The 115343-nt window shown below is 40.1% G+C and carries 99 protein-coding genes, 4 pseudogenes and 1 riboswitch (2 of these 104 only partly in view); of the genes and pseudogenes, 49 read left to right on the forward strand and 54 right to left on the reverse strand.

Annotation, left to right across the window (positions count from 1 at the left end):
- The 8 genes from NA23_RS03900 to NA23_RS03935 form a co-directional block, all read left to right on the forward strand.
- Positions 1–90, forward strand: the final stretch of a protein-coding gene (locus NA23_RS03900; RefSeq protein WP_033191036.1) for an ABC transporter substrate-binding protein. 819 nt of this gene lie to the left of the window's left edge; 90 of the gene's 909 nt are visible here — the last part of the coding sequence; its start codon lies beyond the left edge, outside the window; the stop codon is at positions 88–90.
- Positions 91–93: 3 nt separating this feature from the next.
- Positions 94–1095, forward strand: a complete 1002-nt coding sequence (locus NA23_RS03905) for a FecCD family ABC transporter permease (RefSeq protein ID WP_052107040.1) — start codon at positions 94–96, stop codon at positions 1093–1095.
- Positions 1096–1174: 79 nt separating this feature from the next.
- A riboswitch (FMN riboswitch) is annotated at positions 1175–1312 on the forward strand.
- Positions 1313–1406: 94 nt separating this feature from the next.
- A complete protein-coding gene (gene ribD, locus NA23_RS03910) occupies positions 1407–2507 on the forward strand; it encodes a bifunctional diaminohydroxyphosphoribosylaminopyrimidine deaminase/5-amino-6-(5-phosphoribosylamino)uracil reductase RibD (RefSeq protein WP_033191035.1) in 1101 nt (366 codons plus the stop codon).
- On the forward strand, positions 2492–3094 hold the full coding sequence (locus NA23_RS03915; protein WP_033191034.1) for a riboflavin synthase: 603 nt from the start codon (positions 2492–2494) through the stop codon (positions 3092–3094). Before ribD ends, NA23_RS03915 begins: the two co-directional genes overlap by 16 nt.
- The gene (locus tag NA23_RS03920; RefSeq protein WP_033191033.1) at positions 3052–4236 is read left to right on the forward strand and encodes a bifunctional 3,4-dihydroxy-2-butanone-4-phosphate synthase/GTP cyclohydrolase II; all 1185 of its coding nucleotides are present in this window, start codon (positions 3052–3054) and stop codon (positions 4234–4236) included. Before NA23_RS03915 ends, NA23_RS03920 begins: the two co-directional genes overlap by 43 nt.
- Positions 4237–4239: 3 nt before the next feature.
- Complete coding sequence (gene ribH, locus NA23_RS03925) at positions 4240–4731, forward strand: 6,7-dimethyl-8-ribityllumazine synthase (protein ID WP_033191032.1); 492 nt, start codon at positions 4240–4242, stop codon at positions 4729–4731.
- Between the two features lie 327 nt (positions 4732–5058).
- Entirely contained in the window at positions 5059–5847 is a 789-nt protein-coding gene (locus tag NA23_RS03930; RefSeq protein WP_407918648.1) for an ABC transporter ATP-binding protein, read from the forward strand.
- A 37-nt stretch (positions 5848–5884) separates the two neighbouring features.
- Positions 5885–7426: a hypothetical protein gene (locus NA23_RS03935; protein WP_033191031.1), complete on the forward strand. Its 1542-nt coding sequence runs from the start codon at positions 5885–5887 to the stop codon at positions 7424–7426.
- Between the two features lie 39 nt (positions 7427–7465).
- Here the strand turns inward: NA23_RS03935 and NA23_RS03940 are convergent, their stop codons facing one another.
- The 16 genes from NA23_RS03940 to NA23_RS04015 form a co-directional block, all read right to left on the reverse strand.
- Complete coding sequence (locus NA23_RS03940; protein ID WP_033191030.1) at positions 7466–8407, reverse strand: DUF4382 domain-containing protein; 942 nt, start codon at positions 8405–8407, stop codon at positions 7466–7468.
- A 281-nt stretch (positions 8408–8688) separates the two neighbouring features.
- Positions 8689–9885 (reverse strand): glucoamylase family protein, encoded by a 1197-nt coding sequence (locus NA23_RS03945; RefSeq protein ID WP_033191029.1) that lies wholly within the window; start codon positions 9883–9885, stop codon positions 8689–8691.
- Positions 9886–9923: 38 nt separating this feature from the next.
- The gene (locus NA23_RS03950) at positions 9924–11183 is read right to left on the reverse strand and encodes a glucoamylase family protein (RefSeq protein ID WP_033191028.1); all 1260 of its coding nucleotides are present in this window, start codon (positions 11181–11183) and stop codon (positions 9924–9926) included.
- Positions 11184–11233: 50 nt separating this feature from the next.
- Positions 11234–13345, reverse strand: a complete 2112-nt coding sequence (locus NA23_RS03955) for a glycoside hydrolase family 3 N-terminal domain-containing protein (protein ID WP_427854520.1) — start codon at positions 13343–13345, stop codon at positions 11234–11236.
- A gap of 76 nt (positions 13346–13421) precedes the next feature.
- Positions 13422–14375, reverse strand: coding sequence for a carbohydrate ABC transporter permease (locus tag NA23_RS03960; protein WP_033191026.1), 954 nt, complete (start codon positions 14373–14375; stop codon positions 13422–13424).
- Positions 14372–15238, reverse strand: a complete 867-nt coding sequence (locus NA23_RS03965; protein ID WP_033191025.1) for a carbohydrate ABC transporter permease — start codon at positions 15236–15238, stop codon at positions 14372–14374. Before NA23_RS03965 ends, NA23_RS03960 begins: the two co-directional genes overlap by 4 nt.
- Positions 15138–16472 (reverse strand): RNA-guided endonuclease IscB, encoded by a 1335-nt coding sequence (gene iscB, locus NA23_RS03970; RefSeq protein WP_236938553.1) that lies wholly within the window; start codon positions 16470–16472, stop codon positions 15138–15140. Before iscB ends, NA23_RS03965 begins: the two co-directional genes overlap by 101 nt.
- Positions 16473–16739: 267 nt before the next feature.
- Positions 16740–18896 carry a DUF5696 domain-containing protein gene (locus tag NA23_RS03975; RefSeq protein WP_033191024.1) on the reverse strand — a complete coding sequence of 719 codons (2157 nt, stop codon included), beginning with the start codon at positions 18894–18896 and terminating at the stop codon, positions 16740–16742.
- Positions 18880–20901: a gluconolactonase gene (locus NA23_RS03980; RefSeq protein WP_236938556.1), complete on the reverse strand. Its 2022-nt coding sequence runs from the start codon at positions 20899–20901 to the stop codon at positions 18880–18882. The genes NA23_RS03975 and NA23_RS03980 overlap by 17 nt, the downstream gene beginning before the upstream one ends.
- Positions 20902–20948: 47 nt before the next feature.
- On the reverse strand, positions 20949–21818 hold the full coding sequence (locus tag NA23_RS03985) for a carbohydrate ABC transporter permease (protein ID WP_033191022.1): 870 nt from the start codon (positions 21816–21818) through the stop codon (positions 20949–20951).
- 38 nt (positions 21819–21856) lie between these two features.
- Positions 21857–22750: a carbohydrate ABC transporter permease gene (locus NA23_RS03990; RefSeq protein ID WP_033191021.1), complete on the reverse strand. Its 894-nt coding sequence runs from the start codon at positions 22748–22750 to the stop codon at positions 21857–21859.
- Positions 22751–22754: 4 nt separating this feature from the next.
- Positions 22755–25409 carry an extracellular solute-binding protein gene (locus tag NA23_RS03995; RefSeq protein ID WP_236938559.1) on the reverse strand — a complete coding sequence of 885 codons (2655 nt, stop codon included), beginning with the start codon at positions 25407–25409 and terminating at the stop codon, positions 22755–22757.
- 295 nt (positions 25410–25704) lie between these two features.
- Positions 25705–27009, reverse strand: a complete 1305-nt coding sequence (locus NA23_RS04000; RefSeq protein ID WP_033191020.1) for an ABC transporter substrate-binding protein — start codon at positions 27007–27009, stop codon at positions 25705–25707.
- A gap of 32 nt (positions 27010–27041) precedes the next feature.
- Complete coding sequence (locus tag NA23_RS04005; RefSeq protein WP_033191019.1) at positions 27042–29408, reverse strand: glycoside hydrolase family 94 protein; 2367 nt, start codon at positions 29406–29408, stop codon at positions 27042–27044.
- A gap of 19 nt (positions 29409–29427) precedes the next feature.
- Positions 29428–31521, reverse strand: a complete 2094-nt coding sequence (locus tag NA23_RS04010) for a beta-galactosidase (RefSeq protein ID WP_236938664.1) — start codon at positions 31519–31521, stop codon at positions 29428–29430.
- Between the two features lie 235 nt (positions 31522–31756).
- Positions 31757–32767, reverse strand: a complete 1011-nt coding sequence (locus NA23_RS04015) for a LacI family DNA-binding transcriptional regulator (RefSeq protein WP_033191018.1) — start codon at positions 32765–32767, stop codon at positions 31757–31759.
- Positions 32768–32994: 227 nt separating this feature from the next.
- Here NA23_RS04015 and NA23_RS04020 point away from each other — a divergent pair, with 227 nt between their 5' ends.
- The 7 genes and pseudogenes from NA23_RS04020 (at position 32995) to uvrB (ending at position 42897) form a co-directional block, all read left to right on the forward strand.
- On the forward strand, positions 32995–35148 hold the full coding sequence (locus tag NA23_RS04020; protein ID WP_052107038.1) for a beta-galactosidase: 2154 nt from the start codon (positions 32995–32997) through the stop codon (positions 35146–35148).
- Positions 35145–35933 (forward strand): alpha/beta hydrolase, encoded by a 789-nt coding sequence (locus NA23_RS04025; protein ID WP_052107037.1) that lies wholly within the window; start codon positions 35145–35147, stop codon positions 35931–35933. The genes NA23_RS04020 and NA23_RS04025 overlap by 4 nt, the downstream gene beginning before the upstream one ends.
- Before the next feature lie 83 nt (positions 35934–36016).
- Positions 36017–36691: a DUF47 domain-containing protein gene (locus NA23_RS04030; protein WP_033191017.1), complete on the forward strand. Its 675-nt coding sequence runs from the start codon at positions 36017–36019 to the stop codon at positions 36689–36691.
- A gap of 35 nt (positions 36692–36726) precedes the next feature.
- Positions 36727–37961: pseudogene (locus NA23_RS04035) on the forward strand (inorganic phosphate transporter).
- A 174-nt stretch (positions 37962–38135) separates the two neighbouring features.
- Positions 38136–39116 (forward strand): 2-hydroxyacid dehydrogenase, encoded by a 981-nt coding sequence (locus tag NA23_RS04040; protein WP_033191014.1) that lies wholly within the window; start codon positions 38136–38138, stop codon positions 39114–39116.
- Between the two features lie 32 nt (positions 39117–39148).
- Complete coding sequence (locus tag NA23_RS04045) at positions 39149–40852, forward strand: Rqc2 family fibronectin-binding protein (protein ID WP_033191013.1); 1704 nt, start codon at positions 39149–39151, stop codon at positions 40850–40852.
- 56 nt (positions 40853–40908) lie between these two features.
- The gene (uvrB, locus tag NA23_RS04050) at positions 40909–42897 is read left to right on the forward strand and encodes an excinuclease ABC subunit UvrB (RefSeq protein ID WP_033191012.1); all 1989 of its coding nucleotides are present in this window, start codon (positions 40909–40911) and stop codon (positions 42895–42897) included.
- Positions 42898–42950: 53 nt separating this feature from the next.
- Here the strand turns inward: uvrB and lpdA are convergent, their stop codons facing one another.
- Positions 42951–44318: a dihydrolipoyl dehydrogenase gene (lpdA, locus tag NA23_RS04055; RefSeq protein WP_033191011.1), complete on the reverse strand. Its 1368-nt coding sequence runs from the start codon at positions 44316–44318 to the stop codon at positions 42951–42953.
- Positions 44319–44401: 83 nt separating this feature from the next.
- On the opposite strand from lpdA, the gene NA23_RS04060 reads away from it, so the two are divergent.
- Complete coding sequence (locus NA23_RS04060) at positions 44402–44998, forward strand: sulfurtransferase TusA family protein (protein WP_033191010.1); 597 nt, start codon at positions 44402–44404, stop codon at positions 44996–44998.
- A 60-nt stretch (positions 44999–45058) separates the two neighbouring features.
- On the opposite strand, the gene tusB is transcribed toward NA23_RS04060, so the two are convergent.
- Genes tusB through NA23_RS04085 form a run of 5 tightly spaced genes read right to left on the reverse strand, consistent with a single transcriptional unit; the run spans position 45059 to position 47380 of the window.
- Positions 45059–45334: a sulfurtransferase complex subunit TusB gene (tusB, locus tag NA23_RS04065; RefSeq protein WP_033191009.1), complete on the reverse strand. Its 276-nt coding sequence runs from the start codon at positions 45332–45334 to the stop codon at positions 45059–45061.
- Positions 45335–45344: 10 nt separating this feature from the next.
- Positions 45345–45701 (reverse strand): DsrE family protein, encoded by a 357-nt coding sequence (locus tag NA23_RS04070; protein WP_033191008.1) that lies wholly within the window; start codon positions 45699–45701, stop codon positions 45345–45347.
- A 28-nt stretch (positions 45702–45729) separates the two neighbouring features.
- Positions 45730–46083 (reverse strand): DsrE/DsrF/TusD sulfur relay family protein, encoded by a 354-nt coding sequence (locus tag NA23_RS04075; protein WP_033191007.1) that lies wholly within the window; start codon positions 46081–46083, stop codon positions 45730–45732.
- 40 nt (positions 46084–46123) lie between these two features.
- Positions 46124–47119, reverse strand: a complete 996-nt coding sequence (tsuA, locus tag NA23_RS04080; protein WP_033191006.1) for a thiosulfate transporter TsuA — start codon at positions 47117–47119, stop codon at positions 46124–46126.
- Between the two features lie 18 nt (positions 47120–47137).
- Positions 47138–47380, reverse strand: coding sequence for a sulfurtransferase TusA family protein (locus NA23_RS04085; RefSeq protein WP_033191005.1), 243 nt, complete (start codon positions 47378–47380; stop codon positions 47138–47140).
- Positions 47381–47507: 127 nt separating this feature from the next.
- On the opposite strand from NA23_RS04085, the gene NA23_RS04090 reads away from it, so the two are divergent.
- The 11 genes and pseudogenes from NA23_RS04090 (at position 47508) to NA23_RS04150 (ending at position 59413) form a co-directional block, all read left to right on the forward strand.
- Positions 47508–48437 (forward strand): DDE-type integrase/transposase/recombinase, encoded by a 930-nt coding sequence (locus NA23_RS04090; protein WP_033192800.1) that lies wholly within the window; start codon positions 47508–47510, stop codon positions 48435–48437.
- A 119-nt stretch (positions 48438–48556) separates the two neighbouring features.
- A complete protein-coding gene (locus NA23_RS04095) occupies positions 48557–49486 on the forward strand; it encodes a DDE-type integrase/transposase/recombinase (protein ID WP_033192050.1) in 930 nt (309 codons plus the stop codon).
- Between the two features lie 119 nt (positions 49487–49605).
- The gene (locus tag NA23_RS04100; protein WP_033192800.1) at positions 49606–50535 is read left to right on the forward strand and encodes a DDE-type integrase/transposase/recombinase; all 930 of its coding nucleotides are present in this window, start codon (positions 49606–49608) and stop codon (positions 50533–50535) included.
- A gap of 119 nt (positions 50536–50654) precedes the next feature.
- Positions 50655–51584: a DDE-type integrase/transposase/recombinase gene (locus NA23_RS04105; RefSeq protein ID WP_033192050.1), complete on the forward strand. Its 930-nt coding sequence runs from the start codon at positions 50655–50657 to the stop codon at positions 51582–51584.
- A gap of 119 nt (positions 51585–51703) precedes the next feature.
- Positions 51704–52633 (forward strand): DDE-type integrase/transposase/recombinase, encoded by a 930-nt coding sequence (locus tag NA23_RS04110; RefSeq protein WP_033192800.1) that lies wholly within the window; start codon positions 51704–51706, stop codon positions 52631–52633.
- A gap of 119 nt (positions 52634–52752) precedes the next feature.
- Positions 52753–53682 (forward strand): DDE-type integrase/transposase/recombinase, encoded by a 930-nt coding sequence (locus NA23_RS04115; RefSeq protein WP_033192050.1) that lies wholly within the window; start codon positions 52753–52755, stop codon positions 53680–53682.
- Between the two features lie 119 nt (positions 53683–53801).
- Positions 53802–54732 (forward strand): annotated as a pseudogene (locus NA23_RS04125) (DDE-type integrase/transposase/recombinase).
- 119 nt (positions 54733–54851) lie between these two features.
- Positions 54852–55782, forward strand: a pseudogene (locus NA23_RS04135) (DDE-type integrase/transposase/recombinase).
- A 119-nt stretch (positions 55783–55901) separates the two neighbouring features.
- Positions 55902–56831 carry a DDE-type integrase/transposase/recombinase gene (locus tag NA23_RS04140; RefSeq protein WP_033192800.1) on the forward strand — a complete coding sequence of 310 codons (930 nt, stop codon included), beginning with the start codon at positions 55902–55904 and terminating at the stop codon, positions 56829–56831.
- 119 nt (positions 56832–56950) lie between these two features.
- On the forward strand, positions 56951–57880 hold the full coding sequence (locus NA23_RS04145; RefSeq protein ID WP_033190913.1) for a DDE-type integrase/transposase/recombinase: 930 nt from the start codon (positions 56951–56953) through the stop codon (positions 57878–57880).
- 261 nt (positions 57881–58141) lie between these two features.
- Positions 58142–59413, forward strand: coding sequence for an MFS transporter (locus NA23_RS04150; protein ID WP_033191004.1), 1272 nt, complete (start codon positions 58142–58144; stop codon positions 59411–59413).
- Between the two features lie 59 nt (positions 59414–59472).
- Here the strand turns inward: NA23_RS04150 and NA23_RS04155 are convergent, their stop codons facing one another.
- From NA23_RS04155 to NA23_RS04170, 4 genes are read right to left on the reverse strand one after another with little or no spacing between them, the layout of a single operon-like run.
- On the reverse strand, positions 59473–59796 hold the full coding sequence (locus NA23_RS04155; protein WP_033191003.1) for a YbjQ family protein: 324 nt from the start codon (positions 59794–59796) through the stop codon (positions 59473–59475).
- Positions 59797–59846: 50 nt separating this feature from the next.
- A complete protein-coding gene (locus NA23_RS04160; protein ID WP_052107036.1) occupies positions 59847–60596 on the reverse strand; it encodes an ABC transporter permease subunit in 750 nt (249 codons plus the stop codon).
- Between the two features lie 18 nt (positions 60597–60614).
- Positions 60615–61472: an ABC transporter ATP-binding protein gene (locus tag NA23_RS04165; RefSeq protein WP_033191002.1), complete on the reverse strand. Its 858-nt coding sequence runs from the start codon at positions 61470–61472 to the stop codon at positions 60615–60617.
- Positions 61453–61860: a GntR family transcriptional regulator gene (locus NA23_RS04170; protein WP_033191001.1), complete on the reverse strand. Its 408-nt coding sequence runs from the start codon at positions 61858–61860 to the stop codon at positions 61453–61455. The genes NA23_RS04165 and NA23_RS04170 overlap by 20 nt, the downstream gene beginning before the upstream one ends.
- 464 nt (positions 61861–62324) lie before the next feature.
- Here NA23_RS04170 and NA23_RS04175 point away from each other — a divergent pair, with 464 nt between their 5' ends.
- The 5 genes from NA23_RS04175 to pyrE are packed head-to-tail and all read left to right on the forward strand — an operon-like array spanning position 62325 to position 66319.
- Positions 62325–63485, forward strand: coding sequence for a dihydroorotase (locus tag NA23_RS04175; RefSeq protein WP_407918645.1), 1161 nt, complete (start codon positions 62325–62327; stop codon positions 63483–63485).
- Entirely contained in the window at positions 63466–64179 is a 714-nt protein-coding gene (locus NA23_RS04180) for an iron-sulfur cluster-binding protein (RefSeq protein WP_052107035.1), read from the forward strand. The genes NA23_RS04175 and NA23_RS04180 overlap by 20 nt, the downstream gene beginning before the upstream one ends.
- Positions 64164–65003 carry a dihydroorotate dehydrogenase gene (locus tag NA23_RS04185; protein ID WP_033190998.1) on the forward strand — a complete coding sequence of 280 codons (840 nt, stop codon included), beginning with the start codon at positions 64164–64166 and terminating at the stop codon, positions 65001–65003. The genes NA23_RS04180 and NA23_RS04185 overlap by 16 nt, the downstream gene beginning before the upstream one ends.
- Before the next feature lie 42 nt (positions 65004–65045).
- The gene (pyrF, locus tag NA23_RS04190) at positions 65046–65714 is read left to right on the forward strand and encodes an orotidine-5'-phosphate decarboxylase (protein ID WP_052107034.1); all 669 of its coding nucleotides are present in this window, start codon (positions 65046–65048) and stop codon (positions 65712–65714) included.
- Entirely contained in the window at positions 65705–66319 is a 615-nt protein-coding gene (gene pyrE / locus NA23_RS04195; RefSeq protein WP_033190997.1) for an orotate phosphoribosyltransferase, read from the forward strand. The genes pyrF and pyrE overlap by 10 nt, the downstream gene beginning before the upstream one ends.
- Positions 66320–66321: 2 nt before the next feature.
- Here the strand turns inward: pyrE and NA23_RS04200 are convergent, their stop codons facing one another.
- Genes NA23_RS04200 through NA23_RS04225 form a run of 6 tightly spaced genes read right to left on the reverse strand, consistent with a single transcriptional unit; the run spans position 66322 to position 73641 of the window.
- A complete protein-coding gene (locus NA23_RS04200; protein ID WP_052107033.1) occupies positions 66322–66990 on the reverse strand; it encodes a class II aldolase/adducin family protein in 669 nt (222 codons plus the stop codon).
- Between the two features lie 38 nt (positions 66991–67028).
- The gene (locus NA23_RS04205) at positions 67029–68084 is read right to left on the reverse strand and encodes a galactokinase (RefSeq protein WP_033192378.1); all 1056 of its coding nucleotides are present in this window, start codon (positions 68082–68084) and stop codon (positions 67029–67031) included.
- A 16-nt stretch (positions 68085–68100) separates the two neighbouring features.
- Positions 68101–69054, reverse strand: a complete 954-nt coding sequence (gene galT, locus NA23_RS04210) for a galactose-1-phosphate uridylyltransferase (protein WP_033190996.1) — start codon at positions 69052–69054, stop codon at positions 68101–68103.
- A gap of 24 nt (positions 69055–69078) precedes the next feature.
- Complete coding sequence (locus NA23_RS04215) at positions 69079–70746, reverse strand: glycoside hydrolase family 36 protein (RefSeq protein WP_033190995.1); 1668 nt, start codon at positions 70744–70746, stop codon at positions 69079–69081.
- Between the two features lie 28 nt (positions 70747–70774).
- The gene (locus tag NA23_RS04220; RefSeq protein ID WP_033192377.1) at positions 70775–71779 is read right to left on the reverse strand and encodes a LacI family DNA-binding transcriptional regulator; all 1005 of its coding nucleotides are present in this window, start codon (positions 71777–71779) and stop codon (positions 70775–70777) included.
- A 5-nt stretch (positions 71780–71784) separates the two neighbouring features.
- On the reverse strand, positions 71785–73641 hold the full coding sequence (locus NA23_RS04225; RefSeq protein ID WP_033190994.1) for a beta-galactosidase: 1857 nt from the start codon (positions 73639–73641) through the stop codon (positions 71785–71787).
- Positions 73642–73941: 300 nt separating this feature from the next.
- On the opposite strand from NA23_RS04225, the gene NA23_RS04230 reads away from it, so the two are divergent.
- The 3 genes and pseudogenes from NA23_RS04230 to NA23_RS04235 all read left to right on the forward strand — a co-directional run bounded on the left by NA23_RS04230 (position 73942) and on the right by NA23_RS04235 (position 77885).
- A complete protein-coding gene (locus NA23_RS04230) occupies positions 73942–74991 on the forward strand; it encodes an MFS transporter (protein WP_275060691.1) in 1050 nt (349 codons plus the stop codon).
- Positions 74981–75181 carry a hypothetical protein gene (locus NA23_RS10610; protein ID WP_275060692.1) on the forward strand — a complete coding sequence of 67 codons (201 nt, stop codon included), beginning with the start codon at positions 74981–74983 and terminating at the stop codon, positions 75179–75181. Before NA23_RS04230 ends, NA23_RS10610 begins: the two co-directional genes overlap by 11 nt.
- A 170-nt stretch (positions 75182–75351) precedes the next feature.
- Positions 75352–77885: pseudogene (locus tag NA23_RS04235) on the forward strand (adenosylcobalamin-dependent ribonucleoside-diphosphate reductase).
- A 155-nt stretch (positions 77886–78040) separates the two neighbouring features.
- Here NA23_RS04235 and NA23_RS04240 read toward each other — a convergent pair.
- The gene (locus NA23_RS04240; RefSeq protein WP_342636989.1) at positions 78041–78415 is read right to left on the reverse strand and encodes a redox-sensing transcriptional repressor Rex; all 375 of its coding nucleotides are present in this window, start codon (positions 78413–78415) and stop codon (positions 78041–78043) included.
- On the opposite strand from NA23_RS04240, the gene NA23_RS04245 reads away from it, so the two are divergent.
- The 7 genes from NA23_RS04245 (at position 78397) to NA23_RS04275 (ending at position 85836) form a co-directional block, all read left to right on the forward strand.
- A complete protein-coding gene (locus NA23_RS04245) occupies positions 78397–78699 on the forward strand; it encodes a hypothetical protein (RefSeq protein WP_249477144.1) in 303 nt (100 codons plus the stop codon). The genes NA23_RS04240 and NA23_RS04245 overlap by 19 nt on opposite strands.
- A gap of 30 nt (positions 78700–78729) precedes the next feature.
- Positions 78730–79749 carry a sensor histidine kinase gene (locus NA23_RS04250; RefSeq protein WP_236938685.1) on the forward strand — a complete coding sequence of 340 codons (1020 nt, stop codon included), beginning with the start codon at positions 78730–78732 and terminating at the stop codon, positions 79747–79749.
- Positions 79742–80464 (forward strand): LytR/AlgR family response regulator transcription factor, encoded by a 723-nt coding sequence (locus tag NA23_RS04255; RefSeq protein WP_052107031.1) that lies wholly within the window; start codon positions 79742–79744, stop codon positions 80462–80464. The genes NA23_RS04250 and NA23_RS04255 overlap by 8 nt, the downstream gene beginning before the upstream one ends.
- A 301-nt stretch (positions 80465–80765) precedes the next feature.
- The gene (gene nuoE, locus NA23_RS04260; RefSeq protein WP_090222966.1) at positions 80766–81248 is read left to right on the forward strand and encodes an NADH-quinone oxidoreductase subunit NuoE; all 483 of its coding nucleotides are present in this window, start codon (positions 80766–80768) and stop codon (positions 81246–81248) included.
- Complete coding sequence (locus NA23_RS04265) at positions 81245–83149, forward strand: NADH-quinone oxidoreductase subunit NuoF (protein WP_236938590.1); 1905 nt, start codon at positions 81245–81247, stop codon at positions 83147–83149. The genes nuoE and NA23_RS04265 overlap by 4 nt, the downstream gene beginning before the upstream one ends.
- A gap of 37 nt (positions 83150–83186) precedes the next feature.
- Entirely contained in the window at positions 83187–85193 is a 2007-nt protein-coding gene (locus tag NA23_RS04270) for a [FeFe] hydrogenase, group A (RefSeq protein ID WP_033190983.1), read from the forward strand.
- A complete protein-coding gene (locus NA23_RS04275; RefSeq protein ID WP_033190982.1) occupies positions 85141–85836 on the forward strand; it encodes a redox-sensing transcriptional repressor Rex in 696 nt (231 codons plus the stop codon). The genes NA23_RS04270 and NA23_RS04275 overlap by 53 nt, the downstream gene beginning before the upstream one ends.
- A gap of 171 nt (positions 85837–86007) precedes the next feature.
- Here NA23_RS04275 and NA23_RS04280 read toward each other — a convergent pair whose 3' ends face one another.
- The 5 genes from NA23_RS04280 to NA23_RS04300 all read right to left on the reverse strand — a co-directional run bounded on the left by NA23_RS04280 (position 86008) and on the right by NA23_RS04300 (position 92735).
- Positions 86008–87477, reverse strand: a complete 1470-nt coding sequence (locus NA23_RS04280) for a carboxypeptidase M32 (protein WP_033190981.1) — start codon at positions 87475–87477, stop codon at positions 86008–86010.
- A 31-nt stretch (positions 87478–87508) separates the two neighbouring features.
- Positions 87509–89032, reverse strand: a complete 1524-nt coding sequence (locus NA23_RS04285) for a YifB family Mg chelatase-like AAA ATPase (protein WP_033190980.1) — start codon at positions 89030–89032, stop codon at positions 87509–87511.
- Between the two features lie 3 nt (positions 89033–89035).
- Entirely contained in the window at positions 89036–89587 is a 552-nt protein-coding gene (locus tag NA23_RS04290; RefSeq protein ID WP_033190979.1) for an NUDIX hydrolase, read from the reverse strand.
- 41 nt (positions 89588–89628) lie between these two features.
- Positions 89629–91479: an outer membrane protein assembly factor BamB family protein gene (locus NA23_RS04295; RefSeq protein WP_236938595.1), complete on the reverse strand. Its 1851-nt coding sequence runs from the start codon at positions 91477–91479 to the stop codon at positions 89629–89631.
- A gap of 62 nt (positions 91480–91541) precedes the next feature.
- A complete protein-coding gene (locus NA23_RS04300; protein ID WP_033190978.1) occupies positions 91542–92735 on the reverse strand; it encodes a class I SAM-dependent rRNA methyltransferase in 1194 nt (397 codons plus the stop codon).
- A 276-nt stretch (positions 92736–93011) separates the two neighbouring features.
- Between NA23_RS04300 and NA23_RS04305 the strand changes: the two genes are divergently transcribed.
- Both NA23_RS04305 and NA23_RS04310 read left to right on the forward strand, forming a co-directional pair.
- The gene (locus NA23_RS04305) at positions 93012–93320 is read left to right on the forward strand and encodes a (2Fe-2S)-binding protein (RefSeq protein ID WP_033190977.1); all 309 of its coding nucleotides are present in this window, start codon (positions 93012–93014) and stop codon (positions 93318–93320) included.
- On the forward strand, positions 93314–95179 hold the full coding sequence (locus NA23_RS04310) for an FAD-dependent oxidoreductase (RefSeq protein ID WP_033190976.1): 1866 nt from the start codon (positions 93314–93316) through the stop codon (positions 95177–95179). The genes NA23_RS04305 and NA23_RS04310 overlap by 7 nt, the downstream gene beginning before the upstream one ends.
- Here NA23_RS04310 and NA23_RS04315 read toward each other — a convergent pair.
- Entirely contained in the window at positions 95153–96082 is a 930-nt protein-coding gene (locus NA23_RS04315) for a DDE-type integrase/transposase/recombinase (protein ID WP_033190913.1), read from the reverse strand. The two genes, NA23_RS04310 and NA23_RS04315, sit on opposite strands and share 27 nt — an antisense overlap.
- 129 nt (positions 96083–96211) lie before the next feature.
- Between NA23_RS04315 and NA23_RS04320 the strand changes: the two genes are divergently transcribed.
- Positions 96212–97363, forward strand: a complete 1152-nt coding sequence (locus tag NA23_RS04320; protein ID WP_033190975.1) for an NAD(P)/FAD-dependent oxidoreductase — start codon at positions 96212–96214, stop codon at positions 97361–97363.
- Positions 97364–97400: 37 nt separating this feature from the next.
- Positions 97401–98822 carry a GGDEF domain-containing response regulator gene (locus NA23_RS04325; RefSeq protein WP_033190974.1) on the forward strand — a complete coding sequence of 474 codons (1422 nt, stop codon included), beginning with the start codon at positions 97401–97403 and terminating at the stop codon, positions 98820–98822.
- Here the strand turns inward: NA23_RS04325 and NA23_RS04330 are convergent.
- On the reverse strand, positions 98791–99531 hold the full coding sequence (locus tag NA23_RS04330; protein WP_052107030.1) for a ZIP family metal transporter: 741 nt from the start codon (positions 99529–99531) through the stop codon (positions 98791–98793). The two genes, NA23_RS04325 and NA23_RS04330, sit on opposite strands and share 32 nt — an antisense overlap.
- Before the next feature lie 74 nt (positions 99532–99605).
- The gene (locus NA23_RS04335; protein WP_236938606.1) at positions 99606–100892 is read right to left on the reverse strand and encodes an MFS transporter; all 1287 of its coding nucleotides are present in this window, start codon (positions 100890–100892) and stop codon (positions 99606–99608) included.
- A gap of 150 nt (positions 100893–101042) precedes the next feature.
- Between NA23_RS04335 and NA23_RS04340 the strand changes: the two genes are divergently transcribed.
- Positions 101043–102032: a M42 family metallopeptidase gene (locus NA23_RS04340; protein WP_052107028.1), complete on the forward strand. Its 990-nt coding sequence runs from the start codon at positions 101043–101045 to the stop codon at positions 102030–102032.
- Positions 102033–102767, forward strand: a complete 735-nt coding sequence (locus tag NA23_RS04345) for a sulfite exporter TauE/SafE family protein (protein WP_033190972.1) — start codon at positions 102033–102035, stop codon at positions 102765–102767. It abuts the gene before it with no gap.
- 40 nt (positions 102768–102807) lie between these two features.
- On the opposite strand, the gene NA23_RS04350 is transcribed toward NA23_RS04345, so the two are convergent.
- From NA23_RS04350 to ppdK, 7 genes are all read right to left on the reverse strand, one after another.
- Complete coding sequence (locus tag NA23_RS04350; RefSeq protein ID WP_033190971.1) at positions 102808–103254, reverse strand: hypothetical protein; 447 nt, start codon at positions 103252–103254, stop codon at positions 102808–102810.
- A gap of 41 nt (positions 103255–103295) precedes the next feature.
- Positions 103296–103829: an aminoacyl-tRNA hydrolase gene (gene pth, locus NA23_RS04355; protein WP_033190970.1), complete on the reverse strand. Its 534-nt coding sequence runs from the start codon at positions 103827–103829 to the stop codon at positions 103296–103298.
- A gap of 99 nt (positions 103830–103928) precedes the next feature.
- Positions 103929–104588 carry a 50S ribosomal protein L25 gene (locus tag NA23_RS04360; protein ID WP_033190969.1) on the reverse strand — a complete coding sequence of 220 codons (660 nt, stop codon included), beginning with the start codon at positions 104586–104588 and terminating at the stop codon, positions 103929–103931.
- Between the two features lie 62 nt (positions 104589–104650).
- The gene (locus NA23_RS04365; RefSeq protein WP_033190968.1) at positions 104651–105598 is read right to left on the reverse strand and encodes a ribose-phosphate pyrophosphokinase; all 948 of its coding nucleotides are present in this window, start codon (positions 105596–105598) and stop codon (positions 104651–104653) included.
- Positions 105579–106937: a bifunctional UDP-N-acetylglucosamine diphosphorylase/glucosamine-1-phosphate N-acetyltransferase GlmU gene (glmU, locus tag NA23_RS04370; RefSeq protein WP_033190967.1), complete on the reverse strand. Its 1359-nt coding sequence runs from the start codon at positions 106935–106937 to the stop codon at positions 105579–105581. Before glmU ends, NA23_RS04365 begins: the two co-directional genes overlap by 20 nt.
- 34 nt (positions 106938–106971) lie before the next feature.
- Positions 106972–107394: a hypothetical protein gene (locus NA23_RS04375; RefSeq protein WP_033190966.1), complete on the reverse strand. Its 423-nt coding sequence runs from the start codon at positions 107392–107394 to the stop codon at positions 106972–106974.
- 87 nt (positions 107395–107481) lie between these two features.
- Positions 107482–110127 (reverse strand): pyruvate, phosphate dikinase, encoded by a 2646-nt coding sequence (gene ppdK / locus NA23_RS04380; protein ID WP_033190965.1) that lies wholly within the window; start codon positions 110125–110127, stop codon positions 107482–107484.
- 237 nt (positions 110128–110364) lie between these two features.
- Here ppdK and NA23_RS04385 point away from each other — a divergent pair, with 237 nt between their 5' ends.
- Positions 110365–111312: an alpha/beta fold hydrolase gene (locus NA23_RS04385; RefSeq protein ID WP_033190964.1), complete on the forward strand. Its 948-nt coding sequence runs from the start codon at positions 110365–110367 to the stop codon at positions 111310–111312.
- Positions 111313–111417: 105 nt separating this feature from the next.
- Here the strand turns inward: NA23_RS04385 and fabG are convergent, their stop codons facing one another.
- The 6 genes in view from fabG to fabF are tightly spaced (at most 44 nt apart) and all read right to left on the reverse strand, a layout consistent with a single transcriptional unit that may run on beyond the window.
- The gene (gene fabG / locus NA23_RS04390) at positions 111418–112134 is read right to left on the reverse strand and encodes a 3-oxoacyl-ACP reductase FabG (protein WP_033190963.1); all 717 of its coding nucleotides are present in this window, start codon (positions 112132–112134) and stop codon (positions 111418–111420) included.
- The gene (locus NA23_RS04395; protein ID WP_052107027.1) at positions 112121–112675 is read right to left on the reverse strand and encodes a biotin transporter BioY; all 555 of its coding nucleotides are present in this window, start codon (positions 112673–112675) and stop codon (positions 112121–112123) included. Before NA23_RS04395 ends, fabG begins: the two co-directional genes overlap by 14 nt.
- Complete coding sequence (gene fabD / locus NA23_RS04400) at positions 112665–113579, reverse strand: ACP S-malonyltransferase (protein WP_033190962.1); 915 nt, start codon at positions 113577–113579, stop codon at positions 112665–112667. Before fabD ends, NA23_RS04395 begins: the two co-directional genes overlap by 11 nt.
- A 44-nt stretch (positions 113580–113623) precedes the next feature.
- Positions 113624–114571: an enoyl-[acyl-carrier-protein] reductase FabK gene (gene fabK / locus NA23_RS04405; protein ID WP_033192368.1), complete on the reverse strand. Its 948-nt coding sequence runs from the start codon at positions 114569–114571 to the stop codon at positions 113624–113626.
- On the reverse strand, positions 114571–115041 hold the full coding sequence (gene fabZ, locus NA23_RS04410) for a 3-hydroxyacyl-ACP dehydratase FabZ (protein WP_052107026.1): 471 nt from the start codon (positions 115039–115041) through the stop codon (positions 114571–114573). Before fabZ ends, fabK begins: the two co-directional genes overlap by 1 nt.
- On the reverse strand, positions 115034–115343 hold the 3' end of the coding sequence (gene fabF, locus NA23_RS04415) for a beta-ketoacyl-ACP synthase II (RefSeq protein ID WP_084384037.1). The gene runs 926 nt beyond the window's last position; the window shows 310 of its 1236 coding nt (coding positions 927–1236); its start codon lies beyond the right edge, outside the window — the gene reads right to left on this strand; it ends in the stop codon at positions 115034–115036. The genes fabZ and fabF overlap by 8 nt, the downstream gene beginning before the upstream one ends.

Below are 115343 nucleotides of genomic sequence, written 5' to 3' on the forward strand. Positions count from 1 at the left end.
ATTGTTGATGGCAGTGAAGTAAGCCAAGCTGCTCCGCATCTTTTCGATTATCTTGAAGTATTCTACAACTTCTTCTACGGAGGTAAGTAATTCTTGCAAAAGCTGATTCGCTGGTTAAAATCGACAGGGAGGTATCTGCTCCCTGTCATTTTTGTTATCGTTTTTTTATTAAACTTATCCTTTGGAACAGTTTACGTAAGTCCGATAAGGTTATTCAAACTAATCGGCGAAGAAACTTCCGAAAGGTACTTAATTTTCAACCTAAGATTGCCGAGAGTTCTCATGGCTACCTTGACAGGCATAGCTCTTTCCTTGGTCGGTAACATATTCCAAGCTATCATGAAAAACCCTCTTGTTGATCCTTATCTTATTGGCACTTCAGCAGGCGCAAGCTTTGGAGCTCTTCTGGCTATATATTTCATTGTGAACTCAATAGCACATGTCAGCATTCCAACGATGAGCTTTATCTTCGCCCTGGTTGCATCTACACTTTCCATTGTTTTAGCAAAAAAAGGAAGCGTCGTTCCAACAGTTCACCTTGTCTTGAGCGGTGTGCTTGTTAGCACATTGTTTTCTGCTGGAAGTATGTTGCTTTTAAACATAGCAAACAAGACACTTGTGAGCGGACATGTATGGCTTTATGGAACATTTTCTGGAATAACGTTTCATGATTTGATAGTACCTTCGATTTCTCTTGGAGTACTTGTACTGCTTTCATTTGCATTGAGCACACGTTTAGATGTGATGACCCTTGGTGAGAAAGAAGCAAAAAGTTTGGGAATCAACGTAGAAGCATTAAAATGGCTCTTCTATCTACTTGGCTCATTTGTTACTGCAGCCTTTGTTTCCAAAACAGGAATCATCGGTTTTGTCGGGCTTATAGTCCCACATATGGCACGTATTGTAGCAGGACCGAAACACAGTAAGAACTTATTGGCCACCATACTCATAGGTGGTATGCTTATGTCCGTCTGTGACACGCTGGCAAGGACGTTACTGAATCCTGTTGAAATACCTGTAGGTATCATCACAGCACTAATAGGTGCTCCGTTCATGTTCTTCTTGCTCAAGTTTAAGAACGGCAGTTTAAAATAGAGACTCTTGATTTTTCCTCTTATTGTGATAAAACGTATGCGTAAAGAATAGAACTAAAAATTTAATAGCTAGATACACCAGCTACTCTCGGGGCAGGGTGAAATTCCCGACCGGCGGTGAAAGCCCGCGAGCCTTCTGCCATACAAAAGTTTGGTAGAAGGTTGATCCGGTGGAACTCCGGAGCCGACGGTGAAAGTCCGGATGGGAGAGAGTAGCACAAGTTTGTGAACAAAAAACTGTTCGTAGATAAATTGCCCCGAGAGTATTTCTCGGGGCTTTTTCTTACTATACAAAGGGGGTATGGTTTCGACATGCGTGCCAAAAAATTACAAGACGAGTACTTCATGAAACTTGCGATTAACTTAGCGAAAAAGGGTCTTGGATGTGTAAATCCTAATCCTCCAGTGGGAGCAGTTATTGTGAAAGACGGAGAAATCATAGGGAAAGGGTATCATAAACGTTACGGAGGACGACATGCGGAACGGGAAGCGTTACTTGATGCAAAAAGAAAAGGTCACTCAACATTGGGAGCTACACTTTACGTTACACTTGAACCTTGCGACCATTACGGGAAAACACCTCCTTGCACCGATGCGATAATAGAAAGCGGTATTAAAAGAGTCGTTATCGGTACTTTGGATCCGAACCCGGTAAGTGGAAACGGTTTAGAGAAACTCAAGAAGAACGGTATCGATGTTGAAATAGGAATTTTAGAAAAAGACGTTAAAGAGCTGACTAAGTTCTTTTTAAAATATATAACCACAGGATTACCGTACGTTACTTTAAAGTACGCAGCGACGCTTGATGGGATGATAGCCGATGAAGATGGTAACTCGAAATGGATAACAACAGAACTTCGCAAAGAAGTACATAGGTTAAGAAAAACTCACAGTGCGATACTTGTTGGGGCAAATACAGTTATCAAAGACGATCCCTTACTTAACGTTCGCTTTGAGAGTTCCAAAACTCAGCTCAAAAATCCAAAAGTAGTAGTGTTGGACAAAGAAGGTGTGACACTCAACAATCCGTCGTTTAATATCTTTAGGCCTGAATTTAGCAGAGAAGTATTTGTATTTACAAATACCGCAAAGACAAACTCAACACTTGCACTTGACCATGTAAGAATTTTAAACGAAACAGAACCTACAAAAGTCTTGCAAATCTTAGGGAAAATGGGTGTAGATTCGGTTTTGGTAGAGGGTGGTGCCAGCATTTTTTCTCAATTTTTACAATTCAGCGATGAGATCTACGCGTTTTACGCTACAAAGACATTCGGGGTTGGAAAAAGTGTATTCCAAAATCTAAGCAGAAAAATCGAACATAGTGATATAAATTTTTCAATAACTTCCGTCAAAGTTTCAAAAAGCAAGAGAGAACTGATGGTGGTGATGAAAAGGTGTTCACCGGAATAATCCAATTTGTCTGCAAAGGTTACTTTGATGGAAAAAGACTCATCGTTGAAAATCCTTGGAATACTGAACAAAGCATTCCAGAAATTGGAGAAAGTATAGCGGTTAACGGTGTGTGTCTAACAGTGGTCTCAGCTGGTGAAAAGCTATATTTCGATGTTGGCGAAGAAACACTAAGGAAAACAAACCTTAGGCTGGGAAAATATTTCAACTTAGAACGCTCATTGAGGGTTGGTGAGTCGCTCTCCGGACATTTTGTGACCGGGCACGTAGATGGAACTGTTCGATTTCTTTCGAAAAGAACAGCGAAAAATTCTCTAATAATGGTATTCGAAAAGCCAAAGGAAAGCTGGGCAGTGGTTTCAAAAGGTTCAATCGCCATAAACGGTGTGAGCCTTACAATTGCAAACGTCTTTGAAGAAACGTTTGAAGTTCAAGTAATACCTCATACTCTTGAGAACACGAATCTGAAACACCTCAAATTAGGAGAACCTGTTAACTACGAGATTGACATAATGTCCAGATACGTGAAAGGGGTGCTTGATTCATGGAACAAAAACTTCTTGAATCAATTAGGAATGATTTTCTGAATAACAAGCCTATTATCATATTGGATGATGAACGAGAAGTAGAAGGAGACCTCGTCTTTCCTGCTGAGCTCATGAATGAGAGTGTGGCAGAGTTCTTTTTCAAATATGGAAAAGGTCTATTTTGCATCGTGGGGCCGGAGGAAAACCTTTTAAAAAGGGGGTTTTTCAAACTTCCCACCAACTACAACGCTAATTATTTCATACCAATAGACTTTGGAAACGGAACGGGAATTAACGCCTTTGAACGTGCGCAAACTTGTGTACAACTTGCAAATACTCAAACGACGCTTTCAGATTTCAGATACCCAGGTCATGTCACATTGATAGGTGCGAAAGACTTTACAATGAGACGTGGGCACAGTGAATCTTCGGTAGAACTTATGAAACTTTCCGGTTTCAAACCATTCAGTGTGATAACGGAAATCCTTGATGAGAACGGTGAATCACACAACATTGAGCACGTATTCCAATTAGCAAAAAAATTCGGACTTAAAGTTTTGAACATATCGGGCATATGGAGATTCTATGTCAAGAATACAGAACTTATGAAAGTTAAGTCAGTAGCAAGACTTCCAACAAGATTCGGTGAATTCAAAATCATTTCATTTGAAAACAATTTGGACCACAAAGAACACATAGCACTCTTGAAAGAGTGGGAAAAAGGTACAACACCATACGTACGGGTACATTCCGAATGTCTTACCGGCGATACGCTCTTATCCCTAAGATGTGATTGCGGAAGTCAACTTTCAAACGCATTGCGTAAGATCTCAGAGAAAGGTGGCATCTTATTGTACTTGAGGCAGGAAGGTCGTGGGATAGGTTTATCAAAAAAGATAGAGGCGTATAACCTTCAAGATTCTGGATACGACACGCACGAAGCGAACATAGCACTTGGCTTCAAGCCGGACGAAAGAGATTACGCTGCCGCTTACCAAATGTTAAAAGCCCTCGGCGTTGAGGAAGTAATTCTTTTGACTAACAACAAAGAAAAAGTAGATGAACTCGAAAAATACGGAATTAGGATAAGACATTCAGAAAGACTTTACGGGGAGATAACAAGGTACAACGAGTTCTATTTAAAAACCAAGTTAATAAAGTTTCATCATCAGCTTGAAGAATTATTCGAAAAGGAGGTATAGTAAATGCAAGAACAACTAAGATTCATCGAGGGGAGCTATGAGGGAACAAATATGAGATTTGCAATCATCGTTCCAAGATTCAACAGCACAGTTACTGAAAGATTACTCGAAGGCGCAGTCGATTGCTTGAAACGACACAGCGTCAAAGAACAAGACATCACTGTTATTCGCGTCCCAGGAAGTATGGAAGTCATCTTTGTATTGAACGAACTGGTTCGAAATTGTTCAGAAGAATTTGATGCAATAATTGTCCTCGGTGCTGTTATTCAAGGGGAGACATATCATTTCACCGTCGTTGCAAACGAAATAGGAAAAGCTGTAGCCCAGTTCAACATGACTTCGAGTGTACCAATCACATTCGGTGTCTTGACAACCGAAACGGTTGAACAGGCGTTGAATCGTGCCGGAATTAAGAGTGGTAACAAAGGATTTGAAGCTGCATTAGCAGCTCTCGAGATGGCTAATTTGAAAAGGATGATTTCAAAGTTAAAGTAAAAAGCATATTTTAACTAACGCAAGGGTACTGATGATTTTCTAATTCGAATCGTAGAATCAATGTAGCTAAGCCTCAGGTAAACGTGGTATAATTAAATAGAAGACCTTAAGAAAGATTAAGCGAAAAAATTTTAGGTCTTGGCCAAACTAGGTAAACGTGGTATAATTAAAAAAAGCCCGTTATCAAATCGTTCGGGTAGTTAGCTTTTTTTAATTCAGTATGCTTACCAAAAAGGTTAGTGATACTTTATAGCACACAGAATTAAAGCTTGAGCAAAGAAGTAAAACACGGATGTTAGAAAGGAGGGAAGCGGCTGCCTGCATACGATGTCAAAAATGAATGTGTTTGCAGCCGATGAATTTATGAATCAGATATCTATCAGAGCCGTCGGTCTTGTGAAGAAATTTGGTGATTTTACCGCAGTGGATGGTATAAACCTTGAAGTAAGAAATGGCGAAATATTTGGTTTTCTTGGACCAAACGGTGCGGGAAAAACAACCACCATAAAAATGCTCACTGGTGTCCTCAAGCCAACGAGTGGTCAAGTGGAAATTCTTGGACTTGACATGAAAGATAGCGAGGTTGAGATAAAGCGAAGAATCGGTGTTGTACCAGATGAACCAAAAATTTACGAACACTTGAAAGGGTACGAATTTTTGGATTTCATCGCTGCAGTGTATCGATTGGATAAAAAGCAGTTGGAGGAAAGAATACAAGAGCTGTGTAATGCGTTTGGTGTGGATTATCTTTCAAAGTTTGTTGGGGAAATGTCGCATGGTATGAAACAGAAACTAATGCTGATTTCGGTTTTAATGAGAAAGCCAGAAGTTTTGTTCTTGGATGAACCAACAGTAGGATTGGATGCAAAAAGCGCAAGAATACTTAAGGAGCTTCTTAGAAAATATGCAAGCGAAGGTACAACAATCTTCATGACAACACATATACTTGAAATTGCCGAAAAGATGTGCGACAGAGTTGCGATAATAAACAAAGGAAGAGTAATTGCAGAAAGTTCGGTTGAGGAATTGAAGGATAGATATGGTAAATCCTTGGAGGATATATTCCTCTCACTCACCGCTACCGAAGATATTCAAGAAATTGTCGAAAATCTTTGATTGAAACCTAGAATTTTCCGAGCCGAGGGTGAAAAGTATGCGAGAGCTAAATATATTACTCAAATACATCGGACTCAGTTTGATGCAACAAAATCAACAACAAAGTTCAAAGAGAAGAAAGAAAAAAGAGTCAAAGAGTTCGATAAACCAGGGATTAAGATATCTTATCGTATTGCTTTTTTCCACTCTTCCGATGTCGATATTCATTTACGTCTCAAATTACCAAATCTACAAGACGTTGGTATCTATTCCAGATGTTGCTAAGGCCTTTTATTTTCTGACTATATCAATATTCTCTCTTTTTTACGTGGTGGGGTTCGTTGGAACCGGGATGTACGCTTTTTCAAGAAACGAAGACGTGGAATTCCTCCTTACATTACCAATAAAAAGAAACATAATAACTTTGTACTACTTAATCGTGACGCTTTCAAGTCAGGCTTTTACACTTGGATTTTTCGTAGCAACCGCGTTAGCGTACGCCATAAGTATTAAGCAGAACGTATTAGCATTCATAATCCAAACTATAATTCATTTGGTCTTTCTTTCAAGTATCTCTGCCGTGCTGGCTGTCTTATTTGGCGGTGTAACATCGAAGAGATACCTTAGAATATTGAACACCATAATACTACTTTCACTTATCTTCATATACCTTGGTTTCATGTATTTCCAAGATGTTGGCATAAAAGATCTCGGAGAAAATGAAAACTTTATAAGATTGTTATCTTTTGCGAGTTCTAAATACAACATACTCATATGGACATATTCGGAAAAGCTTTCAAATACGATGGTGATACTAACTGTATCCATAATAGCACTGTTTATTTTCTGGAAACTTGCTGGTACTGTGGGTTTTGAAAGCACACGTGGTAAGGTGAGGGAAAGAAAAGACTATTTTAGAAAAGAATCGTACTCATCGAAAATGGGTGGCATACTTTGGAAAGATATGAAACTGTTGGTTAGAAATGAACAGTTCATATTCCTTATCCTTTATCCAGCGCTCTTCTCACTCTTCATGTTTTTTACTTCAAACTCTCCAATAGCCTCGGTAACTCCTTTCGTCGCAATTGCTGGGATCTACTGTGCAATCGAGTCTGGAATTTTAACGGCGAACGAGATGCAATACAAAGCTGTTGTAAGAACATTCCCAGTAAAGCCAAAAAATCTCATACTCCCTAAACTCATGATACCTGTATTTATAAACATTTCACTATTCATTATTATCACAATTGTTTCGGCTTTGTTTGGGCGATTTTCGTCTACTTCATTGATTTACGTTGCAATATCTTTTGCTTTGTTTATACTCAGTGCTTTGGTGGGAGCATACTACAGCCTCAAAAGCCCAGGTAAAGCAAAGAATCAGCCGTTCTCAGTCGGAGCCACATTCTTAATAGAAGGAATAATGCTTGGAATAGCTCTTGGAATACTGTTCCCAATGAATTTATTCATATCAAAAGCAAAGTTAGAGGGATGGAAAATATTAGCAAGCTGGGGAACACTCATAGGTTCTGTAGTTACCTTATTTGTTTTGATTTATCTCTATTATACAAAACTCAGAAGAATCTTAATTCAAACTGACTAAAATAAAAAGCCCCGAGGTTGACCGTCGGGGCTTTTTCCTTTATTTACTATAAGCCAAGTGAAGTTCTGTATGTGCTGTTTCCTTACCGTGCTCAAATGTGGTTTCCGTTGCTTTTCTTGCAGAAATCACGTATTTTTCATCTTCAAATTCCCAAGTTAGGTTGTCCCAAACAACAATAGTATATATACCTTTTTCGTGTTTACCAAGCCAGAACTTGCCTTCGTTCCTGAGAGGTATCAACTTCAAAACCGTCGGTGTAGCGCTTGTATCTGTTCCTTCGAACAGACCGATAAGTAGTGGTTCGGTTGGTGTGGCTTCGTTAACTTTTATATCCCCGTAGATAGCCCATAAGTACTTAAGAGTTCCCCGCCATCTGTATGCAACCCTTGGAACAAGCATGTAACTTGTCGGACCTGACTTTATGATACTCCTGCTCCAGTCAATGCTCAGGACAATCTCCGAAGAATCATCTTTGACTTCCCAGTTGAGGTTTGGAAGAACAACTCTTGCCTTTTCAGCTGGAATAGTTACTGGATAACTCTGGTCATTTATAGTTACTGTTGCTTGTGTGACTTCGAGTGCAAGGGCAACTATAACTGCTCCTTTTGGAACATCGAACTTCAGCCATTCGGTCTCGCTATCAAGGGCTGTAAAATCGATAACTTTCTCAACAGTTGTGGGAGTTGCCCATTTTCCAGCTCCGGGACCCGTTGAATACTTGTATGAAAATTTGGAAACCTTAACGTATAGGTGTTGTATATCCTTGATCCATGGTGCTTCCTCTCTTTTGTTCAGTCCCTGTAATACTGTAGAAGAATACGAAGAGTATTCTTGGACTTTTGTGACGTCACCCTCGCCTTCAACAGCTGATGAAAAAATGACTGAAATCTTAGACTTTGGCTCAAAGAGGTTGAGCTGACTACAACTGAAGAGTACGAGTACCAGAACGCTCATTGCAAATATGAAAAGCATCTTATTCATACAAACACCTCCTCCTACATGAAATTTGAGCTAACGGAATTGTATAAGCGTACTTCTGATGATCATATATATTTTATTACTGAAAAGCTTAGAAAAACCTTAGAAAAATTTATTGGGAATTCTAAGGATTTTTTAAGGATAAAAGAATACAATCAGAGTGTCACATAGATATTTAATCAAATAGTTACCAGTCTTGAACCGCTGAAACCCCAGTACCCCCCTTCCCCTCCCATGTAGCGAAGAGAACCTGAAACAAAAATGCCTCCGCTCGGAGGCATTTTTCATTGTTTTCTTTCTTCAAAACCCAGTTTCTGAAGTCCATCTTTTATGTACTTGTTTCTCATCGTGATATCCCAAATAAGTTGTGTCTTATAGTTTTCAATCATGAGTATCTCTATACCTTTGTCTATTCCGATGTAAATTTGTGATACCCAGTTTCTATCCATGTTGTAAGCATCCTTGAAACCATATTTTCCCCACAACTGGGGAACCTTTTCAAAGTAATAGCGTACTGCTTCTTCGACAATTGCAGTGGTAAAGACTATTGAACCAATAGCTCCACACGGGGGGACAGTGCCATCTGTCTTGTGAGTTGAGTTGTTATTAGCAGAGGGTGGAGCACCGAAGTCTCCCCGATAACCGTCCGGAGAATCGCAAGCAGTTAACCCCCACGACTTTTCATGCAGCGTTTTGTAAACGCTGTGCATATCTTTACAAAATTCCCAGTTGGCTAAAGTTGCCAACGTTGAATTTTCAAACCAACTAACACCTTCTTTATCGACGATATTTCTAAAATCAAGCCATGCATGTGAAAATTGGTATGTGAATAGTGAACCGGTATATGTGTAGATTAATTCGTAATCTTTGTACTTTCCTTTCTTTCGCTCAAAAGAATAATACACTGAGGAATCTATGGGAAAAGTAGGTGAAGCCACACCGAGAACGTACATAATGAGCTGTTCCGCATAACCATCCCAATGCCCCCAAAATCCTCTCTCGTAATTATACCCCATGTAATACTGGTTTCTTTCTTTGTCCAAGTACCATGGGAACTCCACCCTTGAGTATATAGATTCAAATAGCTCGTACACCTCTCCACCAAAATATTCACCAGCCACAAGTGCGCCCATCAGAAACAAGGCCGTATCTATAACTGAGACTTCTGATTGCCAAGTTCTTTTTCCATCTTTCATCCTCACGAAATGAATAAAGAAACCATGTGAATGTTCAACGTTATTAAGAAACGTTTCCAGAGTTTTTAAAGCCCTGATATATCCTTCATCTCTTGATATCCAGCCATTTTCAATGCCGATTGGTATAGCACTCAGCCCAAAACCAACGGAAGCTATACTTGCTACATTATTATCACGCGTATTGTCAACAATCAAACCGTAGCCCTCTTCCGTTTCAGAGACTTCGTTCCAAAAGAATTCAAAAGACAGTTTTTCTTCTAAATCGAGAATGTCTTTTACTCGCACTCTTATCAGCTCCTCAATAAACAAAATTCGTTTTACAACTATTTTTTATAAACAAATCCAAGGTTGTTTAAACCGTTTCGAACGTAAGGAATGTCCATGAAGATTCTCCAAATAAGTTCATTCTTGTAATTTGCTATCATAAGCAATGTTATGCCTTTGTCAATACCAATGTAGTCTGAAGCGTACCAATTCAAGTCAAGGTTAAAGGAATCCTTCAAACCATATTTTCCTACCAAGCTTGGCATCTTGTAATAATTCTCAAGGGCCCACAGCGATTCTTTGGGAGTAAAAACGATTGAACCCAATGCTCCAGATGGTGCTATCGTGCCATCAACTTGATGTGCTGTATTATTGTTTCCAGATGGTGGTGCACCTAATAAACCGTTGTAACCCTTCGGCGTGTCACAAGCAGTTATTCCCCAGCCTATGGTAAAGCTTTTGAACTTATCTTTATTATCCATGCAAAAGTTGTAATTGGCAAGACTGGCCGCCACGGAATTTTGGAACCAGTTGACACCGAATTTGTCATACCAATTACGGAAATCTATCCATGCATGAGAATACTGGTAAGTAAATAGCGAACCAAACCATGAATGAATAAAGTTCTCACTTTTGTAGCTACCGTAGCTTCTTCTAAATGCGTAGTATACATTCTGGTCAATACGGTACTTTTCTACCGGTGTACCTGCTCCCAGTATATATAGCATGAGCTGTTCAGCATAGAAATCCCAATAACCTTCAAAACCTCTCTCTGGAGTATATGCCATGAAGAAGTAATTCTTCGTTGGATGGATCATTTTGTTCCAATTTATCCTTTCGTAAAGTTGTTTAGCTTTTTCCCAAGCCTGACCGCCGAAATATTTTCCAGCTGTCAGAACACCGCACATCAATATCCCTGTATCGATTGTTGAAACTTCACTATTCCAGGCCCGTTTTCCAGTGTTGATATCCAGAAAATGGTAGAAAAAACCATGGAAATTATCAAGCTTTAGAAGTGTATTCAGAGTCCCCAAAACCCTCTGCAATCCTTCTTCTTTTGTTATCCAACCTTCTTCCACACCTATTACTATTGCTGTAAGACCGAAGCCAGTGGAAGCTATGCTGGCTATCCCTGGGCTGCCTGGGTACCTATCTCGAACTAATCCGTATCCCAGGCTATCCTTATTTGTATTTGCTTGCTCCCAAAAGTATAAGAAGGAACCTTTGTATTCTTTCAGAAGATTATCGGTCAGTTGATTGGTGGCAAGCGTTATAGTGAAAAGTAATAACAGTATAGAAAAAGATAGTCTTTTTAACATGCTATCACCTTCCTAAATTTACAATTCGTATTTTTGAAACTTTTATTCCCTCAATCCAGCAAGTATTTTCTTCTTAATCTGATATCCCTTGATGAAGCACCTATTCTGATTTCATATTCACCTTTCTCAATTACCCAGCACCGACCATCGAAGCTTTCAAGACTTGAGACCGGAATTCTGATTTCTATCTTTTGCTTTTCACCTGGCCCAAGCAACTTCGTCTTGTCAAAACCTTTGAGCTCTTGGTATGGTTTGTCTATCTTCCCTCTCGGCGCTCTCACGTACACCTGTGCAACTTCTTTCCCAGCAACCTCACCAGTGTTGGTCACCTCAAACCTCACAACGATATCTCCACCGTCTCTGTATATTTTCAAGTTCGAATATTCAAATGTCGTGTACGATAACCCAAATCCAAACTCAAAAGCAGGTTCTACTCTGAATGTATCGTAATACCTGTAGCCCACGTAGATATCTTCATCGTAGACGACAACTTCAGGATTATCTTTCGGTTCTCCTGGGAACGATCTTGATGGAACGTCTTCGTATCGTTTCGGGAACGTTGTTGGTAGCTTGCCGGAAGGATTAACCTTCCCACTTATCACATCTGCAAAGATTCTTCCTGCTTCTTGACCTGGCTGCCATATCAATAAAATCGCATCACACATATCCTTCCAACTTTCTATCTCTATCGGTGCGCCTACGTTAAGTACAACAACCAACTTTTTTCCCTGTTTCCTGAAAGCTTCTGAAAGTTTTACCAAAATGCGATATTCATCATCTGTCAAGTAAAAATCACCCTTCTCAAGTCTCCTATCAGCCCCTTCACCTGAGATTCGTGTTATTATAAAAACTCCGACATCGTTTCTGTAAGCATAGTTCACAATCTCCTCATCAGTGAACAAATCCTGTGGAAGTTTTGGAACGATGTCCTCCCCCCACTGACCTTTGGTGATTGCATAGTCTGTAGCTCTGAGTTCCGCAACTTTCTTTCTATAGAACTCTTCCAATTCTTTATCAACCTTTATTCCTCTCTCAAATAGCCCGTCTAAGAAATTAATCGTGTACCTTGGGTGCGTATCTCCACTACCAGTTCCTCCTTTTATCGTCTCTATCTGACCTGTGCCAAAAATTGCAACTCTTGTTTCTGGTTTTATGGGTAACGCCCCGTTGTTTTTCAGTAGCACAACACCTTCACAACCTGCTTCGTACGCTATTTTTGCATGCTCTTCTAAGTTCGGCTTGTTGGAGTATTTGTATCCTTTGAATGCCGGTGTATTAACAAGCACTTTCAATATCGTCCTCACTCTTTCATTTAACATCTCTTCCGTTATTTCTCCTCGTTCGTACGCTCCCTTTATCTCCTCTATCTCCGGCCTTCTGTTCTTGAATATCTGATATGTGTTCCCCGGCATCAATAAATCGTTCCATGATTTTATCTGTTCTGCCGCATTATCACCAGCAAACCAGTCCGTCATCACAAATCCTTCAAATCCCCATTCATCACGAAGCACGTCTTTCAATAACCACTTGTTTTGCGATGTATACTTACCATTCAGCTTGTTGTACGAGCTCATCACAGTCCAAGGTTTTGCTTTCTTGATGGCTATCTCGAACGGTTTTAGATAAATCTCACGCAAAGCTCGTTCTGAAACTATCGTATCAACACTCATACGATTGGTTTCCTGTTCGTTGGCAACAAAATGTTTCAAACAAGCACCAACGCCTTGGGATTGAACACCTTCGACGAAGCTCGCAGCCATTTCACCTGTTAGTAATGGATCCTCAGAGTAGTATTCGAAGTTCCTGCCACACAGTGGATTTCTGTGGATGTTTATAGCAGGTGCAAGCAATACATCGACACCGTATTCTCTTACTTCTTCTCCCATTGCCTCTCCGACTTTTCTGAGGATTTGTCTGTTCCAAGTGGAAGCAAGCATGGTCTCTATCGGAAATGCTGTAGCATGGTATTTATTCTCATCGTTTTCACGTTCTGGATCAATTCTAAGTCCTGCAGGGCCATCGGCAAGTACTGCTTTTGGAATGCCAAGTCTTTCGATAGTGCGTGTTTCACCGGCAGCTCCACTAACTTTTGGATTTGGATTTCCAAATGCACCAAGGACACCAACACCAACGACAAAGTTGATCTTCTCTTCAACAGTCATTTCAGAGAGAATTCTTTCAATATCGAATTCCACAGTTATCATCTCCTTTGTGGTTTATTGTTAAACCTAACTTAGTTTATTCACCCGTAATTCCGGTCCTATCAATACTTTCCACAAACCAGTCTTGTGCGAAGAAATAAATCAAAAGGAGAGGTAATATTGTTAGAAGTGTACCAGCCATTACGATGGCTTCATTAAGCGTCCTACCTGTTGTCACACCAGGAATTGATTGATACACTCTTCTGAACATGTCCTCAAATCTCTGAAGTTGCAAAGGTAAGGTTGTCCACTTTTCACCCAGATAGAGCGCAGTGATTACTGTGTCATTCCAATACCAGACCAAGGAGAACAAAAACGATATCAGATACGCGGGTAATGCAGAAGGAGCTACTATTCTATAAAAGATCGTCAATGTCGATGCGCCATCAATCTTTGCTGCTTCCTCCAAAGACTTAGGGAACATATTGAAGAACTGATAAAAGATTATGATGAAAATAGCACTTCGTATACCTTGAGTAAAAGTAGCTGGCAATATGAGTGACCACAAAGTGCCCAAAAGATTAAGGTCTTTGAACATCAAGAACTGTGGGATCATGGTAACCTGTGGTGGTAATATGAACGTAGCAACGGCAACAGCAAATAATATATTTTTACCCGGAAAATTAAAGCGTGAAAATCCGTATCCAACAACAGATGCCGAAATAGTTTGCAAAAGCGCAGGTATAGTTGAAATAATGATTGTTTGAGTTAACGTCTTGGCGTAATCAAGAACTTTTACTGCATCTTTGTAATTCCCAGTATAGAGTTTTGTCGGAATCCACTTTACAAGTGGATTTACCAAGTCAGATGTATCCATGAGACTATACGAAATCATGTATATTATAGGATAGACAAAAACAAAGCCAACAAGGAGCAGCATAAAATAAACACTTGTTATTTCAATTGCTCTCTTTGTTCTCTTTTCAATAGTATAGAAACTGACTTGTTTTCCATTTGTTTGGTCTCTCTTTTTCGACACGTTACCTTTCATGATACCCTTACCTTCCTTCTGTAAATTGCTGAAATCAAAGAGAATATTCCTATAACGGCCAAAATAGACAAAAAGTATATCCAGGCAAGTGCCGAAGCGTAACCTAATCCTCTTTCTGGTCTGTACATATCGACAAGTATCTTTTTGATTATAGGACTGGTTGCAAATGTTGAGAGTGTCACAATGGTATAGACCGTATTGACAAAAGTAAGTGGTGCTAAGACGGGCATCGTGATCTTCCACAAAATCTGCCATCTTGAGGCACCGTCTATCTTTGCAGCTTCGTACATACTCTTATCTATCTTCTGCAAACCGGCAAGGTATACAAGGATTTGTACTCCTGAGTACCAGAGAATCATTATGAAACCTGAGATAAACATTGCCAGGACCCTTGAAAAGACAGGTGGCAGATTTGTTTGCAGCATTTTCACAAATCCGAGATTAGCCAAGCCAGAAAATGTCATTGCTCCTTTGCTCAAAAGCTTCTCAAAAACAGGCCCACTAGCGATAACCACTGGCAGGAAATAAATCGTGCGGAACAAACTTCTGCCTTTTAGTTCGATGTTTAACAATAGAGACATGATCATTGCAAACGAAACTATTATGGGTACAAAAACTATCATCTGCAGGAAGTAGTCAATAAGCATCTGAGGATAGTCAACATCCGAGAGCAAAGCATCCTTAAAATTTTTGAGGCCTATGAAGAATGTTCGTACACCTTCCGCTGTTACTTTTACTTCATTGAGGCTATAAAAGAATGTTCTAATGAGCGGTATAAGCGTAAAAATAAGAAAACCAATTATCCATGGTGAAACAAATAGTAGACCTTTTAAAGCTTCTCGAGTGCGCAGTTTTAATTTCATGAAACCGGGCTACGGATACACGTGGCTTTAGCCATGAACAAGTAGCCCTTTCCCTCCTTTCGAACATCAACGTTTTAGCTCTCTCAATTAGCCTTAATTTTGTATACTTTACACTGTCACTTATCTTTTCTCCACTAAGACTACTTATCGAAAAATATCCGCTGCTTCTTAATCCTTTTATTATCCCTATCTCACCTTCACACTCAACTTTATCAAACCTTATGAATCCATTCACTTGCTTAACTGTGTTAATTGGTCTTCTTCCACCTTTAATCGGATTGGCTTTGTGAAGCGACCTGTTCTGACGTCTGAAGAACCTACCAAAATACCATTCATTCGCTCTCTTTTGAATACTCCCGCCAGCTATCACAAACGCATCATTCCTGTGCGACTTCTCAAGTCCATACATGTCCCGTCTTTCTTTTGTAATACTACCATACGTGATTTCGACATGGTAGTTTTGCCTGAGTTTGTTGACTATGTGCCATCCAATCGTTGAAACGTGTGCTGCGTGCTTAAACACCTTTATTTGCTCTAATCTTGATTTAGGTATCTTTATCTTGCCTTCGTGCAACATCTTGTGTTCTTCCACCGTTAGCACTATTAAGTTGCTTGGCGTATCAGTCCCACCTTCGCTTCTTGGAATAATGTGGTGGACTTCCAGTATTCCAGTTTTACCAGACAGTTCAGACTTGTATCCAGCTCTCCAAAGGCAGTACTCTCTTACATCAGCAAATCCTTTCTGCGGACCGTTTTGGTAATCTTCTCCTTCTATGTCTGGATTTTGTACTTTCTGGATATCAAATGGTGCAACTTCCACAACGACTTTTGTTATCGGTATTATTTTGCTGAGCTTGTTTACTATCCTGACGTGCGCATCTACCTTCCACTGCAAACTTGGAGGCAACCAACCATCTTCCTTTCGTCTGTTTAGAAATCTGGGTTTGCGATATCTTGTTTTTCTGTATCTTCTGAACCTTCTATGTTGCCTGCGCTCAAGTAGTAACTTTTTGATATCTTGTCTAAGCTGGACTTCTGCAGAGAATATTTCTTCTTTGTCAGTAACAGCAGACACACCTACAGTCTTAGAACCTATGTCTATCCCAACTGTGACAGGTTGTGTATAGCTTGTTGTTTCGTACAAAAGCTGGATGGTAAATGGTTCTCTGTTTACCACCTTTGCCAGTCCTTGTTTCAAGAGCCTTCTAACCTTTCCATGTCTTTTGGTTGGCATGAGCGGTTTTCCATTTTTTTGAAATCACGAATACCATTCGGTAAGCCTCCTATCGGAGTTAGGTGCTCATCCCCAAAGTTAGGCTGGCTTGTCGTGTCTGCTACACTGTCCCTACCCATCAGGACTGTTTAATGGCAGACGGCAGAGCATGGAACTTGAGCAGCATTCCATGGTGCCATGACCAGCCTAACGTAGCCCATTGGCTGAGGGTAGTCAACCAGGGCTTTTTACAAGCCCGCCACTTCAGTGGTGGGTGGTTGACCAAAGTCACCTCTCTTGAATTACCGCAAAGCTCATAGGTTGAATAACGACATTGTTGAAATTGAAAGGTTTTTCACTGTAATTAAACGCCACCTTTGTACCATTTTCGTACGTGTTGAGGAAAACATCCTGCCCAATTTGCTGCCGAGCAATTAATCTGGATTTTAAGAACAAAGTTGCGTTATCAAACAATCCTTTTGCATTCAATATCTTTGGAAGCCAATCTTCAAACTTTGTTGATACCAAGTCTTTGGAATGTGTCTCTATAAGTTTTTCTGAACTATCCCAAGTTAAATAAAATGAAGGAAACACGCCGTATTCAATGCAAGCTAAAAGGTCCCTGCTGTAATCCGAAGAAAGATTAACTGGTTCTGAGAAAACTGGTAGGAACTGCCTAAGCACGTAAGGTACAACTGGCGCAATTCTGTCCTCGATTTCATAACCCGAGTTCGTCAGTGGGATATCCGACAAAGCACCAGCAAGTTTAACAGCATACCAGTTTGCTCCGTAAACAACGGGCTTTTCAAGATTCTTAAAGGCTTCCAACAATTTATCAATCACTTGGGCCCTCGTCATATTCTCGGTTGAAAACGCCAAATTTCCAACCGAAGCAAGCGCAAATCTTTTAATTCCAAGCTTTTCAAATGCTAATTCCTCCTTAGCGACGAACGATTTTACAAACTCCGGTGATAAAACATATCTTCCTTCAAATTCCATAAATTGTTCAAGCCTGTTCAATGCAATGTTGGTTTTACTAAGCGACTTGGATTCTTTTGGTGAAAGAATATAATTCACATAGAAGTAATCTTCCGAAGACAGTTGGGTTTTACCAAGGATGCGTTTTTCAACTGGGAGGTGCTTTGGAGAACTAAGAGACAAACCTCCTTTAGTGTATCCTACAACTACGAATAGAGAGTTAGGTATAGATTGTTTCAAAATGTTTTTCATCTTCAGCAATTCTTCGCCATCGGTCATCTTAACAAGCGAGAAACCAAATGTAGACTTTTTCGCTTCTGCCATTAGAATATCGAATTTGAAGGTATAATCATTCGTCACAACTCTTTCTGTTGAGTACTCATCAACAAATCGTTGGAATAATGAAAATTCATTGGTGTTTGGAACAAAGAAATATCTAATACTATACCTCGTTGTATTTAATTCTTCCTGCGGAACTGTTATACCTTCCCCCGCCTTATTTAAGAGCTTCTTATGTAGATCTCTTAAAACAATTCGCGCTGTTATCCAGTTGTGCTCAGTAACGATACCTGCTTTGAAAGCGTTTATTTCAGCATACATGTCTCCATCCTCAATGAATGCAAGCAAGCCACTACTATTTCCTGCAGAGGTTTCCGAATTTTGCAAACCTTGTGAATATATGATTCCATACAATGGTAATGCGTAATTTTCCGGTTCTTTTACGTTTTTGAAGTAAGAATATGGGAGTACTTCCTTGAACCCTATATCTTGCCCGTATACTCGGGCTTTGAATGGAGCTGTTGCAACTGTTCTTTTTGACAAATCTATACCTGCCCCGACACCATCGGCTAAGACAAAACTTCCGTTGACGGTACCGTAAGTCCCTCCGAAATAAGGATAAGCAAAGATGCCTGTTAACTTATACTTTCCTTCCTTTATGTTTTCTATCCTTATCCGGATCGAATCTTTTACCAACTGATACAAGACATCAAATGACGTTCCTATATTTTCGAACATAACAGATGCCTTCAACGTATCTGACGAAGTCTTCTTGAGAATGATTTTAGCATCTCTTGTAGAGTACACTCTTTTGATGTTGCCTGTTGAATCGTAGAACTCGACTGTGAAAGGTGTATTGAAAAACGCATTCCACGTTTGGTTCAAATCTTTGTCTTCTTCTTCCAAAACTGATTTCCAGAGTGCATTGTTTCTTTTATCCACAACTTGGAACTGTAAAGTTTTTGTATCAAACATGAGAGTCAAGTATTGATTCTCCAAATAGGTATCATAGTTCGGATAAAAGAATGCATAACTGCTTTCTGAAAAACTTTCTATCTTCTGAACCGTAACTTCAGATGGTCCAGAATTCACTAACCACACCATTAAAATAACTATCAGAACGATAATAATTGACCTGAGCAGAATCTTTTTTATATTTTTCTTAACAGACTCACTTAGCCTTAACACGGTACATCAACTCCTCAAAAATAGAGGTAAAGAAAGAAAATTCTTCTTTGACAAGGACAGCAATAATTATCAGCAGTATTGTTATGAGTACCATTGCAAAAATTGTGAGTAAAAAGTTCCTAACTGTTTCACCAAATGAGAAGTTGTGAACCTGCGCAATGACTATAAAGAGCAGAACAAATGACCATGCCCAGATTATCTGCATTCCAAAAGTATATACAAAAGATTCGTTCAAAGTTAGTAGATTAGTTATCAAAGCAAGGGGTACCGAAAAGAGTAAGTAGGGCAAGAAGGAAGCGATTGTTCCTATAAATATATGCTTGAACTTTCCTTCTCCTTCCGAAATCTCACTAACCAAAAAATTTGAAAGAACGAAGAGGAAGAATAATCTGTAGGTATCAACAAAAAGTCCAAAGAAGTCTATTTTCTTTGCATCAAAACCAACAAATAGTGGTGAACCTACGATTCTTATAACCACATTTTCGATGTAAAGCAGAAGATACAAAGAAATCCCTGTTATCCATGATATCCTATCGTGGCGTTTCATTTCATAGACTGCGTCAAACGGATTCTTTATGAAAAGCCACGTGTACCGTAATTGTGAAATAAAGAAATTATCCTTCTGAATTCTCTTTTTTTCTCTCTTTTCTATTAAACCCTGCCTTATGAGTATCGTTCTAATAAGGTCGGCGATAGCTATAACGACAAGCAGGACAAATATCGGCCCCACTATCTTTTGTAACCATTGGTTTCTTATGTACCAGAAAGCATCGGAATAGCCTTTTGCATCGCGAGCCAATTTGAAATACTCAAATGCCTTGGAGTAATTTTCCTTCTTAAACTCAACATTCCCCAAAACTCTATACGTCAGGACGAAAGCTGAATTTGTCTTCTGAATTTCTCTCCAAATCTTTTCGCTTTCCAGATACATCCCCTGGTTGTAATAATTAACGCCCTTCAAAACAAGCTTACCGAATGACGTTATTTTGAGAACTGTCACTGTTCCATCTTCCTTATCTAAAATAAATATCTTACCGTCATCCGTAACTGCGATTGCGCCAGCTGATCGAAAAAGCCCCGTTCTATTTTCGTAAAAGCTTTGACCACCGAATACAAAGATGGGATTTCCAAGAAGGTCGTATACGTATATCAGACCATCCGCTGCGAGTGCATACACGGTTCCAAGTGAGTCAACATCAATATCCACAAACTTATCACTTGAAAGCGAAAGTTTTGGATAAACATTCACACCAGCAACGTTGAATCTTTTGATGGCATCTTCCTTAAGTCCCTGAGTCACAGTCCAAATAGCATTTGTGAAATCCACAGTAACGCTTGTAGGTGACGGTGGTCTAATTTTCAAAAGCTGCGCCTTCTGCGCCTCGGAAAACACCAATCGTTGTAGGATCATCCTAAGCGTGACCTTTGGAGAATTTGCCCCAAAGAAACTCAAAAACCTTCCATCTTTGTTAAATACTGCAAGCCCATTTGTAATTCCCTGGCAAACTACGTACACATTGCCTCGTTTGTCTGCGGCGACTTTAAGAGGGACAAAATTGTTGTTACGGCCATAAATTGGCGAATCAGGTTTGGAAATTGTAAGAACCAAATCGCCGTTTGGCGAAAACTTATAAACATTCTGAGCCCAAGAATCCGCAACATATACGTATCCATTTTCGTCAACGTAAACACCTTCAGGGTTCATGAGGGTACCTTCACCAATGTAAGAAATAGTTGCTTCTTCTGTGCTTTCCAAATCTACTACAGCTACCCTTGCGTTCTGCGTATCACTTATGTAGAGCTTTCCACTATGCCAAAATATGTCTGAAACAGAGGATGTATCGAAAACAAGTTTTCGCCAAGGGATAAATGCATCTTGAATGCGGACAATGTTATCACCTATGCCCAGTGTGTATGTATAGTACGGTGCGTATGCATTCAGCAAAGAGACAACAGTTGTCAAAAGAAGAATTATCAAAAGAGTTCTTTTTTTATCCAGTTGCAACACCTCATCGCTCCTTTATTTAAAATTAAGTGGTACAAAACAATTCATCATTTGATACCGGAATGTGCCATGGTGTTCATGACTTTGCTTTGTGTGAAGATGAAAATAATCAAGTTTGGCAGAAACATTATAGCAGCCGCAGCTGCAGCTATTCCTGCACCAGCAACTGTTCCAGCATTACCGCTCAGTGTAGACATGTAGTATGCAAAATTTTTTAAACTTTCGTTATTTATGTAAATTAAGGAAGCTTCCGTTGAATTCCATGCGCTTTGGAACGCAAGTATCGCAACAGTTGCAACAGCAGGTTTGGTAAGTGGTAGTATTATCTTCAGGTATATAAACCAATCGTTAGCTCCATCTATCTTTGCCGCTTCTATTAGCGAATCAGGTATCTGATCAATAAATTGCTTAACTAAGAACAAACCAACAGGCATTGCAAGCATAGGTAATATGTGCGCTAAGAAATTGTCAACCAAACCAAGTTTTGCGATGATTATGTACCTGGGAATAGAAACTGCTGTTGGAACAAACATAAGTGCTAAAGTGTTTATCTCGAAAAGCAATTTTTTATACTTGAAATTCTTCTTCGAAAGCACGTATCCCGCCGCAGTACTGACAAATATCGATAACACGACAATACTAAGAGATATAAGAATGCTGTTGAACAGATACCTGCTCACCGGAACTCCGGACTGAGTCATAGCGTTGAAAAGGGATTTGAAATTCTGCAGTGTCGGGTGTCTTACGAATATCCTTGGTGGAAAAGCAAATAACTCGTTGTAAGGTTTGAAAGCATTTGAAAATATGAATATGAGAGGTATAGACATAAAAACAGCAAAAGGAATGAGAACTGCGTAGAATTTCAACTGACTCTTATCAAACCTTTCTGGATTGATTTTCGTACCCTTGAAAGCCATACCATCACCCCTGAGTTGTTAAGTTGATCGTATCAAAATCAGTCCCTATCAAGGAACAAAGCCCAGACAAATTTGGAACTAATCCATATCATTATTAGAAGCACTACGGAGATTGCCGCAGCATACCCCATTTCATACCTCATGAATCCAAAGTCTTCGATGTGGTTGACAATAAGCTGCCCTGCATACTGTGGAGTTGGATTTGAACCGGAAAGCATGACACCGATGTATCCTGCTTGAAAGGTAGAAACAACTGACATAACGGCACCGAACAACATTTGAGGTCTCATGAGAGGAATGGTGATATAGAATATCTCCTGCCATCTTTTTGATATTCCATCTATGTATCCTGCTTCGTATATTTCAGGGTCCGTGTTTAAAACACCAGCAAGCATAGCCAAAAAACCGACTCCCATACTACTCCACAAAGTTACAACCACCATTGTTGGAAATAGGAATTTAGGTGACTGTAACCATTGGATCGGCTGATCAATTATTCCAAGTCTTAACAAAAGACTGTTCAAGTAACCAGACTTATCTCCGCTGAATATCGTGAGCCAAATTACTTGCATCGCTACTCCAACGGTCATTGACGGAGAGTAAATAATCAGTGCAAGGATAGTTCTTGGTATCCTTGGAATTTGCGCAAGCATCCAAGCTAAGATGAACGCAAGAAAATATCCGGTTGGACCTACTAATACCGCGAACTTTATTGTATTTGGTAATACATACTGCATGAAGACACTGTCCGTTGTGAAGAGTGAAATGTAGTTCTTCAATCCAACGAATTTTGGGAACTGTATTGTGTTGAAGTTAGTGAAGGAAAGAAGTATGGCTAAAATAGTTGGGACAATAATAAATATTGCAAAGAGAACTATGTATGGCGAAAGAAAAGTAATTATCCATCGGCGCTCACTCTTTCTTACCTTCACACAATCACCTCTTTGAATTCCCGGTATTTAGATCTTGGCTGTACCAATTTAAAACGTCTTGTAGCGTGTAAATCTTGAACGGTTTAACCGGCTTTCCGTCTTTGTAGTAACCAAATTCTTCTAACTTGCGTGCGAATTCTTTGTTTACAATAATTACGCCATCATCAACAGCTACCTTTAAAGGTTTACCTTCAAGTACAACCTTATTCCAGATGTTACTGATTTCACGTTCCAGTATGTAACTCGCTGGCATTTTAGGAACCTCTTGCAGCCAATTAAACTGTTCTTTCACGACCTTCAAGTGTTCCGTTTTAAGAGGGATACCATCTATCGCATACCGGTTCGATGGTATTATCAAGAACTCTGTTCCGTAAGTGCTGACAATTCTATTTACTAAGTTCATCTGCGTCTCTTTAGAAAGCCACCACTTCACGAATTCCCAGGCTTCGACTGGATATTTCGTGTCGTTAAGGATAGCTACTGCCTGTGCTGAACCTGTTTGCCACCTCTCAACAACACCGTTGTATTCTACACCTGGTGACGGAGCTATACTCCAAAGACCACGCAACTCTGGAGCAGCTATTGAAAGCTGTATATACGTGTTCAAATTCGAAACGCCCAATGGGATTTCACCTTTTCTGAAGCTTTCAAAGAAATTTGCAACTTGAGCAGGCATGCCGTACATGGTGAATAGCTCAGTCATTTCTTTTAGAGCTTTTAGTGTACTTGGATTGTCTATCGCTGTTCTCAAGCCATCGTCTGTAAAGAGCTTACCATGGTACTGCATAATGAATGGAGCGGTGGTCATCCATGCTTTGAAAGCCGATGTCCCGGAAAGTGGTATATAAAAATTCAGACCGTTTCTTTGAAGCTCGGGAAGTACCAATTTCACATCATCCCACGTTTTTGGAAGAGGTATCTTTAAATAGTCAACTATGTCTTTTCGATAGAAAAGCACGTAAAAATCGAGTGTTTCTGGAAGACCAAAACAGTGGTTTTCGTAGAGATACGGTAAAAGCGAGCCTGGGTAGAAATTCCTTGAGAAACTGATGAAATCAGGGAAGCGTCTCAAATCATATGCTGCACCACGTATTCCCATTTCAAAAGGTATCCAGTTGCTTATTCCGAGTGCTATATCCGGTGATTTTTTGGCTGCATTTGCAAGTATGAGTTTGCCCTCATCGCGCATTATAGAAACATCAACATAGATACCTGTCTTTCTGGTAAAATCGCTATCAATAAGTTGCTGCAGAACGTCCACATACTGGCGTGGTCTGTTGACCCAGACTTTTAAAACGACACTTTTATTATCAAAATCCTTTGCAGATGCTAAGTTTCGCTCGGGTTTGAATGAATGAACAAATCTCTTCAAACCTTCAACAAATACTTTCAAAAACGAAGGCTTAACAACTCCGTCTATACTGTTACCTGTGTAAATGTAAATTTCATCAATCGTAAGAGGCATTTCCTGGAGACCATTATAAGCATTTGAAAGCTCAGAAAGTACCGATCCTGTGCTACCTACAAGCATTTCTAATTTGTTTGGTATTTTATTGACATTTTTCGCAAGTCTTTTTAAAAACATCTGCGCTGTGTTTAGTGAAACATATTCTGCGCACCATGTGTTTCCGTTTGCATCAGCAACACGCTTTTTGATGATTTCCAGCTCGTTTATCAATGATTTAAATCTTTTCTCTATGTCTGGAAAGTATTCCTTTATTTCCCATTCGACATTCTTGTCTAAACTACCTCCAGATATGTATTTCACCTGCAGTGCTAACTTGTTTATGTAATCAATTATTGATTTCAGTTTATAAAGCACATCAACGTAGACTGAAGCATTAACTTCAAGAGAGATTGTGTGCTTACCTTCGGAAAGATAAACAACAACGTCACTTGTCTTGTCACTCGATTTCAAGGTATAAATCCTCCAGTTGGGCGTATATTCAAAAGGAACTTCGAGTAAATCGCTATATACAACCCTTCCGTCGATGTAAACAGTTCTATAACTTGTGAAATTTGGTTTTGCATTCTGTAGGTATTTGAGTGCTATTTTATAATATCCACTTTGTGGAACAGGGAATTGGTAAGTTACGGTTTGACCGGGCCTACTCCAGTTGGTACCACCAAACGTATTCAAAAGAAGATTGTATGTAGTGTAGGGAACTACTTCGGGGGACCTTACTGAAACCGCATTGATCGAAGCTTCACTTTTTCTATAAGGTTTCTCCGCCTGCAGGGTTATAACACGTTTCTCATTCGTTGAAAACTTTCCACCAACTTTCTTGGCGACTTCTTTAAACTGTATAAGTCTCGCGGGTCTTTCCAAGGCTAGCTTCTTAATGGCGATTTTCCCGCTGTTAACAAAAACTGTTAAAGTAACCTTCGGCGAACTAATATTGAACCAGAGCGGGAATTTGTCAATTCCATTTGGATTTTTCAACACATACGATATTGTGTCAGACGTTATCCTTTGATTTGGAACCGTTTCGTCTCCATATCTGTTTTTTGGAAAAGCCGTTGTCTCGTACTCCCAGTACTGAACCAAGGGGATTGAACGTGCCTCTACGAAAGGAATCTTGCCATTCAGATAAATAGAAATCTCCGGTGGTAATATTTGATTAGAAAGAACTTCATAATCAATACGTATGTTCCACAACCCGGTTTTCCCTTTCGGAACCTCTATCTCGTAACTAACAAAGCTCCCTTCTGATAATTCAGTAAAGGACTGGGGAGATTCCCAGAAGGTCTCCCCAGTCACGAGAGGGGTCGGTGAACGCTGCAGATAAGTGATATAGTCGATTGTTTGAGTATTTTTCGTTATTGCATAAAGATTGATTGCTGTTAAATTGCTGATTGCACATAAGGCTACAAGAATTACTATTCTCCAGAAATTGTTTTTTTCTATAGGCCTAAGGATTTTACTCCCTCCCATTGCTGCATAATGAAACAAATTACTTTGTCATAATGGCTATCTTCCTAATGGCGTTCTGATACTGTTCGTTCGCAATTTTGTTCAACTGCTTTGCGTAGTCTGCGATGTTAATATCTCCTCTCATCGCATTCCAAATAACATCGCCAATGTTAGCATTTGGATTGTTTCCAACCTTAATACCTGTTGGTGCAGTCCATCTTGACTGAATGTAACCTGGGACTATCTTTACACCTTCGATAATACCAGCACCAATCTTTCCATAAGCTTCGTCAAGGCCCGGGTACAACTTCTTAACTGAGAAGTATTTGTCAAGTACAGCCTTTTCAGTTGTTAAAGGTAAGGATGACCACTCATTCTTCTTGTCGAGTTCAAGTCTCTTTAAAATACCATCTCTTCCGTACGTTACAAATTTTGCAAAGAGGAACGCTTCTTTTGGATATTTGGTTGTCTTAGAAATTACAAAGAAATCGCCTACAACTGGTGTTCTTCCGCCAGGAACACCGATGAACCGCGATTTGAACGGAAGAGTAGAATAGAATGGAGTTGCCCATGTTCCGTCCCATCTAATTGCGATCTTTCCTTGGTTCCATACATCGCCGTACCAACCGGCGTTGTATTGTTTCTTTTGCTCTTCCGGAAGCGCATCGTAGACGTATTTACCTTGCCAGAGCTGTTTCGCAATATTTACAGCCTCGATGAATGAAGGATCATCAAGATTGTACTGTTTACCATCCCATGTGTACCATCCGAGCCTGAGGTTTTTCATAGCCGGGTACCATTCGGGAATCTGTACCTCTTCTGCAAGTCCTATAATACCGTCTTTTGGTATTGTTAGCTTCTTTACAGCTGTTAAGAATTCGTTCCAGGATGGAGCAAATTTGAGCGGTTTGACGTTGTACTTTTCAAATAGGTCGTCGTTTACGAAATAGCCCATAAAGTACAACCCTGCTGGAACTGCGTAAATCTTGTTGTTGTAAATAGTGGCATTTCTAATAGGTGCAGGTATGTTTTTCCATTCTGGATCCGCATTTGCCATCTTTGTCAAATCAAGTGCCCAATCGTTTGTTAAAGCCATAGGGATATTTGGAATCATAATAACATCGGGTAATGTGCCTGCTGCAGCTTGAGCAATTAGCCAGTCCTCGTAGTTCCCTTCGTGCTTGACAATTTTCACTTCAATGTCCGGATAGAGTTTCATAAATTCCTGAACTATGGCTTGTTCAATCTCAAGTCCACTGTTCCAGTTCACGTACGTAATCGTGACTTTACCGAACGACAATACCGCAAAAACCGCCAACAAACCAAGCAACCAGAATCTTCTCATACTACTTCCCTCCCTTAAGAAGTGTGGTTAAATTATCCCAACGTAACCTCAACCGTGTGTGACCTACCGTCGGAAAGAATTGGGACCCTCTGAACTTTCTGACCGTCGAAAACAATCTCCTTTACACCATTACTTACTTTGTTCGGATTCTTGACAACAACGGTGTAAAGCGTATCACCGAAAAATCTCTTATAAGTAAATCCGTCCCAATCAGCTGGTATAACCGGATCTATATCGAGATAACCATAATTAGGTCTTATACCAAGAATCCAATGCGTCGCTACGCGGTGCAACCACTGTGCAGAACCTGTATACCACGTCCAACCGCCACGGCCATAATGTGGGGATATTGGACCGTCAGAATTACCACAAGTCACGTACGGCTCAGCCCAGTAATTGTCTATGTCGAAACTTCTGTACGGTGGACAAATTCCTTTGTAGGCTTTGTACATTGCTTCAACATCTCGCATAAGAGCAAAAGCCCAAACAGCCCATGTTGCAGCGTGTGTGTAAACTCCTCCATTTTCCCTCAAACCAGGTGCATATCTTGTTATGTAACCTATGTCACTCCTTGGCTTAGTGTAAGCAGGATACAAAAGCAGAGCTCCAAAATCTTTAAGAAGGTATTTTTTCACTGATTCCATCGCTTTTCTCTTTCGTTCCTCATCGGTAATATCACTTATCACAGCCCAGGTTTGAGCATTAAGGAAGATGAAACCCTCTTCGTTTTCTTTCGATCCTAATTTCTCCCCGTCATCTTTCGTTGCTCTTATAAACCACTCTCCATCCCATGCATATTTATTTACAGAATCTCTTAGAACCTCCAACACATCTTTACACTTAGCCGCAAACTTGGAATCTCCTTTTAGTTCCATCAGAGGAATGAATTCTTTAAGTAGTAGATACATGAAGTGCGCTAGCCAGATGCTTTCCCCTTTCCAATCGGTACCGACAGCGTTCATACCATCGTTCCAATCGTTTTCTCCAATCAGTGGTAGTCCCCTTGGTGAAAACCTCTTAAAGGCTTTTTCTATCGCTTTTTTGCAGTGTTCGTATATCGTACCTTTTCCACCGTCAACGTAAGGTACAACTTCATCGAGTATGGAATAATCCATTGTTTCCTTTATGTACTCTTGAATGATAAAAGGTAACCACAACAAATCATCGGAACAGTGAGTTCTTGGGCCACCACCTCTGATAGTAAACCACCAATGTAGTACATCACCTTCTTGGAACTGGTGTTCCGCGTGCAGCAAAATTTGTTTCTTTGCAAGTTCAGGTCTTAAACTGAAGAAGATCTGAGAATCCTGTAGCTGGTCCCTGAAACCATAACCAGCAGATACCTGATAGTACCCAGACTTTGCCCATATTCTGCCAGATATCGCTTGATACTTTGCCCAATAATTGGTCATTATGTTCAGACCATCATCGGGGGTTTCAACCAGTTCTCTTTCAAGTAAGTCCATCCAGAACTTACGAACCTTTTCAAATTCCTGCTCCGCAATCTCAACGTTGGTGTATTTTTCAGCAAGCAAGTTGGGATCTTCTTCCCCAATCTTTGCCGCACCTATGGTAAAAACTACTTTCTTTTCTTCGCCTGGATTTAACGTAATTTCAACTTGGAGGGAAGAACACGCATCGCCAAACCTGTCACATTTATTGTCAAGTTTCTCGAGTTTCATCGCAATCGGATTTCTTTCATCTCCGTACATTCCAATAAAGGATTCCTTATCGCAGGTATATGATTTAGTAGCAAGACTTACGCTATGAAACGCGATGTGATCCCAGCTTGTGTTATTCCAGCGTCCTTTCTCATCGGGGAACTGTCCCAGGTACTTTTTCACAAATATTGTGTTGTTTTTAAAAGTCGGGTCAAAAAAGAGCTTGTGAAATTCTCTGTGCTCATCCGGGAAGTTTCCTAAAACCCATTCAAAATAAGTGGTTAAATCGAGTTTTCTCGTTTTATTAGCATCGTTTCTTACTATGATATACATAAACTCTATGGGTGCATCGATACTTACAAAGACCTTCATCTCTGAGTAAATATCATCAACCTTATGTCTATAGACGGTGTAACCAATTCCATGAACAACCTCGTATGATTGATACTCTGCCATCACAGGTTTCCAACCTGCTGACCAGAATTTCCCTGATTCAGTATCCCTGATATAGACATACTTGCCCCAATTGTCTTTGATGAGGTCTTGATATAGTCTTGTAATCCTGTTTTGCCCTGCATTACCTCTCCAAGAATATCCGCTCCCAGTGTGTGAAGCAATTATCGAATAATCACCGTTACTTATCACATTAACCCATGGTCTTGGGGTTCTTGGATTTGTTATCACATATTCTTTGCCATCAGAAGTAAAATAGCCGTACTTACTTTCAAAAAGTTTCATAATGCGTTCTCCTCTCCTTTCACAGTAATTGTACTTGTCTTTTTGTCCCGGTTTCGTTTGGCAGTTCAGCTTTTGACACGACTAAAGTAATTCCTTTTCGAGCTGCCACAGAAAATTCTCCGAGGTAGTTGGTAAATAACCTTAACTTAACATCCTTTGGATAATCATCGTAGTTGTTCAAAAAAACAATGAAGTTCTCTGTCCCTTCTCTGAGATAACCATCTACAAAATCCCTACTTTCAATAAATAATGCTTTAGAAATTCCAAGTAGCGAACACACATTCTCAACAATATCTACTTTGTACTCTCTTTCGAGCTCCAATCCGAAACCTAAAACAGCTACCGAGCCTTTTCCTACGTTTCTTATAAATCCGCAGATATTCCCTTTTTTGTCTCTGGCAAACTGATAAGTTAGAGGCTCAAGTTCGTATTCTTCCACGTGGTAAGCGTTGACTTCAATTCCAAAAGCATAAACCGTACCCCATCCACGTTTAGAAACTGACCTTATTCCTAGAAAGTCCCTTAAAATTGTGCATTCATTGCCAAATTCGTCTTCTACTGGTATTTCTGGGAATAAGACGAGTTTCCCTCCGTTTTCAACGTATTCGGCAAGTATTTTTTGGACATGGCATGGCATCCATTTGTAGGAAAAGACCCACAGGCTTCTGATGTTCAAATCTAAATTTGGTGACCTTAGGTTTACCCCTCCGATATTGTAGTTAAGTAATTTCAGCGCCCTTATAACCCCGTCAAAAATGGAAACATCCCTTTTAAATTCAATATCAGAAACAGCATTTAGTCCATGTTCTTTGTAGTGCTCAGTTGAATAGTAGTCAGGTATGAAACCAAAGTAAGTATCAAACACAGGTTTTGAATTTACGAGCTCCTCCTCAATACTTCTAATACTACTGATCAGGTCCTTAATAACATAGTAAGATCTTCTTAGCTCACCATCTCGGCTTATCGGTGCTTGCCAATCATGGTAGGTCCCCATTAGTGCTGAATCTGATGGATTATCTCCACCAACGAATAAGTAGTAGTTTATCCCGTTCATACCATTTCCGATGCATAGTCTTGAGGTTAAGTCAATAGTTGAAGGTAAAAGTTTTGGCTTGTCCATTTGGAACCCGCTTTGGAACTCAGCTGAGAACAGTGGTTGCTCTGGATTCTGTACTGATAGCATGATCGCATTTGCAATTGCCAAATCACTGAAGTTTTCGTGCACTATGTTACCTATGTAGTAATCACCCGATAAAATGACATTCTTATCGGTGGACGCTCTGTACAACTGAGAAACCCCTATCGGATATCTCTTTCCTCTCTTTGCGTACTCAACCATATCAAAACCATGGATGTTTACAATAACTGGCACATTGATACCTTCATCACTAAGAAACTTTCGCAAGTTGCAGAGATATTCGGCATAGTACTCCCTTATAAAATCGTGATAAGCAACAACTAAATTTCTGGAGAAAGTTCGTCCGCAAGCCCAGTTCAAAAGCTCTTTTGCCAAATCTTTCATTTGCTTTTCTTCTAAATAAGTGCGGAATTTCTCTATAGTATGCTCATTGTAGTCGCCATAAGAAGTTATCCACTGAAGCATTCCGACCTCGTTATCAATTTGAACCATTATCACATTTTCAAAAGACTTTATAACTTTGGATACCTCTGAATACCATCGTTTAACATACGAAAGGTAATCTGGGTGGAGATACGAAAAAACCCTTGTTGGGTGTGGTGTGCCTTTCATCGTTTTAGCAATTGCATGAGGTATTCTATCGTACAACCAGTTCGGAAGGCCTTCATTCTTTAATTCGGACATAATATATGGACCCGGTTTAAATATTACCTTTAAGTTAAATCTTGAAACCATTTCGAGAAAAGCTACAATATTTCTTTTAGGGTCAGTTAAGCCAGAGAAGTCAAAAAAGCCTTCGTACGGTTCATGCCAAAACCAAGGAACGTAAAAACTAACTGCATCAAAACCAGCATTCTTAATTTTCACCAAACGGTCTTCCCATACTTCTGGTTCTAACCTAAAGTAATGCAATTCTGCAGAAAACAAAAATCTGTTCTTCCCATCAACAATGAACTTTCCATCTTTGATTTCCATCTTTGGCAACAGACTCACCTCAAGTTCTACTGAAATTCTACTGAAACGTTTCTATTATATTTCACTAAATGATATTATCATAATCGGTTTGGCAAAACAAAACATCAATAATAGAAATCAAGTTGTGCTTTCAGTCAGAAAATAACTTTTATAGGAAGAATTCTCACGACTGCTTCATTTTGCTTTGAATTTTCAGTTATACTGAATCAAGTGTTCTAAAACATAGAAATGATGCTTAGATAAGCTTTCTTGTTGAATCACGAACGACAAGGTTTACATCAAGCACCACATCTGAAAGGAAATCATCAGTGTTATTAAGGAGACTAAGCAACATATGAGCTGCAAGGGATCCAAGTTGATACATGGGCCTCTTCACAGTGGTTAATGCAGGAGCAACATACGATGAGAGTTCAATATCGTCAAAACCGACAATTGAAATATCATCGGGGATAGTTAAACCAATCTCTTTTATCGCTTGCATCGCTCCAATAGCCATTTCATCGTTCGAGCAAAAAAGGGCGGTAGGTAGGTCCTTCCTCGAATTCCTTGAAAGATATCCTTTCATGACTTCGTATCCCGATTCTTCAGTGAAGTTACCTTCCAATATATCCTCGTTTCTGATTTCGATTCTCAAATCATGGGCTGCTCTGATAAATCCTCTGTATCTTTCTTTCGCATCAAGTGAATCCTTTGGCCCTTTCATAAAAGCGATCCTTCTGTGGCCGAGATCGTAGAGATACTTTACAACTTCATAGGCACCCTTTTCGTTATTTATCCGAACGCTTTTTATCTCGCGCCCTTCTTTATCTTTTATGGTTCTGTCAAGTGTTATAATTTTGTACTCGTTTGCCCATCTGATGATATCCTCGTTTTTAACCGCCGGAGTCATAATAATCATTCCACCAATTATTCCAACCTTTAGAAATTTGTCAACATCCTGTTTCCTGTTCTCTAAGGTACAATAGATAAGAAGGTTATATCCGAACGCATGCAACACGTCCTGTATGCCACGGACAAGTGCATCGTAGAAAGGACCTTTTATTTCATGCACTATCAGTGCAACTAGGTCATATTGCTGCCTCTTCAACCTTTTTGCGAAGTTATTTGGAACGTAATTTAGTTCTTCAATAGCCTTTAATACTCGTTTTCTTGTCTCTTCACTCACTTTGCCAGTGTTGTTAAGGACATAGGAAACCGTTGAGATCGAAACACCAGCTCTTTTAGCAACATCTTTGATTGTTGCCATTTGACCACCTCCGTTGCCCAATGCTATTATGAAGTATATCACATAATTTCAGTTAAACGTTTCGATTAATTTCACCATTTTTCTAATCCTTAAACAAATGAATTCAAATATGTACCAAAATCTCTTCAGCACACACATTAGCTCATTTTGTCTTCGTTTTCCACTTCTACAGCTGAGTGATAAAATGTGGTTGTATTTTTTGTACTCTGGATTGGGAGGTATTTAAAATGAGTAAAATCACCTTAGGAGCGAAGTTTTTGAATATTGCAGAAATTCATTATTTTCGAGTCTCTCCAAAAGATTGGGAAGATCGTATTTTAAAGGCAAAGAATGCAGGATTTCAAGCGTTGGCTTCTTATATTCCTTGGTTGGTACATGAAGAAAATAAAGGTGAATACGATTTTTCTGGTCAATATGATGTTGCGAGATTTATTGAGCTGGTTGCAGAATATGATATGTACTTCATCGCTCGTCCAGGACCATTTGTGATGGCCGAACTGAAAAACGAAGGTATTCCTTATTGGGTATACGAAGAAAAGCCTCATGTTATCCCGATTACTTGGAACAACAGGAAAGTTGAAGGTGCACAAGTTATCTACAACCATCCAGATTTCCTCTCAGAAGTTGATAGATGGTATACCGTGGTGGCTGACATAATTCGACCGAGGCTTGTCCAAAACGGAGGTAACATCGTAGCTGTCCAATTGGACAATGAAATAGGAATGCTTCAGTGGGTTAATAATACACCAGATCTTTCGGATTTTACATTGGGAAAGTTCATAGACTGGTTATTAGAACGCTATAATGACTTCTACAGATATGGTTTTGAACTTATTAAAAGCACTGAAACTTTTGAACGTCTGCGTACACCTGGTGATGAGTTTGTACGGAAATTCGTATCAGATTATTCCCTATTCTCACGCTACGATTTCGGGAATTATGTTAAAAACCTCAGAGATATGTTCTGGAGTAAAGGGATACAAGTTCCATTCATTGTGAACATACACGGTACTTCAGGAGGAAGGGCTCACACTTTTCCAATAGGTATTTCGCAACTCAGGAATACATTCATTCTGGACAATGTAATACCTGCAACAGATATTTACCTAGGGGATTACACTATAAAAAACGTCACCGATTTGTGGAACATAAATGAAGTACTCAGGTCAATAACAAGAAAACCATTTGGAGTTATGGAATTTGAATGCGGAAGTGGAGATTATGGAAACAACTTAGGTGAGAGAATTGATCCAAACGCCACATTGCACAAGGCAATTGTTTCATACATTCAAGGTAACAGGTTTCTGAACTACTACCTTTTTTCAGGTGGAATAAATCCAAAGTTAAAGAACGACGTAAAGGACGGAAATGCCCGGATAGCGTTCACCGGGGAGGAACACGGGTTTGCAGCACCTGTAAAACCAAATGGCCAGCTCGATTATACGTATGATTATATAAAGTTCGCTAACAACTTTCTTTTCATGCTTGAGCGTAATTTAGGTAATGAATTTTCGTTAATGTACGACAATATAACAGTCGCTTACCTAGATGAATACTACAGAACTGAGTACTCATACGGATCCGACAAAGAAAAACGTTCTAATATAGAGATTCTTAGAGGATATAATCTATGGGATAGTTTTTTGAAAACTCTTTTTATTATGGGGTATAGATATAAATTCGTAGACTTAGAACACTCAGCCCTTAGCAGTAGCGAAATCTTAATTGTTCCTTCAGCTAGGTATATGTCAAAAGAAGTTCAACAGAAGATTGTGGATTTCATAAGTGCTGGTGGTAAGGCTATAATATACGGTGACCTTCCCATATTCGACGAAGACGGTGACTTATGTACTCTTCTGATAGATTTTCTAAGAATCCAACCGGGCAGAGAGTTTTTTGCAGCTCCACATTTTTATCTTTCTGTAAGTTCATCGGGCAATCTGTTCCGCGAATTCAGAACCGACTGGGCGCGTGAAATACTTATCCCTGATAATGATGATGGCAATACTTCTCTTGCAACTCTGGCCCATGTTACTCAGGTGAATGCGGTATGCTCAGTATTTTTAAAAAATAAGAATGCTGTTGTTATCACCACACACTTAAATGCAAATTTTAACTTTTTCGAACATGTCCTTGAACTTCTAGAATTTAAGCCCAGAATAAAGATTTTTACAGATTCCAGAAACGCAATTGGAGCTCTTCCATTCGTTATGGAGAACGTTAAAACACAGCAGAGGTTTTTACTCATTGTTAATATAGACAATTTTCCGAAAGAAGTTAGAATAATGGTTGATGAAATAGATATTGGAACAAAGAAGATTTCATCGAAGGGAATTCTTTTTGAAAAGATACCGAATCAACATGGAGGGTCCGAACTGTGAAAAGAAAAAAATGGATACCTTACGTTCTTTTAAGTTTTTTAACGGCACTCGTTGTTTTTTTCATTGCCTGGGCTTACAGTCCTTTGAGACCGACAGCTGAGGCGAAACAATATTTGCAATCATCAAACTACGTCGAGGTAATTCAGGAAAAGAACATCTACTTCATTCCCAAAAACTCCAAGAAGAAGGATTTTGAAAGTGTGGGAATTATCTTCTACCCAGGAGGACACGTTGATTACGTTGCTTATGCACCTCTTGGTTATAGGCTTGCGGAAAAAGGGATAACGGTGGTGATTCTAAAAGTTCCTATGAGTTTTGCCATTTTTGACATCAATGCAGCAAAAAAGGTTATAGACGACTATCGGTTTACGAATTTCGAATGGTTCCTTGCTGGCCACTCCCTTGGGGGTGTTGCCGCTTCTGAGTTTTTGGTCAAGCATCCCGAACTAATTGGAAATGCTGTTAAAGGCATTATATTCTTGGCATCTTACCCTTCAAAAGATATCTCTCATTTGCCGATACAAGCGCTATGTATCTATGGCTCTGAAGATGGTGTACTACCACCAAGTGAAATTAATGAAAAGAAGATTCTTTTTCCTAAGTCAACAAGATTTGTTGAAATACTCGGTGGTAATCATGCACAATTTGGAAGTTACGGAATGCAACGAGGTGATAGACCAGCCAAAATTAGCGGATATGAGCAGACAAGTATCGTAATTAAAGCTATCGAAGAATTCTTAAGTGAATATCAACTTGAAAAGAAAAATCTAAGTAGAATTAAATAACTCGTGCTTTGAAAACCTTCTTCGTGTGTTATAATTCTTTCGGCAACTAAAACTACTTATACTTTTAGGAAAGGAGTGGACAGATGGCAAACATTTTCCAAAAGCTAATTCCTTACCGTTCGCCTCTTGAATTGTTGTGCGAACATTCAAAACTTTGTGTCTCCGCAGCTTATTTAATGTATGCAGCGGTTGAAAAATACTTCAATAACATGCCAATTGATGAACAGTTTAGCGAAGTTGACAAATTGGAACACGATGCTGACCAACTCAAGCTCCAGCTAAGGGATATATATAGCAAACTCAAATGGACTTATTTCAATAAATCCGATTTTCTTGATATACTCCACAACGTAGATGCGATAATTGACTTAACAGACGATGTTGTGAAAGTTCTGACAATCAACCAAATAGAAAACGTATCGGAAGAAATAAAGTCTGCCATTTTGGAACTTGCGGATGTTGTTAGAAAAAGTGTGGAACACATGAACGAAACAGTTCAAGAACTGAAAACAGTAGTCGAATCAGGATTTTCACCAAAGGAAATAGAAAAGGAAGACAAAAGTGTGGAGACAGTTGAATCAGAAGAACGCTCATCAGACAGACTTGGCTTGGCGCTTGGAAAAAAATTGTTTGCAAAGAAACATGAAATGAACCCTGTTGACATCATGTTCTTAAACAACCTGGTTATACTTCTCATGAGGATAGAAGATAGAGCGAAAAACGCTGTTGAAAGAATCAGAATGATAACACACATGTGAAATTTAATTCACTACAACTGAAATCGAAAAATTTCATGCTACAGAGGAGGGAAAAGAGCGTGATCACACTCTTCGCGGTGCTTGTTGGAATGTTCATGGCATTTGCCATAGGGGCAAACGATGTGGCCAATGGTATGGCTACTGCCGTAGGAGCAAAGGCAATAACGCCAAAACAGGCTGCCCTTCTTGCTTCATTTCTTGAGTTTCTCGGCGCTGTTATGTTCGGTGCTACAGTTACAAAGACCATAGCAAGTGGTATAGTGGCGATAGAACATATTACAAATCCCAACCATGTTATCTACGGTGCAATAGCTGCGTTGTTATCAGCTGGAATATGGGTGATGCTCGCTACGGTTTTTGGTATGCCCGTTTCAACAACACATTCGATAATAGGTGGCATGATAGGATTTGGATTGGTAAGCGGTGGGGTTAAGGTCGTATACTGGTCAAAATTGCTAAAAATTGTACTGTCTTGGTTCATTTCTCCGGTAGTGGGAGGCATTTTGGCTTTTATAGTATTTAAGATAATAGTTTTAACGATACTTCACCGTTCGAGTCCTTTGAATGCCGCAAAGAAAGTTGCCCCAGTCTTAGTTGGTTTCACCTTCTTCCTCATCTCCTTCCTTTTTTCACTCAAAACACTTAAAAAACCTTACAATTCTTCACTACTAATTGGATTGCTATTCTTTGCATTGGCTTTCACAGTATCTTATCTACTCGTGAGGAAAAGACTGAACAATAATCAGTTAGATGAATACCAAGCTGTCGAGAATATCTTTAAAAAAGTTCAAGTGCTGACCTCCGCTTATGTGTGCTTTTCGCATGGTGCTAATGATGTGGCAAACGCTGTCGGTCCCATAGCACTAATCTTCATGATAAAGAACAACCAAACGACAAATATTTCAAGCATTGAGATTCCCCGATACATACTGTTCATAGGTGGGTTAGGTATTGCTCTTGGAGTGCTGTTATACGGATACAAGGTTATGGAAACGATTGGGCACAATATATAACTGAACTGAATAATACAAGAGGCTTTTCTGTCGATTTTGGAACAGCTACAACAGTTCTTTTGTCATCGATATTCGGTTTTCCGATAAGTACAACTCATACGGTTGTCGGTGCTGTGACAGGTGTTGGTTTAGCAAGAGGTATCGAGGTTGTAAACCTTGGAATTCTTAAAGATATCCTTATATCCTGGTTTGTTACCGTTCCTTTCTCAGCCGGAGTAAGTGCCATTCTTTATCTTTTATTCACTCGCGTTTTCTAAGTTACATGAATTGCTTATTATCTTGAACGTCAATACAGTTAATCTCGTCCCCAATAAGGGGACATTTTTTAGTTTCGCGTACCAATAAAAGCAAGATTATCAAGCTGAAAAAGTGCGGTATAATATTGTTTAGTAGGCATACTAAAAAATTGAACCCAAAGGGAGGATAAGGACATGACGGTTCTTTTCCTTACAAAAATGATCGACTATTTCGTTGAACGAGTAAATGACTTGAAAAAGGAATTCCCGAACGATTTATTCGTTATTGCAAAGGACAGAGAAGATGCCCAAAGGTACATCGGTGAGGCGGATGTAGTTGTAGCAGGTGGCTTATCACCAGAGCAAGTTATCAATGCCAGAAACTTAAAATTTGTCTTAGTTCCTTGGGCAGGTGTGAACGGGCTTCCTATAGATTTGTTGGCTGAAAGAGGTGTAATTGTTGCGAACAACCATGGTAATGGGAAGATCGTTGCTGAAAGAGCTTTAGGTTTGGCACTTGCACTCATGGGAAGAATCGTTGAATACCATAACGACCTTTCCAAAGGTATTTGGCATGGTTATGAATCTGGTTCAAAACCCGAGGATTTTTGGTTTTCGCTACAAGGAAAGCGCGTTACAATCCTTGGTCTTGGCACAATTGGACGGCATTTGGCAAAGCTACTATCTGGTTTTGAATGCGAGATTATGGGATTTAAAAAGACGGTGGAACCAGTTGACGGAGTAAATTACGTAACAAACAACTTGGAAGAGGCTATAAATTTCGGCAAGATTATCTTCATTGCACTCCCACTTACAAAAGAAACATATCACCTTATAAACAAAGAACTTATATTACAAATGCAAGGAAAGTTCCTAATAAATGTTGGTCGTGGGCAAATAATCGAAGAGGAGGCGCTTTACTACGGGCTTAAAAACGGCATTCTTGCGGGTGCCGCAGTTGATACTTGGTACCTATATCCGGATGCAGACCATTCAGTCCAGTTGCCATCACGGTATCCAATCCATACCTTCAAGAACGTGGTCATTTCACCACATGTTGGAGGTTTCACAATAGAAGGACAAATTGGACGAATAGATGAAACGATCGAAAATCTTAGGAGAATCCTCGCTGGTGGAATGCCAAAGAACATCGTGGATCTTAAAAACGAGTATTGATAAATATTAGAGCAATGGAGAGGGGTATATAAATGCCATTCGACGGCTTTGTTATGAAAACAGTTGTGGAAAAGATCAGAGATTTAATTCTGGGAAAGAACGTAAGGAACATCTACCTTTACGACAAGGTGATTTATTTCTCCTTCGATGAGGGTGACTTAAAAGTTTCGTTGAATCCAAATTATTCGCACGTCTCATTTACGAATCATATAGTTAAAGAACCAGACAAACATACTTTTGTCGAACTACTACGTAGCAGAATACGTGGGGCAAGAGTTCATGAACTTACTACGAATGCGTATGAAAGAACAATGATAATGAAATTGCGCAAAATAGATGAAATTGGCGAGAAGCATGAGTACGAACTGTATTTCGATATCATGGGAAAGCATTCAAACGCTATTTTTGTTGAAAACGGTATTATAATAGACGCTTACAAAAGGATAGAAACACGTGTTAGGAACATCTTCCCGGGCGAACAATTCACACTTTTCAGCTCGGAGAAACTCCCGATAGATGAGGTAACATTTGAAAAGCTGAAAAGTGCTCTTGAGAAATTCCAAAACAAACAGCGAATGATTTCGGAATTTATCTATTCAACAGTTCAAGGATTTTCAAAACAAACGGCAGAAGAATTGCTTTTGCGCTCAGAATTGGAAGACAAACCGGTATCACATATCACTGAAAGAGAATTAGAAAAATTAGTTGTTGGACTTTTAAGTATACTGGAAGAAATTAAACAAAAAAGCGTCTATATATACTATGAAAACGAGCAACCGACGGATATCTCTGCATTCAGGTTACACAAATACAATGATTTAAAGAGATGTGATGATGTTATCGCATGTATAAATGAGTACTTTGACTTTGTCGAGAATAAAGACAAATTAATTCAAAAGCGCTCCCAACTGTTAAGCATTGTTAATAGCCGAATTTCCTCACTGGAAGAGCTGCTGGCTCAGATTGAAAAGGAGAAAGAAGAATGTTTGGAAGCTGAGAAGTACAGAAAATACGGAGAACTGATAAAAGCTTACAGTTATCAAATTCCTCATGGTGGTTGCGAAGTAGAGCTATTTGATTGGGAAACGAATGAAAACGTGTCAGTTCCACTAGAGACTCATCTTTCACCAATTGAAAATAGCGTGAAATATTTCAAACTGTACAACAAACTGAAGAAGAAGGCAGAAGGTTTGAAAGAACGCGAAAACATACTTAGAAAGGAATTGGATTACTTAAGGCAGTTGCAGGATACCATAGAGAATGCCGAAACTTTGGAAGATTTAGAAGAAATAGAAGATGAGATGATTGAAAATGACTTGATAAAAAGCAAGCACAAAAAGAAGGGCAACAAATCGAAGATAGAACACACAAAGTCAGAACCTAGGAAGTATTTATACAACGGATTCACAATATTAGTAGGGCGAAACAACAAGCAGAACGACGAACTGGTTAGAAAATCAAGTGAGCATGACATATGGCTACACGTTCAGGGTATGCCGGGCGCACATGTTGTTATAAAAACAAATGGTAAGCCCGTTGAAGAAGACGTTCTTTTATACGCGGCAAAGTTAGCTGCTCAGTTCAGCAAGGGAAAGTATTCTACAAAGGTACCGGTTGATTACACGTACATAAAGTACGTGAAAAAGCCCAAGGGCTTTAAACCAGGACTTGTGCTTTATTCAAATTTTAAAACTCTCTTTGTAACTCCTGATGAAAGGTTTCAGCAAAGTAAGTAAGCATTCAAATAATCATAAATTCGAACTGAAAAAAGAATTAGTATGAAGGTGAGACTATGTTATACGAACTTGTTAGCGATTACAGCCCTGCTGGTGACCAACCGCAGGCAATAGAAAAGTTAGTAGAAGGTCTAAAAAAAGGCTACCGCTTCCAAACGCTTATAGGCGTCACAGGAAGCGGGAAGACGTTTACTATGGCGAATGTGATAAAAGAGATAGAAAGACCGGTTCTGGTAATATCACCGAATAAAACTTTAGCTGCACAGTTGTATACAGAGTTCAAGTCTTTCTTTCCAAATAACAAGGTCGAGTTTTTCATAAGCTACTACGATTATTACCAGCCGGAAGCTTACGTACCCACGAAAGACCTTTACATAGAAAAGAGCGCTGATATTAACGAAGTCATCGCAAGGATGAGAATGAGTGCTATAAAATCCATAATGACCAGAAGGGATGTTATAGTTGTTGCAAGTGTTTCAGCGATATACGCATGTGGTGATCCACGCGATTTTGATACTCTAAACATAAAACTCACAGTTGGAGAGCGTGTTAAACTCAACGACTTGCTCAAACACTTAGTACGTATAGGATACGAGAGAAAAGAAGACATCGGGCTGACTGGTAGCTTTCGATTTCGTGGCGATACGCTCGAAATTTTTCCGACGTATCAAGATGAAGGTATTCATATCGAGTTCTTTGGTGACGAAATTGATAGAATTTATACATTTGACAGGCTGAACAGAGAAATAATAGAGCGACTGGACAGAATAACCATCTATCCAGCAAAGGAGTACGTCACCACGGAAGAAAAGATAGCAATAGCTGTGAAAGGTATAAAAGAAGAACTTGAGGAAAGGCTTGCGGAATTGAGAAGACAAGGTAAAGAACTTGAAGCTCAAAGACTTTATCAAAGAACGATGAACGACATCGAGTTACTGAGTACTTTAGGCTACTGCACTGGTATCGAAAATTACTCACGCCACTTCGATGGCAGGCAACCTGGCGAGCCACCATACTCGCTGCTTGATTACTACGATGAAGATTACATTGTGTTCATAGATGAGTCCCACATCACGATTCCACAACTCAGAGCCATGTACCACGGTGAGATGTCAAGAAAGAAAAGCCTTGTTGAATATGGCTTTAGATTGCCTTGTGCGTACGACAACAGACCTCTCAAATTCGAGGAATTCCTTTCAAAAGTGAACCAGGTAATTTTTGTGTCTGCCACCCCTGGACCATTTGAAATGGAGGTATCTGAGCAGATTGTCGAGCAAATCATCAGGCCAACCGGACTTATCGACCCACTTGTCGAAGTAAGACCAACAAGGTATCAAGTCGATGATTTGGTGAAAGAAATAGTAGAAGTCAAAAAGCGTGGTGAACGTGCGCTCGTTACTGTTTTGACCAAGAAAACAGCTGAAATGCTTGCTGAATATCTCGTAGAATTTAATATCCGTGCCTTGTATCTACATTCTGAACTTGATGCGATAAAGAGATTCGAAGTGCTCAAAAAATTGCGTTCGGGAGAAGTGGATGTTGTTGTAGGAGTTAACTTACTGAGAGAAGGTTTAGACCTTCCGGAAGTATCGCTCGTGGCGATACTTGATGCTGACACTGAAGGATTCTTGAGAAGTGAAACCACGCTCATACAAATCATAGGCCGAACAGCCCGAAATGAAAATGGAAAGGTTATCATGTACGCCGACAGAATAACTCCTGCAATGCAAAGAGCAATCGATGAGACAAATAGAAGAAGGAAAATACAGATAGAATACAACCTTAAAAACGGTATCCAGCCACAGACCATAGTGAAACCTCTAATGGAAGATATATTTGCACCTTTTCGAGATAAAGAAGAGGAATTCTACAAAGTGTACGAAGATAGCATCTTCGCGCTGAAAGAATCCTTACCATTGGAAGACTACGTCGCATTACTTGAGGAAGAAATGTACAAAGCCGCTTCAGAACTGCGTTACGAAGATGCGGCAAGAATTAGGGATGAATTATTCAGAGTTAGGGAAGAACTCAAAGACAAGAAATAAAATTAAAAAGGGGCGTTCGCCCCTTTTTTGATACACTGATTCAGTAAAGCGTATCACAGGTGAATTGGTTTGTCTGTAATCCCTTCAAGTGCACCTAAGATAGTTTCGCTCAGTGTCGGATGTGGATGGATCGATTCTTCAAGTTGATGTGCTCTGAGCTTATTCCTCACAGCTATTACTCCTTCCATGATGAGTTCTGTTGCAACTGGAGAAACAATTGACATACCTAGTACTGTATCGTCGTTCTTATCTGCTATCACTTTTACAAAGCCTATATTCTCAAGCATTGTCCTTGCTCTACCATTTGCAGAGAGTGGGAATTTGAATATCTTGACCTTTTCTCTATCCACATCCTTTTCTCTCAAACCCGTCGATGCTACCTCTGGATTCGTAAAGATTATCGATGGAACAGCAGAGTAGTCCATCTCTGCTTCAATTCCAGCGATATTCTTTGCTGCAACAACACCTTCGTACGCCGCAACATGCGCAAGCATAATTTGACCTCTTACGTCTCCTATCGCATAAACACCTTCGATATTTGTTCTCATCCTTAAATCAGTTTTAATCCCTCTTTCTATTTCAACGCCGAGATTCTTAACATCTTCCGGAATATTCGGCCTTCTTCCAACTGCAACAAGTACTTTATCAACTACCGAAATTACCTCCTTACCTTCACTATCAACAACTGTTACCTCGTAACCGTTGCTGACTATTTTCACACCTGTCACTTTCGCTTTCTCTTTTATTTCTACACCTTTCCTTGCGAATGACTTCTTGACCTCGTCCGCTACGTCGTCGTCTTCGTAAGGAAGTATATGATCAGCCAATTCAACGATTTTGACCTTTACACCTAGTGAGCTGAAGAACGTTGCGAATTCGACACCAATAACTCCACCACCGACAATCAACAACGATGATGGTAGTTCTTTCATTAAGAACACGTCGTTACTTGTCCATATACCTTCGACTTCACTGAACGGTGGAAAAATCGTTGGAACAGAACCGTGAGCAAGAACAAGATTTTCACATTCGAGCTCTTCGCCACTTTCCTTAATCCTCACCTTTTTCCTATTAACTACCTCCGCTGTTCCCTTCACAACGGTGACGTTGTTTTTCTTCATAAGGAATTCTATACCTTTCCTTGACATCATAATGCTTTTGTTTGCGTGAGCCATAATCCCAGCAAGGTCAAACCCTTCAACACTTATTTTTAGACCTAATTTACTTGCTTTCTCTTTCGATTCATCGAGCAGGTGTGTAGCTGTTAGAAGTGCCTTTGTTGGTATACAACCCCAATTCGTACAGGTACCTCCGAGATTTTCCTTTTCGATAAGTGCTACTTTTTTTCCGTACTGTGCAAGCTTTATAGCGCAAACATATCCACCAGGGCCACCACCGATAACAACTGTATCAAAAACCATCTCCACCACTCCTTTATTCAGTTTATTCGTGTTATAATAATTATAATGACGACCTATTAATCTTTCAAGCTTGGAGGAAGAACATGAAAAAGAAACTAACACTTGAGAATCTATTCAAAATACTTGCCAATCAAAAACGCTTAGAGATATTGATGGCGGTCTACGACAACAACCAGACCGCGACAGAGGTGTCGAAGATCGTAGGACTTGACATATCAACAACTTACAGATACCTTAAGTCTTTAAAAGAAGCCGGTATTCTAAATTCCAGAATTGTAAAAGGCATAGAAATGTTCGATTTCTCCTCGGAGGAAGTTTACAAAATTCTCCAGTACGCTATCAATTTCATCAATAAACTTAACGCTGAAGGCAGATTCTGTGAAAACCTTGCCGCTTGCGAAATTGAAAGTAGACCCATAGTCCAAATATCCGGTGAGCCTGATTATGTATTAGATATGCGAGGTGAAATGTGTCCTGTTCCAGGCCTCACAACACAGCAAGTATTATCAGAGTTGGAAGATGGCAAAATCCTACTCGTTATAGTCGACTATCCACTTTCGGCTGAAAGGATCCCAAATAGAGTCGAACAACTTGGACACGAATTAATCGGAAGAACTATCGATAATCAAGGAAACTTCTATATTTACATCAAGGTGAAAAAGACAAATACCAGCGAATAATACTGTTAATTAAAAGCGGTGGTTGACCACCGCTTTGATTTTTCCCTTCTTGTGAAGAAATTAACCTATGAATTTCTCTTCTTTCTCAATCAATTCCACTAATCCATCGTAATCTATAAGTTTGACGTTTTTGACATCGGCTGTACAAAATCCTCTTGCTTCAAGATCGTTCTTAAGTGCGTACACTTCTGCTTTTGTCAGCTTTGTAACATCCTCAACAACTGCAAAAAAAACACCATTTTGAATAAGGACTACCTTATCGTTCTCATTAGCAATCTCCAATTTTACTCTCTCGGCCGGATTATCGACACCGTATTTCACAAGTATCAAAGCCATTTCATTCACCTCACATAAAAACAACGTAATCGTACTCATGGAAAAGCTTCGAGAGCTCTGCCTTGCTTACAAACTGTGCACCGTATTCTGGATCAACCTCTGTAACCTTCATTCTTTCGGCATCTTCCTTAACTACATAGACAGGTGTGCCGTACCTTGCTAAGTATCTTTTCACCATGCTGATAGGAAGAAGGCCGAGACATTCTGGCTTACACGTCGGTCTTACTGCAACAGTTGCTTCGTTCATCAAGAGAACTGCTGGTTCAAGGTCTTCTCCGTACATTCCGAAAGCTGTTCTAAACGCTTCATTAACCCAAATTGAACCTACTGGGGATTGGTATACAACGAATAGTAATTTCTTAGCCATTATTTCACCACCCAACATGCCATAATCATTAAGCCATAAGGCTTATGAACCTGTCACAGTTAGCAAAAAGACTTGCCAGTTCAGGTAAGCCACTTGGTCTTGAGCCTTCGACTATCATATCTTCTGTTACTCCTCGGTAATCCATACAAATACCACAGATTTCAATACGTACACCTTTAGCTGCCAGCTCTTTCATTTTCTCAGGTATATTCCTGTCAGTTCTTATCGGCTTAACCTTAGAATTAATTGAGAGAACTGAATCTGCGAACAAGAATATAGTAACCTCGTGACCTCTTTTTAGTGCAGCTTCTGCGATATGGATAGCTGTATCCAAATCCTGGTACGTGTAAGGGGGAACCATCACTTGAATTGCTATCTTCATTATATCAACTCCTCAAATTCACATAAAATGATCGACTTGCTTATTTTCTTCCAAACAAGAACCAAGCCATTGTCCAGTTTCCAAGCATAAAGAAGACTGTTGCAATTATCGAGGAGACTGCCATAAGTCCAACACCTGTGAGAGCGTGGCCAATGTTACAAGCATCGGCCATTGCCGCACCAAGTCCCATAAGAACTCCACCGATCATTACCTGGACGTATGTCTTTGGCTGTTTTGGCATTCTTAGTTTGAACTCCTTGGCTTGCACAGCCGAAATTGCAGCACCAATGATTATACCTATTATCTCAAAACCTTCCCAGCTAAGTGCTTCACCTGTTGTAAAACTCTTTATCAAATTGATCCAACCACCAGTAATACCAAGTCCGTACATTCTTCCAGCTTTCTGACTTGTCCACCAGGCAAACGGTGCAAGTATCGCCAAGAGCACTGCTGCAACCTTCCAAGAAAGCTTCGTTTCCCTGTTTGTTGTCTTTGTTCCAAATGCATAAACCCAGAGGATTGCAGCAAAAATAATAGCCATTACCAAAGGATTAATGTGGAAGACGTCTGGAAGTGTCAAACCAGATTGTGGCTTGTATATGCTTGAAACGTGATTTTCAACGGTTTTGTTGAATTGTCCAAGCCAGTTTGATATGAACTTTAGTGCTCCACCCTTTACGGAAGTAGCTGTCAAACCGTATATTAAAGCAGCAAACCAAGCAGTTGTTAGACCCTCACCTGTTCTGTATGTAACACCAGAAGCACAACCGCCTGCAAGAACCATACCTAAACCAAATGTAAAGGCACCAAGTGTGTTACCAACGAGATTTATTGGTTTCGGATTGAGCGTAATAAGACCGAATTGAGCAAAAAGAACGAAAAGAATAGCCTCGAGCCCAACAGCGAACGTATAAAGTTTCATCAAATAGTTATCTTTGAAGAAAACAAGGTCTCTGTAAGCAGAGTTAAAACACACGCGTCCTCTTTGCAAAATCACACCGAAAATGAGACCAATTATTAACCCTGACCAAGCCATATCAATTCACCCCTGTTATCAGCCATTTACTTTTATGTATATTTTCCATTCACTTGGACCAACTTCTTCAATTTCAAGAACTTCATGTCCCATTGCCTTGACGGTTTCGGGAATTCTTTCTTTCGACATTGGATAATCGACCCAAACTTCAAGGATTTCACCAGGTTTCATATCCTTGAGTGCTCTCTTTGTTTCTACATCCGGAACTGGACAAACTTCTCCCCTGACGTCTAATGACTTTGTAACTGCATATTTCGCCATAAAAGTCCCTCCCTCTTTTATTTGATGCTGTTAACTAAAAGTATTGAAAATTTCCAAAAACCGTATTATCTTCTTATTAGTGGAACACCCCCCACCATCAATTCTCACAAAAAGGAGGTACTCCACTATGCAAAATTCTGTAGTCTCTTGCCCCAAATGCGGCTCTACCAACATCTACAAAAACGGTCATGATAAGTACGGTAACCAACAATACTTTTGCAAAGACTGTAAGCGCACTTTCAGACTTGTTCATTCAAAAAAACACAAGCTCTTCTCTTTCCCTTATCCTAAATGCCCTGTCTGTGGAAAAACTATGCAAATCCACAAAATCAAAAAAGCCTTCGTTAAGTTCCGTTGCCGTTCTTGCCATACCAGAGACGAAATCCCAACTAACTTACCTCAATTTGTCCCTCTTCCTTTCGACTCTTTCAAGTTCTTCCGTTTCCCTATCTTTATTGTCCTTAAAGCCTTCGTCCTTTATTTCAAAGCTGTGTCCTTGCGTTCCATCAGAGACTCACTTAATATCAAAGTCTCTCATGTCGCTATCTACAAGTGGATCCTTAAGTTGTCTTGTTTCTTTTCCATCCTCGTTCCTGTAGATGCTTTCAAAGTCCATGGTGATGAAACTGTCGTTTTGTTTAAATCCAAAAAGTACTACGTTTGGTTCTTAGTTGAGCACGATTCGAATCTTATTGTTGCTTGGCATGTATCCAAATATCGCGATATGGGTCAAGTGAAGATATTGTTAGAGAAGTTCTTTGGTAACAACGAAAGAACAATCGAACTAATTACAGATGGACTTGGTGCATATGGTGCAGTGAAGATACTATACAAGAATATCAATCATATTGTTGTGAGACTTGGGCAAAACAATCAATGTGAATCGAAGTTTTCGTTATTCCAAGACTTTGTACGAGCCAAGCGTGGATTTAAGAATATTGACAATCTTCCAATGTACGTAAACAGTTTTTGTGTAGTGAGAAATCTCTTGAAACTGAATGGCAATGATATTGCGCGTGTTATGAGTGTTCTATTGTCTTCCATCACTACAAGTTAACAGCATCATTTTTTTGATGCTGTTAACTAAAAGTATTGAAAATTTCCAAAAACCGTATTATCTTCTTATTAGTGGAACACCCCCCACCATCAATTCTCACAAAAAGGAGGTACTCCACTATGCAAAATTCTGTAGTCTCTTGCCCCAAATGCGGCTCTACCAACATCTACAAAAACGGTCATGATAAGTACGGTAACCAACAATACTTTTGCAAAGACTGTAAGCGCACTTTCAGACTTGTTCATTCAAAAAAACACAAGCTCTTCTCTTTCCCTTATCCTAAATGCCCTGTCTGTGGAAAAACTATGCAAATCCACAAAATCAAAAAAGCCTTCGTTAAGTTCCGTTGCCGTTCTTGCCATACCAGAGACGAAATCCCAACTAACTTACCTCAATTTGTCCCTCTTCCTTTCGACTCTTTCAAGTTCTTCCGTTTCCCTATCTTTATTGTCCTTAAAGCCTTCGTCCTTTATTTCAAAGCTGTGTCCTTGCGTTCCATCAGAGACTCACTTAATATCAAAGTCTCTCATGTCGCTATCTACAAGTGGATCCTTAAGTTGTCTTGTTTCTTTTCCATCCTCGTTCCTGTAGATGCTTTCAAAGTCCATGGTGATGAAACTGTCGTTTTGTTTAAATCCAAAAAGTACTATGTTTGGTTCTTAGTTGACCATGAGACGAATCTTATTGTTGCTTGGCATGTATCCAAATATCGCGATATGGGTCAAGTGAAGATATTGTTAGAGAAGTTCTTTGGTAACAACGAAAGAACAATCGAACTAATTACAGATGGACTTGGTGCGTATGGTGCAGTGAAGATACTATACAAGAATATCAATCATATTGTTGTGAGACTTGGGCAAAACAATCAATGTGAATCGAAGTTTTCCTTATTCCAAGACTTTGTACGAGCCAAGCGTGGATTTAAGAATATTGAGAATCTTCCAATGTACGTAAATAGCTTTTGTGTAGTGAGAAATCTCTTGAAACTGAACGGGAATGATATTGCGCGTGTTATGAGTGTTCTATTGTCTTCCATCACTACAAGTTAACAGGATCATTTTTTTGATGCTGTTAACTAAAAGTATTGAAAATTTCCAAAAACCGTATTATCTTCTTATTAGTGGAACACCCCCCACCATCAATTCTCACAAAAAGGAGGTACTCCACTATGCAAAATTCTGTAGTCTCTTGCCCCAAATGCGGCTCTACCAACATCTACAAAAACGGTCATGATAAGTACGGTAACCAACAATACTTTTGCAAAGACTGTAAGCGCACTTTCAGACTTGTTCATTCAAAAAAACACAAGCTCTTCTCTTTCCCTTATCCTAAATGCCCTGTCTGTGGAAAAACTATGCAAATCCACAAAATCAAAAAAGCCTTCGTTAAGTTCCGTTGCCGTTCTTGCCATACCAGAGACGAAATCCCAACTAACTTACCTCAATTTGTCCCTCTTCCTTTCGACTCTTTCAAGTTCTTCCGTTTCCCTATCTTTATTGTCCTTAAAGCCTTCGTCCTTTATTTCAAAGCTGTGTCCTTGCGTTCCATCAGAGACTCACTTAATATCAAAGTCTCTCATGTCGCTATCTACAAGTGGATCCTTAAGTTGTCTTGTTTCTTTTCCATCCTCGTTCCTGTAGATGCTTTCAAAGTCCATGGTGATGAAACTGTCGTTTTGTTTAAATCCAAAAAGTACTACGTTTGGTTCTTAGTTGAGCACGATTCGAATCTTATTGTTGCTTGGCATGTATCCAAATATCGCGATATGGGTCAAGTGAAGATATTGTTAGAGAAGTTCTTTGGTAACAACGAAAGAACAATCGAACTAATTACAGATGGACTTGGTGCATATGGTGCAGTGAAGATACTATACAAGAATATCAATCATATTGTTGTGAGACTTGGGCAAAACAATCAATGTGAATCGAAGTTTTCGTTATTCCAAGACTTTGTACGAGCCAAGCGTGGATTTAAGAATATTGACAATCTTCCAATGTACGTAAACAGTTTTTGTGTAGTGAGAAATCTCTTGAAACTGAATGGCAATGATATTGCGCGTGTTATGAGTGTTCTATTGTCTTCCATCACTACAAGTTAACAGCATCATTTTTTTGATGCTGTTAACTAAAAGTATTGAAAATTTCCAAAAACCGTATTATCTTCTTATTAGTGGAACACCCCCCACCATCAATTCTCACAAAAAGGAGGTACTCCACTATGCAAAATTCTGTAGTCTCTTGCCCCAAATGCGGCTCTACCAACATCTACAAAAACGGTCATGATAAGTACGGTAACCAACAATACTTTTGCAAAGACTGTAAGCGCACTTTCAGACTTGTTCATTCAAAAAAACACAAGCTCTTCTCTTTCCCTTATCCTAAATGCCCTGTCTGTGGAAAAACTATGCAAATCCACAAAATCAAAAAAGCCTTCGTTAAGTTCCGTTGCCGTTCTTGCCATACCAGAGACGAAATCCCAACTAACTTACCTCAATTTGTCCCTCTTCCTTTCGACTCTTTCAAGTTCTTCCGTTTCCCTATCTTTATTGTCCTTAAAGCCTTCGTCCTTTATTTCAAAGCTGTGTCCTTGCGTTCCATCAGAGACTCACTTAATATCAAAGTCTCTCATGTCGCTATCTACAAGTGGATCCTTAAGTTGTCTTGTTTCTTTTCCATCCTCGTTCCTGTAGATGCTTTCAAAGTCCATGGTGATGAAACTGTCGTTTTGTTTAAATCCAAAAAGTACTATGTTTGGTTCTTAGTTGACCATGAGACGAATCTTATTGTTGCTTGGCATGTATCCAAATATCGCGATATGGGTCAAGTGAAGATATTGTTAGAGAAGTTCTTTGGTAACAACGAAAGAACAATCGAACTAATTACAGATGGACTTGGTGCGTATGGTGCAGTGAAGATACTATACAAGAATATCAATCATATTGTTGTGAGACTTGGGCAAAACAATCAATGTGAATCGAAGTTTTCCTTATTCCAAGACTTTGTACGAGCCAAGCGTGGATTTAAGAATATTGAGAATCTTCCAATGTACGTAAATAGCTTTTGTGTAGTGAGAAATCTCTTGAAACTGAACGGGAATGATATTGCGCGTGTTATGAGTGTTCTATTGTCTTCCATCACTACAAGTTAACAGGATCATTTTTTTGATGCTGTTAACTAAAAGTATTGAAAATTTCCAAAAACCGTATTATCTTCTTATTAGTGGAACACCCCCCACCATCAATTCTCACAAAAAGGAGGTACTCCACTATGCAAAATTCTGTAGTCTCTTGCCCCAAATGCGGCTCTACCAACATCTACAAAAACGGTCATGATAAGTACGGTAACCAACAATACTTTTGCAAAGACTGTAAGCGCACTTTCAGACTTGTTCATTCAAAAAAACACAAGCTCTTCTCTTTCCCTTATCCTAAATGCCCTGTCTGTGGAAAAACTATGCAAATCCACAAAATCAAAAAAGCCTTCGTTAAGTTCCGTTGCCGTTCTTGCCATACCAGAGACGAAATCCCAACTAACTTACCTCAATTTGTCCCTCTTCCTTTCGACTCTTTCAAGTTCTTCCGTTTCCCTATCTTTATTGTCCTTAAAGCCTTCGTCCTTTATTTCAAAGCTGTGTCCTTGCGTTCCATCAGAGACTCACTTAATATCAAAGTCTCTCATGTCGCTATCTACAAGTGGATCCTTAAGTTGTCTTGTTTCTTTTCCATCCTCGTTCCTGTAGATGCTTTCAAAGTCCATGGTGATGAAACTGTCGTTTTGTTTAAATCCAAAAAGTACTACGTTTGGTTCTTAGTTGAGCACGATTCGAATCTTATTGTTGCTTGGCATGTATCCAAATATCGCGATATGGGTCAAGTGAAGATATTGTTAGAGAAGTTCTTTGGTAACAACGAAAGAACAATCGAACTAATTACAGATGGACTTGGTGCATATGGTGCAGTGAAGATACTATACAAGAATATCAATCATATTGTTGTGAGACTTGGGCAAAACAATCAATGTGAATCGAAGTTTTCGTTATTCCAAGACTTTGTACGAGCCAAGCGTGGATTTAAGAATATTGACAATCTTCCAATGTACGTAAACAGTTTTTGTGTAGTGAGAAATCTCTTGAAACTGAATGGCAATGATATTGCGCGTGTTATGAGTGTTCTATTGTCTTCCATCACTACAAGTTAACAGCATCATTTTTTTGATGCTGTTAACTAAAAGTATTGAAAATTTCCAAAAACCGTATTATCTTCTTATTAGTGGAACACCCCCCACCATCAATTCTCACAAAAAGGAGGTACTCCACTATGCAAAATTCTGTAGTCTCTTGCCCCAAATGCGGCTCTACCAACATCTACAAAAACGGTCATGATAAGTACGGTAACCAACAATACTTTTGCAAAGACTGTAAGCGCACTTTCAGACTTGTTCATTCAAAAAAACACAAGCTCTTCTCTTTCCCTTATCCTAAATGCCCTGTCTGTGGAAAAACTATGCAAATCCACAAAATCAAAAAAGCCTTCGTTAAGTTCCGTTGCCGTTCTTGCCATACCAGAGACGAAATCCCAACTAACTTACCTCAATTTGTCCCTCTTCCTTTCGACTCTTTCAAGTTCTTCCGTTTCCCTATCTTTATTGTCCTTAAAGCCTTCGTCCTTTATTTCAAAGCTGTGTCCTTGCGTTCCATCAGAGACTCACTTAATATCAAAGTCTCTCATGTCGCTATCTACAAGTGGATCCTTAAGTTGTCTTGTTTCTTTTCCATCCTCGTTCCTGTAGATGCTTTCAAAGTCCATGGTGATGAAACTGTCGTTTTGTTTAAATCCAAAAAGTACTATGTTTGGTTCTTAGTTGACCATGAGACGAATCTTATTGTTGCTTGGCATGTATCCAAATATCGCGATATGGGTCAAGTGAAGATATTGTTAGAGAAGTTCTTTGGTAACAACGAAAGAACAATCGAACTAATTACAGATGGACTTGGTGCGTATGGTGCAGTGAAGATACTATACAAGAATATCAATCATATTGTTGTGAGACTTGGGCAAAACAATCAATGTGAATCGAAGTTTTCCTTATTCCAAGACTTTGTACGAGCCAAGCGTGGATTTAAGAATATTGAGAATCTTCCAATGTACGTAAATAGCTTTTGTGTAGTGAGAAATCTCTTGAAACTGAACGGGAATGATATTGCGCGTGTTATGAGTGTTCTATTGTCTTCCATCACTACAAGTTAACAGGATCATTTTTTTGATGCTGTTAACTAAAAGTATTGAAAATTTCCAAAAACCGTATTATCTTCTTATTAGTGGAACACCCCCCACCATCAATTCTCACAAAAAGGAGGTACTCCACTATGCAAAATTCTGTAGTCTCTTGCCCCAAATGCGGCTCTACCAACATCTACAAAAACGGTCATGATAAGTACGGTAACCAACAATACTTTTGCAAAGACTGTAAGCGCACTTTCAGACTTGTTCATTCAAAAAAAACACAAGCTCTTCTCTTTCCCTTATCCTAAATGCCCTGTCTGTGGAAAAACTATGCAAATCCACAAAATCAAAAAAGCCTTCGTTAAGTTCCGTTGCCGTTCTTGCCATACCAGAGACGAAATCCCAACTAACTTACCTCAATTTGTCCCTCTTCCTTTCGACTCTTTCAAGTTCTTCCGTTTCCCTATCTTTATTGTCCTTAAAGCCTTCGTCCTTTATTTCAAAGCTGTGTCCTTGCGTTCCATCAGAGACTCACTTAATATCAAAGTCTCTCATGTCGCTATCTACAAGTGGATCCTTAAGTTGTCTTGTTTCTTTTCCATCCTCGTTCCTGTAGATGCTTTCAAAGTCCATGGTGATGAAACTGTCGTTTTGTTTAAATCCAAAAAGTACTATGTTTGGTTCTTAGTTGACCATGAGACGAATCTTATTGTTGCTTGGCATGTATCCAAATATCGCGATATGGGTCAAGTGAAGATATTGTTAGAGAAGTTCTTTGGTAACAACGAAAGAACAATCGAACTAATTACAGATGGACTTGGTGCGTATGGTGCAGTGAAGATACTATACAAGAATATCAATCATATTGTTGTGAGACTTGGGCAAAACAATCAATGTGAATCGAAGTTTTCCTTATTCCAAGACTTTGTACGAGCCAAGCGTGGATTTAAGAATATTGAGAATCTTCCAATGTACGTAAATAGCTTTTGTGTAGTGAGAAATCTCTTGAAACTGAACGGGAATGATATTGCGCGTGTTATGAGTGTTCTATTGTCTTCCATCACTACAAGTTAACAGGATCATTTTTTTGATGCTGTTAACTAAAAGTATTGAAAATTTCCAAAAACCGTATTATCTTCTTATTAGTGGAACACCCCCCACCATCAATTCTCACAAAAAGGAGGTACTCCACTATGCAAAATTCTGTAGTCTCTTGCCCCAAATGCGGCTCTACCAACATCTACAAAAACGGTCATGATAAGTACGGTAACCAACAATACTTTTGCAAAGACTGTAAGCGCACTTTCAGACTTGTTCATTCAAAAAAAACACAAGCTCTTCTCTTTCCCTTATCCTAAATGCCCTGTCTGTGGAAAAACTATGCAAATCCACAAAATCAAAAAAGCCTTCGTTAAGTTCCGTTGCCGTTCTTGCCATACCAGAGACGAAATCCCAACTAACTTACCTCAATTTGTCCCTCTTCCTTTCGACTCTTTCAAGTTCTTCCGTTTCCCTATCTTTATTGTCCTTAAAGCCTTCGTCCTTTATTTCAAAGCTGTGTCCTTGCGTTCCATCAGAGACTCACTTAATATCAAAGTCTCTCATGTCGCTATCTACAAGTGGATCCTTAAGTTGTCTTGTTTCTTTTCCATCCTCGTTCCTGTAGATGCTTTCAAAGTCCATGGTGATGAAACTGTCGTTTTGTTTAAATCCAAAAAGTACTATGTTTGGTTCTTAGTTGACCATGAGACGAATCTTATTGTTGCTTGGCATGTATCCAAATATCGCGATATGGGTCAAGTGAAGATATTGTTAGAGAAGTTCTTTGGTAACAACGAAAGAACAATCGAACTAATTACAGATGGACTTGGTGCGTATGGTGCAGTGAAGATACTATACAAGAATATCAATCATATTGTTGTGAGACTTGGGCAAAACAATCAATGTGAATCGAAGTTTTCCTTATTCCAAGACTTTGTACGAGCCAAGCGTGGATTTAAGAATATTGAGAATCTTCCAATGTACGTAAATAGCTTTTGTGTAGTGAGAAATCTCTTGAAACTGAACGGGAATGATATTGCGCGTGTTATGAGTGTTCTATTGTCTTCCATCACTACAAGTTAACAGGATCATTTTTTTGATGCTGTTAACTAAAAGTATTGAAAATTTCCAAAAACCGTATTATCTTCTTATTAGTGGAACACCCCCCACCATCAATTCTCACAAAAAGGAGGTACTCCACTATGCAAAATTCTGTAGTCTCTTGCCCCAAATGCGGCTCTACCAACATCTACAAAAACGGTCATGATAAGTACGGTAACCAACAATACTTTTGCAAAGACTGTAAGCGCACTTTCAGACTTGTTCATTCAAAAAAACACAAGCTCTTCTCTTTCCCTTATCCTAAATGCCCTGTCTGTGGAAAAACTATGCAAATCCACAAAATCAAAAAAGCCTTCGTTAAGTTCCGTTGCCGTTCTTGCCATACCAGAGACGAAATCCCAACTAACTTACCTCAATTTGTCCCTCTTCCTTTCGACTCTTTCAAGTTCTTCCGTTTCCCTATCTTTATTGTCCTTAAAGCCTTCGTCCTTTATTTCAAAGCTGTGTCCTTGCGTTCCATCAGAGACTCACTTAATATCAAAGTCTCTCATGTCGCTATCTACAAGTGGATCCTTAAGTTGTCTTGTTTCTTTTCCATCCTCGTTCCTGTAGATGCTTTCAAAGTCCATGGTGATGAAACTGTCGTTTTGTTTAAATCCAAAAAGTACTACGTTTGGTTCTTAGTTGAGCACGATTCGAATCTTATTGTTGCTTGGCATGTATCCAAATATCGCGATATGGGTCAAGTGAAGATATTGTTAGAGAAGTTCTTTGGTAACAACGAAAGAACAATCGAACTAATTACAGATGGACTTGGTGCATATGGTGCAGTGAAGATACTATACAAGAATATCAATCATATTGTTGTGAGACTTGGGCAAAACAATCAATGTGAATCGAAGTTTTCGTTATTCCAAGACTTTGTACGAGCCAAGCGTGGATTTAAGAATATTGACAATCTTCCAATGTACGTAAACAGTTTTTGTGTAGTGAGAAATCTCTTGAAACTGAATGGCAATGATATTGCGCGTGTTATGAGTGTTCTATTGTCTTCCATCACTACAAGTTAACAGCATCATTTTTTTGATGCTGTTAACTAAAAGTATTGAAAATTTCCAAAAACCGTATTATCTTCTTATTAGTGGAACACCCCCCACCATCAATTCTCACAAAAAGGAGGTACTCCACTATGCAAAATTCTGTAGTCTCTTGCCCCAAATGCGGCTCTACCAACATCTACAAAAACGGTCATGATAAGTACGGTAACCAACAATACTTTTGCAAAGACTGTAAGCGCACTTTCAGACTTGTTCATTCAAAAAAACACAAGCTCTTCTCTTTCCCTTATCCTAAATGCCCTGTCTGTGGAAAAACTATGCAAATCCACAAAATCAAAAAAGCCTTCGTTAAGTTCCGTTGCCGTTCTTGCCATACCAGAGACGAAATCCCAACTAACTTACCTCAATTTGTCCCTCTTCCTTTCGACTCTTTCAAGTTCTTCCGTTTCCCTATCTTTATTGTCCTTAAAGCCTTCGTCCTTTATTTCAAAGCTGTGTCCTTGCGTTCCATCAGAGACTCACTTAATATCAAAGTCTCTCATGTCGCTATCTACAAGTGGATCCTTAAGTTGTCTTGTTTCTTTTCCATCCTCGTTCCTGTAGATGCTTTCAAAGTCCATGGTGATGAAACTGTCGTTTTGTTTAAATCCAAAAAGTACTACGTTTGGTTCTTAGTTGAGCACGATTCGAATCTTATTGTTGCTTGGCATGTATCCAAATATCGCGATATGGGTCAAGTGAAGATATTGTTAGAGAAGTTCTTTGGTAACAACGAAAGAGAAATCGAACTAATCACTGATGGACTTGGTGCGTATGGTGCAGTGAAGATACTATACAAGAATATCAACCATATAGTTGTGAGACTTGGGCAGAACAATCAATGTGAATCTAAATTTTCGTTATTCCAAGACTTTGTACGAGCCAAGCGTGGATTTAAGAATATTGACAATCTTCCAATGTACGTAAACAGCTTTTGTGTAGTGAGAAATCTCTTGAAACTGAACGGGAATGATATTGCGCGTGTTATGAGTGTTCTATTGTCTTCCATCACTACAAGTTAACAGCATCTTTTATTTTGTGGGCTCCACCCACTTTGAGATTTTTTTCACTTTCCAATTATATTAAACCAAACCATGGTAACAAACGCAATCATTTACATGTTACAGTTTGGTAAATTTTACAAATGACTTTTTTCACAATCGCTGCGCTCAAGATTTCGTTGGAACCGAATTGGGGAGGCAAGAAGGATAGGAAATTTAATATTTGTTGTATAATCGTATTGTCTCTATGTTCACGCAAATCTCTTATAGGGGGGATGAGGTATGAAGAGCACAAAGTTTTCATTCACAAAGTTACTTCTGCTTGGATTTGGCTTTTTTGGTATCAGTTTGTTATGGCCACTGTACAACTCGTATGTTCCGATATTTCTCAAAGACTTTAATTTGTCGTCCACACTTATCGGATTTGTGATGACCATTGACAACATCTTTGCGATCATCATGCTTCCACTTATCGGTGTTCTCAGTGACCAAACCAGAACACAACTCGGAAGGCGCATGCCCTATATACTCGTTGGTGCACCACTTTCGGCGATTACCTTTGCACTGATACCACTAACAAGAGCCTGGCAACTGTTGTGGTTGATGATGCTCAATATCATCTTCATGAACTTCTTCATGGCTCTCTTCCGCTCGCCCGTTATCGCACTTATGCCGGACATAACTCCTTCCGAATATAGAAGCCAAGCAAATGGAGTTATAAATTTCATGGGCGGTGTTGGTGCATTACTTGCGTTTTTTGCAGGCAAACCGCTTTACGACAAGCATTATTCACTTCCATTCTATGTCGGTGCAATCGTTATGGTCTTTTCTCAATTGCTTGTTGTTCTCTTCATTAAGGAAGACGAAAAGTACCGCACTAGAAGTGGGGAGAAGATCAGGTTTGAGAATGTTTACAAAAAGACCATGCTTGAATTATCAGAAAACTTAAGAGACGTTTTCAAATCGAACGAAAAAAGCTTACTCATGATGCTTTTATCTATCCTTTTGTGGTTCATTGGCTACAACGCTCTCGAAACATTCTTCACAAGTTATGCGAAATTCCAAATGGGTATCAAAGAGAGCACAGGAGCGCTCGTCCTTGGATTCTTCTCTTTAACGTTCATGCTCTTTGCTATTCCTGCAGGTTTCATAGGCTCTAAAATCGGTAGAAAGAAAACGATGACTATCGGATTGTTAATAGTAATTGCAATACTTCTTGGGGTTATTGTTTCGACAAGGCTTATTTCAGACGCGAATTTACTTACGAAAGTATTCTTTGCACTTTTTGCAATAGGTGGCTTGGGATGGGCGATGGTTAATGTCAATTCATTACCAACAATCGTTGACATGACCGTCGAAGAGAAAGTTGGAGGTTACACAGGTTTGTATTACTTCTTCTCAATGGCTGCAAATATCATAGCTCCTCCACTGGCGGGATTTTTCATCGATAAGATAGGCTACAATACACTCATCATTCTAACGTTGGTATTTTTCTTACTTGCCATACTCACACTCCAGTTTGTGAAGAGAGGAGATGTTAAGGTTCGAAAATAACAGTTATCGAACAACAGATACATCAAAATTAAAGCCCCGCTTTCCGCGGGGCTTTTCACTTAATCCTTCTTTCTTAGCTTTACAGCCGTACCATAGGCAAGGATTTCTGCCGCACTTTGCATTACCGAAGAAGAACCAAATCTTAATCCAACAACAGCATCTGCGCCAAGCTTCTCAGCTTCGTCTATCATCCTTTTCAAAGCCATATTCCTGCTTTCTATCAACAGTTCAGTATAACTCTTTATCTCGCCTCCAGCTAAAGTCTTAAAGGCAGCTGCGATATCCTTCCCCAAGTGTTTTGAGTTAACTATGCTCCCAGTAACAACTCCGAGAGTTTCAACAATTTCATACCCAGGTACGAAATCAGTCGTCACCACTATCATCTGTATCCCTCCTTCGAAAGAAATTCTATCAATCAAAAGAACTCTTCAAACTAAACCTCCTTACACTCGAAAACGAAATAACCTGCCACAACGAACAAAGAAATTATTACAATTACTCCAAACGTATAACCAACGTCGACTTTTCCTTTCTCAAAGACACTTATCCCAAGCTGGTAACTGAACGTATTGAGGTATCTTAAAGGTTTAAGCAACCCAGCCGTGGTTGTTAGCGCAAGTAAGCCGAGTGATGCAAGAAGTGGTTTCACCTGTTCGTTAAAGAGTACCGAGAAGAATGCACTTACAGCATACCACAAAAGTGCTCCAAAGATGTTATGAACCATGAATTTCGGAACAACAGAAACTGCATACTCCTTGCCAACCACAACTGAATAGACTAACGGTAGCAAAGCACCTAGCACCATCAATAAAACCGTAGCAATGGCTGCTGTCGTGAACTTTGTGAAATATATCCACCTGCGCGGTTTTCTGACAAGCAGGAAGATAATTGTACCATTTTCAAATTCCCTTGCAAAGAGCGGAAATCCCATTATTATACCTATAATCCCAACCATCTGTCCAAAATTCTTCCCATACCACTGAGAATTTATATAGAAGTTCCATTCCTTAAGCCTGTTCAACATAGCTCCTGGCAAGAATTTTTCAATCATCGGATTGCCAGAGTAACCTTCAAGCATTGAAACTGTGAACTTTTGGAACGGAGCGACTATAAAGAAGAGCCCTAAAATCACGATAAACACCCCAAAAAATCTCACTCTCATATCGTAAAACTCTTTCCTCATCTTTCACACCACCTTTATTTATTGGATATCTTTAGTCTTCGCGTTGAAATTATTCCTATCCAAAACGAGCGCTTCAAATATGGCTTCAAAAGGAACAGCAGAAAATTCCAAATTTTTCGAAATTGCATAATCTTTAGTCACAATGTAAATATCTTCACTTTCTGTACTTTTGTATTTATAGCCTTCCACCGTCACATCTTTGAGGTCTTTAGGAACACTCACAGCACAGTACTTTTCCTTCATATCGTCAAGATATCCGATATCCATTATCTTCCCCTTACTCATAATTGCAACTTTATCCGCAACCTTTTCAACTTCACTCAGGATATGGCTGGTATAAAAGACACTTTTACCATCAAGCGGGATCTCTCTTATCATCTCAAGAACTTGATTCCTCACTATTGGATCCAATCCCCATGTTGGCTCGTCGAAGATGTAGAGGTCTGATTGCTGTGAAAAAGCGATAGCAAGGTAAAGCTGCGTTGTTTGACCACTCGACAAGCTCGATACCTTCTCATCAACCGGAATTTCAAACCTTTCAACATACTCTATACACTTCTTTTCGTCAAATCTATCCGTTAGCTCCTTAGCTACTTTCACCATACGCTCTACAGTGTACGAGCCGTACAGCTCTTTTCCGTCTGGAACAAAAGAAACAGTCCCGTTCAAAATAATTTCACCCTCATCTTTTCTCCTAAACCCAAGAATACACTTGATGGTTGTTGTCTTTCCTGCACCGTTTGGCCCAAGCAGTGCAAAAATTTCGCCCCTTTTCACATCAAAAGAAACACCGTCTACAGCCCGAATGTTACCGTAGTATTTCTTCAAATTCCTAACGCTAAGAACTAAAGTATCTTCATTCTTTAGAGTTGTCATACTCGTCTCCTCCTTCATTTTGGTGCATATAGACCTCTTCTAACAACCTAAGAACTTCTTCCTTACTTATACCCAAATCCTGGCACCGTTTTAAGACACTCTTTAGTTCTTTGATAAGCCTCTCTTTAGTCTCGAAATAAATCTTGTCTTCAAATCCTACGACAGCATACCTCTCGCCTCGCTCAGCACGTATAATACCTTCCAATTCCAGCTCACGATAAGCCCGGGCAACAGTATTCACATTCACCCCAATATCTTTCGCAAGAGTTCTTATCGAAGGTAACGAATCACCAGGCTTCAGTTTCGAATTCAATATCATTGCCTTTATCTTTTCTTTAATCTGAGCATAAATCGGTACCGAAGAATGAGGATCTACAACAAACCACACACTCAACACTCCCAAAGTAATTCATTCAGTTCCATCTACTGTAATAGTACCATATTACAGTATACGTTGTCAAGAGTTGTAGAGTATGTGAGAAACAAAAATTATGCACCTAAGAAAACAAGTTTTGATAGAAATCAACACTTTCCAACGTATATTTGGTACTTATTCACTACTTATCTTGACAGATCGAACTGTGATGTGGTAGAATTTTCCAGAAATCGGAGGTGTTAACGTGGTTAATTTGGTCCAGCGAGGCCAAAACCTGGTAAGCCAAGGAAGATGTGATGTATATTTTGCTATAATTAGTTCTGCTCTGTTTACTCTTTCAGAGAGTAAAATTTTGGAGTTTCTTAATGCTCTATTGTTTGGTTGTTTAGTCTTATTGTATAATGCGAAATTCAATATTTCTTCTAATAAAGAGACCTCATTTGAGGTCTCTTTTTATTTATTGTTGCATCGGGGGGATGACTGTGCAGATCTTTGATTATGCTTCCGCTAAGATAGTCAACTCCAAGGTTGATATCGATTTTCCTGAAAGGTTTGACACAGAAAATCCAGCGCTTGTCTTATCTCCACCGTTTGTAGACATTCACACTCACGTAAGGCTAAACGACCAAGAAGATTATGATTCACTTAACCGTGCTGCACTTGTTGGAGGATTCGGTGCGTGCGTTATACAACCAAACACAAAACCGCCGATTGAGAATTTAGGTGTTTTGGAAAATCATATCAGATTGTCAAAAGGTAAAGAAGTGAAGTTCTTGCACACTGTAAGTCTGTTTGGAGATATTGAAGACCTAGACGAACTTGAGAATTTCAAAGATAACATCACTGGTTGGTCGACTGACGGAATTAGATACACAAGCGAAGATTTGGTAAGAGCGTTTTCAAGAAAGAAAAATGTACTTGTTTTTGACCATTCGCAAATTCACGAGATACCAGGAGATTTTTACATAGGAACAAGTCTTCCAAATGCATTAAGAACTTACTCAAACGAAGCAATAGCGATATGTCGAACCGTCTTGACAGGTTTGGAATTCGGTTTTAATAAGTTCCACATCCAGCACGTTTCAACAGTCCAGTCTTTAGAGATGATTGAATTTCTCAGAAGGAAAGCGCAAATCACCTGTGAAGTAACTCCTCACCATGTGTTTTTCCTTCCGGAAGATATAAGGAATACCAACCAAAAGATTAATCCCCCAATTTCAAAAGATAGAGATGCACTCGTAAAGGCAGTTCGAGATGGGGTTATAACCTGCTTTGCCACTGACCATGCACCGCATCCTGAGAAGGGTGATAGTTTTGAACAAGCACCGTACGGAAGTTCCCACATAGAGGTTGCGTTCTCGGTGTATCTCACAGTTTTCCAAGATGTAGAGCTAGTCTTGAGGAATCTGACCGTTAATCCTCTGAGGGTGCTTGATAAAACCTACGAAATGTTAGACTTGCACTTTCCAGACGATGCGGTACTGATTGACACAAGCGCTGAGTACGTTGTTGAGAGTAGAAAATTTTTGAGTAAAGGGAAAAACTGCGCATTTGAAGGGCAAAGGTTGAAAGGAAGAATTTTGGGAGTAAGGCGAAACGGAAGGTGGGTGTATTGGAATGGCGAGTTTCTCAATTAAGAATGTCAAATACAACGCGTATCTCTTGACCAAAAAATCCACTATTGAGATCACAGATAGAACGTATCTTATCTCATTTCAGGAAGACCTCGAATTCTCCCCTGGGCAGTTCTGTATGGTGAATGTAGACGGTGCTGGATTAACTCGTAAACCGTTCACACTTGGAAGAATCGAAGGTACTGTCGCCATATCCGTCAAAATCGCTGGTAAAGGTAGTGAGTACATTGTCAAGACAAGTGAAAGACTGAACGTACTTGCACCACTGGGAAATGCATTTGTTCCGGAAAATAGAAATGGGGCGGTTGTTGTTGCACCTTCTTGTCTTGCTGAAGGATTACATCTTTCAGAGCACTTTAAAATCCCTCTCTTTGTCGCTTCTAAGTCTGCGTTGAGTCGCGAAATAACGAGCCAATTCGAGCTAAATACTGTTGTAGGCAACGATGGATATTTGAGATTGCTTGAAGAACTGAACAACTCGAGGTTTGATTGGATATTTGTCAGTGGTTCAAGGATAATGGAAGAGCTGGCTGTAAGGAATATGCCCAATAAGCTTGTTTACGTATCGCTTAATGAATACATGGCTTGTGGGATTGGAGCATGCAAGGGATGTGCGGTTGAGACTATGAATGGAATTAAACACGCGTGCACCGATGGACCAGTTTTTAGGGGTGATGAGATATGGGCAAGGCACTAAATTTAAGAACACCCATTGTGATTGCATCAGGTCCTGGCGGATTTGGTGAGTACCTCAATGTTAGCTCCGTGGACTGGTCGTACGTTGGAGCCTATACTTTAAAGACTGTAACGCTCAATCCTAAATCGGGTAATAAGCCACCGAGGATGTACGCTTCAAAAGAATTTTTGATCAACCGCATTGGCTTGGAAAATCCGGGATTTGATGGTTTACGAAAAATGGTTGAAGATGGGACAATTGATAAATTGGCTTCAATAGTACCACTAATTTTAAGCCTTGGAGGAGATTCTTTCGATGAATACGTTGAAATAACAAAGCTTTGCAGACCATTCTTGGATAAGTTCATAGCTGTAGAATACAATTTCTCCTGCCCTAATGTGCACCACGGAGGGCTTTCGATAATGGTGGATAGAGAAGAGTGGCGCAGGTTGCTAAAAGCGATAAGAACAGAAACAGATGCATTTATCATTGCAAAACTGGGTATTGAAAGCGGATTTGTGGAAGAGATGGCGAGGATTGTTAGTAGCGAAGGATGGGATGGAGTAACGGTTATTAATACAATCCGTGGGCTTATGGTTAATAGTGAAGGACAAACGGTATTGGGCGGTCTATCAGGTCCTGCTCTTTATCCTATCGCTCTTAGGGCTGTGTACGAGGTGAGAAAAGCTCTGCCAGATATTTACATCATCGCCTCTGGAGGAGTTTACGCACCAGAACAAGTGCGTGAGATGTTGAGATTTGGTGCAAATGCCGTAAGTGTCGGTAGTGCGCTCTTTCACGATGAATCGGTGTTGAATGAAATGGGTAAAGAATTCTCCAGATAGTGCGAGGGAGATAGAATCTCAAATTCTGTGGGAGGTGTTTGTATGTTTACGTTGGTTAGTACGAATGCTGCACAGCATACTAAAGTAAGGGTCGTTACCGAACCTGTTTTAAGCCTCGATATGGAAGATCCAATCGGGTTTATTGAAAAGTTCGGAAGTTTCGACTGTGTTAAAGTAGGTCACAATCTCGCTGTCCAAGGAAAGAGGGTCTTAGATTACTTCTACGATAAAGGTTACAAGGTGATTCTGGACCTAAAGTTTTCTGATATTCCATCAACAGTTGCAAGGTCTATAAGAGCGTGGGATCATCCAGCCATCGTTGGTTTTACGGTCCATGCAAATGCAGGTATAGAAAGTGTGAAGGCGGCGCTCGATTCTACCGATAAGATGATATTCTCCGTTATTAAGCTCACATCACTACCTGGAAGGCTAGAAGATTTTGAAAATGTTATCATAGGGCTTTCGAGACTTGGCTCTTCGTTTGTTCTACCTGGAACATGGGCATTAAAGATGCGCAGCAAAATAGGTGGTGCGATACTTGTTCCAGGCATTAGAATGGAGCAGTCAAAGGACGACCAAAAAGATGTTGTATCGCTGTGGGACATATTTGGAGTTGCAAACTTTGCTGTGCTTGGACGAGAAGTCTATAAAGCAAAAGACCCAAGAGAGAAAATTGAGTTTATCAAAGAGAAGGTGAAATTATGGAAGTAACACAAAGAGTTTTGGAAATCCTCAGGATAACCGGGGCTTTGTTGGAAGGACATTTCATACTCTCTTCTGGACTGCACTCAACAAATTATGTACAATGTGCAAAGGTCTTTGAGTATCCAGAATACGGTGAAGAAATTGGCGAATTAATAGCCAAAAAGGTGTTAGATGCTGGAGTGAAGGTCGATGTCGTTGTTGGACCTGCGCTTGGTGGTGTTATTGTAGCTTACGAGGTGAGCAGAAAGCTGAAATCACGGGCGATTTTTACAGAACGGGAAGATAATATCATGAAACTGCGCAGAGGGTTTGAAATACACGAAAAAGAGAATGTGCTTGTCGTCGAAGATGTGGTTACAACAGGTAAGTCAACACTTGAAGTTGTAGAAGTGGTGGAAAGTTCCGGTGGGCAAATAGTGGGATTCGCAAGTGTTATCAATAGGTCAGGAATGGAGAATCCATTTGAAAATCTAAACGAAAAATTTAAAGGGAAGCCTTACTTCTACTTGGTGAAGTTCGACTTCCCCACTTATAAGCCTGAGGATTGTCCACTTTGCAAGTCCGGAATTCCTGCCGTAAAACCTGGGAGCAGGAAGATGAACGCGAAGTGAGATCACTTTTGCCTGTACGATTTAAGATACTTTTCTCTCAGTACTCTTGCATGCTCGGATGGTAAGACTGAAACATTTCCAATTTTGAGTGCTTCGATGTATATCTGTGCAGTCTTTTCGGCAACGAGTGTTGCAACGAATGCCTCATGTAGGTTCTCACCCACGGCCACAAGGCCGTGGTTTTTTAGAAAGACGCAGTGGTTGTCTCCGAGTGACTTTACAGCATTTTTAGCGAGTTCTTTCGTCCCCGGGAGCGCGTATTCCGAGACAAAAAGGCGTTCACCAAGAATCATGACCGCATCTTCAACAATTGGCGGGATTTCCTGTAAAGTTATAGAGACTATTGTAGAATAAATAGGATGCGTGTGAATTACGGCGTGTACGTCTGCTCTCTTATCATAGATTTCGATGTGGAGTGGTAACTCTGAAGAAGGAGCTAATTCACCGTAGACTTTATTACCTTTGGAATCCACAACGGTGATATGTTTAGGTGTCAATTTATCGTAGGGAAAGCCTGAAGGTGTAATGTATATGTACCCACCATCTCTAACGCTTATATTCCCCCATGTACCTTTCGTTAGACCTTCTTCGGAAACTTTACGTGCGTAGTCGATTATTGATGCAGCAATGTCGTAATCGAATGAGAATTTTTCTACCTTTCTCTTAGCCATTTGCTTTCCCCTTTCAAATTTTGAATTGATAAATTATTTTACAACACCCTGTGTACCCCGTTGCTGGTCTCAACGTTTAATAGAGTTGGTGAGATTCCAAATTTTACTCTGTAAGATGCTGCCACTTTTTCAAATATGCTTTCAAAGTTGCCTTTCGCAAGTACAATAATGCTTCCGCCAAAGCCTGCTCCCACTATTCTTGCACCTAAAACGTTTGAATATTCTCTGAGTTTTTCGATAAGAAAATCAATTTCTTCGCAGGAAACTTCGTAATTATCTTTTAGGCTGTAATGTGATTCATAGAGGTATTTTCCGACAAGAACCAAATTGTCATCTTCGAGTGCAGTCAGTGTTTTCAATACCCTTGCATTTTCAGTAACAACGTGCAATGCGCGTTTTTTCAATACGGGATCTTGGATTTTCTCAACATCTTCGAGTGTTACTTCCCTGAACGAAGACTTACCCATTGCCTGAAGTGAAAGTTCACATTCATGTCTTCTCTTGTTGTACTCGGACGAGCCTAATTCGTGCTTAACACCGGAATTGATAAGGTAGAGTTTGGTATCATCAAGGCGTAGAGGGACGTATTTGTATTCTCTTGTCATCGTATCAATAAAGAGAGCATGGTCTTCTTTTGATAGTGCAACAGTGTACTGGTCCATTATCCCGCAACGTACACCAACGAACTCCACTTCACACTCGTGTGCGATTTTGGCCAGCTCTTCGCGGTTTATCTCATAACCCATCATTTGGGAAATTGCATACCCTGCCCCCACTTCTAAAGCGGCAGAGCTCGACAGCCCAGCACCCATTGGGAGGTCAGAATCAACGTGCATTGTGAACGGTTCCACTCGGTAGCCATGTTCTTGCAATTTCACAATCATGCCTATTACATAGTCTGCCCAAGAGTTTGTCTTCGTTGGTGTATCGAATTCTATTCCCTTTTTCAACTGCTGGGAAAATACCTTAAACCTTTTTGATGGTTCAATCTCTATCTTTATATAGCGCTTTATGGCAAACGGCAGTACGAACCCATCGTTATAGTCCGTGTGTTCACCAATGAGATTCGCGCGCCCCGGTGAGTAAATCACTATTTTGTTATCCCCCATATCACACCTCAACCTCCACATTTCTCAGTTCTTTTGCAGCTTCCTCTGGAATTTTCGGATTGATGAATGCCCACGTTCCGGTCTCGACACTTGCCATCCATTTGATTTTATCTTTGTCGCGCTTGACAGGGTTGAATTCTATATGGAAATGAAACGCATGTGAATAGCTGATATCGTTGACTGGCGCTTGGAAAAGCATCATCATGTAAGGAAATGCTTGCTTAAATAGCAAATCATACTTCATTGTAACAACTTTTAGGGCTTTTGACAAGTGATATCTTTCGATGTTTGTAAGCTCTACAATCGTGCTTACGTGCCTTTTTGGATATATGTGAACTTCGTAAGGCCAGCGTGCGTAAAATGGAACGAGTGCAATGAAAGATTCGTTTTCATATATTATTCTCTTTTCGAATTTTACCTCACTATCAACTATATCACAGACTGCGCATCTTCCGTTTTCGTCATAATATTTTGCCAGTGCTTGCAATTTGGCTTCTATACGTTTGGGAATAAATGGAAATGCATACAACTGCCCGTGCGGATGTGGCAGAGTTGCTCCAACTTCTTTCCCTCGGTTCTCAAATATGAAGACGTACTTTATGAACCTGTTCTGCGCTAAATCAAGGTACCTATCAGCCCACATTCGGATTAACTTTTCAATCTGATGGATAGGCATCATGCTCATTGCACTCTCATGGTCGATCGTGTAGACAACGACCTCACATTTTCCATTTGAACGAGCTTTTTGATATATACCTTCGCTTTCAACTTCAGGAGCATCCAATTTCATTGATGGATATCTATTATCAAATGATACCAAATCGTAATCACCTTCGAATTCGTCACCACCGGGACAAAGCGGGCAGAAGTTCGTCGGGTTTGTTGGCCTTGCCTGCGTGAAGGCGGAAACCATGACCCATTCACCTGTAAGTAAATTCCACCTGCGTTCCATCATCGCTCCTCACCGTCCTTCGCTATACTACTGATGTGTTTCTTCATAGTAATTGAAAGTTCTGCCGTCTGTCCTCTTTTCTACTATCTTTTTCAGTTCGACCCTCGGTGTATCGTAACTGACCATGTATTGTGGGATAGTAAGTTCTTCAATAATCACTTCATCACAACCGTTTACTCCGCAACTTGTTATTGTATATTTTCCGTCAATTAGACCTTTGATTTTGAATCTCCTACGTCCGTAGGTTTTATACTTCTTGATAAGTTTCCAGAGTTTCATGTCAATTTCGTACGAGAGATTGTCGCTTTGAATTATCATATTGTCTAGGAATAAAGAAACCAAAGTGTAGAGTTCTCTTTGAGCATCGTTGATTTGCGTATCTTCTTTTCTAAGCATAAGGCAATCTGGGTCGTTCCACCACAAAATATTGTTCATAAAAGCGCGGGTGATTACATTTCTAAGAGCGTAATATGCATTTGGATAGCCTATATCCGGTGCATTTGGATCCCAGTAAGGAGCTGTATCGGCTCCAATACGCATACCATCAACAAAACCGACACTTGGTAGTAGTGGTGCACCGCAACCGAGCACAAATGAATCTCCCACGGCTTCTCGAATAACCTTTAACCCGTTTCTGTACGCTTCAACTGGAGAAGTGTTCTCTGCATATCTTCTACCTTGGATCGCTCCTGCGAAAAGAAAGTCAATCTTGAAGTAATCAAATCCGCTTTCTTTTAATGTAATAAAAAGTTTCCTCAACCATTCAATTGCCTCAGGATGTGTTGTGTCAAGTGCATAAATCTTCTTGTTCCAGTTTTCGTATGCAACAACAGGCAGGCCATATTCATCCTTAACAAGCCAGTCAGGATGGTTTTTAAACACGCTTGAAGTTTCAGAGATACTGAAAGGTGCTAGCCATATACCAGGCTTGTAACCGTATGATGCTATCTTATCGGCCATTTCTTTCAGACTTGGGAACTTTTCGTTTGGTATCCAATCTCCGATGTCGACTTCCCACGCATCATCTATTTGGAAAACCTCATAGCCCAGATCTAGTTCTTTTGATTTATCTAAGTCGGAAACCATCTTTTGGTAGTCATAATCAAGATAATATTGATACCAACTTGACCAGCCAATAGGATTATGGGATGAAAAGGCAATATCGTTTTCTTTAGCGATTAATTCAGCGTAGTAGAAAAGTCCATCGTCTGGAGCGAGATTTAGGATAACCACTGGCTCAATAGGTGTCCATTCATGGAACGTTTTACCGAAGTATCTTGAATGAACAGATACGTTATCATCGTTGAGTCTAAAATAAACATGTCCTATTTGGGATTTCAGAGCACCTATTACAAATTCTTCTGAAGCTATGAAATAATCACTGATAAGGTTGTTAAAATAAACTTCAGGCATTATCGATGCACTGAAACCGAATTTTTGAATCAGTTCTTTTGGGAAATCAAGCTTAAACTCCTTTGTGATTACTCTTGCCGGTCCCCAAGATTGCCAATTGTTTACAAGAACTTTGTCTGGTCTTGGAAACGAGAAAAGTTCAACATCATCAACTCTTCCCTTCACTTCTCCTGTAATTTTGTATCCTGAAGGAATCTTCGAAACTTCTAAGAGTATTTCGTAACCGTCACACTGACGATAGCCCATTATTTTACGGATTTCACTCAGGCTTGATACATACATTCTTCTCACACTCCTTTGAAATAGATCATTATGTCGTCTCCCTTACAACAAGTTCCACATCCAATACTATTTGTTTGTTTACGATTTCTTTTCTTTTGATCATCTCGTAAAGCAATTCAAACGCCTGCTCACCTTCTCTTTGCTTATCTATACGAACGGTTGTCAGCCTCGGCTGTATGAAGTGAGCAAAAGCGATGTCGTCGTATCCAACAACTGATACGTCTTTCGGAACAAGATAACCCTTTTCTCGGAGTGCTTGAATTGCACCGATTGCAGAAATATCGTTGAAACAAAATACCCCATCGAACTCCAACCCTGATTCTATGATTTCAATCATCTTTCGATACGAGTTCTCCACACCTTCTTCGACCTCAAAGACGTAGCTTTGGTCAAATGGGATCAGGTGTTCATGAAGAGCTTTTCTGTAGCCCTCGAGTCTCATTCGCGCAACCGATTTGTACAAAAATCCGCTGAGGTAGACTATCTTTTTCCTGCCTCTTTCGATCAGATGGCTCACTGCCAAGTAGCTCCCCCTGACATCATTACTGTAAACCTCTGGCAGTTCAATCTCATCAAAGTGAACACCAAGAATTACAAATGGAACAGAGGCTTTCATGAGCAGTTGTATATCTCCACTCTTTTCTTGCGTAGGAGCAATGATAATTCCATCGACCCTCCTACTGAGCATAGTTCTCACAGCTTCTTCCTCTAATTCGTAATCTTTTTCCGTGTTCATGAATATGACGTTGAAGCCTCGTCTTCGTGCTGCCATCTCTACCGCCTTGAGTACTTCTGAATAAAATGGATTCGAACTATCTTCTAAGATTACGCCTATAACTTTTGTCAATCCGTATCTTAGGGATGTTGCGGTAGCATCCTTTATGTACCCAAGTTCCTTGGCTACTTTCAGAACTTTCTCTTTCGTTTCCTTGTTTATATCAGGTTTATTGTTGAGTGCTCTGGACACTGTGTTTATCGAAACACCGGCTGCTTTAGCAACATCACGTATGGTAACGAATTTCTTCAAATGCATCACCCCTAGAAATTCTCTTGTCTAATGGTAAGCCTAAGTTGAAATGGTGCCAGCGTTTGTAATTGACCATCGATATATATCTTAGTTTCATTTGGTAATATGTTCAAAACGTATGTCTTGTTGGCACCATCTTCGTTTACATTTGTTATTTCATAACCGTATCCAGAAATCCTTGGCTTCAGAACTTCGGACAATAACAACTTCCAACCGTATTCATCGAGAACAGCCCCCACATAGTAACGGTTACCTTTGACCGTTATAAATGGACTTCCATCTTTAAAGCATCCGATAACTTTCGCGTTGCCAACTTCTATTTCGTCTTTCCAGAAGGTTGTTGTAACAGGTTGTGCAAAAACATACGCCTCATCGCTTGTGATTGCACCAAAGTCTGTAACCTCGATCCCGAATTCGTCAATAAGGTTCCAAGGCATCCTCTCAGTAATCCAGTTGTACTCATCCTTTATTCCAGACATCGCTGTCATATAAACGGGGCCATTGAACTTTCTTACTTTTTCGGTGAAGGATTCAGAAATGTACGAGGCATAAGGAATTATTAGAACGTCGTACCTGTCTATTTCATCATCTTTGAATACGAATTCCACGTTGTATCCCAAGTTCTTAACAGCTTTGTAGATATCCACAAGTGCATCCCAATATCTGAAATTTCGATTCAGGTGGTTTATTCTGTGTATCCATTCATTTTCATAATCGAAGTAAATTGCTACTTCCGGTTCTGGATACAATATTCCAGAAGTTTCGTTGCGAACCTGTGAATAAGCTTCCAATCTTTTCGTTGGTCTTCCGTTGTAGTCCAGTAAACCCGCATGGTATTGCTCAGCTCCAAAACGGATTTGTTCAAACCGAAACGGCATAACTCCCATAGCTCCGTTCAGATACGCTTGCTTGGTCCACATTGCGAGGTATTCGGGCTTGTAGTTATTGTTAACCTGCCTCCAGTTCACCCTTCCAGGTTGCTGTTCTATAACCAAGAACGGCTGATGTTTAAGTGATCTCATCAGAGAATGATTCGCCGATTGTCTTAAAGGATCGTATTCTTCAGTTGCAATGTAGTTATCCCATGAGACAAAATCGATATACTTAGCCATCTTTCGGTAGTCCAAATCCATGAAATCAACCATAAAATTATGCGTTATCGGCTTTGCAGAGTATTTCCTAATCAGTTCAACTTGCATTCTTAGGAACCTTATAGAACTATCGGACATGAATCTGTAAATATCAAGCATTTGGTGAGGATTCTCAAATGTTGGAGTGTTTATTGGGAAAACTATCTCATCCCAGTCGTTGTACGTTTGACTCCAGAAAACCGTTCCCCAACGTTTGTTCAGGTTCTCAAGTGTTCCATATTTTTCTTTCAACCATTCTCGGAAGGCCTTAAGGTCATCGTCGGTAAAACTGTACGTGGTGCCGTGGCATCCAAATTCATTGTCGATCTGCCAAAGATCAATTGTGTCGCCATACCTTGATGCGTATTGTTCGACTATTCTCAACGCATAATCCAAGTACACTTTGGAATTCAACGAGTAATGTCTTCGACTTCCGAACCCTCTTGTCCTTCCTCCCCAATCCTTTGGAAGAATTTCAGGGTACTTATTGATGAGCCATGCTGGAGGAGTTGCTGTTGGCGTTCCCAGAATTATTTTGATACCGTTTTTACTAAGAAGTTCTATTGCCTCATCGAGCAAAGAGAAATCAAACTCACCGTCTTTTGGTTCAACTACACTCCACATGAATTCGCCTATTCTCACCCATTCAATACCGTACGCTTTCATCAACTCAATGTGCTTTGTCCAATATGACTTGTCCCAGTGTTCAGGATAATAATCAGCACCATAAATGTCCATGTTAATAACCTCCTCAAAATCTTTATTTTATACGTCCTCATCTCTAAGTTAAGCCATGCCCAAGTACTTTTTCAATATTATTCGGTAACGTTACCGAACATATCAGTGATATTTAATCAAAAATTCTTGGAATTTCAAACAATCGATATTGGCAGATTTGGGTAATTATACAAATTTAAAAGCGGAAAGATTTCCTAATCATATCCAATCGATAATTTGCTCAGTTGAAATCGAGAATAGATAGTGCTAAAATGGTTCGTGAAACGAATTAAATGGTTTTCCTGCAAGCGAGGTATCTAAATGAGTAGAGTGATGAATCCTTATAGGGCTTTAAAGAATAGGCACTATCGAAATTTTTGGATTGCTCAAAGCATTTCATTAATTGGAACATGGATAGACACAACGCTTAGAGGTTGGGTGGCTGTTAATCTGTTTCCAGAGAGTAAAGCAGCAGGTTTTATTGGGCTTATTGCCTTCCTAAAAGGCTTCCCGTCCGTATTTTTTTCACCTGTCGCAGGGGTGCTCATTGATTGGTTTGGACCGAAGACCATACTACTCTACACTCAATTGCTCGATGCTGCCAATGCGTTCTTTATGGCATATCTAGTCTGGAAAGGTTTGCTCAGTCCTTTCTTTCTGCTATCTCTTAGCCTTCTGATGGGGATTACGAGCGGTTTTTATCTACCTTCCAGAAATACCTTTATATCCGACATCGTTCCAAAGGATGTTTTGCCAAACGCTCTTGCACTACATTCGATGATTTTCAATGTTGCTAGGATGGTAGGACCAACGATAGCAGGATTTGTTGTAAAGTATTACGGTCTTGAGTTTGGCTTTGTTATTAACGCTCTTTCATTCCTGCCTTTAATCATTGCCTTAATGGTAATTCCTGACAACCACAGTAGAACTTCAAGTCACGCCAGTTTCAAAAAATTTTTCGTTGACCTTGTTGAGGGAGTTCGATATGTCTCTACTAATGCTGTGCTTATAAAGACTTTCGTTGGTTTGACGATGTATTCACTTTTCGGTATGCCTTTTGGTATGCTGATGCAGGCCTTTGTGAAAAGTGTAGTCAAATCTGACATACTCGGTTACGGTATCATCATGGGAATGATGGGGGTTGGTGCATTCGTAGGTGCTAACGTAGTTGCAGCAATTAATCCAGAACGTTTGATAAGGATGAAGGAAGATTTCTTGCTTTTAGTAATAGGTTCGAGCATATTGGCTGCAGCTTTAAGACCGGCTCTAACGCCTTACGCAGCATTTTTTATAGGTGCGTGTCAATCTTCGTTTTTTCAACATAACGAACAGCAGGACACAACTACTCTCACCATCGAACATGAAAGGTAGAACGATATCACTCTATTCATTCCTCAACACCGGGGGCTCTCCAACTGGAACGTTTATTTTAGGGTTGTTGGGAAATGCCATAGGAGTTAGGAGCGTTTACACTTTTGCCGGTCTGATATTACTCATCTTCTCGATTTCAAGACTATTCTCGCTAGTCAACCCTGCAAAAGAACCGAAAAACATCCAATAAGGCTGGATATGTTGAATAACCCCCCTCTCTCTTCTCTTAGCTCATCGAGAGAAAAATTCCACAATTCGTTGTATACTATTGCAATCAAACCACAAGATGTGGTATAATATACGTCGCTGAGTCGAGGAATAAGTGTTTGTCTGGAGTAAACTTCGGGGAGGGACCGTATTATGTCGGTCGTTTATGGTGCGTTGGAAAAGTTTATCGGTTACTGGAAAGGTGTAGAACCATCAAAAAATGCCTACAAAATACTTTCCGAGAGGTATTTCTTAAAAACGCCAGCAGGGGAGTACCTCGAAAACAAATGGTCTGACATCTGCCGTAGAGTAGCACGGGTTATAGCAACGGCGGAATTGGTAAATAACCCTGCTATGCAAGGAAAGAGTGAAGGCGAAAAGCTTGATGAAGTGAAGTTCTGGGAGGAAACTTTTTATAACTTTTTGCTTTCAAGAATATTCGTTCCTAACAGCCCGACGCTGTTTAATGCTGGTATGGGAGTCAGGCACGAGTTGTTGTGGAAACCTATCGAAGAGATGACATTGGAAGACTACTGGGAAATTTACAACACCAGAAACCACCTGCATATGCTTTCGGCATGCTTTGTCGTGCCCGTTGAAGACAGCATAGAAGGTATTTTCGATGCCGTAAAGGAATACGCTCTCATCACCAAAGCCGGTGGCGGTATCGGAAGCAACTTTTCAAGGCTGCGACCCAAAGGTAGCTTTGTAGCTGGAACACATGGTCAAGCAAGTGGTCCTGTGTCTTTTATGCACGTCTTCAACTCAGCAGTCGGCGTTGTCGAACAGGGTTACAGGCGACGTGGAGCTTTAATGGGAATTCTCAACATCGACCATCCGGATATAGAAGAATTTATTACTGCAAAAGAAGGCACGACGGTGAAAAGGTTCTCAAATTTTTCAATATATCTGTTGGAATTACGATGTCCAGAGAAGAACTACTGAAACTTTACATGGAAGATGGAGAAATTGAACTTAAACATCCAAAATGCAGCACCACAAAGAAAGTAAAGGTTCGAGAACTCATTAAGAAAATGGCAAAGAACGCTTGGAAGACTGGAGATCCAGGACTCGCGTTCTTAAGTGAGATGAACAAATACTATGCAATGTACCCAGAAATGGTCATTGAAAGTACCAACCCATGTGGCGAGATAGGACTTGCACCATATGAAGCATGTAACTTGGGTTCGATTGATGTAGCTAAGTTCTTTATGGACGGCAAATTTGATTGGGAAGCATTTGGTGAAGCAACAAGGCTCGCAGTTAGATTCCTTGACAATGTTATAGATGTCAACGTCTTCCCACTGGAAAAGATAACAAAGGCAGTCAAAGACAGTAGAAGAATAGGTCTCGGCATCATGGGTTTTGCTGACCTACTTTATCTTTTGGATATACCCTACGATTCTCCTGAGGGAAGACAATTTGCAGCGGATATGACAGCATATATGGCAGTGCAAGGCCATCGCGAATCTAACAGATTGGCACAAGAGAAAGGAAGTTTCCCATTATTTGAAAAAAGTAGATACTACCTCGAAGAAGGCTTCGCTCCGTTTGCAATGGGTATGAGTAAATTTGACGATGAATTGAAAAAAGTATTTGCCGAATCAAAATACGGTAAAAGAAACGTTGCGGTACTTACAATAGCACCAACTGGTTCTATTTCAAATATCGCGGATACAAGCAGCGGACTAGAGCCAAACTTCTTACTTGCCTATGTACGATACATGAATAAACATGACGGTGGTAAAGAAGCTCTGTTCTACATCAATAGAGTCTTGGAGCAAAAGCTTGATAAGGAGATCTTGGAAAAGATCAAGGAACGCTTGGTTGAAAAGGGTTCTCTTAAAGACATACCAGAAGTGCCAGAACATATCAAGAAAGTGTTTGTAACCGCAATGGATATTTCTCCAATGGACCACTTGTTAATGCAGGATGCGTTCCAAAGATATGTTGACAATAACATTTCAAAGACAATAAACATGCCAAACAGTGCAACTGAGGAAGATGTCTTAAATATATTCCTTGAAGCATTAAAACTCAACATTCGCGGTTTAACAGTTTACCGTGACGGTTCACTCCAAACACAGGTGCTTACATCAGCAAAGAATCTGAAGACAAAAGACGCACCAAAAGTTCAGTTCTTTGTACTGGATGAAAAGCATAAGCTGAGACCGAAGCCGAGAAAGGATACGCTCAGAAGTGTCACAAGAAAGTTCAAGACCGATACAGGCACTACGTACATTACCGTCAGTTTCGATGACAACGGAGAAGCAGTGGAAATATTCCTCTCAAACGGAACGGAATTAGCAGAAGCTATTGGAAGATTGAGCTCAATTGCATTGCGTGCAGGAGTTTCTGCAGAAGAAATATTAGAACAATTAAGGAAGGTTAAAGGAACTTACACACCTGCTTTGGCAAAGGAGATCAAAAGCGCAATTGATGACTTTGTAGAACTTTGGGGAGAAACACCTGCTGAAAGCATAGACACATTCGTGATAGACGGGTCGGCAAAGACCGCAGAAGAGATTGAAAAATTCGTAACAGCTAATGGCTTAGAATGGGCGGAAGGATATTACGTGGACGCAGATGGAAATACCTATTGTCCATCGTGTTTATCGAAGAACAGTATTATAAAACAAGAAGGATGTACAAGCTGTAGGAAATGTGGATGGAGTAAATGTAGTTAATAATAGAACAAAAACAATAAGACCACCCCTGGATGGGGTGGTCTTATTCTGATCTAACAAGTTAACCTTCTCATATGGACCTGTTTGCTATTGGCGAAGACTCAATACCAATAATCCACTGCTATTCCATTCGGAGTGAATTTTTCATTTTTGTTTTATTCTTCCTTTTCTGATTCTACAGGAGAGTTTTTCAGAATCATGTAAGCTAACGTTTCAAATGATAGAGTTATATCAACATCTTCCACAGGTATTTTCGTTCTCAGCTTGATAGGGGAGAAATTTACTATGCCTTTGATTCCTGCCTCTTCAACCTGTTCAGCTACGTACTGAGCTGCACTCTCAGGAACAGCAATAACTGCGATTTCTATATCCATATCCTTAACTTTTTGCTCCAATTCACTGATATGAGATACCTGTATACCGGCTATCTTTTTACCAACTTTTTCTCTGTCGTTATCAAAAATCGCAACAACACGGAATTTGTGCTTTATTAACCCAGGATAATTTGCAAGTGCACTTGGAAGTAAGATTAATCAGGATAGAAGCGTTCTTTAAATTTGTCGAAAGTAATAGAGTCGCACAAGATGTTTTAATTGAAGATGGTGAGTTTCTTCTGCTATTTAAAGAAAGAGTGAAATTGGACGCGGAGGTTGAGAAAAAATTGACTTACATTCTTGCATACACCTATGGACTTAAAAAAGATATCGTAAAATTCTCGTTCTACGTGGATAAACTTAGAAACATTAAGGACAGCAAAGGTTACTTAGAAAACCTGGAAAAAAGATTTCCCAGCATGATTCCAAAGAATTTTTGAGATGCTAAGGGGAGAATACTTTTGAAAAGAGTGCTAAGCGCAGGTAGATCAGCGTATATGAAATTAAACCTTTTATGGAAGGTTGCGGTTGTCGAGATTTCAATATTAATATGGTTCTTAACGCTGCTAAGAGCGGTAGAATTCAAGAATTACTACACTCCCTTTGTATTATCTTTTGTACTAATGAATTCTATAATGTTGCTCTTTTTAGTGTTTCGGAAGCTTTATAGATCAGAACAGAGCGCGTTAAAAAAGCTTCTTTATGACCTCATAAATCTATCGTACTCTTTTACTTTAAGCTTTTCTTTATCAGAAGTAATTCTGAGAATAACGTATTTTCACAGCAGAAGGTTAGATGTTAACGACGCATTTTGGTTACTCACTGTTTTTCTATCCATATCGATAGCGAGTTATCTATCCGCGTTAAAAGAAAAATTGAGAAGACTTTCGCTGGAGAAGGAACTTCAGAATCTTAACATGGATCTGCTCAGAACAAAATTAAATCCACACTTTGTATTTAACACATTCAACTTCTTAGCCGAGGCTGTAAGAAAAAATCCGGACAGAGCTGAAGAGTTCACCATTATGGTCTCTGATTATTACCGCTCTGTGTTAAAATTCAAAAGACAGTGGAGCATAGATGAAGAACTGGCTTTCATAGAGCAATATGTACTTATACAAAAAGAAATGATGAGCTCCTTGACTTTTGATTATGCGATAAATATCGAAGACTCAGCCAAAAAGAGAATCGTTCCGTCAGGAATAACTCAACCTGTAGTGGAAAACGCGATAAAGTACGGAATCAAGGGAAATTCTGGCGGCAAGCTTGAAATCAATGTGTGCGAACAAGAGGATACTTTAGAAATAATCATTAAGAACACTGGAACTCCAAAGAGAGAAATCACACCTGAGAATTTCGGAACTGGGTTGTCAATAGTTTTGAAGCAACTCGAACTCATAGGTGGCAAGATTTTTGCAAAAACTGATGGTAACAGTACATGCGTTTCTCTTCTTATTCCATTATCGAAGGGTAGTGAGCTGAATGTTTAGCTGTGGTATTGTTGAAGATGAGCCAAATGCTATGGAACGAATGAAAAGGATTTTAAAAGAAATAGACAGCAGTATTGACATACTCTTTGAATCATACAACTGCGAAGACTTTATCGAGAAAGCAAATAGTATTCAGCCTGAAGTACTCTTCTTAGATATAAACGTTGGTGATAAACTAATATTTGAAGTCCTTGGAAAATTGGTGTACTCCCCACATGTAGTATTTGTAACAGCGTACGATGAATACACGATAAAGGCATTTGAGGAAGGCGCTATCGACTACGTACTCAAACCCGTTTCAAAAGAAAGGTTAAGCAAAACTATCGAAAGAATTTCTAAGATTGGTGTAAAAAAATATAGTCTTCAGTACTACATACAACAACTTTCCAAACTGCCTGTTAAACACGGTGATGAAATACTCTTGATAGAGATAAAAGAAATAATCTATCTTGAAGCCGAAAACAGGACTGTCCGTATTATAACCAAAGATGGCAGATTTGAATGTTCAACTCCACTACATACGCTAATGAATAAGTTACCAGCCACTGATTTCATACAAGTCCACAAAAGTTATGTTATTTCCATAAAACACATATCGAAAATCAAAAAATGGTTCCAAGGCTCTTATATAATCGTGCTTGACAACGGCGATGAAGTTAATCTTTCAAGGAACTACAAACCAGAATTCTTTCGCCGTATAGGATTTAAAGAGTGATTGTTTTCATGTCTTATTCTCTCCTTCTTTATCCATCCTAATCTTTGCACCGCTTTCTACTTATCTACGTACCGCTAGAGTGTTCGTGAAAAATTTCTAATTTTCCTCTTGACAAAAATTAATTCTTATCATATTATATTCGTGAAAACTATCACGAATAAGCTTGTGTACCTGATCTGATTTCCTTTGATAAGCAATGAACAATGAGAAATGAGACGTTGAACAATAGATTGGTCAAGGAATGAAAGCAAGGATCTAGAATTTCTGCAGTTAACAATTCAAATCTTGTGGAGGTGTGGCGATGATCACCAGAACTTACAGTAAAGTTGAGGAGATTTTGAAGAAGTACGAATACAAAAAAGAGATGCTCATCAAGATCTTGCTAGAAGTCCAGAAAGAGTACAGACATATTCCAAGGGATGTTGTGAACTACATCGGTACAGCGCTTGGTATTCCTCCTGCAAAGATTTATGGTGTTGCCACATTTTATGCTCAATTCTCTCTGAAACCAAAGGGTGAGTACACAATCCTCATCTGTGACGGAACAGCCTGCCATATGGAAGGTTCAATGAGCCTTGTTAAAGCAATAGAAGAAGAAATAGGTATTAAACCCGGAGAGGTCACACCTGACTTGAAGTTCAGTCTCGATAAAGTAGGTTGTCTCGGTGCATGTGCTCTCGCCCCGGCAATGGTTATAAACGATGAGGTTTACGGAAAGCTCACCGGTGAAAAGGTCAAGGAGATTCTTAGAAAGCTCAAGGAAAGGAAGGAGGAAGAACAATGAGCACAGTTATCGCAAATGAACCGGTATTGAAGAGTCCACAAGAATTGTTTGATTTTATAGAAAAACTCAAGGAGAAGAGGGAAAGGAAACTCCAAAAGCCTTGCGTGTACGTCTGTGTTGGAACTGGATGTACAGCAAGTGGGTCAAGAAAGGTTTACGCGAAGTTTGTCGAAGTAATCAAGGCAAAAGGGCTTGATATAAAGATTGAAAAAATCGACGATGATGACGAACCAGTGAAGAAAACCGGATGCTGTGGTCTTTGTTCGTTGGGCCCCCTCGTAAAGATAATGCCGTCTGGAATCACATACAGCCATGTCACAGTTAACGATGTTGAAGAGATTGTTGAAAGGACACTGCTCAAAGGGGAAGCTATTGAACGGCTGCTTCTCACGGATCCGATTACCGACAATAAGGTTGAGAGGTTAGAGGATGCTACTTTTTTCAAGAACCAGACCTTCTACATAATGGAAGCTGTTGGAACAAGTGAATGTGAAAGTATAGAAGATTACATGGCACGTGGCGGTTACTCATCACTTGCAAAAGTGCTTTCTGGAATGGATAGACTTGAGATAATCAATCTGATAAAAGCCTCCGGTTTGCGCGGTCGTGGTGGTGGAGGATTCCCAACAGGATTGAAATGGGAAGCAGCGTACAAGAGTCAAGGAGACATTAAGTATGTCGTTTGTAACGCTGACGAAGGTGACCCAGGAGCTTTCATGAACAGAACACTTCTTGAAAGGGACCCACATTCCGTTCTTGAAGGTATGATCATCGCAGCATATGCAATAGGCGCAAGAAAAGGCTATGCGTACATAAGAGCAGAATATCCGATAGCCGTTGAAATGTTTAATAAGGCTATAGAAGATGCAAAGAGATACGGGCTTCTTGGTAAGAGCATACTTGGAACAGACTTCTCATTCGACCTGTACGTCAAAGAAGGTGCTGGTGCATTCGTCTGTGGTGAGGAAACAGCGCTTCTTGCCTCCATCGAAGGTAAACGCGGTGTTCCAAGACCAAGACCACCATTCCCAGCGCAATCAGGTCTTTGGGGGAAACCAACTCTTATCAACAACGTCGAATCGTACGCTAATGTTCCTAAGATAATAAGGGATGGCGTTGAAAACTATAGAAAACGTGGTGTTGAGAATTCACCCGGAACAAAGATGTTCTCGGTCACAGGTCCTCTCAAATTGACGGGTATCATCGAAATACAATTCGGTACCACAATCAGATACATTCTTGAAAACATATGTGGTGGAACATCAAACGGCAGAAAGATAAAAGCAATCCAAATTGGTGGGCCATCTGGTGCCTGTTTACCAGAAGAACTCTTCGACCTTCCACTCGACTACGATTCTCTGAAATCTGTTGGCGCAATGGTAGGTTCAGGTGGTATAGTCGCAATAACAGACGACAGGTGTATGGTGGAAGTAGCAAGGTTCTTCTTAGATTTCACAAAACGTGAATCATGCGGTAAGTGTGTGCCATGTAGAGAAGGAACAATGCAAGCTTACAATATTTTGGAAAAGTTCACACAAGGTAAAGCAACGTACGAAGACCTGGAGAACCTTGAATATCTTTCCGAAATTATCAAAACCGCTTCACTCTGTGGTCTTGGAAAAACTGCCCCGAACCCGATAATCAGTACTCTTAAGTACTTTAGGCCCGAGTACATCGAGCACATTGAAGGCAAATGTCCAAGTGGAATGTGTACAGCATTCAAGAAGTACGTGATAATACCTGAAAAGTGTAAGAGCTGTAGCTTGTGCGCAAGAAGCTGTCCAAATGGTGCGATAAGTGGTGAAAGAGGAAAACCATATGTAATAGACCAGGAAAAGTGTATCAAGTGCGGCCTGTGTGTCACAAAATGTAAGTTCGGCGCTATTGAATTGGTTGGATGATTTTCAAGGAACTGGCACTTTGGGAGGGTGATGGATAATGAGGATAATCGTTAACGGTAGAGAAATAGAAATCCGCGATGATGCAAGGAACGTGCTCGAAGCTCTTAGAGAGGTCGGTATTGAAATTCCAAATCTTTGTTACCTCTCAGAGACATCAATTTATGGAGCTTGTAGAATGTGTCTTGTGGAAGTGGACGGAAAGGATATAGTTACGTCTTGTACGCTCCAGCCAAGAGAAGGAATGATAATAAAGACACATACACCTAAGATTTACGAAATGAGGAAAGGTATACTCCAGCTCTTACTCGCATCTCACGACGGTGATTGTACAACATGTGAGATGAACGGAAAATGTAAGCTGCAAAAGTACGCCCAGGAATTTGGGTTAACAAACAACCGATTCGAGAAGATTTCGAAGAAGACTATAACAGATAGATCATCTGTTATCGTTAGAGACAATGCAAAGTGTATCCTTTGTGGAGATTGTGTAAGAGCATGTGATGAAATTCAGTCCATAGCTGCTATAGATTTTGCCTACAGAGGTTTCGAAGCACAGGTTGTTCCATCGTTTGAAGAAAAACTCGAGAATACAGAATGTGTTCTCTGCGGACAATGTGTTGCTTACTGTCCAACCGGTGCACTAGCGATAAGGAACGATGTAGATAAAGTTTACAAAGCCATTGAAGAAGGAAAATATGTGATAGGAATGGTTGCTCCTGCTGTTCGAGCATCTTTGCAAGAAGAATTCGGATTGGAAGACGATGTTGCCGCAGCAGGTAGAATGGTATCTCTCCTTAAGATGATTGGATTCAAGAAAGTTTTTGACGTTGCATTCGCAGCAGACCTCGTTACTTACGAAGAAGCACACGAGTTCATCGAAAGACTGGAGAAAGGTGAGAAGTTACCACAGTTCACATCCTGTTGCCCAGGGTGGGTCAAATTCGCAGAACAGTACTATCCAGAGTATTTGAACCACCTATCAAGCGTTAAATCACCTCAAATGGCACTCGGCGCAATTATCAAGAGGTTCTATGCAAAAGAAATAGGTGTGGATCCAAAAGATATTTTCCTTGTCTCGATAATGCCGTGTACAGCAAAAAAATTCGAAGCCGAAAGGGAAGAATTCCAAGGTGATGTTGATGTTGTTCTTACAACAAGGGAAGTTGTGAAGGTGATTAAGTCAACTGGAATTGATATAAGAACAGTAGATCCCGAACCATTTGATAGGCCATTTGGACTCTCATCGCAATCTGGTCTCAGCTTTGGAAAAAGTGGCGGAGTGCTCGGAAGTGTTGTTAATGTTGTAGACGAATTCATTGGTATAAAGAACCTGGAAACAAAGCAACTATCTGAAGGTGTAAGGCTAACAACGTTAGAACTGAGCAACGGAAAAGTTGTTAAAGCCATTGCAGTCTTCGGACTTGGAAATACGCGTAAGATAGTTGATTCGATAAAAACTGGAGAACTTGATGTAGATATCGTTGAAGTGATGGCATGTAACTACGGATGTATCGGTGGCGGCGGTCAGCCATATCCAAACGATGTGAGAACAAGGGAAAGGAGAGCGAGAATACTAAAAGAAGTCCAAAGCATCGATGTGCTTATATCACCAACAGAAAACTTCCACATGTTACAGTTGTACGAGAAATATCTGAAAAAACCACTTAGCCATGAAGCACATGAGGTAATTCACACGCACTACAAACACAGAAGAAGGGTTCAAGAAGAGGAAATCGATATACTACCACTTCCAGAAGAATCTGAAGACAAAGTAAAGGTCAGCGTTTGTTTGGGTACCTCGTGTTATTCAAAAGGTTCGTACGAAATCCTCGAAAAGCTCATTTCGGCAGCAAATAAAGAAGAATGGGCGAAGAATTTAGAGATAAAGGGAACATTCTGTGTAGAGAACTGTGGAAAAGCACCAAACGTTCTGGTAAATGATATAATAGTATCCGAAGCAACAGTCGAAAAAGTAAAAGAGGTGGCTTTAAATGAGCTTGGAAGAGCGAAAGGGGATCTTGAGATTTCCAAAAGCGACGTTTGAACGTTTAAAATTGTACCATGCACTCTTGAGTCAGCTCCACGCTGAAGGTAAGTCATATGTATTATCCGAAGAGATTGCAGAGATGCTCCGTATCACACCGGAACAAGTAAGAAAGGATTTCTCGTTCCTTGAGACTAAGGGCAAACCCAAGGTTGGGTACGTGATAAAGGAATTACTTGACGAACTCGATGAGCTCTTCGGAACAGGTGTTGATGAGAATATTATAATCATCGGAGCTGGTCACCTTGGTAGTGCACTTGCAAATTACAAAGGATTTAAGAACATAGGTATAAGAGTCGCCGCAATATTTGACAACGATCCAAAAAAGATTGGAACAATGGTTGGAGAACTCATGGTGTTACCACTGAAAGATTTGTCCAGGGTCATTCGTAGATTTAAAGTAAAAATCGCAGCCATTTGTGTTCCAGAAAGTTCAGCTCAGCAGGTAGCAGATCTGCTGGTTAGCCACGGAGTTAAAGCGCTGTGGAACTTTTCTACAAGGATATTAGACGTACCAGCAGAGGTAATTGTCCAAAACGAGGATATAACAAGAGGATTGCTCGGATTAAAACACATGCTTGCGGAAAAAGAAAGAATAAAAGCTGAAGAACTAAACAGTGTTAAAGAATCATCCCCGAAGTAAATTTTGCTAGATTAACGTAATTGTGCGCCACGCACATATATAGTGAGGAACGACCTCACAACGGCCACCACACCTTCCCACCCCGGTTGTCAACCGGGGGATTTTTTTATAAAAAACACCGAGGGCTTATTTTTTAAAAGCCCTCGGCACTTTAGACTCTTGAACAGGAGCTTAAAGCTCTATCTCATACACTTTGGAGTACTTATCCTTAATGTATCTCACGAAAGATTCGTAAGACAGCGGTTTGCCAGTCACGATTTTAATCAAGTCGCTTGGTTCGTACATTTTACCCTTCGAATGGATCTTCTCTTTCAGGAAGTTTTTAATGATCTCAAAATTACCAGCTGAAACAACTTCTTCAAAGTTTATTTCTTCTTTTAATTTTTCAAATATCTGAGCAGCATAAAGGTTGCCAAGTGCATAAGTTGGAAAATAACCAAAATTCCCGCCGAACCAATGTGGATCTTGCATACAACCAAGCGTATTGTTTGGCACATCCAGCCCCAGGTATTTTTTGTAGAGCTCGTTCCACTTGTCTGGGACGTCTTTAACACTCAGTTCACCGTTGATTAGCTCGCGTTCAATCTCAAAACGGATGATTATGTGCAGGTTGTACGTAACTTCGTCCGCTTCGGTTCTAATGAACGACCTTTGGACTCTGTTCACCGCCCTCCATAATTCTTCAACCGAATATCCCCGCATCTCGGGAACAATTTCTATGAATTTGCTATAAATCCCTTTCCAAAATGCCAAGCTTCTGCCAACTACATTTTCCCAAAAGCGCGATTGACTCTCGTCGAAACCGTATGAGGCGCTGCTACCAATTGGTAGACCGTAGAACTCGGTAGGAATTGAAAGTGCGTACAGTGCGTGCCCAAATTCGTGTATCGTAGAGTATATGGAATTTCTGATGTCATTAACTATGTACCTTGTTGTTATGCGTACATCGTTTAGACCTATTGGATTGGTGAAAGGATGCGCTGATACATCCAACCTTCCCTTGGTAAAATCGTACTTGAGATAGTGAAGCAGCCAGTTGCTGAATTCTTTTTGCTTATCTACCCCGATTTCTCTATTGAACGGATCCTCTGATTTTGGCAACCTTTCGATTTTTTCGAGCACTTCCACTATAAAATCTCTGACTTTACTGAATATCTGATCCACTTCTTCTGCCTTCATTCCGGGTTCGTATAGGTCGAGTAACGCGTTGTACGGTTCACCTTCGTAACCTAAAATGTCTGCGTATTTTCTACTGAGATCGACAATTTTTTCAAGCAAAGGTCTTACTTCTTCGAAATCACCACGCGGTTTAGCAATTTCCCACTTTTGCTCTAGCATTGTTGATGTTATCATAATCTCTTGAAATAGTTCAGGAGGAACTTTTTTGTACTTGTAGTATTCCTTCTTTCCTACATAGACTAGCTTCTCGTCGATTTCACTTTGTGGTTGAGCTGTTTCCAACAGTTTTCCGAGAGCGTCGTCAGTTATTTGTTTAAAAGCGTACGTTCCAATTTCCGATAGCACTTCCGCTCTGTACGGTCCTGCATCTTTTGGCATATACGTTTGCATATCCCAGTAAAGCAATGCGGCTGCGCTGTAGTACTTAGCGACACGTTTGTAATAGCTTTTTAGTTCTTCCATAAATCTTCCTCCTATATAAAATTCTTGTACTTCACAGGATGAAATCTGATTCGATATTGTTTAATCTGTACTGTAAGGCCTCACTAACATCCTTTGCATCGACGATCTCGTCTCCATTGAGATCAGCGATCGTTCTTGAAACTTTCAATATTTTGTCCAGAGCTCTTCCCGAGAGTCTGTATTTGGTAGCGTATATTTTTAAAATATCTTCCGCCTTATCGTCTAACTTAATGTATTTCTCAACCATCCTGTGCGTCAATTTCGCGTTGAGCTTTATATTTTCTTCCTTGTACCTACGTAGTTGTCTTTCCCGTGCTCTTACAACCCTTTCGCGAATTTGAGCGCTTGACTCTCCATTTGTTTGCTGAACTTTACCCCGCATCTCATCATAAGAGATTCTGGGAACTTGGATTTGTATGTCTATTCTGTCGAGTATTGGGCCAGAGATGTTTTTCCAGTACCTTTTGATTTCGTATGGCGAACATTTGCATGCTATCTCTTTGTCTCCATAGTATCCGCAGGGACATGGGTTCATAGCGGCAATTAATTGGAAAGAAGCGGGAAAAACATGTGTCGCCTTTGAACGCGAAACCGTTACCACACCATCCTCAAGCGGTTCACGTAATGCTTCTAAGACATCTCTTCGGAATTCAGGAAGCTCATCCAAAAAGAGCACACCGTTATGTGCGAGTGTGACTTCTCCCGGTTTCACGTTGGTACCTCCACCGATTACCGCTACAGCACTGGAGGTATGGTGAGGACTTCGGAACGGCCTTTTCGTTACAAGTTTCGAGTCCAAAAGACCTATGGCACTGTATATTTTGGAAGTTTCAATGATTTCGTGTTCGCTCATTGGAGGTAGTATGGTCGGAAATCTCCTCGCAAACATCGTCTTTCCTGTGCCCGGAGGTCCTACCATCAGCACATTGTGACCACCACTTGCGGCGACTTCAAGTGCACGCTTCGGAACTAAATGTCCGCGGATCTCTGAAAAGTCAACCTCGTATGCATCATCCTGTAGAATAGGTATTTCGTACAAGATGCGTGGGAATTGATTGGTCTTTATTGACTGTACTGCTTCGTACAGGCTTTTGAAAGCAAGAAAATTCGCTTTTGTAGCCGTAGCTTCAGGGATGTTATCTGCAGGGATTATAAAAGATGTCGAGGAGTTTTGAAATTCCAACAAGATCGGAAGGACACCTTTGACCTTTTTGACGGTTCCATCCAGCCCAAGTTCTCCGATAACAACTGAGTTGAAAGGTGGGATATACTTCGCAGCACCTAAGATCGCCAAGGCAATGGCAAAATCTAAGAACGTTCCTTCCTTCTTTACGTCACTGGGTGCCAAATTAACGGTAATTAGACCATCTGGTACTGAAATATTAGAGTTCTTGAAAGCACTTAAAATCCTCTGTTTGCTCTCCTTAACAGCGGTATCCGGTAACCCAACGATGTTGATATCCCTTTTCACACTTCGTTGATTTATGTCCACTTCCACATCGACTAGAAGCGGAGTTATTCCAACAATAACCGCTGATTTTGTGCAAAAAAACATCCCCTATCCCCCTCGTTCTTTCATAAGTTCGTAGGTTCTTTGTGCTATTTTGGCGGTTATCCCCCAGATGATGTAATCTCCGTATTTATAAAAAATGACCTTGTAAATCCCTCGCTTCCAGTTGTAGTTTCTTCCAAAAGCTATGAGATGAAATGGAAAGTCTTCGCGTGGTTTTAGTTCGACGTCTACAATTCCAATAGAATAGGGCCTTTGAAAGTGTTCAATAGGAACCAAAAACGTCTCTTTTACTTCATTAGTATTTATCCGAAGTTCGTTAATGTCCACAGCAACGACAAACGGATAGATAACTGAGTTAAACGGTGTTACCAGCGGTTCTACTTCGAAAAGAAAATCGACTGTTCGAAGTCCGGTTTCTTCTTTGAGTTCTCTGAGTGCTGCCTCATAAGGTTCTTCGTTCATCTCAATGTGTCCACCCGGAAAAGATACCTCCAGAGGCTGTGGGATATTCTCAGACCTCACTTCAAAAAGGATTTTGCTCTCATATACCGGTACGCACACCGCGTAGTAATTGAATTCACCCAGAAACCTCTTCAAGCCCCCACCTCAATTTTCAGATTTGTTTCTCTTAATTTCTTTTATTTCACAGCAGAATTCCAGTTCATAGAGTTCCCATAAAGACTATTCCAGTATCCAGACGGTGTGTCATTAACGTAATAACACCGAACCTCTTTACCAAAGACAAATAAATATCCTTTGCTCAAACTTAAGTATCTCCCACTGGGAACAGTATCTGTAAACAGCACCTTTTTAGTATCTTTGTCTATAATTTGAAGCTTCCCGTTCGAGTCAATAACGTACAGATGTTGTTTACCAAGAACAGCATCCACGATCTCTGATTGGAAAGTTAGGAATGCGCTTCTACCCTTAGAAACCTCGGTTTTGTCTTTCATTGGTATGAATTCATAGACATTACCATATTCATCGATAAGTGAGAATCCAACTTGTTTACTAACATATGGTGTTTCCAAGTATATCGGTAGATTTTTTGGCTTTCCAGCAAAACTATCCACGGTTTTGTCTCTCCACAAGTTTCCAGCACCATCGACAACATACACCTTTCCCGCAAGTGAAACTGATGGTGGTATCGAAGGATATGTTCCTACTTTGTATGAATTCTTTATAACCCCGGATTTGCCTTCGTCTTTAATAACATAAAGGGTTCCTTTGTCTGTAACCACATAAAGCAAATATCCGTCCCAAGCAGGTCCGTAAGCGATATCACTGTCAAGTGAAAGCTTCCAAGCAAGAGTTCCATCCTCATTCAAAGCGTAAACTGTATCATCCCATGCCACAACGTATATATGATTACCAACCGTCACATGACCAGTTATAACAAAGCTGGTTTTGTATGACCAGGCAATCTTCCCGCCATCTACAGCGATAACCGAGCCTTTCGTTGTAGGTACATACGCAACGTCTTCTTTTACTGCTGGTTTACCTGATATGGTATCATTTAAAACAACTTTCCAAAGTAGTTCGAACAACTTCGGAGTTTTCGGTGGCTGAGTCGATTCGGATGGTTTTACAACTGTGGTCTCTTCCTTTTTTTGCTGCTCTTCACTGGGTTGCTTCTGCGATGCTGAGGGTGCTGTTGTAACTTGGGTAGAAACAGGGGGTTGCACGATTGAATGTTCCTCAACCACTGTAGTTTCTTCTTTTTCACCAGTGTCAACAGGAACTAAAGATTTAACAGTGAATTTCAGATCTTTTTGGGCTAAGTCACTTGTAACTAAGAGGTTTCCAGAGTACAGATATTTTCCATCTGTTAAGAGTGTTCCCCTGTAGGGAAACGTCGTACTTAACCTTGCCGTTCCTTTGTAAAAATAGATCTTGGATCCGTCGCTGAACACATGGTATCCTGAAAAATAGACATAATCGGAAAACTTGGGGTAAATTCTTTCAAGTTTCGCGAACCGGGGGTTGGAAATATTAAAAAGTTGCGTTTGCAACCCAAAAACTGCCATGTACGGTTCTGAAACTTTTAAATATGAAGCGTCCGTTGGCATAGACCATACAATGTTCCCAGCATAATAGCAAACAACTTGGTTATTCTCAATTCCAATTATGTAATCTGAAACTACGTAAATACTCTTCATCTTTGATGACACAGTTCCAATACTTGTCGCCGTTCCCTTTTCAATTTTGTATACCTTTAAATTTGATAAGGCGTAGTTTGTCCCAACGCGCTGAGCACCTTTAATGTCTATTTTTATCTTGCCGTCTAATGAATAGATACCATCTGAGGTTATGTAATAGTACTGGGTACCGTCGAAGAGAACATCCAGAGCAGTTATGTTTTTGACGACATTACCTGCTTCGTCAACAATACCTGTTGTAGTGACAATAAGTGCACCAGCAAAGTGTAAGCTGGTAAGAGCTAAGAACATCAATGTAAGGATGGTGATAAGAGCAAGATGTATTCTCACAATGTTTAACCCCCTAACATCAACTTGTTGCACGTTTCAGTTTTTTATTATATCATTACTCCTCACTTGTCTAGTGATGAAATCTGCAATATCAAAAACTTGAGATACATGGTTTCAAGAATATTGTAAACTTGTGGATGGTCGATTGGTTGTCCACCTCTGTAAATCAATCGAGCAAATACCTTTGCATCTATAGCGGCATCAACTAGGATAGATTCGAACTCACTTTGTGATACAACCTGAGTACAAGAAGCTGTAGCCAGTAGTCCGTCGTCTTTCAGTATTCTCATACTCCGGTAATTGATTTCTTTGTAACCTTTAAATGCTGCGTCGCGACTGGATGCACTCTTTGCAAAGGATGGTGGGTCAAGAACAACGACGTCGTACTTTTTTGTTTTCACGTAAGCGTTTTTCAAATAATCAAAAGCATTTCCAACCACAAATTCCGTTCTGCTTTCATCAAAACCGTTCAGTTTTGCAATCTGTCTTGCAATTTCAATAGCACGATCTGAATAATCAACGAAAGTCACATGCTTTGCTCCACCACTGAGTAAATGCATTCCAAAATTCCCTGTGTACGAAAAACAGTCAAGACAGACCTTGTTCTGAGCAAAATCTCTGAGTTTTCTCGCGTTCTCACGTTGGTCTAAAAAGGCTCCTGTTTTTTGCCCTTTTGTGTCCGCCAAAAATTTGATCCCGTTTATCTCAAATGGTATAAGTTCTGGACCAGAACCATAAATCCACCCAGAAAATTCTTCAAGCCCTTCCTTTTTGACCGCGCTACCTTCCGTCCTTTCGTGTATCCCAGTTGGCGAAAAAATCTCTATGAGAACATCTAAAATTGTGTTTTTCAATTTGTTAATTCCGAGCGTATTGAATTGAACAGAGAGGTATTTGTCAAACTTATCGACGATAAGTCCAGGTAATCCATCGGCCTCGCCAAATATGACTCTATATGCATTTTCCTTGGCGATACTGTATCTGTTTTTGATAGCGTCTAAGATCCTGTTCATGATGAATTCTCTGTTGATTTCCACAGACTTTCTGGAGAGTAATCTGACCGTGATCTTTGATTTTGTATTGATATATCCAATTCCAATAAACTGATTGGCGAATGAGTGTACATAGACTATATCTCCATCTTCAAAATTACCCTCTATTCTCTCTATCTCGTTATCGTAAACCCAGGGATGACCATTCAATACACGTCGTTTAATATCCCTTTTCAGTATTACTTTTGCTACTCTTCTATCCACAGTTTGCTTCACCTCTTGTTAAATCGTTCAAGTGTTCTTGTTACTTAGATTATAACATACGTTTGATTTTTCTCAATTCTGTCAGTATTCAGAAAAAAACTGAGCAAAGTTTTGGTATTAAGTGTTCTCAACGGTAAAACACGATAAAATTCTCATAGCGAATGATTTCAGAATTTTTTGTTACTGGTTAAAAGGATTATAATCTTGTTAGATAAGAAGCCAACAACTTGCATTTTTATACAATGCTACATCTTGGGGAAGGGGAGTGGCTGCTGCATGCGGATAAAGGACCATCCTATTCTTAATGTGCCTACTGAAAAGAACTACGTAACGTTTTATTTTGAAGACCAACCTGTTTGTGGAACTGCTGATGATACCATCGCAAGCGCTCTTATCGCAAATGGTTTTGACGTGTTTGGTTTTACAGAACACAACCATCCTCGAGGTTTTTTCTGCGCTATTGGTAAATGTTCGGCCTGCCTTGTGGAAGTCGATGGTGTACCAAATGTTCGTGCCTGCATAACCCCCATTAGGGAAGGTATGCGCGTTAAGATGCAACGCGGAAGGGGGAAACCAAAATGGTGAGACGCGTTAAAGCACTTATCGTCGGTTCTGGACCTGCAGGATTGACAGGCGCTATCGCTATTGCAGAATCTGTTGGAAGTGGTGAAGAAGTTGTAATAATTGATGAAGGTATTGAACCTGGAGGTCAACTTCCGAAACAAACTCATAAATTCTTCGGTCATGAAGGGTTTTACGCTTCAACAAGAGGATTTGAGATTGGGAATTTACTTGTCAAAAAGGTTAAAAGTCTTGGAGTTGAAATAATACAACAATCAACTGTAACTGGTATATACGAAGATGTAATAACTGTCTACGATAGAGTAAACAACATTGTGCATGAATACCTGGCGGATTATCTGCTAATCGCCTCAGGAGCCACAGAGAGATTTTTGACTTTCAAGAATAACACGTTGCCAGGTGTTTATGGTGCAGGGGCAGTCCAGACGCTCATGAATCAGTATAAAGTTCTCCCTGGCGAATCATTCCTAATCGTTGGAGCAGGGAACATCGGGCTCATCGTTGCTTATCAATTGGTCCAAGCAGGTGCACAGGTAAAAGCAATCGTCGAAGCTTCATCGCGCGTTGGCGGATACGCCGTTCATGCCAATAAAGTTAAAAGACTCGGAATACCGATACTGCTAAGACATACGATACTCGAAGCAATAGGCAAAGACAAGGTTCAGGGTGCTGTTGTGGCTGGGGTGGACGAAAGATTCAAACCAATACCGGGTACAGAAAAGGAATTTGTTGTTGATGCCATATGCCTTGCCGTTGGTTTACAACCTAACGTCGAACTCGTCGCGCAGACAGGTGCAAAACTTGTGTACATACCCGAACTTGGTGGCTATGTGCCGTTGCGCGATGAAAATATGAAAACGACTGTTCACAATGTGTTTGTGGCGGGAGATCTTTCAGGTATAGAGGAAGCTACAACCGCTATGATTGAGGGCTACATTGCAGGTTATAACATCGCTCAAGAGTTAACAGGAAAATCTTTTGAAGATAAGATTGAAAAGATGAAGAGAGAACTTGAAGAGTTTAGAAGAGGACCATTCTCAAAGAAGGTTAGAGACGGACTAAGGAAGATGGGGATCGTCTTTCCTGAAGGTGGGTATAGAGAGGAACAACAAACCGACAGAGGACCAGTTGGAAAATTAAGGGCAATCATAGAATGTCCAGAGGCTATTCCTTGCAACCCTTGTGAAACATCCTGTCCAACTGGTGCAATTAACGTAGGTGGAAACATAAACGGTATTCCACAAATCGATTACTCAAAGTGTATAGGCTGTGGGGTTTGTGTAATGAAATGCCCTGGGCTTGCAATATTTATGATCCAAGAAAAAGAGGAATATTCCCTTGTGGGCATTCCATACGAGCTACTCCCAGTACCAACCAACGGTACAAAAGTCAAGCTTCTGAACTTCGAAGGAAAGGAAATTGCCAATGGAGAAGTTGACCACGTTGTTCTAAACAACAAAGGAAAGACACATATTGTCTTTCTTAGAGTACCCAAAGGATACGAAGACGTAGTTAGAAGCTTCCGTTTGCCAGAAAAAGCAGAGGAATTTATCTGCAGATGTGAAGAGATAACAAAGGAAGATATCGAACGAGTTATAGACATGGGGATCACGGACTATGAAGAACTTAGAAGGGTATTAAGAATAGGAATGGGGCCGTGTGGTGGAAAGACCTGTAGGTCGTTGACTTTGCAAATTATCTCTGAAAAAACCGGCAGAGCTATCTCAGAAATACAACTTGGCGTATATCGCCCCCCTACAATGCCGACACCGTTTGAAGCCGTGGTAAAGTCAGCTTTAAGCGAGAACGACGAAGTATCTGAAAATATGATGCTGTTAACTTGTAGTGATGGAAGACAATAGAACACTCATAACACGCGCAATATCATTCCCGTTCAGTTTCAAGAGATTTCTCACTACACAAAAGCTGTTTACGTACATTGGAAGATTGTCAATATTCTTAAATCCACGCTTGGCTCGTACAAAGTCTTGGAATAACGAAAATTTAGATTCACATTGATTGTTCTGCCCAAGTCTCACAACTATATGGTTGATATTCTTGTATAGTATCTTCACTGCACCATACGCACCAAGTCCATCAGTGATTAGTTCGATTTCTCTTTCGTTGTTACCAAAGAACTTCTCTAACAATATCTTCACTTGACCCATATCGCGATATTTGGATACATGCCAAGCAACAATAAGATTCGAATCGTGCTCAACTAAGAACCAAACGTAGTACTTTTTGGATTTAAACAAAACGACAGTTTCATCACCATGGACTTTGAAAGCATCTACAGGAACGAGGATGGAAAAGAAACAAGACAACTTAAGGATCCACTTGTAGATAGCGACATGAGAGACTTTGATATTAAGTGAGTCTCTGATGGAACGCAAGGACACAGCTTTGAAATAAAGGACGAAGGCTTTAAGGACAATAAAGATAGGGAAACGGAAGAACTTGAAAGAGTCGAAAGGAAGAGGGACAAATTGAGGTAAGTTAGTTGGGATTTCGTCTCTGGTATGGCAAGAACGGCAACGGAACTTAACGAAGGCTTTTTTGATTTTGTGGATTTGCATAGTTTTTCCACAGACAGGGCATTTAGGATAAGGGAAAGAGAAGAGCTTGTGTTTTTTTGAATGAACAAGTCTGAAAGTGCGCTTACAGTCTTTGCAAAAGTATTGTTGGTTACCGTACTTATCATGACCGTTTTTGTAGATGTTGGTAGAGCCGCATTTGGGGCAAGAGACTACAGAATTTTGCATAGTGGAGTACCTCCTTTTTGTGAGAATTGATGGTGGGGGGTGTTCCACTAATAAGAAGATAATACGGTTTTTGGAAATTTTCAATACTTTTAGTTAACAGCATCGAAAATATTCAAGGGGGTATTGAAAATGAGTAAGGTAAGAAAATACGACGTTTGTATAATTGGTGGAGGAATAACGGGAACAGCGCTGGGTTATTTTCTATGTAAGCTTGGTAAGACTTCCATTGCAATATTCGAAAAATCGTACCTTTCTTCAGGTTCAACTGGCAGATGTGCTGGTGGAATCAGGCAACAGTGGTCAACAAGGTCAAATGTTCGCTTAGCAATGAGGAGTGTTAAATTATTTGAGAGATTCAAAGAAGATGTAGGGATGGATATAGAATACAAACAAGGTGGATATCTCGTTTTGTCGTACAGTGAAGAAGAAGCTGAGCAATTTGAAAAGAATGTAAAGATGCAACGTGAAGAAGGTTTGGACGTGGAAATCCTTTCGCCAAAACAGGTATCTGAGAGATACCCATACATAAACACAAAAGGATTGGTTATGGCTACATTTTGTCAAACTGATGGTCACGCTAATCCACACAAAGCTGTGATTGGTTATGCTCAAGCCATCAGAAGGATGGGCGGACATATATATACACACACCGAGGTAAAGAGTATCGAAGTTACAAACGGAAAGGTCACAGGTGTTGACACAACCGCAGGCTATTTCGCTTGTGATATTGTCGTAAATGCTTCTGGCCCATGGTCAAACGAAGTTTCAAAACTCGTTGGAGTGGACCTTTTAACAGAAAGCTATAGGCATCAGATACTTGTCACAGAACCGCTGGAGAACTTCTTTCCAATGATGGCCATAAGCTTCTCTGGTAATTTTTACATGCGGCAGACACAACACGGACAATTCATATTGGGCCAGGGTGACAAGGATGAAAAACCTGGACTCAATTTCAACGTTACCTACAAATTTGAAAAAGAACTAGCAAGTAAGATGGTTAACATCTTCCCATTTTTGAAGAACGTTCGAATAATAAGGCACTGGAGTGGGATGTATAACATGTCTCCCGATGCTCAACCGATAATTGGAGGCAGTGACCTGGTAAAGGGATATTACTATGCCGTAGGTTACTCCGGTCACGGTTTCATGGTCGCTCCCGCTGTTGGTGAAGCCCTTGCTGAATTGATTGTGTTCGGGAAAACCTTGCATACGGACATTTCCTACCTCGATATTAAGAGATTTGAGGGTACTGTTGTGGAAAAAGAAAAGAATGTGGTATAATTCCTAGTGAATAGATACGTTGTTACATGGGGGAGCGATGACAATCAGTGATAAGAAAGTCATGATAGTTGATGATAGCAAATTTTGGAGGATGGTCCTTCAAAGCGTATTCGCAAAGTTGGGAGTAAAGCAAATAGTTGTTGCCGAAGATGGGATGAAAGGCATTGAAACTGCTTTAAGAGAACTACCGGATATAATCATTACAGATTACAACATGCCTGGTATTTCAGGATTGCAAATGTGTCTTTATCTTAGATCAATACCCGCGTTTAAAAACGCGGGTATTGTTGTTCTAACAGGTTCAGACGATGTAATAAACGAGTTTTGGGCTGAACACAGTGGGGCAAACAAGTTCATCTCCAAATTGCTTCCCAAAGAGGCATTGGAAAGCGAGCTCGAACGTTTTGTTTCTAACGATTACTCGACCTCAAAAACAAAAGAAGCCTTCTATGTAACAAACATTTACGATGTTTTAGAACAAAAGATGAGAACGGAAATTCTTAATAGAGAAATTCTTTCACTCATCGAGTATGCAAGAGACGAACTCTACGTCATTCAAAAGTTCAAGAACTTCTTAGAATTCTTCTCACGTTTCACCGGATTGGCTTTTATGCTTTTGTCGCCAGTAGAAGGTCGTATATACAATTTTGGGTTACCACTAGGCAAGACTGTAAGTAAAGAGAGGTTGCTAAGGCATTTAGAGAAACCTATTGAACCTTCTGATTGGTCTTATTTCGGCAACTTCGGTTCGGAATTCAACGTTGACGGGTTGGAAACCGTTGTTGTTAAGTACCAAGAAAACGAAATAGGGCTAATTGCTTATGAAGGTGCGTCAGACAAATGGAGTGTAAGTAAAGTATTAAACGAAGCAAGTGAAAGCATCGCATTGCTCTTTAACACGTTGAACAGCTTCAGGGAGCTTAAAGTCGCATCCGCCGTCGATGGTTTAACGGGCTTGTTTAACAAAAAGGAACTGCTTAGGTTTCTTGAAGAGACACATAACTTGGCTAAGTTCAATAGGACAATCTATTATGTCGCGATGTTTGATGTAGACAATTTCAAAAAGGTCAACGACACCTACGGACATTTGGTAGGAGATGAAGTCTTGAAAGCCGTTGCAGCTATTTTAAAAGAAGAGATTGCGGGAAAAGGAATTGCGGGAAGGTACGGTGGAGAGGAATTTTGTCTTGTGATTACAAAAGCAGCTAACAACGATGAAGTGGTTGAAATGATAGAAAGGATTTTAGAAAGGGTCAGAAACACGCAATTTCCACACGGAAAATGTACGGTATCCTGTGGTGTTGTAAGTTCTGAAGGATACGAATCCCCAACCGAAGTAATAAAGGCTGCCGATGACTTGCTCTACATATCCAAGAAAACAGGAAAAGACAAAGCAAGTTATATGTTTCTTCCAAAAAACAGAGAAATCAACCAAGTACTACGTCGAGAACAGACATGATCAGAAAACCGAAAATTAGAAAGTACGTCGATAAACGTTCATTACCGCGAAGATGAGTTTCCGGAATAACTTCGTCGCTTACCACAAATACCATAGCACCAGCTGCAAAGGCAAGCATATAAGGTAGTAAGTTCTTACTAATTAGTATCAAACCCGCACCAAAAATACCACCCATCATTTCAACAACGCCCGTAAGAAAAGTTATAAAAAGCGAGTAGCGAATACTATACCCTGCGTTCATAAGTGCAACCATTGTCGCCGCACCTTCCGGAATGTTCTGTGTGCCAATAGCAATTGCCACACTGAGCGCTTCCGGAGTGAACCCACTTATTCCCACAGCCATGCCTTCTGGAAAGTTGTGAATCGTTATAGCTATAACAAAGAGCCAGATTTTTGCGAGCTTCTTGCTGTCCATTCCTTCATGGCCTTTCAAAAAGTGTTCATGCGGTGAGAACTTATCCAATAAGTCGACAGCGATCGCTCCAAACAAAAATCCTACAATAAAACGCAACGCCCCACCGATTTCTAAAGACGGCCCTGCTAAACTAAAAGCACTTGCTGCAAGCATAATGCCTGCAGCCATCCCCATAAGCGAATCGATAACCTTTTCTCCTAGATGCTTATGAAACAACAACAACGGTACAGCCCCAAGAATTGTCGAAAGCCCCGCAGCGGTACTTAAGAGAGTACCTTTCAGAAAATCTGTTATAGTATCAACCTCCTACTTCTACTGGAAAATCCCAGATTATATTCTAACACAAAATCAAACGAACACCAATATCCTCAAGAACCTTCGCCCACAGGCTTTGTCTCAACCTTTGCAACATTTGGATCATAAGCCTCCTCAGGAGCTTTTAACAAGAACAGCACAATGATCACAGTAGAGATAACGTTAATAGAAAAGAAGAACAAGTAAGGGTTTATCTTATCAAGCAGGAACCCGTAAAGAGCGGAAGAAATAGGCGTGCTTCCCATAGCAAAAAGTGAAAGAACTGAGAACACTCTTGACCTAAGCTCGGACGGTACAAGTATCTGCAAGTTTGCATTTATTGGTATGTTAACCAAAGCGTTGAAGAAGGTTATCAGAAAAGCACTCACAACAAATACAAAATATGCTACTCCTTTCGTAAATCCAAGAAGGGGCATTATCAGTATTGAGAAAAGCAAACCGACAACTTGCTCTAATATGAGTCCGGAGGATATAAGGACTTTAGAACTGAATTTATTAAGAAAAAGCATTATAGCAACGTTCCCGAAAAGTGCACCTAATGTAGCAAATACTTCAAATGTGCCAAATTGGGCTGCAGAAAATTTGAATACAATTCTGGCAAGGTATGGAAGCACAACACTGTAAAGCGGAGACATTAAGAAATTGATCACTATGGCAAAAGTGAATAGGAATTTTAGACCTTTATGTGCTAAAACAAATCTAACACCTTCGGAGAGTTCTTGTAGGAACTGTATTTTGCCGTTTTTTGGAGTATGAACGTAGATAATAAACATTTCACTAATTCCCGAAAGAATGTAGAGCACAGCCGTCATAAGCAACACGTTTGTTAGTCCGTAGTAACCGTAGAGCATAGCACCGATGATAGGACCTATAATGTTTGCACCACTATTTGCCATTGCATTTAAAGATGTGGCTCTCTTCATATTTTCTTTTCTCACAACATCTCCAAACATTGCACCAGTCGGACCGTCGAATATCCCATCGAGAAATGAAAGAATCGCCCTGAAAGTCAGAAGCGCTCCAATTCCAAGCTTGTTGCTGAAGGCTACGAACCAGAGAGCAAAAAGCAAGATACCCCTCAGTTCATCAAGCAAGACCATTATGTACTTTCTGTTAAGTCGGTCCCCTAGAACACCTCCGATTGGTGTTGCAAGCAATCTTGGCAATATTCCAAGCACTGTAAATATGCCCATCATCGTTCCAGAACCGGTTTTGTCCAGTATGAATAGAGGCATAGCAACAAGTAAGGCCGCCGCACCAACAAGAGATTCAAACCGACCGCTGATAATTAGTGCAAGATTTCTCCTTTCGTGTTTGTAAATCTCCTCTTTCACCACCATCACCCCCAAAAATTATTGGCAAATAAATTTTATCATATGCCAAAATATTTTGTCAATAGAGCAATTTTTTTGCACTTAAAAATAATTCGTTATACGAAGTATATTTCTTGAAATTCATGGTATAATCACTTGGAGGAAGGAGGGATTTAGATGGAAGGAAGGATTGAAAAGTTCAAAGGACTTGTAAGTTTGTGCGAGGTACCAGGTGTTTCGGGCAGGGAGGAGTTGGTGCGTGAAGAAATTTGCAAAATGCTAGGAGAACTGGCAAAAACTGATAAGATAGGGAATTTAATTCTCGAAAAGAAAGGAACTGAGGGCAAAAAGCAGGTAATAATTATGGCCCATATGGATGAAATAGGTTTTTATGTTTCTTCACTTAGAGCTGATGGAAAGCTTGAAATTAAGAATGTTGGCGGGATCATAGAGGAGACACTACCCGGTTCGTTCGTTCAAGTTGTGACAAGGAAAGGGGTAGTTGATGGTGTGATAGGTGCCGTTCCACCACACTTAAAATCCGATGGTGTGGTTTTTGAAAAAGTTGTTGATGTAGGTGCTAAGAGCTACGAAGAACTGGAAAGCCTCGGTATTGCTGTCATGGACTTTGTTGTTTTCAAAAAGAATCACGCGTTGTTGAACGGTGAGTTACTTGCCATGCGAAGCTTGGATGATAGGTTTGGCTGCTTTGCACTAATAGAAGCATCAAAAGGTTTAGTTCCAAAATCAGATATTATCTTTGCTTGGACCGTTCAAGAAGAGGTAGGGCTAAGAGGTGCTAAGGCGCTTGCACACACGTACTCACCAGATTTGGCGATCGCCATAGATTCTTTTGCATGTTGTAGCAAGACAAACGGTCACATAAAGCTTGGAAATGGTCCGGTCGTCAGGATTTACGACAACAGTTCTATTTCCAACTTCGAAGTCGTTGATATTATCACCAACCTTGCAAAAGAGGAAGGTATTCCTCTTCAAATAGGTGTAACAGGTGGAGGGAATGATGCAAGCGTTTTTGTTGAGAAAGGAGTCCCTATGGTTGCTTTAAGCGTTCCCGTAAAGTACTTGCACTCTCAGGTGGAAATGATCAGCCTTTCAGACCTTGAGAATCTTATAAAATTGCTTAAGCGCTTTTTGGAGGTGTTTTAAGTGCTTGAGGTACTGTTGTTTCTCGGTGGACTCTTCTCAGGTGTTGTTAATGTCTTGGCAGGGGGAGGATCGTTTTTAACATTGCCAATCCTTGGTCTTTATGGCCTAAGTACAAGTGTCGCTAATGGAACAAATAGAATAGGTATTTTGCTACAAAATGTCTCAGCCACTTGGAGGTTCATAACCAAGAAGGAGTTGGACATCAAAAATGCGCTGTTTGTCACAATTCCAACGATCATAGGTGCCGTGGTCGGAACGTCTATCGTCTTAAGTTTACCTGAGAAAATAGTCAAAATAACAATCGGTATAATTTTCCTATTCATGTCGTATTTCGTGCTGTTTACACCAAAAGTCTGGGAAGAAGGTAAGAAGGAAAAGTCGAACAGATTTCTTAGTGGTTTTGTGTTTTTTCTGATAGGAATATACGGTGGTTATATACAGGCCGGGGTTGGTTTCTTTTTGATATACGCCCTAACAATGCTCGAAGGGTACAATATAAAACAGGCGAACGCGATGAAGATCTTTTTAACACTCATGTTTACAATCTTTTCACTGATTTTATTCTCTTTCAATAATAAAGTAGCACTGATCCCTGGTTTAATACTCGGAGCAGGTTCTTTTGTAGGCGGGTATTTGGGGTCATACCTTAACTCACGCGTGAACAAAAAATTCATAAGGTACGTGGTCGCTGGCATGATGATATTCTCTGCAATCAACTATTTGTTCTTTAGATAGGCCTCTATTTTGAAACAATAGCCCTGGTTAAGTTTCGTGGTTACCAGGGCTGTTGTTTTAGTCTTTTGTTAATGTCCTCGATCATCTTCTTCAATTTCTTAGCTTGTCTATAGTCTTCCTTCTTAAGCGCTTCCTTTAGTTTGTGATTCAGCAGCGTTAGTCTGCGTTTTTGTATATCTGTTATCACTTTACCATATACATTCGAATCTTTTGGGAACATCGTCAACTGGATAGTACTCGGCTGTTCAGAATACAAAAATTCCAAGGAAAAGTCAAACTTTTTGTTCCTCGCAGGCGATTCTTCCATAAGATTTTTATGAGACATAATCGTTTGCAGACCAGCGCGTGTATAACGCTCAATTTCATATTTTAGTACTTCCTTAAGACACGACTTACAATAAGATATTCTCTTAACAGTACCATCAACATAAACATTCTGCGATATTTCGGACTTATTTCCACACCTGATGCACTTTTCGTTTTCCAATATATCACCTTCTAGTCTGTCTTTTCAGGTTATATTAATCTTCATTCGACCTGAATTGAATTATATCTGTTCATAGCTTTTTCAATGCCTTCAGAAACGATCGTCTCAATTGCCTCAACTGCTAAGTCGATGACCTTCCGCAGTTTTTCAAATTCTTCTGGCGAAAAGTTTGAGAGTACAAAATCGGCAGCATCAACTTCCTTTGGTTTGGGACCTATACCTATTCTTATTCTCGGAAAATTCTGACCAATGTACGATATTATCGATTTAATCCCATTGTGTCCTCCAGCACTACCGTCTTTCCTAATTCTGATTCTGCCCAAAGGTAGGTCAAGGTCGTCGTACACCACTATTATATCATCATGTGGCAAATATTTAAATACCTCTCCACTGAGGTTCATGTAAGTCGTTGGTTTGACCAGCTTCACTTTCTGTCCTGCTATGTTGACGTCTGAGTAAAGATAGTTCGGCCCAGATTTCCAAGACTTTCCCAACCTATCCAGCACCACAAATCCAACGTTGTGGCGAGTATTAGCGTACTTTTCACCAGGATTTCCTAAACCAATGATTATCAACATCGGTTCCTCCTTTGCTGTATGCTTGGAGAATTAGCGAAACACAAACATTAAAGAAAAGTCCCCCAATGGGGGACTTTTCTTTATGTTTTTATCAGATTACTTCTCTTCCTCTTCCTTCTTACCTTTCTTTAGAACTTCCGGTTCTGCTGTTTCTGTCGTTGCTGTTGTTTCTTCAACTTCAAGTCCCCTTGGAACAACAATTGTTATCAAAACATCTTCTGGATCCATATCGATTTTAACTCCTTCTGGTAGTTTGACATCCTTTACCCTTAAGGAGTCACCAAGACCAAGGTTTGTGACATCGATTTCGATAGTTTCCGGAATTCTGTCAGGCAGTGCCTCAACTACAACTTCGTGGTGGAGAACCTCCATAATACCGCCCTTTTCAACACCCATCGCTTTACCAACGATATGTAGTGGAACGTTTATTTTCATCTTGTGGTGCGCTTCTGGTATATAGAAGTCAACATGTCTGACTTCATCCGTAACCTTATCGTATTGGACCATTTTGATGAATGCCATGTGTTTGAAAAGTTCTTTACCGTTTTCATCTTTGACTACTAGAGTGAGTGGTGTTGATTCTGTAACTTCCCTGAATATCTTTAAAAAGCTGTTTTTTTCCAAAGCCAAGCTAACCGGTTTCTCAACTCCAGGTCCGTACGCAATAGCAGGTATAACGCCTTGAGTTCTCAATCTTCTTACTGCGCGCTTTTTTCCTACAATAGACCTTACTTGCGCGTTTACTACGTGCTCCATGTCTACTCCTCCTTCTTTTTTATTTTTAAGGTTTTATTTTAATCTTTATTTTTTCTCACGGTTTACTTAAAAAGTATACTTACAGATAGGTTCTTTCTGACTCTTATTATCGCTTCACCAAGCAATGGTGCAACTGAAACAATGTTGAATTTGCTCGGTAGACTCTGATGATATATTGTATCACTAATATAAATCTTTTCAATACTCGAGTTTTCGATCCTCTCAACCGCACCGGATGAGAGCACAGGATGTGTTATACATGCTATAACTCGTTTTGCTCCAGCATTCTTCACAGCATTTGCACCTTCGACCAATGAACGTGCCGTATCAACTATGTCATCAACTATTATAGCCGTCTTATCTTTGACATCACCTATAATGTTCAATATTTCAGCTATGTTATCTTTCGGACGTCTCTTGTCCAGGATTGCAAGAGGGAGGCCTACTTTTTCAGCTATCTGCCTTGCTCGTTTAACACCACCAACATCTGGAGAGACAATGACTGCATCGTCGTTTAGTATACCGTCTTTACTTAGCGTTTCAAGAAAAACCGGAAAACTCCACAGATTGTCAACAGGGATATCAAAGAACCCTTGAACCTGTTCAGCGTGTAGGTCAACGGTCATAACGCGTGTCGCACCGGCAACTGTGAGCAAGTTTGCGACAAGTTTAGCCGTGATCGGGTCTCTACCTTTAGCTTTTCTATCTTGCCTTGCATAGCCGTAGTACGGTATTACAACAGCAATGCTATTTGCAGAGGCTCGTTTAAATGCATCTATCATAATAAGTAACTCCATTAGATTTTCATTTACTGGTGGGCAAGTAGGTTGAATGACAAAAACGTCATGCCCTCGAACAGTCTCTTCTATGCGGACGTTGATTTCACCATCTGCAAACCTTCCAACGGTAATATCACCAAGCCTCATTCCTATGTAGCTTGCTACCTTTTCTGCTAAGACTTTGTTAGCATTACCGGTGAAGATCTTCATTTCATTCCTTGTGATTTGCATTCTCCATGGCCTCCCTTTTCATTTTTGCCCAGTTATCCTTAATAACTTGTCTTGCTCTGCCAAGCGCAAGTGCATCGTCAGGAACGTCTTCTGTAATAACCGAACCAGCACCTACAATGGCACCCTTTCCTATTTTCACTGGAGCAACAAGTGAAGAGTTGCTACCGATAAATGCACCGTCACCGATGGATGTTGGATATTTCTTATATCCATCGTAATTGCAGGTTATCGTTCCAGCACCGATGTTAACATCTTCACCAATAGTCGCATCACCAAGATAAGTAAGATGCTGAGCCTTGGAGTTCTTCCCAATAACAGATTTCTTCGTTTCCACGAAGTTTCCAATTTTTACCTTCTCTTTTAGGACGGTTCCTTCTCTAAGTCTTGCAAAAGGTCCAACGGAAACGTTATTTTCTATAATTGCACCTTCAACTTCCGAACGCATTATTTTGACATTATTCCCGATTGTCGAATCCTTTATTCGAGTGTACGGACCTATTTCGCAGTCTTCACCGATGGTGATATTTCCTTCTAAAATTGTAAATGGATGTATTATCGTGTCAATACCTATCTTGACGTCAGGTCCTACAAATGTTGAAGCGGGATCCACCACTGTAACGCCTGAGAGCATGAGTTCTTTAAGTATCCTTTCTTTTGCAACAGATTCGAGCTGAGCAAGCTGCACTCTGTCGTTTACACCTGATACCTGAACTGGATCATCCAACAGTACTGTTTCGACCTTGCTGGCCATTTCAACCAAGTCTGTTAAGTAATACTCACCTTGGGCGTTGTTATTCGAGAGCTTATCCAAGTTTTCAAGTAAGAATTTACCAGAAAATACGTAAATACCACTGTTCACTTCCTTAATCTTCAGCTGTTCTTCGTTTGCGTCCTTGTGCTCAACAATTCTTATCTTTTCGCCATTTCTGATGATCCTTCCGTACCCAGTCGGGTCATCTGCAATGAAGGTTAGTACGGTAACATCTGCTTTCGCTCTTGCGTGAGTCTGTGCAAGCTTTTCTATGGTTTCGGGTTTTAGAAGAGGAACATCTCCGTAAAGTATCAGTATATCGTCTCCAGCAGTTATAAACTGCTTAGCACACATCACAGCGTGACCTGTGCCAAGTTGAGGTTCCTGTAGGTATGTCTTAACGTCTAGAGGTAAGTAAGATTTCACGATTTCTGCTTTGTGGCCGACCACCACACCTACTTCTCCGAATTTCTTACCCAAGTCTACAACCCAGTTTATCATCGGCTTTCCCAGTATCTTGTGCACTACTTTTGGATATTTTGACTTCATTCTCTTCCCCAAACCAGCTGCAAGTATAAGCACCTTCATAGGCCGAACCTCCAGAAAGTTTAATTATTAATTATTACTCTTTACTTCCTCCGAGTTTTCGTTGAAGAGAGTACTCTCTAAGAACAACCGGAATGAGAATAAGTCCGAGTAAGTATCCTTTTGAACCAAATTTGACGGCTCCAATCGCACCTATACCCATTCCGGTTAATAAAAGCATTGGGATAAGACCGTACCAAGCCTTAACTATATCGTATAAGATAGCTAAGAACGTTCCGTAAACCACAAAGTTCAGCCCATCTAAGCTGTAGGGCCTAAATTTTCCAAGTATCGCTACCGCGCTAATTAAGAGCAGATTCAAACCAGCAAGAGACTCAGCGCGCTCGTTCTTTCTGAATGTAAAATATAACCCAACCAAAATCAAGGAGAAGTAAGAGTAGCTCTTGGTTAAATAGAACGAAGTAACAGCAGCTACTATGGAGAGTATCAAGGTGCCCATAAATTCTCACTCCACACAACAAAATTTTTTACAAAGAACAAAAAGAAATATAAGGGGCGCAAAAGCGCCCCCAAGTAATAAAGAATATTAGCTTCTGTATTTGATGCTTGCTTGAGCAGCTGCAAGTCGTGCAACTGGAATTCTGTACGGTGATGCGCTGACATAATCGAGTTTTGTTGTGGCAAAGAACTCGATGGATTTTGGATCTCCACCGTGTTCACCACAGACTCCACATTTAAGTGTTGACTTAACTTCTTTACCTTTTTCCGTTGCTGATTTGACAAGCTGTCCAACACCTTGTGTATCGATATGTTTGAATGGGTCGTGCTCGAGAATTCCCTTTTCAAGGTACTCTGGCAAGAACTTACCAACGTCGTCACGGCTGAATCCAAATGTCATTTGTGTGAGGTCGTTTGTACCAAAGCTGAAGAAGTCTGCTTCTTGAGCAATCTGGTCAGCTGTGACAGCTGCTCTTGGAACTTCGATCATCGTTCCGACAAGGTACTTGAGTTCGACTCCATGTTCCTTAATGAGAGCATCAGCTGTTTCAATTATTATTTGCTTTACATATTTCAGTTCGTTGATGTGGCCTACAAGTGGTATCATGATTTCTGGCACAACTTCGATTCCCTCTTCTTTCTTCAGCTCAATAGCTGCAAGGATTATCGCCTTTGTCTGCATGACTGCAATTTCTGGATATGTGACCAACAATCTTACACCTCTGTGACCGAGCATTGGGTTAAGTTCGTGCAGTTGTTCAACTACTTTCTTGAGTTCTTCAACAGTGATACCGATTTGCTGAGCAACTTCTGCCATCTGTTCTTCTTCCTGTGGCAAGAATTCATGGAGTGGTGGGTCAATAAGCCTTATCGTAACTGGGTAACCCTTCATTTCTCTGAACAATCCTTTGAAGTCTTCTTTCTGGAGTGGTAGAAGTTCCGCAAGTGCAGCTTCTCTTTCTTCTTTCGTTCTTGCAACAATCATTCTTCTAACCTTTGGTATTCTGTCTTTTTCGAAGAACATGTGCTCTGTTCGGCACAGACCGATACCTTCTGCTCCAAACTCTCTTGCAACTTTTGCATCTCTTGGAACATCGGCATTTGCCCTGACACCGAGTTTTCTAAACTCGTCTGCCCATGAAAGCAATTCAGCAACTGGTCCTTCCAGACCTTGTGGTTTAACGGTTGTAATCTTTCCAAGGAATACTTCTCCGGTTGTTCCATCTATTGAGAGCCATTCGCCTTCTTTTACGACTACGTCTCCAACTTTGAGGTAGCCTTCTTCTTCATTTACGTAAATGCTTTCTGCACCGACTACTGCTGGTTTCCCAAGACCTCTTGCGACAACAGCTGCGTGTGATGTCATACCGCCACGTGCTGTGAGTATGCCTTCAGCTGCGTTCATACCACCGACATCTTCTGGACTTGTTTCTGGCCTGACAAGAAGGACTTTCTCTCCTGCTTTTGCTGCTTCTTCTGCTTTGTGTGCGTCAAAGTAAACTTTACCTGTCGCTGCACCTGGTGATGCTGGCAGACCCTTCGCAATAACCTTTGCGTTCTTCCTTTCTTTTTCATCGAATTTTGGATGGAGGACTCTTTCAATGTCAGATGGCTGGACTCTCAAAACCGCTGTCTTCTTGTCGATAAGACCTTCGTGAACCATATCGACAGCTATTCTAATTGCTGCTTGGCTTGTTCTCTTGGCGCTTCTTGTTTGGAGTATGTAAAGTTTTCCTTTTTCAACTGTGAATTCTATATCCTGCATATCCTTGAAATATGCTTCAAGTCTATCCATTATCGCGATAAGTTCATCGTAAGCCTGTGGAATCATTTCTTTCATCTTTTCAAGTGGATATGGTGTTCTTATACCAGCGACAACATCTTCACCCTGTGCATTTGGTAAGAACTCTCCATAGTAGACTTTTTCTCCGGTATTTGGATCTCTTGTGAAACAAACACCTGTACCACTATCGTCACCCATGTTACCGAAGACCATAGCAACTATATTGACAGCTGTTCCAAGCAGTTGTCCTTCCTTAATTCCGTGGATTTCTCTGTACTTAATAGCCCTATCACTCATCCAGGACCAAATGACAGCTTCAATAGCTGCCCATAGTTGTTTGTAAACGTCCTGTGGGAATTCTTTTCCGTGTTTTTTGTAGATTTCCTTGTAGGTTTCAACAAGTTTCTTAAGATCTTCTGCATCAAGTTCCGTATCGAGTTTTACACCTTTTTGTGCTTTCATTTCGGCAAGTGCGTTTTCGAAATCTGCATGTGGAATTCCCAGAGCTGTGTCACCGAACATCTGGAGGAACCTTCTGTAAGAGTCGTAAGCGAATCTCTCGTTGTTTGTCATTTCAACGAGACCTTTGACTGTTTCGTCATTAAGCCCAAGGTTAAGGATGGTATCCATCATACCAGGCATCGATATAGCAGCACCTGATCTAACGGAAACAAGGAGAGGTTTCTTTGGATCGCCGAATCCTTTCCCTGTTACCTCTTCAAGCTTTTTCATAGCTGCTTCGACTTGTTCTTTCAAATCCTCTGGGTAGGTTCTGTTGTTGTCGTAATAGAACTTACAAACTTCTGTTGAAATAGTAAAGCCTGGAGGTACTGGAACTCCGGCGTTTGTCATTTCAGCAAGGTTTGCACCTTTACCACCCAGTATATCCTTCATCTGGGCGTTTCCTTCTGCTTGGCCGTTGGCAAAGAAATAAACCCACTTTTTACCCATTTTCACACCTCCATATCGAAAAATTTAGAAAAGTACCTGTATAATTGTACCATACTTTTTCTACTTGTCGTATACACACTGTGATAAATTGTTTTTTTCTTTTATGTTAATTTCTGCAGAAAACGGCCATTGATTATAATCACAGCAGATTTTTCATTTAGTTGATGGTGCAACTTGGTGTATAATTGTTTTAACTGTTATTGTAGAGCAATCGCGTTAAAATGCGGAGGTGAATCTATGGAAAGTAATGGTTTAATGACCTTTCTCAAGGCTTTGATACTAGGAATGCTTGCGTTTTACATCACGACGCATATATCAACGTCAGGAATAATCGAATACGTTTCAAGGGACGTAAAAAAACTCACAATCGATGGAATTGAAGTTGCTTACAGAGAATACGGAAAAGGTAACTTTGAAACTATAGTGTTCCTACATGGATTCGCCGGTTCTTCTTACGACTGGAAGGTGCTAATTGATGCGCTATCGAAAAATTATCACTGCGTAGCGTTTGATATACCACCATTTGGTTTATCTGAAAAGAAAAAAGACTTTGATTATTCCGACGAGTCGATTGTAAGACTCATAATAAAGTCTATGGATTCCCTGGGAATAGAACAATTCACTCTTGTTGGTCACTCGATGGGTGGGTACATCTCACTCGCAATAGCAAGCACTATTCCAAAAAGAGTAGAAAGGCTCATTTTGTTTGACGCTGCGTACAATGTTAATAGTGAAGATTTACAAAACTCGGGTCCTCCGTTTGAGCTAACCAATGAGCGCCAACTTAAGTTTTACCAACTACTTCTGGATGTTGGTTTGAAAACCTATCCGCTGTTCAAATTCGTTTACCGAAATTCATTAGCAGAAGGTGAGATTCTGAACACCGAACACTTCGACTACTTGTTTTCACAAAATTACTTTCTACCTGCGGAAATACTCATAAAGTTCACAAAAGACAAAGCAGCGCAGAAACCTTTAAAAATTGATCTTGAGGGTATAACCGCCAAAACTCTTATTATTTACGGTGAAAAAGATCAGATAACCCCTCCGTCGATAGGTGAGTATTTATCCAAATCAATAAAGAACTCGAAATTTATGTTGATTCCAAACGAAGGGCACATGCCTTTATCAAACAGATTAGTTATAGAACTGGTCAGGAAATTCCTCATCGATATTCTGGAGTGAAAAAAATACGACCCCTTTAGTAAGGGGTCAAATTCTGTCAAGAAGAAATGTAAGATTTCAGAGAGGAGGATTTCCAAGCGCGATTCTTATTGAAAGCTAAGGAGTTTAGAGTTCCATACCACCGTCTATAACTATTACCTGACCGTTTATGTACGTTCCATCGAGTACAAGGAATTTCACTAATTTAGCAACTTCTTCCGGCTTTCCAAATCGTTTCATGGAGATTTTTTCAAGGGCTGCTTTCTTGATGTCTTCCGGTAATTTCTCCGTCATAGGTGTTTCAATAAATCCCGGAGCAATGGCATTTGCACGAACGTTTTTCCTCCCGAATTCCTTAGCCAAAGATTTGGTCAGGCCAATTAGCCCCGCTTTTGAAGCAGCGTAATTCGCTTGACCTATGTTACCCTCCAGGCCTACAACGGAAGAAATGTTGATTATCACGCCTTCATTTTTCACAATTTCCCGAATCGTTGCTTTAATCATATTGAACGCGCCGGTAAGGTTCGTGTTTATTACACTGTCCCATTCTTCATAACTCATTCGGTAAATCAAGTTATCCTTTGTGATTCCTGCATTGTTAATCAAAATATCAACTCTTCCAAATTTGTTAATCACGTCTTTGACAGCACCTTCAACTGCAACTCTGTCGGTGATATCAACTACATATTCATAGTAGAGTCCTTCGTGTGTACTTTCAGCAGAAGACACGTAATTGAATCCAATAACAACGCATTCTTCTTCTAAGAACTCTCTAGTTATTGCTCTACCAATGCCTCCTGAGGCACCGGTGACAATTGCAACCTTTCCCTTAAGCCTGCCCATATGCACTTCCTCCTAAGATTTTTCTTGTCTTTAAAGCAACGAAATAAGACATTGCCAATTTAAGAGCATCAAGAAAAATAAATGGTAGAACACCAACTAAGAATGCTTTCTTGTAGCTTCCTATATGAAAGCCTAAAACAGTCCAACCAATTAGGTAAACTACAACAAGTCCAAGTAATCCAGACAATATTGCATTTGTCCTTCTTGAAAGCCAAGAAATTACGAAAGCACTTATTGGAAACGCCCACAGATAGCCCGAAGTGGGCCCTATGAGATGAATGATCCCACCAGAAAAGTTTGCAAATACAGGCAGTCCCACCGCTCCAAGTACCAAGTACACTAACATGGAAAGGAACGCATCAAAAGTATTTAAAGTAAAACCTGCAAGAAAGACAAAGAACATTTGCAACGTTATTGGAACGCTTCCTATGGGAATCGAAATCTGGGCACCTACCGCTGTCAAACTGGCAAACAAAGCAATAGTTGTTAATCTTTTGAAATTCCTTGGTCTTGCTTCTTTTGCTTTTTTCTTATCTTCCACTTGGTACACCCTCCGTTCCGTCTTTGATTCCGATGAGTGAGGTGAAATGCTTAGCATTAAGTTTTGCTTTCTTAAGCATCGTAGTCAGAACGTTTTTTGGCCCTGCCTCTATGAACTCGCTAACACCAAGTGTTATCATTCTATCAACAGACTGCTTCCAGTAGACCGGACCGCTGATTTGCTCAAGAATGTAATGTTTTATCTGCTCCGGGTCTGTTATCTCTTGTGCGATGCTGTTCATAACAATAGGGTATCTTGGTTGCCTGAACTTTATATGCTCCACTTCTATCGCCATCTTTTCCCTGGCACTTTCCAAGTACGGTGTATGGAATGGTCCTGATACCTTTAATTCTATCGCTCTTTTCCCATTTTCAGTAAGGTCTTTTACAAAACTTTTAACACTTTCAGCCTTTCCACTCACAACCGTTTGTTCTTCAGAGTTGTAATTTGCTATGTAAAGCCCTTCGTATTTTTTAACGAGTTCATCAATCTGCTCTATCGGCACTCCAATTACCGCTGCCATACTACCTTCGCCAGGCTTCATCGCTTGGGAGATGTACTCTCCTCGTTTTCTTACAAGGTAGATACCCGTTTCGAAATCGTAAACTCCTGCAGCGGCAAGTGCTGTATACTCTCCAAGGCTGTGCCCTGCGACAAAATCTGGTTCTTTCAAATACTTTTTCAGTTCAACGAAAGCTACATAACTTGCTAGGTATATAGCTGGTTGAGCGTTTTCAGTTAACTTTAGGATTTCCTCGTCGCCATCCATAATCTCAACTAAGTCCAAACCAAGCACTTCGTTGGCAACCTTTGCATAGTGCCCCCATGAACCGTACTTTGAAAAATCTGTAGCCATACCGCTGTATTGTGAACCCTGACCAGGAAAAAGATAAGCTAACCTCATAAACGTCACCCCCATGCTAGGTGAATTGATAAGCCTTGAAAGACTCATTTCACGAACTCGCAGAACGTTTGAGTTGTTTCATAGAATTCGTTTACGATATCCTGTATAATCTCTTTTACCGGTTTAATTTCGTTTATCAAACCGACACATTGACCGGCCATGAACGAGCCTTCTTCGATATTTCCATCTACAACCGCTTTTCTTAGGCTGCCAACCAAAACCTCTTCCGCTTCTTGAAGGTTCTTAGTCTCCAGTTCCCTTACCTTCCTGGCAAACCTCGTTTCTATGACTCGCGCAGGATGTCCCAAAGGAGCTCCCGTTACAACTGTGTCTCGTATGGATGATTTTAAGATGAGCTTTTTGAAATTCTCGTGCGTGTCAGCTTCTGTAGAAGCGATGAATCTTGTTCCCATTTGGATGCCCTCAGCACCGAGTGCAAACATAGCTGCCATTGCTCTACCGTCGGCTATCCCACCGGCCGCTATGACAGGTATCTTTACTGCTCTGCAAACAGCGTTCACCAAAACCAGAGTAGTTACTTCACCGATGTGACCTCCAGATTCCATCCCCTCAGCGATAACGGCATCAGCCCCTATACGTTCCATCATCTTAGCCATGTTGTCGGAAGCAACTACAGGGATGACTCTAATTCCTGCTTCCTTCAATCTTGTCATGTATTTTGATGGATTTCCTGCACCAAAAGTTACAACTGGTACCTTCTCTTCTATGACTAAGTCGACCAGCTCATCTACGTAAGGGGACACAAGAATTATATTCACCCCAAACGGTTTGTCTGTCAGTGTTCGAATTGTATCAATGGCTTCTTTCAAATGCTCTCTTTTCATTGCGCCTGAACCTATGACCCCTAACCCTCCTGCATTTGAAACCGCTGCAGCCAATTTTGGAGTGCCTGCCCAAGACATACCACCCATGATTATAGGATATTCAATATTCAACAATTGACAGATCCTATTATTCTGTCTGAAATTCATCATTTTCCATCAGCCTCACTTCTTTTAACTCCTACCATCAGTCTGGCTTTCGCAACCAATTGATCACCGACCTTAGCTTTTCCATCGACAATCACTATTGGACCTTTTTTATCAACAACTTTCACCTCGTATAATAACTCGCAATCAGGCCTTACCTCTTTCTTGAACCTTGCCTCGTCAATACCTATGAAAATAGGTATCGAATCTTTTTCTAATCCTTCCAAAAGCAAAACACCAGCTGCTTGTGCAAGACCCTCGATTATGTAAACCCCTGGATATATCGGATAGTCTGGAAAATGGCCTTTGAAGATAGGTTCGTCTGATTTAACGTACTTCTTAGCAACAATATAGTCCTCACCTTGCTCGAGTACTTCATCAACCAAAAGTATTGGGTCTCTGTGAGGTAAAATCTTTAAAATCTCATCTTTTGTTTTCAATGTTTTCCTGTTTTCTTCAAGTCTTTCACTCATATCTCCCCACCACCAAGGATGCGTTATGTCCACCAAATCCGAATGAGTTCTTAACAAAATTCCTTATCTGTACACCTTCCACAGTATTTCTTGGAATGTTGAAGTAATCTGGACCGTCCATTTCTTCAAGGTTAGGCATACCGTGAATAAACTCGCTGTTCATTTGAATTATGGAAGCTATCGTTTCAACGGCACCCGCAGCGCCAAGGAGGTGTCCAGTTAGTGTTTTTGTAGAATTAACGTAAATTTCTTTCACTCTGTTCTCAAAAACGTTTTCTATAGCTTTTAGTTCGACCTCATCA

It is taken from the genome of Fervidobacterium islandicum (assembly GCF_000767275.3).
GTDB classification, from domain to species: Bacteria; Thermotogota; Thermotogae; order Thermotogales; family Fervidobacteriaceae; genus Fervidobacterium; species Fervidobacterium islandicum.

Excerpts from the sequence above, each read along its gene's own strand:
- NA23_RS04385 (WP_033190964.1), top strand. The coding sequence starts at position 110,365 with ATGGAAAGTAATGGTTTAATGACCTTTCTCAAGGCTTTGATACTAGGA.
- NA23_RS04085 (WP_033191005.1), bottom strand. The coding sequence starts at position 47,380 with ATGGCGAAATATGCAGTTACAAAGTCATTAGACGTCAGGGGAGAAGTT.
- ribH (WP_033191032.1), top strand. The coding sequence starts at position 4,240 with ATGCAAGAACAACTAAGATTCATCGAGGGGAGCTATGAGGGAACAAAT.
- NA23_RS04070 (WP_033191008.1), bottom strand. The coding sequence starts at position 45,701 with ATGGCTAAGAAATTACTATTCGTTGTATACCAATCCCCAGTAGGTTCA.
- NA23_RS03935 (WP_033191031.1), top strand. The coding sequence starts at position 5,885 with ATGCGAGAGCTAAATATATTACTCAAATACATCGGACTCAGTTTGATG.
- uvrB (WP_033191012.1), top strand. The coding sequence starts at position 40,909 with ATGTTATACGAACTTGTTAGCGATTACAGCCCTGCTGGTGACCAACCG.
- NA23_RS04145 (WP_033190913.1), top strand. The coding sequence starts at position 56,951 with ATGCAAAATTCTGTAGTCTCTTGCCCCAAATGCGGCTCTACCAACATC.
- NA23_RS04340 (WP_052107028.1), top strand. The coding sequence starts at position 101,043 with ATGGAAGGAAGGATTGAAAAGTTCAAAGGACTTGTAAGTTTGTGCGAG.
- NA23_RS04010 (WP_236938664.1), bottom strand. The coding sequence starts at position 31,521 with ATGGAAATCAAAGATGGAAAGTTCATTGTTGATGGGAAGAACAGATTT.
- NA23_RS04045 (WP_033191013.1), top strand. The coding sequence starts at position 39,149 with ATGCCATTCGACGGCTTTGTTATGAAAACAGTTGTGGAAAAGATCAGA.
- NA23_RS04200 (WP_052107033.1), bottom strand. The coding sequence starts at position 66,990 with ATGGCTAAGAGAAAGGTAGAAAAATTCTCATTCGATTACGACATTGCT.
- NA23_RS04220 (WP_033192377.1), bottom strand. The coding sequence starts at position 71,779 with ATGCATTTGAAGAAATTCGTTACCATACGTGATGTTGCTAAAGCAGCC.
- ribD (WP_033191035.1), top strand. The coding sequence starts at position 1,407 with ATGCGTGCCAAAAAATTACAAGACGAGTACTTCATGAAACTTGCGATT.
- NA23_RS04060 (WP_033191010.1), top strand. The coding sequence starts at position 44,402 with ATGAAAAAGAAACTAACACTTGAGAATCTATTCAAAATACTTGCCAAT.
- NA23_RS04285 (WP_033190980.1), bottom strand. The coding sequence starts at position 89,032 with ATGTTTTTTTGCACAAAATCAGCGGTTATTGTTGGAATAACTCCGCTT.
- NA23_RS04270 (WP_033190983.1), top strand. The coding sequence starts at position 83,187 with ATGAGGATAATCGTTAACGGTAGAGAAATAGAAATCCGCGATGATGCA.
- fabZ (WP_052107026.1), bottom strand. The coding sequence starts at position 115,041 with ATGAGTGAAAGACTTGAAGAAAACAGGAAAACATTGAAAACAAAAGAT.
- tsuA (WP_033191006.1), bottom strand. The coding sequence starts at position 47,119 with ATGGCTTGGTCAGGGTTAATAATTGGTCTCATTTTCGGTGTGATTTTG.
- NA23_RS04320 (WP_033190975.1), top strand. The coding sequence starts at position 96,212 with ATGAGTAAGGTAAGAAAATACGACGTTTGTATAATTGGTGGAGGAATA.
- NA23_RS04365 (WP_033190968.1), bottom strand. The coding sequence starts at position 105,598 with ATGCAAATCACAAGGAATGAAATGAAGATCTTCACCGGTAATGCTAAC.
- NA23_RS04360 (WP_033190969.1), bottom strand. The coding sequence starts at position 104,588 with ATGGAGCACGTAGTAAACGCGCAAGTAAGGTCTATTGTAGGAAAAAAG.
- NA23_RS04100 (WP_033192800.1), top strand. The coding sequence starts at position 49,606 with ATGCAAAATTCTGTAGTCTCTTGCCCCAAATGCGGCTCTACCAACATC.
- NA23_RS04030 (WP_033191017.1), top strand. The coding sequence starts at position 36,017 with ATGGCAAACATTTTCCAAAAGCTAATTCCTTACCGTTCGCCTCTTGAA.
- NA23_RS04015 (WP_033191018.1), bottom strand. The coding sequence starts at position 32,767 with ATGGCAACAATCAAAGATGTTGCTAAAAGAGCTGGTGTTTCGATCTCA.
- NA23_RS04165 (WP_033191002.1), bottom strand. The coding sequence starts at position 61,472 with ATGACAACTCTAAAGAATGAAGATACTTTAGTTCTTAGCGTTAGGAAT.
- pyrE (WP_033190997.1), top strand. The coding sequence starts at position 65,705 with ATGGAAGTAACACAAAGAGTTTTGGAAATCCTCAGGATAACCGGGGCT.
- NA23_RS04275 (WP_033190982.1), top strand. The coding sequence starts at position 85,141 with ATGAGCTTGGAAGAGCGAAAGGGGATCTTGAGATTTCCAAAAGCGACG.
- NA23_RS04315 (WP_033190913.1), bottom strand. The coding sequence starts at position 96,082 with ATGCAAAATTCTGTAGTCTCTTGCCCCAAATGCGGCTCTACCAACATC.
- NA23_RS10610 (WP_275060692.1), top strand. The coding sequence starts at position 74,981 with ATGAAAGGTAGAACGATATCACTCTATTCATTCCTCAACACCGGGGGC.
- NA23_RS04310 (WP_033190976.1), top strand. The coding sequence starts at position 93,314 with ATGGTGAGACGCGTTAAAGCACTTATCGTCGGTTCTGGACCTGCAGGA.
- NA23_RS04090 (WP_033192800.1), top strand. The coding sequence starts at position 47,508 with ATGCAAAATTCTGTAGTCTCTTGCCCCAAATGCGGCTCTACCAACATC.
- nuoE (WP_090222966.1), top strand. The coding sequence starts at position 80,766 with ATGATCACCAGAACTTACAGTAAAGTTGAGGAGATTTTGAAGAAGTAC.
- NA23_RS04325 (WP_033190974.1), top strand. The coding sequence starts at position 97,401 with ATGACAATCAGTGATAAGAAAGTCATGATAGTTGATGATAGCAAATTT.
- tusB (WP_033191009.1), bottom strand. The coding sequence starts at position 45,334 with ATGGCTTTGATACTTGTGAAATACGGTGTCGATAATCCGGCCGAGAGA.
- NA23_RS03965 (WP_033191025.1), bottom strand. The coding sequence starts at position 15,238 with ATGAAATTAAAACTGCGCACTCGAGAAGCTTTAAAAGGTCTACTATTT.
- NA23_RS04140 (WP_033192800.1), top strand. The coding sequence starts at position 55,902 with ATGCAAAATTCTGTAGTCTCTTGCCCCAAATGCGGCTCTACCAACATC.
- NA23_RS04160 (WP_052107036.1), bottom strand. The coding sequence starts at position 60,596 with ATGAGGAAAGAGTTTTACGATATGAGAGTGAGATTTTTTGGGGTGTTT.
- NA23_RS03955 (WP_427854520.1), bottom strand. The coding sequence starts at position 13,345 with ATGACTGTTGAAGAGAAGATCAACTTTGTCGTTGGTGTTGGTGTCCTT.
- NA23_RS03940 (WP_033191030.1), bottom strand. The coding sequence starts at position 8,407 with ATGAATAAGATGCTTTTCATATTTGCAATGAGCGTTCTGGTACTCGTA.
- NA23_RS04040 (WP_033191014.1), top strand. The coding sequence starts at position 38,136 with ATGACGGTTCTTTTCCTTACAAAAATGATCGACTATTTCGTTGAACGA.
- NA23_RS03985 (WP_033191022.1), bottom strand. The coding sequence starts at position 21,818 with ATGGCTTTCAAGGGTACGAAAATCAATCCAGAAAGGTTTGATAAGAGT.
- iscB (WP_236938553.1), bottom strand. The coding sequence starts at position 16,472 with ATGCCAACCAAAAGACATGGAAAGGTTAGAAGGCTCTTGAAACAAGGA.
- NA23_RS04150 (WP_033191004.1), top strand. The coding sequence starts at position 58,142 with ATGAAGAGCACAAAGTTTTCATTCACAAAGTTACTTCTGCTTGGATTT.
- fabG (WP_033190963.1), bottom strand. The coding sequence starts at position 112,134 with ATGGGCAGGCTTAAGGGAAAGGTTGCAATTGTCACCGGTGCCTCAGGA.
- galT (WP_033190996.1), bottom strand. The coding sequence starts at position 69,054 with ATGATGGAACGCAGGTGGAATTTACTTACAGGTGAATGGGTCATGGTT.
- NA23_RS04335 (WP_236938606.1), bottom strand. The coding sequence starts at position 100,892 with ATGGTGGTGAAAGAGGAGATTTACAAACACGAAAGGAGAAATCTTGCA.
- NA23_RS04020 (WP_052107038.1), top strand. The coding sequence starts at position 32,995 with ATGAGTAAAATCACCTTAGGAGCGAAGTTTTTGAATATTGCAGAAATT.
- NA23_RS04155 (WP_033191003.1), bottom strand. The coding sequence starts at position 59,796 with ATGATAGTGGTGACGACTGATTTCGTACCTGGGTATGAAATTGTTGAA.
- NA23_RS04225 (WP_033190994.1), bottom strand. The coding sequence starts at position 73,641 with ATGGACATTTATGGTGCTGATTATTATCCTGAACACTGGGACAAGTCA.
- NA23_RS04265 (WP_236938590.1), top strand. The coding sequence starts at position 81,245 with ATGAGCACAGTTATCGCAAATGAACCGGTATTGAAGAGTCCACAAGAA.
- NA23_RS04215 (WP_033190995.1), bottom strand. The coding sequence starts at position 70,746 with ATGTATGTATCAAGCCTGAGTGAAATCCGTAAAATAATGGGCTATCGT.
- NA23_RS04175 (WP_407918645.1), top strand. The coding sequence starts at position 62,325 with ATGACTGTGCAGATCTTTGATTATGCTTCCGCTAAGATAGTCAACTCC.
- NA23_RS04305 (WP_033190977.1), top strand. The coding sequence starts at position 93,012 with ATGCGGATAAAGGACCATCCTATTCTTAATGTGCCTACTGAAAAGAAC.
- NA23_RS04000 (WP_033191020.1), bottom strand. The coding sequence starts at position 27,009 with ATGAGAAGATTCTGGTTGCTTGGTTTGTTGGCGGTTTTTGCGGTATTG.
- NA23_RS04005 (WP_033191019.1), bottom strand. The coding sequence starts at position 29,408 with ATGAAACTTTTTGAAAGTAAGTACGGCTATTTTACTTCTGATGGCAAA.
- fabD (WP_033190962.1), bottom strand. The coding sequence starts at position 113,579 with ATGAGGTTAGCTTATCTTTTTCCTGGTCAGGGTTCACAATACAGCGGT.
- NA23_RS03930 (WP_407918648.1), top strand. The coding sequence starts at position 5,059 with ATGTCAAAAATGAATGTGTTTGCAGCCGATGAATTTATGAATCAGATA.
- lpdA (WP_033191011.1), bottom strand. The coding sequence starts at position 44,318 with ATGGTTTTTGATACAGTTGTTATCGGTGGTGGCCCTGGTGGATATGTT.
- NA23_RS04105 (WP_033192050.1), top strand. The coding sequence starts at position 50,655 with ATGCAAAATTCTGTAGTCTCTTGCCCCAAATGCGGCTCTACCAACATC.
- NA23_RS04255 (WP_052107031.1), top strand. The coding sequence starts at position 79,742 with ATGTTTAGCTGTGGTATTGTTGAAGATGAGCCAAATGCTATGGAACGA.
- NA23_RS03960 (WP_033191026.1), bottom strand. The coding sequence starts at position 14,375 with ATGAAAGGTAACGTGTCGAAAAAGAGAGACCAAACAAATGGAAAACAA.
- ppdK (WP_033190965.1), bottom strand. The coding sequence starts at position 110,127 with ATGGGTAAAAAGTGGGTTTATTTCTTTGCCAACGGCCAAGCAGAAGGA.
- NA23_RS04095 (WP_033192050.1), top strand. The coding sequence starts at position 48,557 with ATGCAAAATTCTGTAGTCTCTTGCCCCAAATGCGGCTCTACCAACATC.
- NA23_RS04375 (WP_033190966.1), bottom strand. The coding sequence starts at position 107,394 with ATGGGCACCTTGATACTCTCCATAGTAGCTGCTGTTACTTCGTTCTAT.
- NA23_RS03950 (WP_033191028.1), bottom strand. The coding sequence starts at position 11,183 with ATGTTAAAAAGACTATCTTTTTCTATACTGTTATTACTTTTCACTATA.
- NA23_RS04180 (WP_052107035.1), top strand. The coding sequence starts at position 63,466 with ATGGCGAGTTTCTCAATTAAGAATGTCAAATACAACGCGTATCTCTTG.
- NA23_RS04230 (WP_275060691.1), top strand. The coding sequence starts at position 73,942 with ATGAGTAGAGTGATGAATCCTTATAGGGCTTTAAAGAATAGGCACTAT.
- fabK (WP_033192368.1), bottom strand. The coding sequence starts at position 114,571 with ATGAATTTCAGACAGAATAATAGGATCTGTCAATTGTTGAATATTGAA.
- NA23_RS04280 (WP_033190981.1), bottom strand. The coding sequence starts at position 87,477 with ATGGAAGAACTAAAAAGCTATTACAAACGTGTCGCTAAGTACTACAGC.
- pyrF (WP_052107034.1), top strand. The coding sequence starts at position 65,046 with ATGTTTACGTTGGTTAGTACGAATGCTGCACAGCATACTAAAGTAAGG.
- NA23_RS03920 (WP_033191033.1), top strand. The coding sequence starts at position 3,052 with ATGGAACAAAAACTTCTTGAATCAATTAGGAATGATTTTCTGAATAAC.
- NA23_RS04110 (WP_033192800.1), top strand. The coding sequence starts at position 51,704 with ATGCAAAATTCTGTAGTCTCTTGCCCCAAATGCGGCTCTACCAACATC.
- NA23_RS04115 (WP_033192050.1), top strand. The coding sequence starts at position 52,753 with ATGCAAAATTCTGTAGTCTCTTGCCCCAAATGCGGCTCTACCAACATC.
- NA23_RS04075 (WP_033191007.1), bottom strand. The coding sequence starts at position 46,083 with ATGAAGATAGCAATTCAAGTGATGGTTCCCCCTTACACGTACCAGGAT.
- glmU (WP_033190967.1), bottom strand. The coding sequence starts at position 106,937 with ATGAAGGTGCTTATACTTGCAGCTGGTTTGGGGAAGAGAATGAAGTCA.
- NA23_RS04185 (WP_033190998.1), top strand. The coding sequence starts at position 64,164 with ATGGGCAAGGCACTAAATTTAAGAACACCCATTGTGATTGCATCAGGT.